Source organism: Colwellia sp. TT2012 (assembly GCF_001440345.1).
Lineage (GTDB): Bacteria > Pseudomonadota > Gammaproteobacteria > Enterobacterales > Alteromonadaceae > Colwellia.
On the sequence record NZ_LJYX01000006.1, the window covers coordinates 346028 to 461370 of the forward strand.

A 115343-nucleotide genomic window follows, 5' to 3' on the forward strand; every position below is an offset into this window, starting at 1 on the left:
GCCTTTAGCCGCGTTAAAGTTCGTAAACTAGTTTCAGGTAAAGTATTAGAGAAAACCTTTAAGTCAGGAGAGACGGTTGAAGCGGCCGATGTAATGGAAGTTGAACTTGCCTATTTATATGCTGATGGTGAATTCTGGCACTTTATGAATAACGAAACTTTTGAGCAAATTGGCGCGGATGAAAAAGCAGTCGCTGATACGGTTAAGTGGTTAGTTGAAGGTGATATTTGTACTATTACTTTATGGAATGGCACGCCTATTACCGTAACACCAGCAAACTTTGTTGAAATAGATATTACCGAAACAGACCCCGGATTAAAAGGTGATACCGCAGGTACGGGTGGTAAACCGGCAACATTAGCAACCGGTGCGGTTGTGCGTGTGCCTTTGTTTGTGCAAATTGGTGAAAAAGTTCGCATTGATACGCGCTCGGGCGAATATGTATCCCGCGCAAGCAAAGCTCAATAAATTTTATCCGATTAATTTTATCAAAAAAAATCAAATTAAAGGAATAATGATGTTTTTTAACAAGGTGTTAATGTCAAAGACCATACTATTGAGTTGTCTACTTGGCCTTTTGGTTAGTACGTTAAGTGTTGATGCCAACGCTAAGTACACTAAGCGTAGTGATAAGTGGGAAGCGAGTTTTAAGTTACTCAATAACCAGTCTATTGATATTGATGGTCAAGGAGGCTCTAAAATTGCCTTAGACAGTGATTATGGCTGGGGTTTTACTCTGGGCTATAATTTAAATCCGCATATTTTGTTTAACTTTGATTTTTCCTCATCGACACCAAGTTACCAGGCCACTTTAATCGATGCTGATAATGGTAGTAGTCATCAAATAAATCACAAAATGGACTTGTTAGAAAGTCAGTTTAATGTCGTTTATAGTGTTTTTGCCTCGCAGTTTACCCCTTATGTGCAAGCGGGTGCCGGTTGGACTTATGTTGATAGTAATATTGCCAAAGGACCACCAAATTCAGTTTGTTGGTGGGATCCGTGGTGGGGTTATGTTTGTGATAGTTATCAAAATACTTTCAACGATACTCGTTTTTCCTATAATGTTGCCGTAGGGTTTCGTTACGAGTTAGATAACAGTTTGTTTTTTCGTGCAAGTTATAAACAAGCTTGGCTTGATTTTAGTCATGCAGACGATGCCGTTATCGGCTCATATCACTTAGAAATTGGCTCAATCTTCTAAATAATATAAGCGCAGAGAGTCTTACAAACATTATCGTTATTGGTTAACTATGTGATAATTACTCGTTAGTTATTTAATAGTAAAGCAACCCAGCAAGCAGCATTATTGTTTACTGGGTTTTTTATTGCCTGTAAAAATTTAGCGGTGAAATAATTAACTAGTTTGCCAGTGAGTTAATTCATTTTACTTTGCTGCTTGCTATACATAAGTCAGTCGCTCAGGTATATTTAATACTACGTTTATTCTTGTTATTTTACTTTTTTAAGTAGGTCATGTGAAAGCAAAAGCAACGTCATTTGATATCGCTTATAAGGCAGGGGTTTCTCAATCCACTGTCTCAAGAGCTTTGCGAAATAGCCCATTAGTTAATGAGGCAACACGAGAGAAAATTCAAGCCATAGCCAAAGAGTTAAATTACAAGGTTGATAAAAACGCCAGTAATTTACGTTCACAGCAAAGTGATACCATTGCTTTGTTATTATTTGCCGATCCCACCAATGATGATTCAGACATAAACCCATTCTTCTTGTCTATGTTAGGCAGCATCACCCGTGCTTGTGCAAAAAAAGGTTATGACTTGTTAGTGTCTTTTCAACAGGCAAGTGACGATTGGCATGCTGATTTTGAAGATAGTAATAAAGCCGATGGTCTAATTTTATTAGGCTATGGCGACTATGTTGACTATGAAGAGAAGTTAATTAAGTTGCTTGAGCAAGGCACTCATTTTGTCCGTTGGGGCGCCGAAGTTAAAAATTTACCGCTTATTTCGATCGGTTGTGATAACCATCAAGGCGGTATAGAAATGACCGAGCATTTGATTAAAAAAGGCCGAACTAAACTGGCTTTCTTAGGTAGTGCTTCAAGCCATGCACCTGAGTTTTTTGACCGTTATAAAGGTCATTGCTGGTCGTTAAAAGATAATAACATCGCCGTAAACCAGCATTTGCAGTTTAATGCTTTATACACCGAAGAGGCCGGCTATCAAGCTGCATGTAAATTAATCGCCAGTGGAGAGCCCTTTGATGCTATTTGTGCCGCTTGTGATCTTATTGCTATTGGTGCCATGCGGGCATTGCAAGAGCATGGTATTAGTATCCCTGAGCAAGTAGCACTGGTTGGTTTTGATGATATCGCTGTGGCCAGTTTTACCTTTCCACCGTTAACAACAGTAAAACAAGATACTCAATTAGCCGGAGAGTTATTAGTTAATACCTTACTGATCATGATACACGGTGAAGCGGCGAAAACCACCTTGATCCCACCTGAATTGGTTATTCGTAAGTCTTGTGGTAGTGGGCTATAGCTAGTTAATTCTCATTAACTAGCGACAAGTTATTAATCCAATTAATGAAATGCATTCACCTTTATCCACTGTTAAAGGTGAATGCGAAAAAGTAAAAGTCTAATCGGCTAAGAAGCTAGCTTCTCTTGCCCAGTAATAACTTCTTGTTCAGTGTCCTCTTTAACAAAATACACCGACAATGCCGCTAAAATCATCGAACCACCAGCAAGCATAATGATATAGATGGCTTGATTATCAAATACTGCAGTTAAAATCCAACCGGCAAAAATGCCAGAAACAATTTGTGGTGCGGCAATGGTAAAGTTGAATATGCCCATATAAACACCGGTTTGTTTCACCGGTATTGAGCCGGCTAAAATTGCGTAAGGCATCGCTAAAATAGCTGCCCAAGCCATGCCAATGCCGATCATAGGCAAGAATAATGAGACAGCACCTTGTGGTACGGTAATTTCAGTAATGACTAGGTTGACTAGCGTTGGCTCAGAACTTTGGATAAACATAATGCTGATATACCCAATACCACCAGCTAACAATGATAATGAGTAGGTTAGTTTACGGCCGATTTTACTGGCCACTTTGGCCATAAAGACAGACCAAATAGCAGCAAAGAACATGTAGGCAGCGAAAATAATACCTACCCAATCACCGGCACTACCTTTTGCTTGCGCAATATGTTCAGGAATAGTACCAATGGAGTCTAAATACGTTGGATCAAACCATTTAGCCTCGATACCCCATATATGCTGAGCAATGGCGGGCATGGTATAAACCCACATAATAAATAAAGCAAACCATGAGAAAAATTGCACTAAGGCGAGTTGTTTCATGGTGGTTGGCATGGTTTTCATTAGGCCAAAAAACGCGGATAACTTTTCCCCAAGTGAACGTTCGGTATTATTTTTTTCTAATGGCGCTAAACCATTGGTACCGGGGGCATATTCCTTGGTTCTTAACACTGTCCATAATACCGAGCCTAACATGACTGAGGCGCCAATATAAAAGGCCCAAATTACTGAGGGCGCAACTGCACCAGATTCTGCGGTGTTTTCTAAACCAATCATATTGGTTAGTACAAAAGGTAAAATAGAGCCACAAACGCCACCAATATTAATTAAAAAAGATTGGATCGAATAACCAACATTACGCTGCTCTGCGGGCACCATATCAGAAACTAAAGCGCGAAACGGTTGGAAAGCTAAATTAAAGGAAGCATCCATTAAGGCAAGCATCATAGCGCCAAAAAATAATGGCGTGATAAAGCTAGCGAGTGTCGCGGAGTTTGGCATTAATAACATGCCGATAGCGGCGGCAATACCACCGGCTAAAATATAAGGGTTACGACGACCTAATTTGTTCCAGGTTCTATCGGAAGCTGAGCCAACTATGGGTTGAACAATCAAACCCATAATAGGCGCAACAAGCCAAAATAAGGCTAAAGAATGTAAGTCTGCACCTAGGTCTGACAATATGCGACTGGCATTAGCATTTTGTAAGGCAAAACCAAATTGCACACCAAGAAAGCCAAAACTGACATTCCAAATTTGCCAAAAGCTCAAACGCGGTTTTTGCTGCTTTTGCTTTAGTTGATTACTCATGTCGCTGGTATTGCTCATCTGGGGCACTCTTATTGTTATATGTAGCGGCGCTTGTCTTTAAAAAAGCACATTATTAAGGTAAATAAAGGCGATAATAATGTGCAATAGCCATAAGGCATTAAACAAGCGTGTGTTGAAAATTTTTTAAGTCTTAATGATCAATAAAAACCAAAACAACCATTTTAATATACGCATTTTAGTGGCTAACCACTAGCGGTTACATACGTATTCAGTATTACGTTTAACTGTTATTATCTTATTTCTGTAAAACATAAGCGGCAGCGCCCAGTAAACCTGGCTGCTCTTCCGTGATCACGTAAGTAGGCGTTTGCTCGGTAATATATGACAGACGCCCCTTTGCCTCAAAACGCGCTCTAAAATCACTGGCTTTAAGATAATCAATAAAGCGCGGCACTATGCCACCAGCGATATAAACACCACCTTGGCTATTCATTATCAAGGCGAGATTACCGGCAAAGCTGCCAAGGACATTACAAAAGAGGGTCAGGGTTTGTTGGCAGAGTTCACAACTGCCGTTAATCGCCTTGCTGGTAATTTCTTTAGCTGCAAGCTTATCGTTCACTGTGGCCATTTCTTTGCCTTTATTAATAAATAATAATGCCTGATATACTTGCTCTAAACCATAACCAGAAAGCAGTTGTTCGTATGAAACGCGCTTTTTGAAGCCTTGGATAAAGTTCATCACTTGTTGCTCGGTGTCATTAATGGCGGCAAAATCGATATGACCGCCTTCACCACTAATACAGTGCCATTGGTTCTTGCCAGACAGACTAACAGGTACTAAATTAGCTACCCCTAAACCTGTTCCAGGGCCACATACCGAAATAGCTTTACCAGCAACACTGGTACCGCCACCAATTTTCACTTTTTGATTATCTGATAACAGGGGAATAGCCATGGCTATGGCGGTATAGTCATTAATAAAAGTTAAAGAATTGAGCTTCAGTGCCTGTTGCAGTTCCTTTTGAGAGAACTGCCAAGGTAAATTAGTCATGCTAATTAAGTCTTGATCAACAGGGCAAGCAATGGCAAAACAAGCGTTAATGCTATAACTAGCTAACGCTTTAACCTCAATATAATGGGCAAGCACTTTGGCTAAGCTAGTAAACCGCTTACATTGATAAGTTTCGATGGCACTGATGTCAATGCCCATGCTATCAATATCAGCATGCTCAGCCTTTGCGGTTACTTGCGCTATGCGAATATTAGTACCGCCAATATCGGCAATCAGGTTAAGGGTGTTTTTATGTTCGTTAGATAAAGTTGTCTTCATTACTTACTGTATCGTTAAGGTTAGAGGTTGATGCTGCCAAGTAAAAGTGACCGTTAAACTGTGGTCTTTAGCTTGCCAAACGGCATTATTTATCACTTTATTGTTTAGGGTGATTTTATTGGGTGCTTGGCCGATATTATGAATAACCAAGGTCATGGTGCGCTCTTTTGGCATACCCTTATAACCATTGCCGCTACGATTAAGTTTGATGCTCAAATGATTATTCTGCTGCTTTGCTGAAAATTGTAATAATTCAAATAAACCCTTTTCAATGGTTTGATAGGTCTTGCCGTCATCTTCATACATTTCATAGTGAGCGCTGCTGACTGACTTATCCGCATAATAATGTAAGGTTAATTGGCTGGCGTCATAATCTTGCGTCGATTGAATATCATCTATCATCGGAATAAAGGCACCAGCACGCACCAGTACTGGCAAAGTCGCTAAACTTGTCGGTAAGTTAATAGTTTGTCCGCCTTGATATTTTTTAGCTGGCTCATTGGCATGAGTAAAGTAATCAAACCAAACACCTGCGGGCAAGTTTACTGCTACTGAACTGACATTCGCTGCTACTACCGGAGTTACTAATAAGGCATCACCCCAGAGGTAACTACTGGCATTATCAAAGGAAGCTAAATAGTTTTCACCTTCTTGGTCAAGCTCTTGTGCAAAGAAAAGCGGGCGCATCAATGGCATGCCGGTGGTGCTATTTTGATAGGCTAGGGTGTAATTGTATGGCAGTAGCTTATATCTTAACTTGATGAATTTTCGTAAAATATCTTGAGTTTCCTGGTCGTGAAAGACAACTTCTGGCGCAATGTTATCTTGGCCATGAGGACGGTATATTGGCTGAAAAACGCCATACTGCAACCAACGAATATACATTTCTTGATCAAATTCTTCTCCGCCGGCAAAGCCGCCTAAATCAGAGTGGGTATAAGCCATACCCAATAAGCTCATTTGTAAGCTCAACTCAACTTGTGGCTTTAAGCCATCCCAAGAGCGACTAACATCACCGGTCCAAGGGATCATGCCGTAACGCTGTGAGCCAGCAAAACCAGAGCGCATCAAAATGAACGGTCTCTGCTCAGGGTTCATCTTCAACTGATGCTCAAAAACCATTTTGGCCCATTGATGGCCGTAAACATTATGAATGGCGTCAGCATTCACCACAGTGCCATCATCAAGGGTATGTAAAGTATCACTCGGGTGCACTTCAGGCTCACCTAAGTCACCCCACCAGCCAGTAATGCCTTGCTGATAGAGGGTTTTATAAATATCGTTAAACCAGTCTCGACCTTTTTTATTAAAAACATCCACTAAGCCAGTATTACCAAAATAAAAATCAAATTGTTTAGCATTGCCATGTTCATCTTGGGCTAAGGCTTGTTGCTCAACAGCGTCTTGCCACTTACTTGATGTGCTCAATACAAAGGGTTCAGTGATTAAAATGGTCTTGACGCCTTGGGCTTTTAGATCGGCAATCATTTTTTCTGGCTCAGGAAAGGCGTTTTTATCCCAAGCTAAATTGCCCATATGACCTTTAATATCTTTACCAAACCAATATAAATCTAAGATCAAAGCATCAAGAGGGAAGTCTAAATCAATAAATTTATTGACTGTTGCTCTAACTTCGGCCTCTGAGCGATAACCAAAACGAGACGCATAATTACCTAAAGACCAGCGCGGTGGTAAGGGTTGTTTGCCGGTAACATCAACATAGTTATTGAGTAGTTTCGGGTAAGTATCCGCGGAAAAAACGATATAAGCCATACGACCAGCAACGGCTGAAAACTCTAATATGTTCGGTTCTTTTTTAGCTAAATCCATATAACCCTTGGCGGAGTTATCAAATAGCACTATGTATTTATTACTCGACATTACCGCCGGTATAGAGAAGTTCATTTGCTCTGAATGTGTGGTATAGCCGTAATGCGCGCGATTATATAACGGGAAACTATGGCCGCGTCTATCCATACCTAAAACCCGCTCACCACCGCCGAGCAGCTTTTCGCTGTCATTTAAAGTAAAGCGAAAGCCTTGCACCGCTCGTTTATTCGTTACTTTAGTTCGTGTGTTACTTCCTTCAAAGGCGGGTATTTCTGTAACTTCATTGACAGTACCGCTGAAAAATCCCTGTTCCTCAGCAATGAGCAGCTTGTTTTCTTGGTCGTTACTTTTCTGGTAGTAACTAATAGAAAAAGGTGACTTGTTGATAACCGCGCTCAGTTTATTCAAGGTAAGTGTCAGTTGTTCATTATTTTCTTTGATAACAAAGCGACTAGTCATCGCGTGTTCTTTAATGGCAAAAGAGGGCAGTTGGCTAGCCGGCAGCTTATCCTTATGGCTTTGATAGTGTATTGCTATGGCGCCTTCGCCATAAGCATTTAAGGTTACCGTCGCTAAATTAGTACTGATAACAACCGTGTTGCCTGCTAATTTATGGCTTAAGTATTTGTTAGTACTTGCCAATGCTTGCGTTGATATGACTAAGTAAATCAGTGAGCAAGTTAATAAACGTGTTAATAAGTTAGCGGTGAGGTATTTCACTGTAAGTAAACGCAAAACAAAACCCTTAAAGTTGAATATGGATAGCCGAGTGTTAATGATAATAACCTTAGTCTGAGGGATACAGCATCTTGAATACGTATGCAGGGCTAACTAAGCCGGAATTGGTATTGCATACGTATGTATTTTTTGATAATAGCGATACATACGTATGCAAAGACTTTCAGCTCAGTTTTTATTTGCGTATTCTTATTTGAAAGAATTATTAAGTGCTTAGACAACGATGGTTAATGGTAACTGTCACCAAACGAGCAAGTATCTGGGTTGGGGTTTTCAAATGAATGAACAAATGTGGTGGCGTGGCGCGGTAATTTATCAAATTTATCCACGCAGCTTCTATGATACTAATCAGGATGGTATTGGCGATTTGCCGGGAATTATTAGCAAGTTAGACTATATTGCTAGTTTAGGAGTCGATGCTATATGGATCTCACCTTTCTTCAAATCACCGATGAAAGACTTTGGTTATGATATTAGCGACTATCGCGATATTGACCCTATATTTGGTACCCTAGCTGACTTTGATGAGCTGGTACTGAAAGCGCATGCCCTTGGCATTAAAATTATGATCGATCAGGTGCTTAGTCATACTTCCGATCAACATCAATGGTTTATTGATTCACGTGAAGATAAAACTAACGATAAAGCTGACTGGTATGTATGGAGTGATGCCAAAGAAGACGGTACCGCACCGAATAACTGGTTATCTATTTTTGGTGGCAGCGGTTGGACTTGGGATCCTCGACGTCAGCAATATTACTTACATAACTTTCTCACTAGTCAGCCAGACCTAAACTTCCATAATCCGGAAGTACGCCAAGCGGTGTTAGACAATATTGAATTTTGGCTTAAACGTGGTGTTGATGGCTTTCGTCTTGATGCTATTAACTTTTGTTATCATGATGCGCAATTGCGCGATAACCCAGCTAAACCTAAAGAACTTCGTACCAGCATAGGTTTTGATGAGAAAAACCCTTACGCTTATCAATATCATTATTACAATAATACTCAAGATGAAAACTTGGGCTTTATGGAAGATATTCGCAGTTTATTGAATCAATATCCTGGTTCGGTGGCTTTAGGTGAAATCTCCTCAGAAGATTCATTAAAAACCATGGCTGAGTACACTCAAGGTAATACTAGGCTACATATGGGTTACAGCTTCGATTTATTAACCGATAATTTTTCTGCCAGTTACATCAAACAAGTGGTAGAAAGTCTTGAATCTCGTGTCTCTGATGGATGGCCTTGTTGGTCTATTTCTAATCATGATGTACAACGTGTGGTCACCCGATGGGGTGGTTTTAATAGTAAAGATTTTGCTAAAATGCTTTTTGCCATGATCTCATCATTACGCGGCAGTGTTTGTAGCTACCAAGGTGAAGAGTTAGGTTTAACCGAAGCTGATATTGCCTTTGAAGATATCCAAGACCCTTACGGCATTACCTTTTGGCCACAATTTAAAGGTCGAGATGGTTGTCGAACTCCGCATCCTTGGCAGCATGATGCTATCAATGCCGGCTTTAGTGACGGCAAACCTTGGTTACCGGTAGCAAACACCCACTTTGCTCAAGCCGTTGATGTCCAAGATGAAGCGACTGATTCCGTGTTAAATAGCTACCGTCATTTTAATCACTGGCGTAAAGAACAACCTGCGTTACGTTATGGTGATATCAAGTTTATTGATACCCCTGAGCCAATATTAGCTTTTGTACGTCAGTATCAAGGTGAGCAGTTATTAGTTTGTTTTAACTTTAGTGAACAGAGTCAAACAGTGACTTTATCTTCTCTAACTCAACAAAGCGATAGCTTAACTGTTTTAACCGAGCATAAGCTAACCAGTGGCACTATTGTTGATGGAACCTTACAGTTACCGCCTTTTGGCTGTTTTTACTGCAAACTAGGGCAGCAAGCTAAGTCACTAAGTTAAATGAGTAAACCTGTAACTTAAATACAGCAAATCCATTAAGAGAAGCTCTATGAATTTTATCAGTAAATGTTCGCTACTAGCAGCGATAAGCTTGGCTTGTTTAACCTCTCAGTTAAGTCAGGCAAACGAAGCTAAGCTAACAGCAAAAGCGGCAGCGTTAGCACCCTATCAGCAACGTGCCTTTCAAGATGAAGTGTTTTATTTTGTCTTACCCGATCGCTTTTATAATGGTGATAGCAGTAATGATTTAGGCGCTGGCGCTAATGATAAAAAGCGCGCTGTCTCTCGCGGTGGTTTTGATAAAACTCATAAAGGCATGTATCACGGTGGCGATCTAGCCGGTCTTACGGAAAAACTGCCTTATCTTGATAATATGGGCATAAGCGCTATTTGGTTAACGCCAGTATTGCGTAATCGTGCCATGCAAGCGGGCACATCCGGTTACCATGGTTATTGGATTTTAGACTTTACTGAAATTGACCCTCACCTTGGCAGTAATGCTGAGCTTAAACATTTTATTGACCAAGCTCATAAGCGCAATATAAAAGTATTTTTTGACATTATCACCAACCATACTGCCGATGTTATTAAGTATAAAGAGTGCCATGGTGAAGACGGTTTAGGCTGGATTATTGAAGAGAGTAAAGATAATAAAGGTACTGACTGCCCGTTTATTTCCTTGGCAGAGCTAGCCCAAGGTAAACATTACACGCCATTAATTCCAGCAGGTGATGAATTATTAAAATCACCAGCTTGGTTGAACGATATGTCGGCTTATCACAACCAAGGTGATTCATTTTGGCAAGGTGAAAGTGCTATTCGTGGTGACTTTGCCGGCTTAGATGATTTGTATACTCAAAAAGAGAGTGTGGTTAATGGCATGATTGCCATTTATCAAGACATCATTGATGAATTTAAACCCGATGGCTTTCGTATTGACACGGTAAAACATGTCAATATAGAGTTTTGGCAGCAATTTTCACCCGCCTTAATGCAGCATGCAAAAAAGCAGGGTATAGCTAACTTCTTTATGTTCGGTGAGGTTTATAGCTTTGAGCCTGAGATTTTAAGCCGCTTTACTACCGAAGCAAAAATCTCCTCAGTATTAGACTTTGCCTTGCAAGGCGCTATAACAAAAGCGCTGGTTGAGCAGCAAGGTACTGAGGTATTGGCACAATTATTCGCTCAAGATCATTTTTACCAGAGTGATGATAAAAGCTCTAACAGCAGGGACGCTAACCAATTAGTTAATTTTACCGGTAACCACGATATGGGCCGCTTTGCTTATGCACTTAAACAAAGTCCACATAACTACAGTGAACAAGCGCAAATACAACGTAATTTACTGGCCCATGCCATGATGTTCTTTAGTCGCGGCGTACCGGTTATTTATTATGGTGACGAGCAAGGTTTTATCGGTGATGGTGGTGATCAAGCTTCTCGTCAAGATATGATGCCTTCTTTAGTGGCTAGTTATAATGACGATGATTTATTGGCAACAGATAAAACCACAGCGGATAACAATTTTGATACTAATCATCTGTTCTATCAAACTTTTGCTAAATATTCGCAACTATACCAGCAATATCCAGCATTACGCTTTGGTGAGCAGACAGTGGTCTATGCGCAAGACAAACCAGGTGTTTTCGCGATAACACGTCAACTGAAAGCGAGCAGTCAATACCAGGCGCAAGATTTATTGATAGTGTTCAATACTGCTGTTAAGCCTCAACATATAGATTTACTGACCGTGCAAGGCGGAGCGAAAAAAACGGATAGTGAATTAGTTTATCGTTCAGCTAAAGTAGAACAAGCCGATGAAATAGCCGCATTGAGTTTTGTTATTTATCAGCTGAAGTAGTTATTTTAAGACGTCACTAGTCAATATGTGGGTTCCAGTTTAATTCTAAATTCTGTCCAGCATGGTTAAATTCAAAAATGTATCAACATAGAGTCGATAATCACTTATAAATAGGCTTAGATGTGCAAATTATGGCTGTTTTTACCACAGAGCGGTCTCTTTTATGAACCCCATTCACCTCAGCTAAAGGGCAGTTTAGATACGAAAGCGGACATTGTGCCACTTTAGTAGCAAGCTAATTTAACACATCGCGGACATTTCGTTATTTTCATCTAACGTCCCCTTGATATACTGATCAACCATCTATAATCAAGTAATATACAAATAAAAAATCTTGTTCAGCTACATTGAGAATACTTAAAATTAGTTAAAAACAAAGCCCGAAATGAAGTTACCTATAGAGTATGTAAATTAATTAACTAATTTCTCGATGCCCTATTTCGATTCATGACAAAGTTTTAATTTTTCGTACTAGCATTAAAATTAGCTTTAACAATTTTTTTGTACTCTTTAGATAGATGCTTGTTAGAAAGTAGACGGGAGTTTACAAAAATAGTGGCATTATCCAGAGACAAGCCTTCTAAAACATAACTACTTTTTGAATGTATTGCCAATTCCAACATTATAAGATATTTCTCATCAGTATATTCATCTCGGGAGTCATATAGCGCGACATAAATACTATCTGTAGCTGCCTGATTCCTTATAACCAACTCGCTAAAACTATAATTGTTATAACTAGTTATATCAGACAAAATATTTTCGCTCTGGGCATACTCTGAAAATGCTTTTATAATATTTGCTGTACGTTTATCCATTTCGTTATTGATATTCGCCTTATACCTTTTATAAATTTTTTCTTGCAAGGATATAGGAGTCGCCTTATTCCTAGCCAAGGCTAAATCTATATTGTAGCTATTCATACTCGCTGCTGAGTTAATAACGCTTAAACTTTTTGTGTTCTGAACTAACGCTATAAAGATAGGAACTTCATCTGATGTGAAGTTATCTGAAAAACTCTCTGCCATTATTTGTGCTATATCATCGGGTACCGAGTTATTAGATACAATCAACTTTAACGTATCATAGTCTCTATTATATTGATCGTAGCAACCTCTAATATATTTTTCAGGTAAAAACTCACTAATTAATAATGACTTACAGGGTATTTTTTCGGTTTGTGCCATTTCTGCAACACATGATTCAACAACACGTTCATCATCATTTAGAATTAATTTAGTAACTTTACTAACACTAATATGACTATTAGACTTTATTTTTTTTACTTCCGATAAGCATATATGTTTTTTTAACTTAGGGTACTTATGCGATTCCCAATAAATATTAAAAAGTGAACTTTCGCTTTCTTGGTATTCCTGGTTATTTGATATAAGGTCAAAAGTGATTTTTAAAGCTTCTTCATTTAAGGCACTTTTCTTCGTTAATCTATTTATGTAATAGCTGCTGGCTGCTGAATATTTACTGACAAGAACTTCACTAGTATATTGGCCACTGTGATTTATTAGAGCATCACTCCAAAAGTCATGCATATTTATATCTCTATAACTTAAGTTCTCGTTAGATTGATTATAAATAGTATATTTATCTTGCCATTTAGACATTATTCGTAGGACTTCTAAAGGTGTTTGGGGGTATTCAGACAAAGATTCTAATACCCTCTGTCCATTATTACGGTATTTGTTAAAGATATATAATAAATCAGAGTCAGTTAGATTATGATTCTCTATCATACCAATAATAACTGATGCGTTATCAGCATAATAATCTACAAGTGATATTACATCCTTGCCCTTGATAGACCTCTTATAATTGTCACTTTTTAGAACATGTTGTGCTGTGCGATCTTCCCAACTGCCAATTTTTTCTTGCGAACGTATTTTTTTTATTATGTCAGAAATTGTACTTTCATTCTTAATTGCCTCATTAAAACGCTTATCATTTTTACTGTTTAGGCTTTCTAAACCACCATTTATATATATATCATAGGGTACAGTTAGCGTATCAAAAACCAACGAAATTGGTATATCGACAATCACAAAGGGCAACATTACGACTCCTAAATTGTGAAAGAAGTTGTCAAAAGATGTTTCAAGATACTTTCCATCAATCCTTGTAGCAAAATAGATGCCTGTAGTGTTTTTTCTTTCTACTTCCTTTCTCTCTGAATATTTAGCAAGGCTTCCACATCCAGTTAATAGGGATAGGAATATAAAATTTACCAAACAAAACCTTAAAATATAATTAATTTCCTTCTCCTGAATTAATTTTATTGGACATATTTCACAACAAAAAAGCTATTAATATCTAATAAATAATCGTTAAATGAATGTTTTTGACTTTTAAGACTCTATCATTAAAAATAGGTTTATTATCATTAAATAAATCAAGATATTATATGAATCTCTTAAAGGTAATTTCCGTATTAATAATCTCATTGATATTATCAGGTTGTGTAGGTATAGGGATTGAATATAACACTTACGAAGATATTCAATTTAACCTTAAAAAATATCCGGGTTTACACGATGAATCTGTAAATAAATTAATGGAAAAAACGCCATATAAAATATATGAAAAAGATGGTGACAAAATCTATGTTTTTAACTATAGAAAAATAAAGCCAAACTCAAATAATTATATATTTTTATTATTTCCTATTCCTCTTCCAAAGATGGATGTAGAAAAACAAACTGAACTTTACTTTAAAAATAATCAAGCCTATAAATTGATATATCGTAATAGTACCTCTCACTCTAAGGGGTTTGGTTTTGTTTGTGCCCCGCCATTTTGGGGAGGCTCCATCTGCAATACATTGCCTTAATTTAATCCCATAAAAATACCACAACTTGTCGAATTTCAGGCTGCCCATTAACAAGCTGTTTAAACAAATAACAATTGGTTTTTGTTACAGCTTCACTTATTTCAGCCTACTATTATTTAGCCGCTTATGGCGGTGTTACCGATACAAAACCAAATTTAAATCAACGCTACAGGTTAAATGCTAATGTCCGCAATGTACCGTTGTCAGCGTTAAACTTAATGTCTTCTTTTAGCGATCAGCTGACCTAAACAGCAACAAATAACTAACGTCAACTGAGCGCACCACAATGTCATTAACTTAAGCTTAATTTACACGTTTACAATAAGTTAGCTAGTTGCTAACCTATCTATGAATTAAAAACATAGAGAAATCACTAATGAGCTGTTCAGTATTTAATTCAAATAGTACAAAAGTTAACCAATAAAATTCATTCAACTGAGTTTTTAGAAAATCACCGTAAAAAACCTACCGATTTTACCCGAAATCGCACGCTTACTTTTCCTCGTTTAATGAGTTTTATGTTGAATGCGCTCAATGGTTCAATTCAGGCTGAACTCGTTCGGTTTTTCAATGTTATCGATGATAGTTATTTGTCAACAAAGTCAGTTAGCACCGCTGCATTCTGTAAAGCCAGAAAGAAACTCTCTCATCAGGCATTTATTGAGTTAAACGATGATTTAGTTCAAGAATTTTATGAAACTGCAACCATTGATAAATGGCAAGGCCGTAGACTGTTAGCTGTTGATGGGTCAGTCACACAATTACCACTCTCTAACGAACTACTTGAGCATTTTGGAAAAGCTCGTCCACATACCGCTATGCCTCATGTTCGTCTTTCTCAACTTTATGATGTTAAGAATAATATTACCCTAGACTTACAGGTAGAAAGCCATTCAACAGGAGAGCGTGAAATGGCGTTAAAGCATTTAAATAAAACCCAAACAGGCGACTTAGTCGTTTATGACAGAGGTTATCCTGCCGTTTGGTTTTATAAATACCATAGGCTAAAAAATGTCGATTTCTGCATGCGTATTGTTAAAAGCTCTAATGTTGTTAAAGCCTTCTTAGCAAGTGGGAAATATAGTGATGTCGTCGATTTTCCTTGTATTGAGAAGTCTCTTCGTCGATGTAGAAAAGATAAAATATCGACTGAATCACTACGTTTAAGATTGGTGAGAGTTGACCTGCCATCAGATGAACCAGAGGTTTTGGTTTCATCATTAACAGACTTGAAAGCTTATCCTACTTCTCTTTTCGCTGATTTATATCACCAACGTTGGGGAGTTGAAGAAGACTACAAAATATTAAAAAGTCGCCTCAATATTGATAATTATTCTAGTGTTTCCGTTGAAGGTATTTTACAAGACTTGCACGCTAAGTTATTGACTAAAAACCTTGCAGCTTCTGCAATCCATGATGCAAAACGAAAAATAAAGAAGCCTAAAAACAAGAGGCTCTATGATTATAAGATTAACTTCACTTTTGCGATAAATCAGCTCAAAGATAAGATTGTCAGATTCACAATGAAGCTAGCTGATCTTGAGCTATATGAATTACAGATAAGTAAAATATCAAAGAGTTTAAGTGTTATTCGGCCCAATCGTAAGTTTGTTCGACAAGACCGCAGAAACAAGACAAATAAGTACCCAATGAATTATAAACGTATGTGTTAAATCCTTAAGTTAATGACATTGATGCGCACCAAGAAGACTTTAGCGGTATCTTATTTTTCACTGTTCATTTATTACTATCCAAGGCTCACAGTTGAAAATCCATCATGTTCTGATATTCTTCAGTAATTAGCTCTTAAGCGGTCTATATAATTGAGCTGTTCACTTTTTATGAGATGTCAGTTTCATATTAAAGTGGATTTTATGCGTTCAATTTATTGTTAATCTGGATTTTAAAAAAAGACTGTCTGGATTTCGACCTCTAAGTTTTTGATTCTATTAAGAGCAGAATTTCACTTTAAACTGGATCTCACAAATAGATGGCAGCAGACTGAATAGCGATAAAAAAGCGATCTCAACTTATCTGGAGGTCGCTTTTTTCTTTACACTTTCAAATTTAACTCATTAAAATAGGTGTTATCGCTATACTGTGCTTCGAAGTTGATGAGCACACTCAGCTAAGACAATAGCGCCAGCGGTTGAAACATTTAACGAATTACCCATGCCAAACATGGGAATGTGTATTTGTTGCTGGCTTAATTGTAATGCTGCCTCACTAACGCCTTTACGTTCATTGCCTAATACTAAGACACAAGGCGATGGGTAAGTAACTGCTTTATAATCAACAGACTCATGGCATAACTCGACACTAAAAATCCCATAACCTTGCTCTTTTAATGTTTGTAAGCTTGCCGTGGTGCTATCGCTATATTCAATGCAAACCCATTTAGCTTCATTGCGCGAGGCTTTGCGCAACTTCTTTTCTGAAATAGTTAACTGGCCACAAACAATGATTTTTTCAATAGCGAAAGCATCGGCTAAACGAATAAAAGAGCCAACATTGTAGCTATTAGTGACATTATCCAATACCACGACTAAAGGCAGCTTAGGCTGATTGAGGTAGTCCTCTCTGGCGGGCTTATTTTTTCTAAGTTCATCTTTACTTAGTTGTATTGATGGCTGTATTGCTGACTGCATGATATATATCCTGTTACGAGTATGAGCACGTGTATGAATTAGTGTCTGAGTGAATGCCATAACTCAGCACCAGCATACGTTTAAATCTGATGGCGGTATTGTACTTGTTGACAGCGTAATGTTGATGGCATTTTTTAGTTTTTTTTAAAGCTGTTTATTTTATGCTCTAAGGGCGTTATTAGACAAAAAAAACAAGGTTTTTAGCCATCATAGAAAGGTCTTAGCTTCAATTTTTTTGCGTTATATCTTCCTTTGAAGCGAGTAACAAGAGCTTGCCCAGTAAAGCTAAAAAGCAAATAGGGGTAATTAGCATCACCTATATGAGCAAGTATGCTGTTTAGTTGCTGTTTATTTGCTGCAAAGCTCTATAATCACCGCTTAAAACTTAGCTAACCCTAATTACTTTCTACTATAAATAAGAAGGCCACAAGATGAATACCAAAATATACAAGCGAGTACTTTTACTCACTGATAGCTTATTGACGGCGGCTCAACAAAAAAATCAAAAGATATTCGATGGTTTTTATGCTGAATTAAAGCAACTCTGTGAAGAGTATGAAAAATCGGATAAAGACCATCCGGTCCAGTGGGAAACTCTTGCTGATTTCACCGATGATATAGCGTTAGCAATTACTATATATCAACAAGCTTTAGTGAAGGCGGAAGCGATTAATTCTAAAGATTTCCGTTCTTCTATTGGTTTTTCAATTGCGGCGCTAAAAGTCGAGTTAGGTGATAAAACCGGGGCTATTGAGTATTTAGAAAAAGCTAAAATTAGTTGTAATAAAATTGTTGATAAAGAATTAAAAGCTGAGATTCATGATTTATTGGAAGAATTAAAGCATTCATAAAACAACTCTAAAAAGTAACTGCGTTATGGTTAATACTGCGGCTCTTCTGCGGACCCTTCTTAGTCAGCAGGGGGGATATTGTCTTAACTGACAATAAATTATCGTTCAGTTTAGTCACTTATAAAAGAGCTGTTATAATAACAGGGATAGTACTCTAAACTAGGACTTAAAAATAATATGTTGGTGTATACAGTAGGTACGTTTGATTTGTTGCATGTTGGCCATATTGCTTTGTTAGAATACTGTCGGACATTGGGTGATGAAGTCGCGGTGGGCGTGGCTTCGGATGAAGTGGTAAGTTCTTATAAGTCCAATGTGCCTGTTGTTCCTCTTGAAGAGCGCATGGAAATGTTGAAAGCCTTGCGGTGTGTTGATATTGTACGGGCTTACCACAAACTTGAGTATGTATCCGCTTGTCAAGAATTGAAACCTGATATTTTTGTTATTGGTGAGGATTGGGGAGATAAACCGCATAATCTTGATGTGGAAAATTATTTACGTGCTGAGGGTGGTAAAATCATTCAAGTCAGTTATAACCCAAAAACATCATCGACCAAAATTAAACAAAATGTCATTGCTCAATTTCATCGAGGCAAGTATCTCGTTCAAGAGCTTTAGTGTCAATCACATCGCCATACTGCACCTGGACTCAGTGAGCTATTGGAGCACGTCTTGGCGAATCTTTCTGAATCGCCCTATGAGACCATCTTAACGGGTATGACACCCGCCGTTAGCGGGATTTTCTGCCGCTGCGTTTCATTGCTTTAGCGAAGCATAACTAAAGCTAGACCTCATTTGTGCTGATGTGTCCGTATTATCGCAGCAAGAGCATTTATCTCTTACTAATTTTATAGAGGTAGACGGGGGATTTGTAAAAATCATCGATGGGTATAGTTTTACTGGCTTGCCACCCCGGTAGGGCAAAGTTATTGCTGATGACAAAGCTAACGCCTGATTGCTCCAGCGGTAAGCTATTACTGATTTTTTCCATGGCTTGTGGGAATAAATAGCAAACTAATACCGAGGACGAAGGTAGCTCTGCCTGATAAAAGTCTTGTCGATGTAAAGTTAAGTTCTTTAATCCTAACAGTTTCTTAAGTAAGCTCGATGTTAGCCAGGGCAGATATGATAATTCATAACCCACTATTTTCCGGTGCGGATATCGCTTGGCAATAGCGATAACAAAGTTGCCCCAACCACTACCTAAATCAATGATTGGCCCTGCTTTTGTTTCTATTTCAGTTTCATCAATTAACTGCATCATAGCGAGATTGGCTTTATTAGAGCTAGGCATAGGGGAGATGCCTAATTTTACCGTGCTAAAAATGATCGATACGGTCATAGGCAGCGCAATAACGGCAAAAAACAATAGCAAAAAAAGTTCAAATATAGGCAAGGGAAATTCTCTAATGGGGGAGTGCTAGCTATTAAATTTCTACAATGTTGTCTACTAAAAAGTCCAAAAATACTCGTGTTTTTACTGACACCATTTCGCGCTGTAAATAAATAGCGTAAGTAGAGCTTAGTTCTTCATAAGGACTGAAGGTATATTCCGGCATTACATTAATCAAAGAGCCATCGTTTAACTCTTTTTTAACTGCCCATAATGGCATTAAGCTAAGCCCAGCATCATTTAACACTAGCTGTTTTTGGCCGTTTACTGAGTTAACAGAAATAGTATCACTAATGGTTAATTTTGTTCTTTTATCAGCCATTAAATACCAATTTTGCCAGCGAGAATAGCTATAACGGATACATTGATGATCTATTAGCTCTTCAGGGCTTTGCGGTGTGCCCTTGCTCGCCAAATATTGCGGACTGCCACAGAGTAAAAAATTATTATAGGCCAGATGTTTGGCAATCAAGGTCGAATCAGCTAAGCGCCCGCTGCGAATAGCAACATCGATATTCTCTTCAACTAAATCAACAACGCGCTCAGTTAACTCAAGTTTGATATCAATATCAGGATACAGTGCGATAAACTTCGGCATGAGTGGCAGCACAATACTTTCGCCAAAACCTACCGTCATAGTTATTTTTAGTTTGCCCTTTGGTTTTTCTTGCAAGTTATTGACTGCTTTTTTAGCTTCATCAAACTCAGCAACAATACGCTGAGAATACTCATAATACTTTTTCCCTGCTTCGGTTAAACCGGTATTTCGGGTAGTTTTATTTAATAAACGCACACCTAGCTCTTGTTCAAGCGCGGCTAATTGTCTTGAAATAGAGGAGGGCTGTACATCAAATATTCGACTCGCTGCTGAGATACTGCCGGTTTCAACCACAGAGTTAAAATACAGTAATCTATTTAATGAACTCATGACTACTCCGCTAGGCGCTAATTTTTAGATGCTAACACTTATTGCTACCACTTTAACTTTGCTTTGCTAAAAAAGCAAAAGTGATTTGTCAGTTGGGTAATGGTTTGCTTTGTTGGCAACACATAAAATGGCCACACTTACACGAATAAGCAAGACCCGTACATAAACAAATAAAGAGAGTCAAAATATGAAAGCAATGATCATTAAAGAAATCGGTAGCACTGACGTTTTCCAACTTGTCGAAAAAGCAAAACCAGTAGTTAAGCCAGGTCATATGGTAGTTGCAGTGAAAGCAACAAGTGTCAATCCCATTGATACTATGTTGCGTTCAATAGAACTACCTTGGTCAACAAACTTACCTGAAGTATTACACGGTGATGTTGCCGGTATTGTTATTGAAGTGGCTGCAGACGTAAGCAACTTTAAAGTTGGCGACGAAGTTTACGGCATGGCTGGCGGTATTAATGGTGTTGATGGAGCCTTAGCTGAATTTATGTTGGTTGATACCCGTTTAATGGCGATGAAGCCTAAAACACTAACGATGAAACAAGCGGCGGCCCTGCCATTGGTAGCAATCACTGCTTATGAAGCACTGGTACAAAAAATGAATGTGCAAGAGGGTGACAAGGTACTTATTCATGGCGCTACCGGTGGCGTTGGTCATATTGCCATTCAATTGGCGAAAGTGCTGGGTGCCACTGTAACTGCTACTTATGCTCCTGCTAATGAAGCGCTAGCAAAAACACTGGGGGCCGATAACTTAGTTGATTATGCCACTGAGTCAGTTGCAGACTATGTGCAAGCATATACTGATGGTGCAGGTTTTGACAAAATATTCGATACCGTTGCCGGTGATAATATTGAAAAATCATTTGCCGCAGCTAAGTTCAATGGTCATGTGGCAACAATTTTACCCATTGTCGATCCATTACCAATCGCCCTTAAAAGTTTGTCATTCCATAGTGTGCTGACGCTTATTCCACTATATCACGGCATTAACCAGGCATCACATGGTCGCATCCTTACAGAAATTGCTGAACTTGTTGATGCCGGTAAAATCACCCCTATTATCGATGAAAGTAACTTCTCAATTTGGCAGGTAGCTAAAGCACACGACCACCTAGCATCAGGTAACGCGGTAGGAAAAATCACTCTTACAGTATAAGTTTCTACTGATCTTAACTGAACAAAAGGGTGCTAATGATTCATTAGCACCCTTTTTATTTATATCAATTTAATTAACTAATGCTTAACTGTAATAAGAATAAATTTTCAAGAACAAGACGCTTGATTGAGCAATAGCTGGCTATTGGGATTGAAGCACGATGTTATTGGCTATTTAGGCCATTTAAATAATTTTACTCAGCTAAAAATTCTCGGTAAAGCATCAAAAGGTGTGCGGCACTCCAGCTAAAGTTTGTTGCGCCTTGTACCGCGCCCGTTTCAGGGTTGTAGTTCTCTCTAATAGCGCCATTTTCACTTAAACCTTCGGCATTATTAAATAATTTCTCTGCTAAAGTTTTAGCTTCTTGATGATAACCATAATTATCGAGGGCGATTAAACCAAAATAGAGCTGATCTAACCAAACACGGCCACGCCAGTATATATCCGCATCATAAGCGGGGTTTGATAGTGCCGCCGTGCCTAGCGGGATAGTGGTATTAAACTCGCTACTTTTTAACATGATATTTTTAACCCGCTCGGCTTTCTCGACGTCAGCTATATTGGCCCATAATGGACTCCAGCCCTCGGGACCTCGGCCACGGGCGGTTAATAGTTTACCAGTACAGGCCATATTATCGGCTTGCTCAGTTTTTTTCTTACCTTTTTGATAAGTGACGGTAAAACTTCGATCATAGAAAAAGCCGCTATCTTCATCGAAAAAGCACTGGTTAATACGTTTTGCCAATGTTTTAGCTGCTTGGCGATAACTTGCGGCAAGTTTATTTTGCTGCAGTAGCTCTGCCATATTGGCTAATAATGTTTTTTCATGAGCAAGATAGGTATTAAGCTCTACTGATTCTTGATTGATAGAGAAACCGAGTAAGTCACCAGCGTCGTTGGTATTTGGGTAGAACAGCACTTGCCAGTCTTTACGTGCTTGTTTTACATCACCTTGATAATATTGCTTAGCATAAGCGGTTAACTGCTCGGTATTAATAAAGCCAAATCTGGCGGCATTATCCATACCAGACTCCCAAGCGCTGCCATGTTGAGCGCCAATATCTATATCATCATAATCGCTGCTCGCTATGATGCTTTGGTAAAGGGCAATACCTGAGCAGTGATACCAATGTTCATCTGCGCTTTGACACGCTGATAAATCAAAACCTGCTTTGCTAGGCTTAGTGATATAGCGCACCTTAAAAGTGATATTGCCTTGTTTGTCATTATGGTATCTATGTTTAGTCGCGCCATACTCAACCAAACCGTTTTGGTTATGATCTCTGTTACGATACCACCATTGATGATAACGCTGTAATTTAGGCAACATTTCTGCGATAAAGCTCACATCTTCTGTGGCTTTATATATCTCCCATACCGCCCAGCTAGCAAGAGGTGGTTTAGTATTACGTTCGTTCCAGTTACCGCCGTCACCGCCACGGGCTTTATCCTGATTATAAAATATGGCATCAATGATCATGCCTTCATCTTGTGGTCTGATGGCATCATCTGCTTGAATTTGATAGGCAAACATTGCACGAATATTTTCTTTGGCGACATCAGCATTAAAGTGCGCCATGGCATAAGCATGTTTCCAGCTATCCCAGGCCCAAAAGCCATTAAACCAACGCGCGGTTACTGAGGGAGTAACACCCGCATGGGTTAATTTACCTGCAGGGCTACGCCAATTACCATTAAGGGTTTCAATAGCTTTGATGGCAACTTTATTTTGTGCTGGGCTGCGTTTACTGTTTTTACCAACAGCCATGGCTTTGTCTAAATACTGCTGCCAGCGTTGTTTTGTTGCTAAGATTTTGCTTTGCGGTTTCTCTAAAGCGGCTTTGATAAAAGCTTGCTCAGCATCTGCTTCAGTTTGGTTATGAAAGTAACTTTGTGTACTAAAGATGCTGGTACTGCTATTTTTAGCAATGCTGATTGTGGCTGTACTTTGGTAGCTATGCTGTTTTTGTTTTATCGTCGTTTTAGTTGGTAGTGAGCGGCTAATTTGATATTGCGCACTCTTACTGGTCATAATATTCCAGGTATTGCGCACTTCACTAAAGTGAAACGTTAAGCCATTCGCATTTGCTGTTAAACTTCTCTGCCATTGGGGCAGGGCTTGTTTAACGGTGTTTTTATCATCCCATTGTGACAATAACTGACCTTGCCAAGTCAGTGTCAAAGCAAGCTTGTCATTACTGTGGTTGGTGATTTTTGTGGTAATAATAGCTGTTCTGCTACTGATAAAGTGCAAACTCAGTTCAAGTGTCAATTGTTTAAAAACAAAACTTTGCTGTAATTGCCCCGGTTTAGCCGTACGGCTGATTTTTGCCCGAGAAAAGTCTAAATTTTTATTGTTGGTTAAATCAGTTAGGGTTAATTCTTCTAATTTTTCAGCAATAAATAAGCTGTATTCTTCGGCAATGACCATAGGGCCAGTAAAAGCGGCGTAATTGTTTTCTTGCTCGGGCAATAAAAAACCATGCCAAGCACCTAAATCAAACAGTGGGTTAAATCGTTGGTTTTGGTATTTATCGTATTCTTTATGCTGTTTGGGCGTACCGGATCTATCAATGACATTACTAGTATTACTCGACGCTGCCAAGGCCATGAATGGTAATAGTATTAGTGTGGTAAATATTAATGCTAATGATGGTTTTCTAAATAACGGCATGGTACTTCTTCTTATTTGAACTTGTTACTATGGCAAATGGAGCAATAAACTATTTCGATTGGAATTAGTCACGGACAAGTGGAATTAGATAAGCGTACTATGAAGTAAGCTTGGTATATTGTATATCCTTTTGTTTTTAGTCACGGGAGCACTTTTTAAAATGAAAATGCAACGTTAAAAATTAAAGGGCTATAAAAAGAAAATACCTGCAAAACAGGGGATGCCTTACAGGTGGAACGATATAAGTACGCTAAAACTAACGGCTTACCTTGATACGCTCTATTAATGACTCTGGCTGCTCAGAGGACTCACTCATAACAAAGTCTAATTGCACCAATAAGTTTTTATGCACCTTATCGGTTGCTTTATAGCGCCACTGTTTTAACGCAGTAACTGCCGATTTATCAAAGGTGTAAGCGGGCTTGCCATTAATCACTTCGACATGACTTACTGAGCCGTCAGCCTCGACATCAAACTTTAAGACCACAGAGCCTTCGGTGCCCGCTCTAGCTGCTGAAACTGGATACTTAGGCTCTATTCTGTGGGTAGGGGATAGGCCAATGACAACTTTATTTGAGCTAACCTTATTACTTTCATCTTGGTGCAATTGATGACCCGCATAACTAACGCCTGCCAGTAATGAACTTGATACTAGAGTAAGCAAGCTTAATTTAACTACCTTAGTGATGGTGCTCTTTGTTGAGAAGCCTTTTGACATCTGCCTTATTTGTGCTATTCGATTAAACATAAAATGTTGTTCTCCGTTTTGCTTGAAACTGAGTAAGGTAAAAGCGTTAGGCGGTGACGTTTCCGCCGCTAATACCAGTGCTTTACAGTATTGGATCCTGGATTGGGTATGTTTTTTCGCCAAAACAACTTGGTCACAGGAATGCTCTTGATCTTGGCGAAATGCCGCATAAGCACGCCAAGCTAGCGGATTGAACCAGAATAGCGCTAAGAGCATAAGCGCTAGCTGATTCGTCCACATATGGTGCTGAGAAAAATGACACACTTCATGACTGATGATCAGTTGTTGCTGCTCAGTGGTGTAAAGTGCGGCAAAGTCTTCAGGAATAACTAAGATTTGTTTGAATAAACCGATAAGTATTGGGCTATGAATATGGCTGCTTTGCGCAAGCATTAACTTATTTTCGCCACTTTCATTTATTTGTTGTTGATGTTTACTATCTGTTAAAAAATCTAATTTTAACGCTTTTCGATAGTTATATTGCGTTAAGCCCCAGTAACTAATAAGTAGGGAAAAACCTAACAGCCAAGTGCTAGTGAGCCATAAACCGAGTAGGTTATCCAACGATAATTGCTGGCTAATGCTCTGGCTTGGCGAAACTAAGTAACGTTGTATTAAGCTATTTTGTGATTCAAGAGCTGTTAGCTCATTGATACTTAGACCAGTTAAATGCTGCCAAGGTAAGGGTATGAAATAAAGCACTAAACTTAGTGGAATAACCAGCCATAAGTTATAAACAGTATTGGCATCGATACTTTTTCTTAACGGCTGGCGGATAAGCAGCATTAGTGATAATAAAACTGTCAGTGGTAGTAATGAATTAACTAACGCGCTAATCATTATTTTTCTCCCAGTCAGATATCAATGATTTTAGTGCGCTAATATCGTCTTTATTAAGCTCGTTTTGCTTAGCAAAGCCAGCGACCAAGGGCGCTAATTTACCGCTGAACATACGCTCAATTAAACTGGTACTTTCTTTTAAGGTATAGGCTTCACGCTCTAATAAAGGCGAATATAAATAATGACGTTGCTGTTTTTTAAAGCTAATAGCCTGCTTTTTCACTAAACGGTTTAATAAGGTTTTTACCGTTTTTTCATGCCATTGCTTATCTTGATTTTTATCAACGGTACCATTGTCATTGGCACTGTCATTAAGTTTGGCAATTATATCGTTAGCGCTAGCAGGGTGGTTTTGCCACAGTGCTGCTAATACTTCAAATTCGGCATTACTGATTTCAGTCATATCACTTCCAGTTTTTTTCTAGGTATAATTCTAGGTATCGTTAACTATTACAAATGTAATTTATGAGTTAAGATTACACTTGTAATCTTAACTGTCAATTGTTATTTTTATCTGCGGGTTTCTTATTTCATACTAGGCGGTTAATAAAATGAAGATGATAAGTATGGTGTTGATGTGTTTTTTTATTTTGGCGTGTTCTGCAAGCAAAGTACACCTGTATACGCGTTATTTATCTGCACAGGAAACAGAGGGAATCACTAAAAACCTCGAGGCACATGGTTTTGATGTCATAGCTAATACTCTTGTTTTTCCTGATGATGTTCAGCAATCCACCTTACTTTATTCTCCATTTGTTGAAGGGGAAAACAGGGTAAATGTTTTAATAGCGACACTCGATAAAATGGGCTGGACTATCGCTAATGTACAGCTTCTTTTTGCTGGCAATCACTATTACACCAAAAATAGTGTTGGTCTGCTTTTGCTGCCTGATGGCGTGAGACAAAGTGATAAAGTGACCCAGCAAGATCTGGTCAATGAATATGAAAGCAAAGGGTGTGATACATGGATAAAACTTAGCCTAAATAGTGATGCTAGTTATCAATTTTTATATTTAAATAAAACTGACCATCAAAGTGAGCAGTTAACAGGACGTTGGCAGATCACCAGTTACCCTTATATTGAGCTGACTTCGTCAAATAAAATGTGGCGTTTCTATTATGAAATACAAAAAAGTACCATTACCGATGTGGTAGGTAAAATAGAACTTATTGAATTAAAACCGGTAGATGAACATTATACCTGGCCGAAATGCAGTTTTGTTTATGGGCTAAGGATGTAATGGCGTCAGCGTATTAATTAAGTTAATACGCTGACGTTTGCTTAGCAGAGAGAGTGGTATTAATTCACAGGGATAACAAATGGTTAGCTTTGATTACAGTATATCTTCTTTGAATATTAATTTAATGGCAGTGCATTCAAACGATGAAATTCAGTTTTCATTTGTGCTTTTGTGCCCATAGCATTGAGCATTCTTTTACTTGGACAGTTAAGAGGATAATGTGCCATTAATTGACCAATATGTTGTTTGGAAAACGTAGTCATATTGCTTTTATAAATAGCAATCATGGCGCTAAATACATCTATTTTCCATTGCTCTTTGTATCTATTGGCTATATTCCAAAGTGTTTCCTTTCGTTGGCGAGTTAGGATGCAATCAGCTTTGCTTTTTTCTTGCCTAATCGTAGGTGTTACTTTAACTGTAGTCCCTGTAGGTACGGCAGTTTTGTTGATTTTAGCGCTTACTGGAGCTTTTAGCTTTGTTGCAGTGAATGGCGTTAAGCTACTGGAAATATTAATACCTTTAACTCGTCGCCAAGCCCCCATTTCTAATTGATAAACATGGATAACCGCACGACCTGAAACTTTACTTGGACCCTTTAGCCTAAGCATGTAGTTATTAATGCGCTGAGAAGATAAAGTTGTTCTCGTTTGCTGATTAGTTAAAATGAACTTCAATGGCAATTGTTGCCCGTTTTCGACAATATTGAGTTTCACTGAAAGTGCCTGGCTGTTAGCTGACTCAACGTCATGCAAACTGATATATTCTATTTGCGCAAAGCTGTTAAAAGGAAATAATGTGAAAAAAATAATAGCCAAAGTATTTGTGATGCGAAATTTCATTATTTAATTATCACTTTAATTATCATTTTAATTGCCTTTAGATTCAAATATTGAGTGCATAACTTGAATAGGTAGAAAAAGTGGTCAGCTGAATATATGCTAATCGCTTTTTCTCCGGCAAGAGATGCAACAATGAAAATATATAAATAACCTATGAAGAACGATGCCAGATTTATGCCCTAAATAAAAGTGATATGAGTCAAAAAAGAATAGCAATACAACTCAATGTTAGCGATGCAACTATTTATCAGCATATCTGGCGAGATAAACAACGTGGTGGGTAGTCACCATTGTTGCAGGTAAAATGAGTTTTACAGTATCTAGCCGTGTAAGTGACTGTTTCAGCAGAAACAGTCACTTCAGCAAAGATAACGTTGCTAAAGCCTTACCCAAAGGCCGTTATCACGATCAGGTAATTACCTGTTAAGGCTGTGCATAACCGTTTCGTGCTTCAAGTAAACGATACCAATCTGCATGCTTATATTCAATCGCTAAAGCCTGTTTAGCAGCGACAATACGTGTTGGGGTAGTTGAACCAATGATAGGGCAGATATTGGCAGGGTGTTTAAGTAACCACGCTAAAATAAGTTGCCAAGGTGAGCAGTTATATTGCTCAGCTTGTTTTGCTAATTCGGCTGCAATACGCTGTTCATCAGCAGTAGAGAAAGTATTTCCCCAAGCAGGATAAGCCACTCCGCCTAATGGACACCAAGCAATAGGCGTTATACTTAACTGCTGACATTGATCTAAACTGCCATCGGTCAAGCTACTGATATTGTGTATATTAATTTCTATTTGATTAACCAGTAATGGCTCATCTAAGGCTGATTGCAATAAGTTAATTTGCGATGGGCTAAAGTTACTGACACCAAAGTGTTTCACTTTACCGCTGGCTTTTAGTTGTTGGAACGTTTGCGCAACTTGCTCGGCATTAAATAAATAATCAGGGCGATGCAGCAAAAACATATCGAGGTAATCAACATTTAACCGCTTTAATGAGTTTTCGACACTGGTAGTTAAATAGTCTGTTGAAAAATCATAACGCTGCGGCTCAAAGCGAATACCGGCTTTGGAGGTGATAATAAGCTGTTCACGTATTGCCGGTGTTTCTTGTTTAAGCTCATTAAGCAATTCGCCAAATAAAATTTCACAGTTACCACCGCCATAAATATCGGCATGATCAAAATGGTTATAACCCGCTTCAAGGGCGGCCCTAAGCGCTAACTTACCTTTAGCTCTATCTGTAGAGGTATTATCACCAGCAATGCGCATGCAGCCATAAATAAGACGTGAACTGGTGATGTTTGATGAATTTAACGTTATTTGTTGCATGTGCATCCTTGGTTTTTATCTAGTCTTAACCGTGTTTTCTTGCGTTAGTGTAGGTGTTTGATTTTTGCTGTTTACTTGTTTAAGTAAGCTATCGTAACGACTGTAAAAACTCATCATGACTGGGTAGTTTCTCCACCGTACGATTGATCAATGTTTTTAAGTTTGCCATTAAATCGCTTAGTTGTTCGTCAGATAAGGTGTCTACTAGGGGATGGTGATCCTCAGGTATATTACCTTGACCTATCATCACTTGCTGCCAAGCAATTTCAGTGAATAAATCATCGGGTTTACAAAAGACTTTGCCGGTTTTTTTAAATAACTCTATTTTATTAAACAATGATTCAGGTATATCCATGCGCTGACAAGCACGCCAAAACTCACTATCATCGCGGTTGTTAAGTTTGTAATGCAAGATAATAAAATCACGAATACCTTCCAATTCAGCTTTAGACTGAGCATTGAATTCATCAACTTCTGCTTGCTTGATGCCATTATGGGGAAAGAACTTCATTAATCGTATGGCCGCGGTTTGAATGAGATGAATATTGGTTGATTCCAGCGGTTCAAAGAAGCCACTCGATAAACCAATGGCAACAACATTTTTATGCCATTGTTTACGGCGGCGACCGGTTTTAAAAGGAATAACTCTTGGCTCTGCTAGCGGTTTGCCATCGAGGTTTTTCAGTAATAGCTCTTTGGCTTCATCGTCACTCATATGTTTACTAGCATAGACTAGGCCATTGCCGGTTCTGTGTTGCAGAGGAATGCGCCATTGCCAGCCAACTTTATGGGCAGTTGAGCGAGTATAAGGCTCAATAGGGGTAACTTTTTCACAAGGCACTGCAATGGCACGATCACAGGGTAGCCAGTGTGAGTAATCTTCATAACCGGTACTAAGGGTTTTTTCGATTAATAAGGCAGCAAGTCCACTGCAATCGATAAATAAATCACCGCTAATACAAGTTTCATTTTCCAGACAAACGCTTTCGATAAAGCCAGATTGATGATTTTGAGTAACTTGGGTGATGGTGCCTTCAATACGTTTAACACCCATACTCTGTGCGTGTTTAGCTAAAAACTTAGCATATAAACCGGCATCAAAATGATAGGCGTGAGCAATGCCAGGTAAATTAGTATTGGGAATGTGATTCAGCGGGGCAAATTTATGCTGTTTTGCCGCTTGGTAATTGAGTGAGAAATCCCAAAAGCTACTAACATTGATGGTGCTATCAGTATTTTTATTTTGCTGAGCTCTTAGCCAAAAATGATGAAAATCACAGAAAGGAAATTTTTTGCCTATGCTGCCAAAGGCATGCATATAACTATCACCCTCTTGATGCCAGTTATTAAATTCTATGCCCAGTTTAATAGTGCCTTGGGTTGCTTTAACAAAAGCTTTTTCATCAATGCCAATGGCACTGTTAAAATTAACGATTGGGGGGATAGTAGCCTCGCCAACACCGACAATGCCAATTTTGTCCGATTCAATTAGGGTGATGTTGAGGGTTTTTCCTAAGGTTTTTGCCAGTAATGAGGCTGTCATCCAACCGGCAGTGCCACCACCGACAATAACGATATTTTGCATGTTGTTTTGCTTGTTGCTGTGCTGCATTAGGCTCTCCATTACGTTTGCCATAAAGTGGTATTAATAAAATAAAAAAGCCCCTGTAACATACTATCACAAGGGCTTTATGCTTAGCAGTTAACTAAAAACCTTACATCTTATAGCTAAAGCCTAATAAGTAGGTGCTACCGTAATCTTGGTAATCACGTACTTGTAGCGCATTATCACCTTGTAAAGAAGTGAACGGCTCTTCAGTTAAGTTATAACCTTGTAAGAAGATAGATAGACCTTCTAAACTTTCAAAGCCGCCTTCGCCAAAATCGTAGCCAATTTGTGCATCCCAAATGGTTTCACCAACAATATCTACTTGCACAGTATTAAAACCTAAGCCGTAAACATCACCTTTAAAGGCACCACGTTTACGCATACTAGCGCGGGCTGAAAAACCATTTTTTTCATAATAGAAAGTTGCGCTGGTTATGCTGTCTGATAAGCCAGGTAATTGATAGTCATTATCGTTTTGGTCTTTCATATCAGACTCAATACCGGTATAACTAGCGATCATACCAAAACCGTCAAGGTGCTCTGAGATAACATTAAAGGGTATGGTTGCGGAAATTTCATAACCCCAAAGTGTGCCACCACCACCGTTTACTTTACCACTACCTGTACCTGTGCTCGTTGCTGGTAATTCACCGGTTGATGGGTCGGCGACACCGGTCATATCCACTTCATAAGTACCATCAAAAATCCAGTTTTTCAAATCTTTATGGAAAAATGCTACCGCGAAATAACCTTCATCACTGAAGTAGTTTTCATAAGATATATCAATGCCAATGGCTTCTTTTGGTTCAAGTGACGGATTACCACCATTCACGCTCCAGTAGTTGCCATTTTCATCTGGTGTTTGGTTGTATGTGGCGTTATATGAAGCATTCATTTCATCTAAACGAGCACGGGAAATCGTTTTAGCTGCGCCAAAACGTAAAGTCTGACTATCATCAAGTTGCAATGATAAGTTAATGCTAGGCAAGAAATTACTATAGTCATGGCTAACATCGGTTGGTTCAGTAACCACTAAACCATCAACGGTGTTAAAGGCATTACCTTGTGAAGACTGATCGGTATAAACATAACGAACACCAAAGTTACCGGTCAGAGGTAAACCAGCAATATCCGTAATAAGCTCAGCTTGGACAAACGCCGAGATGATTTTTTCATTAACCATCCAAGATTTAGTGGCATGAGTTGGGTTCGTTAAGCTTTCTTGCAGTAGGTCATAGTAGCCATCGTTGATCAAACCCATGGTATCGTAAGCTATCATGTCGCCCATACCTATAAAGTCTAAGTTAGCTGAGCCTAAACGATACTCTTCAGGGACCGATTGCATGCCTGGATTATCAGGGTAGCTAAAGCTGCTTAAAGTCATAAAGTAACCTTCAGACTTTTTAGTTTTTTCACGTTCACGATAACCGATACCGTAAGTAATATCAGAGATGAAATTCAAATCAACTTCCTGACTAGCCGCAAATTTTAACGACATTAACTCATCATCAATGCTCGGGGTATTAATAAAACCATCTTGTAATTGGTTTTCATAGTCAGTACCCGTAACACCGTATTTATCATTAAGTGCGCCACTCCAGCCCCAACTTAACGGACCGCCTAATTGAATTAGGTTGTAATCACTGTAATCAAGACCATGGCTAAAGGTCGCGCCAGTATTACCCGAGTCAAAGGTGTAACCTAAATCATCTGCTGCGCCTCGGCTATCACCACGGCCAGTACCTGAGTAACTTTCCACACTGTATACATCACGCTCTACTTTTGAATAAGCAACATCAAAGTCTAAGGTCCAGTTATCACTGGCAACCCATGAGGTATTAAAACCCAATGACAATAACTGAGCATCACGTTCTTCGTAGTCATTACGTACTACGACACGTTGGCCTTGAGTGATGGCACTGGTGACAAAACCTGTTGCCGGATCAATTACCGCAGTATCGCCAGAGATAGAGCCTTGTCCCCAAGCGAAAGGTACTTCAATACCGCGTAAAATTTTAGTATCTAAAAAGTCTACATAAAGCGCATCAAAGGTCATTTTTAAGTCATTAGTTGGCGCAGCTTCAATCACTAACATCACTGAATCACGCTCTAACGTTGAGGAGCGAACATATGGCTTAGCGCCACCTAAAATAGAGCCTTCAGTGCCATCGTCATAAGTGAAGGTTGGGTAGCCCCAAGCATTCCAACGCTTCTCTTGGTTTGGTGATGTCATGGTGGTATAAGCAAAAGCAACACCTAAAGTATCGTCGTTAAACTGATCCATATAGAAGAAGGTGCCTTTTAAACCTGAGTCATCACCATCAGGGTTTAATTTATCAAAGCTGGTTTTTTCATAGGTACCGTTAAATTGAATAACGCGACCATCTTGGTTAAGTGGTTTAATGGTTTGTAAATCAATAACACCAGCAATACCTTCACCTTCTAGGCTGGCATTAGGTGTTTTATAAACGGTAACGCCGCTCATAATTTCAGAAGGGTATAAGTCAAATTCAACGCCACGGTTATCACCGATAGACACTTGTTCACGACCATTTAAGGTAGTGCCACTTTCATTTTCACCGAAGCCGCGAATACTGACTTTACTGGCACGACCATCAATACGTTGTGCTGCAAGACCAGGTAAACGTGCAATAGACTCAGCAATAGAAGAGTCAGGTAACTTACCAATATCTTCAGCAGAAATTACTTCAACAACGTTTGATGAATAACGTTTTAAGTTGATTGATTTAACTAGGCTTTTACGAAAGCCAGTCACTTGAATTACTTCTACTTCTTCTTCCGCGGTTTTTTCTGCGGCTTTAGTCTCTTCTGCAGCAAAACTTGCAGTGCTTAATGCCATCAAGCCACTTGAAAGTAGCGCTAATGTCATTTTGCTTGGTTTAAAATGTAGCATTGAATATTCTCCCCTAGCCATCCGTGATTAATTTTATTAGCTAATTTCCATTTAGCCAAATAATTATATATTGATGTTTTATGTTGTCGTTATGCTGTCACATGTATTAATTCGTTATTATTTGTGAACAACTTTAATATAAAGCGGCTAATTACAGATGGATAGCCGTTGCATACGTATTCAAAGCGTAGCTTGGTCCTTCATGTACATTGAATACGTATGCAATGACTGTTTTAAAAACACCCAAGTCATTAGCTTAAAAGAGAAACTAAAAAACAAAAAAAGGAAATAGTTGTGATTTTAATAAAAAGCTTAAGGCATATGTTAATTGTTACGCTTACTTCAGTTAGTTTACTTGCCTGTGAAGGTAGTGATGAAATAACTGACGCAGTCACATCAATCCCTGTGGTTGATACTTTACCTGCGCCTGTGGTTAGCGCAGGCGAAAACGAGTTAGTTATTTTCTATAACCGTTCTGATGATAATTATGAACACTGGGTATTACATTTATGGAATGGCGATGGCTGTATTGCTTATGCCGATTTTGCTGATGATGAAGGTACTGTTTGGGATCTAGGCCAGGCAGCAAATGGTGAAGATCCAAACTATGGTGCTTATTGGATACTGCCACTAAAAACGGATCATAACGGTTGCGCTAATTTCATCGTCCATAAAGGTGGTGAGAAAGACATTGGTGGCGATACTAATAACGTAGTAGATCTAACCGGTGAATACACTATTTGGACATTATCAGGCATTAGTGATTTATTTACCGCCGCTATATTACCTTCAGGTAATATTTTTATTGAAGGTGCTAGTGCACATTGGCTAACTGCATCGACCGTTTTATTACCGATAGACAATGCCATTCAACACCAAGCCAAGGCGCTAATGTAGGCAGCCTGATTATTCAGCAGTGTCAGTAATATGTGTCAGCCATAGCAGTCAAATCAGCTTATCATGCTGGTAAAATAGACCTTGAGCTTGTTTTGAAGGTTTATGAGAAAGGCTTGCTGAGTAGATCAGCAAGCCTTTTTTTATTTTAGCTTTGGACCGGAAATCAGCAGGTAAATTATTACTCTTCTTATAGATTGGATATTTGTTCAGCTAAAGCTTCAGGCTCGGAAAAGTCAGAAGTTCTTAATATGACTTCACCATCTTTTACAATGACTAAGCTCGGTAATTCTTTCACGGCATATTGATGAAACATGCTATTGCTAACATCAATCGCAATGGCATGTTTTACCTGATACTTCTTAGTGTAATTCGCGAGTTCAGCAGGACCTGTCCAAAGTCTTGAGATGATGCCTTGCCATGCGATATTATCGAATTTCTGGGTCAAATTATTGACTGAGTTTTGTGCCGCTATGCATTGTTGTGATGCGGTTGGGCGAGAGTCTTTAAAATACCAATCACACCAAGTGGCAGTAAATAAAAACGCCTGTGTTTTATTATTATCAAGTGCTAGCCTCATAGGTTTTGCGGTTTCTGTAATGGCATTGTCGGCGAGTAAATCAAGTTGTTGCTCACTACTGAGCAGGGCGATTTTGTTATCAAGCACTGAATCGGCTTTGTGGCCAAGGTGAACTAAGTTCATTTGTTTATCGAACAATAAGTGATACGGAGTCCCTAGTAACCTAAATGCTTGCGCTAAGTCGCCACTACTATCGATAGCCATAGGCATTGATAAGTTAAACTCTTGCTGCACTTTCAGCACTGCAGCTAAATTATCATTGATACCTAGATTAATGGCGATGACCGCTAATTTGTCACTATGTTGTTGGCTAATTTGTTCAAAGTGGGGCATTTGCTCAATACAGGGTTTGCACCATGTTGCCCAAAATTTTAAATAGACCGGTTTTTTACCTTGATATTGCTCTAAGGTAACCACTTTTCCCGTGGTTAGGGTCATTGGCATGGTTAACAACTGCTTTGATAAGTTGCTAGCTTGCACCCAGAAAACTGGACTGATAAATAATGTCAGAGTGATGGATAATAACAATCGTTTTAACATGAACATAGGGATTCCGTTAGTTATTAGGTGAAGGTAATTAACTTAAAGGTAATTAGTTGAAATTTTATAAACTTTGCTGGCTCGTGTTTTCAATTAAAGCTAGTTTACGTCAAATTATTATTATCAGAAGTGCCGATAATGAATTATATTAGTGAATATAATTCATCAATACCATTCGTTGATTTCATTCACTCATTTCATTCATTGAGGAAGAGCATTATGGATAAATTTAAAGCCATTGCCTTGTTTATGTCGACTATCGAGACTGGCAGCTTTGCTGCAACAGCCAAAAAACACTCGACAGATCCATCCACGGTAAGTAAGGCTATTAAAAGGTTAGAAGATCAGCTCGGCTTGCAATTGCTCTATCGCTCTACTCGGCAATTAAGTTTGACCTCAGCAGGGCAGAAGTATGCAGATACTGTTGGCTCTCTCTATCAACAATTAGAGTTGTGTGAGCAAGAATTAAAATCAGACAATAATAGTTACAGTGGCGCGTTGAAAATTAATTTACCGGTATCGTATGGACGTATGTATATGCTGCCAATGTTGATCCAATTCAAAAAATCCTATCCTAAAATCCAGTTAGATGTAAGTTTCAATGATGAATATGTTGATATGATTAGTGATGCGGTCGATGTTTCTATCCGCAGTGGTACCTTAAACGATAGCCGTTTGGTAGCTCAAAAACTTTCACCCATGCCTTTTGTCCTGTGTATCAGTAATGAGGGGGTCAGTAGTAAGGGCGTAGGTAATAAGTTAGTAACCAGCAGCGAGATTGATATTTCGAATAAAGGACTCTCTGCTTTACCTTGGGTGTTATTTCGCTTCCAACAAACAGGTAGGACAATGCCGATAAATTTCTGCTATCAAGGTTGCCATATTAATGTTGAACCGAAAAACGTCACCATTGTTGATGATGGTGAAGCAATGGCCCAAATGTGCGCTGAAGGTTTGGGCCTTAGTCTTATGCCTCATTTTACCGCTAAGGCCTTAGTCGTTGCTGGCAAGATGAGGGTGGTGGCAGAACTTGATGAATTTGCCAATTCAGGGGTATTTATTGTATATCCAAAAAGAAAATATCTGCCCAAGCGCACGCAACTATTTATCGAATTTGTTAAAGCTTACCTTAAAGAAATAGGCGAGTTGCCATCCAAAACTTGGCTTGATAGCCCACTAAAACCGAGTTAACAGTGTAGAGTATCATGGAGTAAATATTGAATACGTATGCAATTAAGCAAAATCAGTATTTATATAATGGCTGAACGAGTAAGTTAATATCCATAACAATATTACCGACTCGTTTATTATGAAAATGTCTTTTTTTTCTCGCTCTCACTCAAGCCTTAGCCGGGCAATTTATGCTGTACTCTCAACAACTATGTTGGTTAGTGCATGTGGTGAAACAGGTAAACCTAGCCAACTAAGCCAACCAATAATTAATACTGTCAATAAGGTCACTGCTGTTGCAGCAAGCTTGTTTAAAGCAAGTGACTTGGCTAATTTACCGAGTGATAGCTCTGCTCATTGGTTAACCAGCCAATTATTGGTACTGCCAAAATCACGGAACAACTATCAATACCAGTTACTGAGTAAAAAATCAGCTGGTTTTAATGCCATTGATTTATTAGCGGTTAGTTTCCCAGATAAATTAGCAAAAAAGTTTCCACATTTAGCTGATTTTCAAGCGTATAAAGTGCAATTAACGCCAGAGCAAAGTAAGCGCTGGTTAAAACAACAACTCATGGTGGTGACGATTGAAGCCGGTCTTGGTCTAAGTAAACAAGCAAAAAAAATTGCTTACGTGCAAACCGGGGGCGTAATTGATGCACTCTATACTCAGGGCGAGAATGATGCCGATGAAGTGACTGATTTAGGCGCAACCATTATTAATAATCGACAAGGTGAGGGCGTTAGCACTGTTGTTCGTAGAGCTGTTAGCTTTAAGTTATGGGCACCAACAGCACAATCGGTTTCGGTGCAGCTTTTTGATGACAACTTACAAGCGCTTTCAGGCGGCAAACTTGCAATGCTAGAAGATAGCAATACCGGTGTTTGGCAGGTAATATCCGATAACCAAGCGAGTTATGCTTATTATAAATATCAGCTCAGCGTTTATCACCCAGTATCAAAAAAAGTAGAATCCTTATCGGTTACCGACCCTTATTCTTTAAGTTTATCTGTTAATAGTGAGTACTCACAGGTCGTAGATTTGAATGATGCAATCACTCAACCAGAAAACTGGCTGAATCAGTCAATACCGACGGTGAAAAATGTCGAAGATAATGTCTTTTATGAAACACATATTCGAGATTTTAGTGCCAATGAACAACGGCTAAGCAACCCTAAGTTTAAGGGTAAATATAAAGCCTTTAGTGAGACTAACTCTAATGGCGTGCAACATTTAAAAACACTGCAAGCGGCAGGCTTAAATAACATTCATTTATTACCTACCTTTGATATGGCTACCGTTAATGAAGATGCCAGTAAACATCTTGATATAGATGATAACCTGGGCAAAGTTTGCGCTATTACAGTCAATATCAGTATCTGTCAGCAAGCTTACAATGCTGAGCAAAGTATTAAATCACTATTACAGAGTTATGCCGTCGCAGGCGAGCAAGCGCAGCAGTTAGTTAGCGAGTTACGCCAAGTTGATAACTACAACTGGGGTTATGATCCTTTTCATTACACTGTGCCAGAGGGCAGTTATGCCGTTAATGCCCAAGGTGTTGCACGCTTAGTCGAATTTAGAGAGATGATTCAAAGCCTGCATGGTTTGGGATTTCGGGTGATTATGGATGTAGTGTATAACCACACCCATCAAGCTGGCTTAGCAACCAATGCTGTATTAGATAAAATAGTACCTCATTATTACCACAGATTAGACCCGATAACAGGCGCCATCGAGCAATCGACATGTTGTGATAATACCGCGACAGAGCGGGTGATGATGGCAAAACTAATGACCGACTCATTAGTGGTTTGGGCACGTGATTATAAAATTGATGGTTTTCGTTTTGATTTAATGGGCCATCAACCCAAGAATGTTATGTTGGCAGCAAGAGCCGCTGTGCGCCAAGTCGACAGTGATACTTACTTTTACGGTGAAGGTTGGAATTTTGGTGAAGTGGCTAATAATAAACAGTTTATTCAAGCCAGCCAGTTAGAGCTAGGTGGCAGCGAAATAGGGACTTTTTCTGACCGATTACGTGATGCCGTGCGTGGCGGCGGTAACAATACTCGCGATTCTCAAGGCATTGGCAATGGCTTATTAACTTTTCCCAATGAAAAACAACATAAAGAAAAAAATCGTCGCGCTTATGTGTTAAGAATGGACCAACTACGCATCGGTTTAGCCGGTAATTTAGTGAATTTCCCTTTAAAAGTTATTAATGGTAAAAAAGTATTAGGCAAAGATATTCCTTATGGTGATCAGCCCACGGGTTATGCGCTAGACCCCGCTGATACCATTAACTATGTTTCTAAGCATGACAACCAAACCTTATGGGATAACAGTCAATATCGTCTAGCTTTTGAAGTTTCTACTGATGACAGGGTTAGAATGCACTTGCAAAGTTTAGCGTTCACCTTATTCGCCCAAGGTATTCCTTTCATTCACATGGGCTCAGAGTTTATGCGCTCTAAGTCTTTCCTTCGAGACAGTTATGACTATGGTGACTGGTTCAATCGTGTCGACTTTTCTAAGCAAGATAACTTTTATAATATCGGTTTACCACCAGCAGAGAAAGATAAAGCTAACTGGCCGTTAATAAAGCAAGTTCTTGCCGGTCATCAGGGGCGAGATCAGGTTAATGCTAAGCATATTGAGTTTAGCAGTGATATATTTATCGAAATGCTAACACTGCGGATGAGTTCGCCCTTATTTAGACTAACAAGCAGTGCCGCGATTATTGATAAAGTGACTTTTCTCAATACGGATAACGAGCAGCTAGGTTTATTGGTGATGAAAATTGATGATAGTCAGGGCGAATCTGTTGATGACAAGGTATCTAGCATGATGGTTATTTTTAATACCAGTGATAAAAGACAAACTTTCGCCTATGGCAGCACTCAGGGGTATCAATTACACCCAATACAAAAAAATGGTGTTGATGAAGTGGTTAAGCAAAGTAAAGTAACGGCAACAGGCTTTACTGTGCCAGCACTGAGCAGTGTGGTATTTGTCAAACTGAGAGGTTAGTTAAGCTTTATTAATTAATCGAGTTTCATAACGCTTTAGGCAAAAAAAGGTCCTGTTGAGCAATTATTAATAATTGGCTCAACAGGACCTTTAATCTTTTTAAACCATTAGCGTTTACTCGCGTAAATGGTATTTATACACTCGGTGATAAATGTAGAAAACAGCCACGACCGGCGAAGGTCAGTTGATAGTGAGGCTCAATATTTTTATCTGTGCGCAGGGTTTTTTCTAACAAGCCTTTTTCAACTAAAAAATCTAACATGTTAGTTGATAGCTCACCCAATTTTGCTTTTGCGGTAATCTCAACTTTAGTGGCGACACCTTTAAATGAGTACAGCGCTTTTATTATTTTGGCTTCAACTTCAGAAATTTTTGGCATGCTACCTGTGTATGGAGGGTATTGATTTATAGGGAACTTACCTTGAACACTTTCGTAAGACGCTTGTATGGCTTTAATATCATTGTCTTTATTATCTGTTAATTTAAATGTATGAAAAACGCCAGTCTCTTTACTTAAGTAATCTACTTTCGCTAAAAATATCGGTAAATCACAACCTTGGGCAACATGATAAAAGCCACTTCTCCATTTAGGTACTAGGCCGCGTGTTCCTTCTGGAGTGAATAAGAAAAACACTCGATTTAATTTTTGGCTATTGATAAAGCTTTTTATTTGTTCAACTTGGCCAACGCCTTTTGCGGAACGATCAATAGGGATGGCACCAAGGTACATCATCCAAGTGCCCAATACGGGTATTCGACATAAGGTATCTTTTACCGAAAAGTAAATTTTCACATCTTGTAAAATAGCGGCACCTAAGGCGTAAAAGAAATCCCAGTTTGAAGTATGAGGAGCCGCAATGGCTACACCAGCACCTTCAGGCGCTGTTTTACAAAGTTTCCAACCAGCGAGTTTAAACCAAAGAGTAAACATAAATTTTAAGAAGTATTTAATGAAAATACCGTCGAAGATGGTTTTTTCTCGAATGGTGAGTGCTTTTTTAGCCATGGTAAAGTCAATTCAAAGTTACAACTAAGATAGCTGCTATTGTAGCAGGTAAGTTGCAAAAAATATTGATGTAGCTAGCTATTTAATCAGCTTAGTCTTGGTGGTAAACACTCAAAGTGAACGTTTGTTTGAAATAGGGCTTGCTTCTTGAGCTAGCTAGTATATTTTTATCAATAAAAACGGGTTGTTAGTTTGTTTTTTTGCATAGAAAAAACTTATAGAGGGCTAGCAAGGTGTTTGAAATAAATAAACTGGGCTCATAGATAAGCTGCTTTATTTAAAAGGATTGACTTAAGGATTCCCTGTATCGGCATTATCCTAGGATAATGCACTGTTTTCGTCTTAATAAACTGAACGAGGGGTAGCTTGCTACCATGAGTTATTTGAACTCGACGATATCTTGTTATCTTACCTAGTAGAGTGGAGGCTATTTATATACCCGTTACCATTCAAAGTGCCTCTGAAACATGCATCTTGAATTGTAACGGGTATATACAACCATTATCTTCAATCATGCCTTGCCTAAAAACGTTTTTAATTTCAGTTCAATCCTGAATTTTGAAGGGGTTTTGGTATATATTAAAAATTCTGTTGTCTTTTTCTTGCCCACACTGAACTACAAAACAGATTGATTTAAATAGATATTTCTTTATAAATTACTACTTAAAAGTTAGCTGAGCAATAGTCAATAAGGACTAACACATTGTGTTTCCGATTATTTTTTAGGCTGTTCTTTAGGTGGTTACTAGCGCGTAATACGAGAAGTTAGTATATTCACTAGAAGAGTCACTTGTATTTATATACAATCAACCTTTCCATGCATTTCGCATCCCAGTATCTACTAAACGTATCAATGATAACATTATGGCTGCAATTTTAAATCTTAGTAGTAAAAACAAAGCGTTAAGTTACTTAAATGCCTGTCATTGTTTTGGCCGTTCGCCGACTAATGTTGATACTGTTATCAATGCTCAGGAAGTATCTCGCATACATGCGGTAGTTGATTGGACCCATGGTCAATGGCTTATTCGTGATATCAGTAATAATGGGACCTGGGTAAATAACCAAAAATTAGTCAAAGATAGCCCGCATAAACTTAAGGTTGGTGACAAGATCTTTTTTGCTGCAAGTGATAGCCACGGCTTTGCCATACAAGACTTGAGTCCTCCGCAAAACATGTTACTGCCTATTGAACAACATGGTGAGCACGCCACTGAATCACCCATTATTTTATCCGATGGCAATTTACTGCCCTCAGACGAAAACCCTGAGATTGCTTTGTTTTATGTGCCGAGTAAAGACCAGTGGTATAAAGAATTCTTGGTTGATACCGACGGCAGTGCCTATCCTGTGGTGAATTCTGATTTACTCTTTTTTGCTAATCAAAAGTGGCAGTTAAAATTAATTCCCTTAACTGAAAATACCGTGTTAATGGCTAAACCTAAATTATTAGCTCATCAGATAAAATATCGTTTTAATTTAAGTCAAGATGAAGAAAATACCGAATTGACGGTAACGACTGATGATGAAAAATTCTCTTTAGCTATTAAAGCACATCATTATTTAACTTTGAGTTTGGCTAGACATCGTGATGAAGACGCTAAAAATGGTATTGATGAAGATAATCAAGGTTGGCGCTTGCCAGAAATCTTGACCAAAGAGCTAGGCTGTGATATTACCCTTTTTAATACCCATGTTTGTCGCGCGAAACAACAATTTAGAGACATGCTTGAGGGTGCTTGTGACGGTGATGAATTAATTGAACGTAAAGGGAAAAAAATACGTTTCGCTGGTGTTTTCTACCGTATTTACAAAGGCAATGAGCTGATTGTGAATCGCGGACAAGATAAGATTTCTCTTACGGTATTACATGGATAATAAGTTACTACATTACAGCCGTGAACGATTATTAGGTGAAGGGGGCATGGGTAAAGTTTACCTAGCCCAAGATAACCAATTACAACGACAAGTAGCCATTAAAGAATTAACCTATCAGCCGAAAGATGGAGAGGTTAATCACGCCCTACAAGAAGCACGCTTATTAGCACGGGTGAACCACACTAATATTATTCAAATTTATAATGTCCATGATGAAGGAGATCATATCTCCTTAGTCATGGAGTATTTCCATAGTAAAACCTTGACGCAATTTCTACTTGAGTCCTACTGCACCCTAGTACAAAAGTTAGATTTGTTGCAGCAACTCTCTGCCGGCTTAGCCGCGGCGCATAAAAGTGATGTTATTCATTGTGACCTAAAGCCGAACAATATCTTAGTGAATGAGCAAGGGCTGCTTAAAATTACTGATTTTGGCATTGCCTTGATAGCAAGTAACGAAATTAATAATGAGCAGGCTGACAGTGCTGAAGGCATGCAATATGGCAGTTTGCTTTATATGTCGCCAGAGCAAATACAAAAAAAATCTTTAGATTATCGTAGTGATATTTTTTCATTCGGTATTGTTGCTTATCAATTAATGGTGGGCAGTCATCCCTTTGCTCTTGGTATTAACGGCGGCTCAGCCACTGATATTGCTCAAAGGATATGTCAGCAAACGCCGGAACATGCTAAAAACTTAATGCTTAATGCACCCAGCGCCTTAACCGATTTGTTAATGGAAATGTTAGTGCAACCTCTTGAGCAAAGAACTTTAACGGCTAGTGCGATAGAAAATCGTTTAAAACATATTAGAACTGCGTTAATACAAGCAGAGATAAGTGAGCAAGCAACTATACCTTTAAGTGAAGTACCTTTGGGTGAGTTGCCGTTATCTGCTCAACTAACCGCTAATCAATACGCTACCCAGCCTATTCAGCAAGCCTTTGCTTCTCAAGATACACAACAGCCAACTGAAAACTTACCAACCCCCTGGTTTAGACAGAACAATATAGTCATTACTAGCATGACTATATTTTGTATTATGCTGATTTTACTTTATTGGTTTGATAAGACTAATGAAGTGGAAAGCAAGCAAGTTGTTATATTAAAACCAACGTTGTCAGCCAGCTCGCTAATGGCGCCTATGCAACAAAGCTTAGTGACTTCAGCGGTGGAAGATGCTTTACGACAAGCGGTAATAAATAGCAAAAATATGTATTTAATCTCGCAACGAGAAGTGAATGCCATCACTAAAGCATATCCGGATGATTTAAATAAACTAAGGCAAGCAACGGGTGCTTCAGACATTATTTCAACCGAGCTAGAGTGTGATAATAGCCGCTGCAAAGTGAGCTTTTCTCGATTGGTTGCTAACGCTAATAACAATGACAGGTTAGCGGTAAAATATGAGAAAAATTGGTTAGCACCGATAGATAAATTTAATGCCATTTTTAGTACCAGCCAAATGCAATTTGCTGCACTTTTTCCTCAGCACGCAGAGGTCAATCAATCAGCTTTAGTACAAAGACCCATTAATGAAGATGATTACCGAGATTACATTGGCTTGTATAGTCAAATTAAAGGTCATGGCAAATATAGTGCCGACAGTTTGGAACAGTTAGAAGCCTTGTTAACAAGGTCACCTTATTTATATGCGGCTTATGGTTTATTCCGCGAGACAGCTTCAAATTTATATATCGATACCCGAGATAAAAGTTACCTGAAACGACTTGAACTAGTATTACAAAAATCCCCGCCCGAATATAGATACAGTGTTTACCATGCCATAGATAGTTTTTGGTTGGCCTCAAATAGGGGCGATATGAGCACTGCGAGACTGCAAATTGCGGAAGCGCAACAAAAAGGCGCTGATGATTTAACCATTTTAGGTTTTGAAGCCTTTATGTTTTTTAATAGCGGACAATATAAAGCAGCGGCTGACTCCTATGCCAATGCTTTTAAACTCAGACCGAGCACCGCACTATTAAACAATATAGCTTTTAGTTATTGGCGCTTAGGGGATTTAATTAAAGCAGAGTATTCATTAAATAGAATGTTAGCAATTGTGCCACATAATTATAGAGCAAAGCGCTTACAAGCAAATATTTGGTTACTGCAAGGCAAGCTTAAATTAGCGATTAGTGCGTTTGAAAAAATAGTAATTAGCTTAAATAATGGTACTGATTTAACCAATTTAAGTATGGCTTATGGCTTAAACCAGCAATACGATAAGTCGCTTAAATTTGCCCAGAAAGCGTTAAAGCTAAGCCCAAAACACCCTGTTAATTTATTAAATTTAGCCGATATTGAAATGATCCTAGGTAATGAACAGGAAGCTATTTCACTTTATCAACAAGTAGTTATCATTTTAGCAGGGAAAGATGAAGTTAAGTCTTTAACATATTTAGCGCAAGCTTATGGTCAGTTAAAGCAAGCTGATTTGGCTTTAGAAGCGTTAAGTAAAGCGCAAAATTTAGCTCCGGAAAGTGGTGAAGTCTCTTATACATCAGCCATAGTTTATAGTTTGTTAAAAGAAAATGCTTCGGCGCTTCATCATGTGAAAAAGGCGTTAAAGGATAATATAGGTGTTGTTTGGTTTAACCTTCCTTGGTTTGATAAATTATGTACAGAGCATGATTTTCAACAACTGATGACAAAATATGATAATGCTGAGCGTTGTTTAATTTAAACGGGTGCTCGTTTGAGTTTATTTGAAAATTTGATTACCGCAATGAGTAAATAAAATTAATTTTGGATAATGCCACCGCCATCATTAATAGCCCCAAACGTTGAAAACTGCTGTTCTTGCACTGGTTCAAGTAATTGTACCGATTGTGCGTTATAAATATTCGCTATCATCCAAAACATATGCGCATTTCTTTCTGCTAAGTTTAATAATCTTGCTAGTTTTAATGGCTCTGACTCAGCCATATTCAATAATTGCTTTAGTAGTTTTTTATCCGTTAAGGCAATGTCATTTAATCGGTCAACGAGAACGGGATCAGTTTCTGCCAGGGTGATTAACATCTCGGTAGTGTTGGCGGTGCTAGCTGCATTGGCGCTAGCTAAGAAAACACTGCTCGTTAACACCAACATTACCGATAAAACTTTAATATATTTATTCATAACATATCCTACTATTTTTTGTGATTCAATTGTTGTGGCTCAACCTCTGTACTAGGGATGAGTTCGCCTAAAAGCTGAACATAAATTTACAGACTTACTGCCTCGCAAACCATGACAGCCAATTACAGCTTACTTAATACTGCTATTTCTCTTGTTTTTCAATGTGTTTCTGCACAATAACGTGTTGTTAAATCATTGCTTATTATTATTATTTATTTGGTAGGCTGTTTTTTTTAGTTATCAATGAACTTTTATCTTTGTAATAGCTTGTCATTTTTTGTACGATTTTAACGGTAAAAAGCATTGGTTATTCAAATGTCAGGGCAATGTCATTGTTGTTGTAATGGCGTGTAATGTGCTTTTACTTGTAACTATGAAATAGTGCATTAAGGAAAGAAATTATTAACTTCCCTAAGAGTATTTATATATATTCGCAGGTAAGGAAGGCAATAAAAATGTGTGCAATGTTATCACCGGGCTTAGCCTCAACTGTTGATTTTAACCTAGGCAATGAGGTTGCAGTTGCAGCACCAAGCCTTATTACTGGATCACAAAGCTTAACCAAAGTAAGTAGGCAGGATAAAATGTCATGCAAGCAAGATCACCTGAGGCAGTTTGACGAAAGTGCATTGACAACCTTAGCTGAGTATCAAATGCATGGTAAAGGTAAGCATAAGTGTTGCCAATGCGCTTATAACTCTGGCTTCAAGCAAGGATCGCTGTTACAAAATTTCATTAGCTTAGATATTGACAGTTTAGGAGACGCACAGGTCAGTGCTGATGGTGGCTATAAAAGTGTTCACCAAGCTTTTGCTTTAGGGTATAGCGATGGTGTTAATTCATTTATTAGAAGTTAACGGTATTTTTTCAAGGTGTGCATAAGTTATAAGGAAGTAAAAGGGCTCAATGTTGTATGGGGCCAATATTTGCAACCGGAGTAGTTTATGCAAAATAGAAAAACACTAACAAGTAGATCTGTTTTTACTTTAGTGCAAATAGATATCTTAGCTAACGGCGGCAATGTTATCAGAACGTCTTATGAGGTGGCAGAGCCTAATGAAGATGTTGTCGGTCGTTTTGGCAGTTTAACAGAGGCGGAGAACTTTATTACACTGTTAAGCAATTTGAACCAGCAAAGCCTAGTGTCACCATAAGTAGTCGCCTCATAATAGACGGGCATAGTAATGACAGCTCTAATCGTCTTTATTAATATAAGAAAGAATATAAGTAAAAGTACCCGAGTAAAGCTAAGCTAATCGTTAATTTCCCAATCAAAAAGGGCAAGGAGTTAAAGCTCCTTGCCCTTTTTGATGTCCAGTTTTTAGTGCCCCACTTTTGTTGGCTCTAATAGTTGAGAGCATCTAGTGAGGTACTGTTGCTATGGTTCGTTTTTATAAGGCAAGCGAGTACCGGCCCCTTATTTTAAGCTGTGGCTACGATGAGGGTAAGACATAAATTCAAATGACTTGTTGTGCTCAATGAATTTATTGATAAGGCATTCACTGCCTTGGTAATAGGCGAACCTTGTTTATAGCCCCAGCATGATCTGCTAATAGAGCAGAATAATGCTCTTGGTAGATGGTAAAGTCATTGACTCGGCAACAGGAGTCGTATCAATATGACTAGTCTCTAGCCGAAAGACAGCAGAGGCTTAGTGATAAAGGGGACGATAAACTAGCTTTAGCGGCTAAATATAATATTTGCGCTATTGAAAATGAATAGTTAGGCTCCATATTTATATCCATCCATATTTCACTGGCAGCTAACATGACCTACGCACTAGAAATTAGCGCATTAAAAAAAACCTATAAAGGCGGTTTTCAAGCTTTAAAAGGTATTGATTTAACCGTATCACAGGGCGATTTTTTTGCCTTGCTTGGCCCTAATGGTGCCGGTAAATCTACAGCTATTGGGGTGATAACGTCACTAGTGAATAAAACGGCTGGTCAAGTAAAAGTATTTGGTTATGACATCGATACTGATTTGGAAAAAGCGAAAAGCTTTATCGGTTTAGTGCCGCAAGAATTTAATTTTAGTCAGTTTGAGCCTTTGATGAATATTTTAGTGAATCAAGCTGGTTATTATGGTGTAACCAAGTCTGTGGCTATAGAGCGGGCAGAAAAGTACCTAAAGCAACTTGAGCTATGGGATAAACGTGATGCACCGGCTCGGACACTCTCAGGTGGTATGAAACGTCGTTTAATGATTGCCCGTGCTTTAATGCATGAACCGAAAATGTTGATATTAGATGAGCCAACGGCTGGCGTTGATATTGAATTACGTCGCTCGATGTGGAATTTTTTACGTGAGTTAAATCAGCAAGGCATTACTATTATCCTCACCACTCACTATTTAGAAGAAGCTGAAATGCTATGTCGCAATATTGCCATTATTGATGGTGGTGAAATTGTTGAAAATACCAGTATGAAAAAATTACTGGCACAATTAGATGTTGAAACTTTTGTTTTTGATATCAAAGAAGGGACCGCGGTAAGTAAACTTGAGCAATTTGTTAAGCAATCACCCGTCATTACTTATCGACTTATTGATGATCATACCTTGGAAATGGATTTAAATAAGGCGCAAAACCTTAATCAGGTTTTTGAACAATTGAGCGCGGCTAATATTGAAGTACAGAGTATGCGCAATAAAAGTAACCGCTTAGAAGCCTTGTTTGTGAGTTTGATCAATAAAAAGTCTCGCGCTAGGCAAACTGAGCCGCAAAGTGCTGTTGTCGGAGTAAACTAAATGAATAACTCTATAGCCTTAAAAAGTATATTAACCAAAGAAATCCAACGTTTTATGCGTATTTGGGTGCAAACCTTAGTACCACCAGCCATTACTATTAGCTTATATTTTGTTATTTTTGGCTCATTAATTGGATCGCGTATAGGCGAAATGGGCGGCTTTGATTATATGTCGTTTATTGTACCTGGTCTTATTATGATGAGTGTTATCACTAACTCATACTCTAACGTGGCATCGTCATTTTTTAGCGCTAAGTGGCAACGAAATGTTGAAGAAATGTTAGTCGCGCCGGTACCTAACTGGGTGATTGTGGCGGGCTATGTTGGCGGCGGTATGTGTCGTGGTATTTTAGTTGGCTTGATTGTTACCCTGGTTTCCTTGTTGTTTGTTGATATTCAACTGCACAATATTTGGGTGATTATCGCTACTGTGGTACTTACGTCGGCCACCTTTGCTTTAGGAGGCTTAATTAACGCTATTTTTGCCGGTAGTTTTGATGATATTTCAATTATTCCGACCTTTATTTTAACGCCGTTAACCTACCTTGGTGGTGTGTTTTATTCGATAAGTCTATTGCCTGAATTTTGGCAGGGCGTTTCGCAAGCAAACCCTATTGTTTATATGGTTAATGCTTTTAGGTATGGATTTTTAGGGATATCAGATGTTAGTCTTGTGACTGCTTTTGCCGTGATTATTTTCTTTATTATCACTTTATTTATCATTGCCATGGTACTTATCTCTAAAGGTATAGGACTTAGAACTTAACATGACCGATAAAATGACAGCTAATGTTACCGGAAAAATAATCACATTGAACTCGGAACTACTTGGTGACTCTAAAGCAATTATTAGTAATCAAGAGGGTATTCATGAGAAGCTAGATGAAGTGGTGAAAAAGCACCTGACTCATGCTTTTCAAAAACCTTATCAAAAACACACAGAACAAGCATTCGCAGAAATGGATGTTTTGGTACAAGCCTTTTTAGTGGCTAACCCTGAGGGTGAAATCATCTTAGATGCTTGTTGTGGTGTCGGACAAAGTACCCGCATCTTAGCCCAACAGAACCCACAAGCATTAGTGATTGGCGTGGATAAGTCAGCTCATAGAATTAATCGTAATATTGAAGGTTTTTCTACCGATGATGGCTTTAGTGCACAAAACTATCATTTAGTGCGCGCCGATCTTAATGATTTCTATCGTTTGGTGAAAACCGCCAATTGGCCGGTATCAAAGCACTACATTTTATATCCTAACCCTTGGCCTAAGTCTAAGCATTTACAGCGTCGTTGGCATGGTAGTGCCGTATTTCCACAAATGGCCAGTATTGGTCAGCAGCTTATTTTACGCAGTAATTGGCGGATCTACTTAGCCGAGTTTCAACAAGCGGCTAAGCACGTTAATTTACAAGGTGAAATTTCGTCATTAACGGTAGTCGAAGCCTCGTCTGCACTGACGCCGTTTGAAGCAAAATACCAAGCTAGTGGACAAGTTTGTTGGCAATTAATCCTACATAGATAATGAATATAGTTAGTAATGTTGACGAAATCACAAGACTTTTGCGCTGTTTTTTATTAAAGTGCGTTTTTCGTGTTAGCTACAAATAGCCAATAAGTATTAAACTTGCGTATGGGCATAACAGGAATTGGCCAAGCAAGTCAATATAGTGAACAGTTAAGTGAACAGTATGATAGCAACTAAGCGCATTGCCGAGGCAACGCAAGAGTCATTACATCGAATTTTTACTATTGCCGAAGCGCCTGATTCTACTTTGGGGCGCCTTGAGCAAGAAATGTCACAAAATTTGGTTGGTTTTTTAAACAACCATATTGTTGCCAGTAAAAATGCGTTATCGGACATTGAGAAAGATTTTGTTAATCCTCATATTCCTGAGCAGCCAGAATTTGTCTCAGATCATATGCATCATTTGCTCGATAAATTAGTCGCGCAATCAGTACATACCTCTAGTCCTAGTTTTATTGGTCATATGACCTCAGCGCTACCAGCATTTATTTTACCCTTATCTAAGCTGATGGTGGGTTTAAATCAGAACCTAGTTAAAGTTGAAACCTCTAAGGCTTTTACCCCGCTAGAACGTCAAGTTATCGGTATGATGCATAACTTGGTCTATCAACAGGATGATGATTTTTATAAAAGTTGGATGCATAGCGCACAGCATTCACTGGGCACTTTTTGCTCCGGTGGCACTGTCGCTAATATTACCGCTTTATGGGTCGCACGAAATAAGCTGCTGCAAGCCGACGGTGACTTTAGAGGCGTAGCTCGAGAAGGCTTACACCGTGCTATGAGACATTATGGCTATCAAGACTTAGCTATTTTAGTCTCGGAACGTGGTCATTACTCACTGAAAAAATCCGCTGATATTCTTGGTATAGGCCAAGAGAATGTTATTGCCATTGCCACCGATGAAAATAATAAAATAGATTGTCAAAAGCTGGCAGAAAAATGCCAGCAACTTAGCGCGAAAAATATCAAAGTACTCGCTATTGTTGGTGTTGCCGGTACCACAGAAACCGGTAATGTTGACCCTCTTGATAAAATGGCTGTCATTGCTCAGAAAATCCAATGTCATTTTCATGTTGATGCCGCTTGGGGGGGAGCTACATTGTTATCGAATAAGTACCGTCCTTTGCTTAAAGGCATCGAACAAGCCGACTCAGTAACCATTGACGCGCATAAACAGATGTATGTGCCTATGGGCGCTGGTATCGTTATATTTAAAGACCCTGGCTCGGTGAGTGCCATTGAGCATCACGCCGAATATATATTACGTAAAGGCTCAAAAGATTTAGGTAGTCATACCCTTGAAGGCTCTCGCCCGGGCATGGCGATGTTAGTGTATGCCAGTTTGCATATTATTAGCCGACCAGGTTATGAAATGCTGATTAATCAGGCTATTGAAAAAGCAGAGTATTTTGCTGAGATCATTAATCAGCATGATAGTTTTGAGTTAATTACCCGCCCTGAATTGTGTCTGTTAACCTACCGTTATGCACCTAAGTCAGTACAAGCACTGTTGGCTCGTAATGATAATGACGCCAATAAATCGGTGAATTTGCTACTTGGTCAGTTAACCAAGTTTATTCAAAAACGCCAACGCGAAGACGGTCGCTCTTTTGTTTCTCGTACTCGTATTGAAGTGGGTAAATATGGCGGTGAAAAAGTAATAGTTTTTAGAGTCGTCTTGGCCAACCCATTAACCACGAAAGAAATTTTACAAGATATATTAGAGCAGCAATGTCAGTTAGCGCTGGAAAGTGAGAACTTTTTACCTGAGCTACTGCAAATAGCAAAATAATCTTCGCATTCTTTAGTACCTACTTAGCCAATGAATACCTTAAAAAAGGCGCAGGTTAATCAATCGATTAACCTGCGCCTTTTTTGTTTTTCTTTACCGATATTAGCTAATATTTAGCTTGGTTTTAACAAGGAATGCTTGCTTAAATGCAACTAAATTATGCTTTAGTAGTTATGGTAAAGGCCAAACTCTTGGTTTATCTTACCGTTTTGTTTATCGGCCCACAGATAATACTCTTGATCTGCCAATTCACTAGCCGCTGCTTTATCAAGTAAGACAATGGCATTTTCATGTAGCTGTAAAGACGATGCCGGACAAACTGCCGATAAGGCACCGGTTACCATATCGTTTACTGCCTTGGCTTTGTTTTTACCTATTGCCATAAGAAGTACATACCTAGCATCGAGAATAGTGGCAATACCCATGGTCATGGCTAACGTAGGTTGAAATTCATTAGCAGAAAATAAACGACTGTTATCATCAAGGGTTTGTTGAGTAAGTGTTTTAATGCGTGTCCGAGAGGCTAAACTTGATGTTGGTTCATTAAAACCAATATGGCCATTTGCACCTATGCCTAATATTTGTAGATCGATACCGCCTGCTTGGGCAATTTTCTCTTCGTATGCTAAGCCTTGTACTCTTGGGTTTTCACCTTGGTTACAAATAGGTAAAAAGGTCTTAGTTTTATCGATATCAACATGGTTAAACAAGTGCTCATTCATAAAATGACGGTAACTTTGTGCATTTTTTTCATCAATACCTAAGTATTCATCCAAATTGAAACTGGTGGTATTGCTAAAACTTAGCTCACCCGCTTTATATTTATTAACCAATTCTTGATAAAGGCTAATAGGTGTGCTGCCTGTTGCCAAACCTATAACAGGGTTTGATTTTTTATTGATTAGCTCTGCAACCCATTCTGCTGCACTTATGGCAACTTGTTGTGCATTATCAAAAATAATAACTTGCATATTTTTTCCTTAGAAAAATGAAATTAAATAAAAGTGCACTGTACGCTTATAGTGTAAGCGATAAAATTTATAATATGATAAATAGACTATCACCCTATTGAAAAATGACAGCGCTGTCAATTACTAATAGGGTCTGTTGATAGATATATATATATATCTAGCTATCAGTGTTTTTCTAAACATAAATAATTGTTTTATTGTGTTAAAAATTTAGACATAGCCGCTTATTGATCGCATAGTTAGTTTATGCATAGTAAAGATAATCGTTGAGAAAATGTTATGAACTATAGAGGTTTACAAACAACAGAACAATGGATTGAACTTATCGCTAATAGTGAACTACCGGCTATTACTTCTACCGCGAAGATGCTGGATAAATTTGCCAACGATGATAAATCGTCATTGCCTAAATTAAGTGAAGCTATCTTGCATGATCAAGGATTATCTTCATGCTTGCTTAAAGTTGCCAATAATATTCAGCACATCAGTATTAATAAAGTCACCACAGTATCTCGGGCTACTGTGGTATTAGGTATTCAAACCGTTAAAAATATCTGTTTAACGGTAAAATTAGTTTCTAGTTTACTGGCCACCAAGACCCTTGATATTAATGTCTATGAAAAATTAACTCAGCTGATGGCTAATTCATTTTACGCGGGTATGTTAGCTAAAATGATGGTGCCTACTTACAGTGATGAAGTGCAAGAAGAAGTATACCTAGCTGCGATGTTATATCGTATTGGCGAAAGCGCTTTTTGGAGTGCTGGCGGTGACGTTGCCAAAAAACTAGCCAATTATCAGGCAAAATCAAGCCAAGATTTTAAGCAATATTGTCAACAAGAAATGGGCACCAGCTTTACTGAATTAAGTAAAGGCCTTGCCAGTACGTGGAACTTGAGTGATTTATTAATCAAGGCCTTGGATCAGCCCACCAATCGTACCGATGAGGTGAAAATTATTTATTTTGCCGATAAATTGAGCGCTATTATTGCCAAGCCAGAAGGGAGTGGCGCAGACTATCAAAGCTTACTGGCCGATATAGCTGATATTATGAATATTTCGGTAAGGCAGTTAACGGTGAGAGTTGATCATACCCGTGAGCAAGCCGATAAGTTACTGTCATCTTATGGTGCAGAAATTTTAATTCCGTTAATTAAAAGCTTACCTTCTAGTAAAGATTTCGAAGCCCAGAGCTATATTGCTAGTACTGCGGAGCCTGCTAGTAAAGATAAAGCCTTATTAGCAGGCTTTATCAAGCTAACTAACTTGATGAAGACAAGTAAAGATCTTAATGAATACCTACAGTTAGCGCTAGAGAATATTGCTTTTACCTTTGCTTTTGATCGTAGCTCTTTCTTATTGCTGGTTGATGATAGAGCTAGTGTTAAGTCTCGCTTGGTGGTTAACAACAATGGCCAAAGTGAAGCCGGTAAAATCAATATTGATCTAAAAAACAGTGATAATGTTATTGCTAGGGTGATCAGTACGGATACCGCTGCGCTGATTAATGATCATCAAGAAGTTCGCTGGCGTGATTTAATTACTCAACAGATTAGTGCCATGATTGCTCATGGTGCCATCGCTTTTGTACCCGTAAAAATAGGCGGCAAGGCTATAGGGGTCATCTGTTTGCAATTACTCACGCCAAAGCAAAAGATAGCCACGCAAGACTTTCAACAAGTATGTAGCTTTATTGATCATCTTAATATGTGTTTAACCATGATCAAGTACCGTTAAACTAGCATAAAATAGTATTTTTATGCCATAGACACTGCCCGCTATTTCTTTGTAAATATAGAGACAATTAGTTACTCGTTTTAGCAGGTCTTCTGATAAACTAGCGCTAACTTTCTTTGTGAACCGACTTTAATGTCTGTAAATTTAATGACTCAACCTGCAACGATTCAACCAAGCTCCTTTTCTACCAGCTTTACCCTAGATAAAGCGCACTATACTGAATGTTATAGCCAATCTAGTACTTTGACACATAATAAAAAAACCTATTTTAAAGCGAATATTCTAACTGTTTTTGGTTTGATTATTTTGTTATTTACCCCGGTTAACCCTTATGCTGCTTGGTTTGTCATTGTCTTAGGTATTATAGAAACCTTGGGTGTTTATTATCATAAACCTTGGTGGGTGATGAGGCAGATGTTTAGTAAGGCCTCGGGCAGTGAAGTGAAGCTTACTATTGATGAGCAAGGCATACTGACCGAGTCATTTCATATAAATAATCGCATTTTATGGACCGATGTTACTATCGTCACTGAAACTGAGCTAGGTTTTGTTGTTTTTTTTAGTTTGGGTAAAACGGCAATGGGCAAAAATATTGCCAGTAAGAGTTATATTTCTAAAAGTTGCTTATCCGATGAGGCTATTACCTTTATCAGCCAGAAAAACCCAGTTGTTGCTTAAGTTAAGTCAGCTAAGTTAAGTTAACTCGGGGTAGTTATGGCCAAACCAGCATTTATGCGCTTATCAAACCCCAAGTTTATTGGCCTCTTTATCGTCTTATGGGCCAGCTTACTGTTAAGCTCTAGCCATGCCATGAACGAGCTGCTGGACTATGTCTTATTTACCTTTTTAGGTACCTTAGGGGCTATTTTTGCTAACTCAACCGGAGCTGGCGGTGGTGTGGTTTTTATTCCCATGTTTGCTAAACTTAACTTTTCTGAACAGCAAGCAATAGCGACCAGCTTTGCCATTCAATGTTTTGGCATGACCGCAGGTGCTGTCACTTGGTGGCATCATTATAAAACAGAAAAAACTGACTTACGTTTATGGCAGGGCTTTAAACGTATCATTTTTGTCACCACCATTGCCGCAATTATTGGCTTAAATGTGGTGTTTTATTGGCAAGTAAGCTCTCCAGCATCTTTGCATACCAGCTTTAGTTGGTTTTCATTAGTACTCGGCTTTTTCATTATCTTAACTATCTATTTACTGCAACCGCACCGTGAGCGTAGTCAGTTATATTATCTAGATTATATTGCTCTTGTGCTCATTGGTTTATTTGGCGGCGCCGTAACGGCCTGGTTAAGTGTTGGTGTGGGTGAGTTATTAGTTATTTATCTGCTATTACGCCACTTTGATATCAGTATGGCGGTAGCCGCAGCGGTTATCGTTTCCGCCATTAGTGTTTGGACGGCAATTGCCCAAGTTCATAACGATGTTTATTGGCAAGTAGTTTTATTTGCTGGCCCTGGTGCCGTATTAGGTGGTATTTTTGCTAAAACGTTAGTGACACATTTATCGGCAATTAAGTTGAAATTGTTTTTTGCTACTTGGTTATTGATAAGTGCTGCCGTGGGGTTAAGTTAAGTAAGTAAAGAAATAATGATCTGTTATAAATCTTAATGAGAATAATTCTCAAATGCCTTGACAGCCTTTGCTGTCCTTGTACAATTCGCGGATACTATTTTACCGAGACTATTTATATGTTTAAAAAGATGTTGATAACCTTATTTTTTGTACTGTTTTCTATGACAGGTTTTATCGCTAATGCTAGCGAAGAAGTTAATGTTTATTCATACCGCCAGCCTTTTCTTGTTGAACCTTTGTTCGATAAGTTTACTGAAAAAACCGGTATCAAAGTTAATGTGGTCTTTGCCAAAAAAGGCATGGCTGAACGTTTAGCGCGTGAAGGTAAATATAGTCCAGCAGATATCTTACTTACCACAGATATTAGTCGTTTGATTGAATTACGTGATAAAGGCTTAGTGCAAGCGGTTAATTCTTCGATATTAACTAGTGCTATCCCCAAGCAATATCAAGCAGAAGATAATACGTGGTTTGCCTTAACTATTCGTGTTCGTAATATATATTCATCGAAACGTTTAGGTAAAATTGACATAAATTATGAAGACTTAGCGGACGAAAAATATAAAGGTCGTATTTGTACTCGTAGTGGTAAACACCCTTACACTGTCGCTTTAGTTGCTTCGATGATCAGTGAACATGGCGAAGCTTATACTTTAGATTGGTTAAAAAAGTTTAAAAATAACTTAGCGCGTAAACCACAGGGCAGTGACCGTGGTCAAGTGCAAGCTATTCATCAAAACCTTTGTGATATATCCTTAGGTAATAGTTACTACTTTGGCAAAATGCTAAAAGATGACAAACAAAAAGCATGGGCTGAAGGGGTCTATATTAACTTCCCTAATCAAAAAAATCGTGGTGCTCATATAAATATTTCCGGCATTGCTATGGCTAAATATGCACCGAATGCAAAAAATGCCCAAGCCTTAATGGAGTTTTTAGTGTCTAAACCTGCGCAACAGCTATATGCAGAAACGAATATGGAATACCCAGTTCGAGCAGATGTGGCTGTTTCTGAACTTGTTGCCTCATGGGGCAGCTATAAAGCTGATAGCTTACCGCTAGAAGAGATAGCAAAAAATCGTAAAGTGGCATTAAAGTTATTAGATCAAGCACAGTTTGATTTGTGATAGCACTGAATAATAGTAAAACATGGAAGTTTTCTAGCTATGTAATTGCCCTGGTACTTATGGTACCAGTGCTGGTTATGCTAGTCGGCGGTATTAGTGCATCAACGCAATTATTTGCCCATTTATGGCAAACGGTACTGCCAACGTATCTTGAAAATACTTTATTACTCGCCTTTGGGGTGGTGATGTTGGCGTTAATCTTTGGTGTATTCAGTGCCGCACTCATTACCCAAACCAATATAGTTTTTAAAAAGCAGTTACGCTGGTTATTACTGCTACCTTTAGCTATGCCAGCCTATTTAGTTGCTTATCTTTATACCGATTTATTCGATTACGCTGGTCCGGTACAGCGTAGCCTGCGCTCTTGGTTTGGTTGGCAATCGCCCAATGACTATTGGTTTTTTGATATACGTACCTTACCTGGCGCTGCGTTAATGCTAGCCTTGGTACTATTCCCTTATATTTATATGCTGACTCGAGGCGCTTTTGAGCAGCAAGATCAAAACTTAATTCGCGCCAGTCGATTATTGGGCTTAACGGCAAAGCAGAGTTTCTTTAAAGTTGCTTTACCCTTAGCTAGACCTGCTATTGCGGTTGCCGCTAGCCTAGTGTTGATGGAAACCTTAGCTGATTTTGCTACGGTGCAATACTTTGCCGTTAATACCTTAACGACAGCGATATACGATACTTGGCTTGGTTATGGCGATCTTGGTGCGGCCAATGCTCTAGCAAGTGTCTTGATGCTATTAGTGCTGTTTGTGGTATTAGCCGAACAACGCAGTAGAGCAGGGTTACGCCATCAAAGCGCTCGACCTAATTTAAGCAGAGAGTTAATACAATTATCTTTTAGCCAGCAAGTTATCGGCAGTATTTTTTGCTGGGCACTGGTTATTTTTGGCTTTTTACTACCTATTAGTTTATTGATCGTTATGGCGGTGCAATACAGTGATGTTGCGCAATTATCGGTGTTAATATCTACCGGTATTAATTCATTGAAAATATCAGTCATTGCCGCGACAGTTGCGGTACTTATTGCTTTATCATTAGGTTTATATCAGCGTTTACATAGTGACAAGTTTCGTCATATACCTCAGCATATATCGGGGTTTGGCTATGCCGTACCGGGTACCGTACTTGCCATGGCGATGTTGTCGACCCTAGGGCCATTAGATCATTGGCTAAATGATCTAGCAGTGCTCTTGGGTTTTTCCCCGCCAGGCTTAATTTTATCCGGTTCAATATTTGCCATTATATTTGCGCTGGTAGTACGTTTTTCTGCCATAGCCAATGGCACTATTGTCAGTGCTATTAAACAAATTCCACAATCACTCGATTATGCTCCAGCATCATTAGGGGTTAATTTAACGGGTAGCTTAACTAGGGTACACTTACCTATTTTAACTCCCGCCATACTGGTGGCATGGTTATTAGTTTTTGTTGAGGCGATGAAAGAACTACCCGCGGTATTATTATTGCGGCCTTTTAATTTTGAAACCTTAAGTAGTCAAATTTATCAGCTTATTTCGGATGAAATGCTAGAGCAAGGTGCCTTAGGGGCAATCATGATCGTGTTGTTTGGTTTATTACCGATAGTGCTATTAAATAAGAGCAAGGAAAAAGTATGACTGCGTTGTTAACTATCCAACAACTTTCGATAACATTACAAGACAATGTTGTTTTATCTGAGCTAGATCTTAGCTTAAATAAAGGGGATATTTTAGGACTTGTTGGCGCAAGTGGTTGCGGAAAAACTACCTTGCTCAATGCCATCGCTGGTTTTAGTAAGCCAAGTCATGGCAAAATAGTTATTGATGAACTTTTACTCAGTGATGATAGCTGTTGCGTACCAGCGGAAGATCGTCAAGTAGGCATGATTTTCCAAGATTATGCCCTTTTCCCACACTTAACGGTATACGAGAATATCGCCTTTGGCATTAGTAAACTGAGCAAAGCAGAGCAAAAACAACAAATTGATCAGTTACTCACTATTTTAAAGCTAAAAGAATATAGTGACAGTTATATTCATCAACTTTCTGGTGGTCAACAACAACGTGTCGCCATTGCCCGTGCGTTAGCGCCAAAACCTAAATTACTCTTGCTTGATGAGCCTTTTTCAAATATTGATGCGCGCCTTAGAAATGAATTGATGGTGGAAATCAGACAGCTATTAAAGCAATTTGACATGACTGCCATCTTTGTTACCCATAATAAAGATGAAGTTTTTACTTTTGCCGATAAAATGGCGGTAATGGCGCAAGGTAAACTACTACAATTTGATACACCAAGCGTCATTTGCCAGTATCCTAACAGCTATCAAGTGGCTGATTTTCTTCAGCTTGGCAGTTGGTTACCGTGTCACCTTGATGCTAAGGGAGCACAGAGTTTACTGGGGCGACTTGCTCTCGATAATAATAGCCTTGAGCCGCATAAACTGGCTTATTTACTGGTAAAACCAGCTCAGCTATTACTCAATACGGTAGTCGCAGAGGATCATATTGCCAATGCACAAGTTGACTACATCAGTGTTACCGAACAAGGTTACCATTATTACCTAAGTAGCCTTGAAAGTGCAGTGACTGACAAGGCCTTGTCTTTTAGCAAATTAAGTTTATACAGTGATAGCGTGCTGTCATTAAAGCAACAAGTATCGGTAAGTGTTAAACCTCATAAATTTTTATTTTTTAACAAAAGTAATTAATCTTCAATATCTTAGTAACTTACAAGTCCTGCAAGTTGTTACAGTTCCTTTACAAGCTATTACAGTCTCTTATTAACTTTGATTTTATACTTTAGCTATCAAATCAAAGTCGTTTAATTTTAAGGAGTCTGTCATGCCATCAAGTATAGAGCTTGTTGAAAATACAAAACCACTTGAAACTAACCAGAATAAGCAAAGTTCACAACAATTATTGTTGATTGAAAATGAGCACTACCTAAGCAAAGCTTTCGCAATTCAGGGTACTAACCTTGGCTATCAAACGATAAATGTTAGTACTGGTGAGGTGCTTAGCAAAGAGTTGAAAAGCCACTTAGTTGATAGTCGACCCAATATGATTGTCTTAGATATAGGTTTTTCCGATAGTATACAACTGCTGGTAATTGGTGATATTCGTGTGCTATTTGACGGTTTGTTAGTGGTGGTTTCAAACAAAAATAGTGAACAAGAACAAATTGATGCTTTTACGCTAGGGGCAGATGACTACTTAATTAAACCGATGAATAGTCGTGTTTTGATGGTGCGTATAGCGGCTTTATTTCGTCGGAAAAATACTAAAACAAACCAGGTTGCCTTAGCGAGTTTAACTTTGGGGGATGTTTGTTTACAGCCCAAATCTCAAAAATGCTTTATCAAGGGTGCCGTAGTTAAATTAACTACCTTTGAATTCAATTTATTGAAAGTCCTACTTGAACATCAAGGTAAAATTTTATCGCGAGATCAGCTCTATAACACCTTGCTTAGGCGGGTATACAACGGGGTTGAGCGTACGCTTGATGTTAGGATGTCGCAATTGCGTGAAAAATTGACTTTGGCTGGTATGAAGAAGAATCAAATCGAAACGGTTTGGGGGCAAGGCTATATGTTTAATAATATATCCTCTTAGTTGTATTTTTTTAGCGGCTAAATGGCGTTCAATAGTAGAGGTGTTACCGCCCTTATTATTAGACTTTTATTAGCTCAAGAACCATTTTTAGCTTAAATAGCTAATAGCTTTACCCTATTTTTTGATTTTTCTGTATACTCGCCCATAGTCTTTTCCTAGCTACCAATATGGGAGCTTTCTTTGCTAGCTGTAATCCGTTTTATTTTAATAATTTTAGCCTTGATGTTTATTTGCATCATCTCTATTTTTTACTGTTTAATTCGCCCATTTCATCGTGATAATGTCTATCATACGGCACGTTTTTTAGGGAAAATCCCTAAACTAATGGGTGTTGAAGTGGAAGTTAGAATCCCTGAATCAGTTAAAAATATTGGCCCTGTGGTTTGGCTAGCAAACCATCAAAATAGTTATGATCTTTTTACTCATGCCAATGCGGTGTTACCTGGTACCGTCAGTGTTGGTAAAAAAAGTCTCAAGTGGATTCCTTTTTTCGGACAAATGTATTGGTTAACCGGTAATATTTTAATTGACCGTAATAATACAAATAAAGCTATGAATACCATAGAGTTAACAGCAGATAAAATAAAAAATGATAAACTTTCGATATGGATGTTTCCTGAGGGAACCCGTAGTCGTGGTCGAGGCTTATTACCGCTTAAAACGGGCGCTTTTCGTACGGCCATGCGGGCTGGTGTACCTATTGTACCTGTTTGTGCCAGTAACCAACATGGCACTATTCAGTTAAACCGTTGGGATAATGGTAAAATTATTATTGAATTCCTTGAACCGCTGTATATTGAAAATACTGGTCGTGAAAATTTACGAAAAACGGTGCATCAGGTCCATGAATTAATGAAAAATAAAATAGAACAATTATCTGTTGAAGCCGCGGCTTATCATAATAAATAACGCGGGTATTTACCGGTAGTTTAACGAGTTAATATAAAATAGGTATTAAAATGATAGATGAAGAATTACAGCACTGGCTTAAGCATACCGAAGTACTTGTTGGTGAACTACTTACAGATGGTACTAACGACGAGGTTTACCACACCATCGAGCACCATTTTGCCAGTAGCGATTTTGATTTGCTAGAAAAGGCAGCCATTGCGGCATTTAAGCTCGGCTTGGAAATTGAAGACCCGGAAGAAGCCGAATTAGAAAATGGTGATAAGGTCTTTGCTTTTGATATAGTTACTGAGCAGATGCTGGATGTTGATTTAATTAAAACAGAAACTAAAGTTATGTTTGAGTTGGCAAAAAAATGTAAAGTAGACTACGATGGTTGGGGCACATATTTTGAAGAATAACTTTTATCTTTTTAATGTACTCATTAACTTGAACATATATGCTAAATATCATAGGGTGGATAGATTACTCGCTAGTATAATAATTTCTCAGTAATATCACTGGCGCTAATATAGAGCCAGTTGCTCGCTAACTTATCAGTACATAAAGACACTAAGGAAAGTAAACCATGGAATGGCTTAGTAAATCTCTGTCACAAGAACCTCTGGTATTAGTTCTCTCAATCACTGTTGTTGTCGGTATCTTTATTTTTTCCGCAAGAAAAGCACACTTAAATCATTTAGCTAAAATGAAAAAGATAGATGATTCATTTAACATCAAATAAAGCACCCTCTGCTAACACTTTTCAAAAGCGTAAAATCGATGTCACTAACTATGTGATCACTTCCATCGATTAAAACCAGTCAAAACTGTGTTTTTTATTTGGTGTATTTTCCTGCGTTAAACTAGAAACAGCGAGCGGTAGAATCTCTGACGATAATTTTTGGTACATATTGACTTATAGTGATCGGGTTTTTTTGCTTACGAATTTGACTAATAAGTAACTTTGCCGCATCTTCGGCAATTTGATTATTTGGCTGATCTGCGGTAGTCAATTTAGGCCAAGTTTGGCGTGAAAAGGGACTGTTTTCAAAACCCACAATAGATAATTGTTCTGGAATAGAGATATTCATTAATCTTGCGGCAAATAATGCCCCTGCGGCGATTTCATCGTTACACGAAAATATGGCAGTAGGGCGGGTATTAGTCGTTTGCTCAGACATTAAATTTTTTGCACCATTTACACCGGAATCAAACGAGTAATCCCCTTCAATAACAAGGGACTTGTTAAATTCAATATTACTGGCTTTTAGTGCTCGTCGATAACCTTTATAGCGTTCTATGGTCGACATATGTTCCGCGTCACCGGCTAGAAAGGCAATATCTTTGTGGCCTAAATCAATAAGGTGTTGGGTCATCGTTTGTGCAGCATCTCTATCATTGACCATAACACAAGGGCTAAGCTCATCAGGGGCAACATTACCAGAGAGGATGCGCACAACTTTAACATCAAGCTCTACTAGCGATTTTACAAAGTCAGGCATTTCAGATAACGGTGGTGTTAAAATTAAGCCAGCAATACGTGCTTGCTTAACCATGTTCACCACCTCTTTGCTAACATCTTTATCTTTGGCATCACAAGGGTGAATTAATAACTCAAAACCATGTTGTTTACAGGCCGATAAGATGCCCTTCTGCATATCAATAATGTAATAGGCATTGGGATTATCATATATATAGGCAATTGAGTAGGATTTTGCTCCCGCTAAATTACGAGCAGATAAATTTGGTTGGTAGCTAAGTTCATCAACAGCCAACTGTACTTTATCTCGCGTTAATTGACGTACAGAAGTTTCATTATTAATAACACGAGAAACCGTTTTTATTGATACGCCGGCACGTTTTGCTACGTCATTTATTGTCGCTTTCATTTGCAGGTAACCTTGCTCTTATTATGATAAATTGACTGGTTCTACCAGAGGATTTGTTATTATTACATGGCTGTTCGGTGGTAATCTACCTGCTTTTACAGTATTCTGTAGAGTATTAATAATTGACAGCGCTGTCATTTTTTTATAGGGTATCATGAAATTTTTGCAAGTCATAATGATTAAATCGAGTAAACACTCAGTTGATACTTGTGGCAAAGTCGATAATCGTGTCTCAATCATCTTATAGGAACTTGTATGTCATCTCGTCAAGCATTAGCTAGCTGGAAAAAGCTTCAGCAACTTGCCAAAGATAAAAAATCTCAGCACATGAATACCTTGTTTGCACAAGACAGTGAACGTTTTAATAAGTTCTCTATTGAATTACCCAACATGCTGCTCGACTACTCTAAAAACCTTATTGATAGTGAAACCATTACTGCATTACTTGCTTTAGCCGAAGAGACACAAGTTTGTGATTGGCGCGCTAAGATGTTTGCTGGTGAGAAAATCAATCAAACGGAAGATCGCGCGGTACTTCATACCGCGTTACGCCGTCCACATGATAAACCTCTTATTGTTGAAGGTGAAAATGTCACCGAACAGGTGCAAAAACAGCTCGGCGAGATGGAGGTTTTTGTTAATAAGGTCCGTCAAGGTCGATGGTTAGGTTACTCTGGTAAGCGTATTACCGATATTGTAAATATAGGTGTTGGTGGTTCCAATCTTGGCCCTCAAATGGTTACCGAAGCATTAAAACACTATAGTGATGGCAGTGTTAATGTTCACTATGTTTCTAATGTCGATGGTGCGCAAATTGTTGAAGTACTACGGCCCTTAGAGCCTGAAAAAGTACTTTTTATTGTTTCAAGTAAAACCTTTACCACCACAGAAACTATGACCAATGCTCGTACTGCTATTAATTGGTTAACCAGCGCTTCTTTTGACGAAAACTCGGTTGCTAAACATTTTGTCGCCGTAACCGCTAATAAAGAAAATGCCATGAGTTTTGGTATCGAAGAGAAAAATATCTTTGATATGTGGGACTGGGTTGGTGGTCGCTTCTCATTATGGTCGGCTATTGGTCTTGCCATCGCCCTTGATTTAGGCTTTGATAAATTTAAAGAGTTACTTAGCGGTGCTTATGATATGGATCAGCATTTTATCAACGCGCCATTAAAAGATAATTTTCCGGCTATTTTAGCCTTGATCAGCGTTTGGAATACCACTTTCCTTGGTTCGCAGTCACAAGCTATTTTACCCTACGATCAAACATTGCATATGCTGACCGCTTATTTACAACAAGCAGAAATGGAAAGTAATGGTAAGTCGGTGACTTGGGATGGTGATGAAGTCGATTATGCCACTGTGCCTTCTATTTGGGGAGAGCTTGGCATTAATGGCCAGCATGCTTTTTATCAGTATCTGCATCAAAGTAATAATGTCGTGCCAGCTGATTTTATTGGCTCGGTAAAAAGTGTAACGCCGGTAAAAGGACATCATGAAACCCTGATGTCAAACTTCTTTGCCCAAACCCAAGCGTTAATGACGGGTGTTAATGAAGAGCAAGTCCGTGCTGATCTTAAAGCTAAAGGTCGTACTCAAGATTATATCGATAAAGTAGCACCACATAAAGTCCATAAGGGTAATAGACCGACCAACACCATTTTATTAAAATGTATCAACCCTAGAAACCTTGGTAGCTTAATTGCCGCTTATGAGCACAAGATTTTTGTACAAGGTATCATCTTGCAAATATGTTCATTTGATCAATGGGGGGTCGAGCTTGGTAAGGGGCTAGCGGCAGAAATTCATGACGAATTAGAAACTAATAATATCTCTGAGCAACATGATTGTTCAACGGCAAGCTTACTGAAGTTTTATCAGTCAGCAAAGTAGCACCCGCAAGTAAAAATAAATTTTTAAAGCGTTACTAAAAAAAAGCAAAGAAAACGATTAAAAGCTAATGTCTACCTAAGGTGGCATTAGCTTTTTTTTATCCAAAAATCAATTAAGTCAGTAAAATATCTGTTTGCCTTATCCTCTAGAACCAGCTGACTTTTTATTCTACAAAGTAGAATGAAAAGTACATCTTGTACCATTTCACGTATTTTTTTTATACAGAAAGTGATGGTTTTCGATAGTTAGCTCATTAATAACAAAATAATATAAAAAAAAACCCCTATAAATTCATGCTCTTTGTGAGTTTATGTAGTCACAATGTAACTATTAGTTAAATTACTCTGGTCAAACGTAAAAATAAACGGTATGGTTTCTTACGTCTTATGACAGCGTTGTCATTAAATATTGACAGCGCTGTCGTAAAAAAACTATTCTAAATAAAATAAAATAAAATAAAATAAAAACATTTTAAAAACAAAACGTGTGTAAGGGAAAGTCGATGTCAACTAAAACATTTAAAAAAGGCGTGTTAGCAAGTTCAATTGCTATGATCCTAGCGGGTGTATCATCACAAGCTATATCAGCCGAAGAAACAACTTCAAAAATAAATAAAGATGAAGTAGAAGTCATTCAAGTTACGGGTATTCGTGGTTCATTAAAAGCATCTCTCAACGGCAAGCGTTTTTCTAACGCTGTTGTTGATGTAGTTACATCGGAAGATATCGGTAAATTTCCAGATGGCGATGTTGGTGAATCATTAGCACGTATTCCAGGTGTAACTGTTTCTCGTCAATTCGGCCAAGGCCAGCAAGTTTCTATTCGTGGTGCATCTGCACAATTAACACGTACTTTATTAAATGGTCATTCAGTAGCTTCTACTGGTTGGTTTGACCAACAACCTGTAGACCGTAGTTTTAACTACGCAATGTTGCCTTCTGAAATGGTTGGTGGTTTAGAAGTTTATAAATCTTCACAAGCTAACTTAGTTGAAGGTGGTATCGGTGGTACGGTAATAGTTAAAACTCGCAGACCATTTGATCTTGAAGCAAACACTGTTTTTGCTAGTGTAAAAGGTCAGTATGGTTCAGTTAATGAAGAATTAAGCCCAGAACTTTCAGGTTTATACAGCTGGAAAAATGATGATGAAACTTTTGGTATCTTAGTTGCGGGTGCTTACTCTGAAACTGATTACCAACGTAATGGTGTTGAAACTTCAAGAAACTGGAGTGGCGGTATGGCGCCAACGACTTTTCAACAGGAACGTGAACGTACAGCTTTAAACGTTGATATGCAATACCGTCCAACGGATTCATTAGAGTTTGGTTTAAGCTTAATGTCGCTAGACTTAGGCGCAAACAACGCTAATACTCAACTTATTATGTTCCCGGGTGAAGGTTCATGTACACAAACAAACCCAGACAATGGTAACTGTGTAAAAAGAACTAAAACTGACAATAATTTGGGTTACGGCCCTGAAGGATTTCGTTCTGGTTACTTCCAAACTTGGGCTCGTGAATCTTCAATGGATTCTAACACGGTTGATTTCGATTGGACTTATGAGGCCGATGCATTCACTTTTTCTGGCCGTATAGGTAATACTAAGTCAGACGGTGGTTCAAGAACTGCTCTTGTTGGTGAATATGCTCGTGACTCTAGTGATACTTTTGGTACATGGGATATGACAGGAAAACAAGCAACATTTAATGTTGAAAATAAAAATATCCCCTTATCAGTTTTACCTGACAATATCGGTATTCAAACTTGGGCAATGGGAGATGGTCCTAACTCAGATGAAGAAACTTACCTAAACTTAGATTTTTCAATTCCTGTTGAATTTGGTGTTGTTGATAAGATTAGAACCGGTTTCCGTTACGCTGATCACTCAGTTAAAAGGGAAGACCTTAGCGGTGTACTAGCTGATGATTATGATCATGCAAGTACCTTTAGACCTGCAAGTGAATACTACCCAGGTAGAGTAACTTCAGGTGCTGGATTTACTCTTCCAGAAGCAAATCGTGCGTTAATTCTTGCTGATTCTAAAGCGGCAACTGACCATTATGTTTCTAATGCATCAGGTTATGGTACAGTAGAAGAAAAAAACATTGCATTATATGTAATGGCTGATTTTAGCACTGATGGTATTCGTGGTAACTTAGGTCTACGTTATGTATCTACTGATGCATCATCTGATTACTATGCATTAGATGCTGAAGGAAATTACGGCGATACACTTTCTACTGATACAGCAAGTTACAATGAACTTTTACCTAGCTTAAACGTAGTAATGGATTTAGCTGATGATGTTATTTTACGTACCTCAGCAGCACAAGTTATCTCTCGTCCTAACTACGCTGATATGTTTTCTGCGACTTCTTTAGCTAACCTTAACTCGAATGTACCTGGAGTACAGGTAGCAACTACTGGTAATGTAGCACTTGAACCATTTAAAGCTTTCCAAGCTGATATTGGTGTTGAATGGTATTTCAGTGATGATGGTATGATGAGTGTTGCTTACTTTATGAAAGATGTAAGTTCATTTATATCTTCACGTTCAGAAACTCAACAACAAATTGGCATTGATATTCCTCTTTACGTAACTGATTCTACCTTGAGCCCATGTGGACCTACACAACCGGATTGTTGGGATGTAGGCCAATCTACTAACGTAGGTGGTGGTTCTATCCAAGGTATCGAATTCCAAGTTCAAGATGCATTTGATAATGGTTTTGGTTACAGCGTAAACTACACCTATGCTGATGCTGAATCTCCGGCTGAAAACTACCCTGACCTTCAGAATGTTTTTTCTGATTCATCAGAGCATACTGTTAATACCGTTGGTTTCTACGAGAATGATGACTTCTCAGTGCGTTTAGCTTATAACTGGCGTTCAGAGTACATTATGCGTGAAGCTCCAAACTGGTACTTAAACCGTACTCACGAAGCATTCGGTACATTAGACTTCAGTGGATCTTGGGCAGCAACTGACTATTTAAATATTACTTTTGAAGCATCAAATATCTTAGAAGAAGATAGCTTACAAACAGGTGCTTATGTTTCTGGTTCTGCTCCTTCTGCGGATTTAGAGCTTGGTTTCCCATCATGGACTTTCGAAGGTGAAGCAACGTATAAAGTTGGTTTTGCTGTTCGTTTCTAAACACTTAGATTCAAATAATAAAACATAGTTTTATGAATAAAGCCCAGCTAATGCTGGGCTTTTTACGTATTATGTTCGTTCATATATTGGGCGTGATTTAGATGATAATGTTTTGGGGTTTTGTATGACTATTAAAAAAATTGCAATTGTAGGTGGTGGTACCGCTGGCTGGTTAGCCGCCAATCACCTTGGTAAAGCGCTTTATAAAAGATCTGATATAGCTATTACCTTAATTGAGTCACCCGACATTGCCCCTATAGGTGTTGGCGAAGGTACAGTTCCCGATATAAAAAAAACCTTAGCAAGTTTTGGTATTAGTGAAACAGACTTTATCCGCCAGTGTGACGTCACTTTTAAACAGTCGATTAAATTTGTTAATTGGTTGGATCAAGATAAACATGGTAAAGACAATTTTTTTCATCATTTGTTTGATGTACCAAACCGTGAAGATAGTGAAAAATTAACCGCACATTGGTTAACTGAAAATAATGACAACCCTTTTGCTGAGCATATATCAGCGCAATTTAAAGTGTGCGAACAGGGTAGAGCGCCAAAGCAAATAACCAGCCCTGAATATCAAGGGGATCTTGCTTATGCATATCACCTAAATGCTGCTAAGTTTGCCAAGCTACTGGCCGATAATGCGCGTACTAAATACCGAGTGAAGCATCTGCTAACGCATGTTAGCGATGTTACTCTTAGCGATGACGGTTCTATAGATTCTTTAGTCACTAAGAATGATGGTGAGTTAGCTTTTGACTTCTATATTGACTGCTCAGGCTTTGAATCGCTACTTATTGCTAAGGCGATGAAGGTGCCATTTGTTGATGTTTCAGATCAGTTATTAGTTAATACAGCCTTGGTGGTGCAAGTTCCAACCGACAAAGACTCCGTGATACCGCCCTATACTATCGCAACGGCACATCAAGCCGGCTGGATTTGGGATATTGCCTTGCCTAATAGGCGTGGGGTTGGCTTTGTTTACTCTAATAACCATATGAGTGATGAAGAAGCCCACATTCAATTAGATGAGTATTTAGGGGGAAGTAACCCTGAGCTGATTTACAAAAAGCTACCGATGAAAATAGGTTATCGGGAAAAATTTTGGCACAAAAATTGTGTCGCCTTGGGGTTAGCTCAAGGGTTTTTAGAGCCTTTAGAAGCGACCTCTATCTTATTAACTGACTTTGCCGCCAACTTTCTTGCCCAACGGTTTCCGAATAAAAAAGACGAATTATTAGTACTCGAAAAGCGATTTAATCATGCCATGGGACATGCTTGGGCAAGAGTTGTTGATTTTATCAAGTTGCATTACTGTTTATCAGACCGAGATGACTCATCTTTTTGGCGTGAGAATAGAGATCCTAGCACCATGTCTACAGAGCTAAAGGAGAAATTAGCTTTGTGGGAGAACTTCACGCCGATCAGTGATGATTTTTTTAGTCAATTTGAAGTGTTTTATTTGGAGAACTTTCTATTTGTCTTATATGGTATGAAATATAAAACGAAATTGACTAGTGGTGATGTAACCGACTCAAAAGAACGTATTGCCGCGCTGCAAGATATCACCGATAGCTTAGTCAATAGCTTACCTGAGCACAGGGCATTATTAGATAAAATTAACAGATTTGGCTTGCAGGAATTATAGCATGAGGCTGTATAGTTATGAGTATGCTATACAGCCATTTATCAGTTTAAGCTTCTGCTGAGCTTTTACTGAAGTTTATCTGTTTTTTAGCGAGTCTTGCTATTTGGTGCATGGATGACAAGTGAGCATAGATGATTGGTAATAAACCTTTGTTACGCAATTCATTAAACTCATCATCTGGTAATGCTTCTAGCTTCGTCTCATCAATTACATAAAGTCCAGTAAGGGCTAACTTTTCCTCGCCAGCCAAATTAATATTAAGTGACTTTAACGTTAATAATTTCTTATTAGCAAAATATTGCATGATCTCATTGGTTTGCTCATATTTTTGTGCAATATCAAGTAAATGTTCAGTTCTTGCTTTGAGATAAGCGGTTTGTTCACCTTTATCATCGAATAACGTTTGTCCTGACTCCTCATTTATCATAGAGCTGTCAGTATCAATACAAACAAAACAGTTATCATCTTTTTCACTTTGTTTGACCAGTGAAAACGGGTAATTAAAGAAGCTACTGGGGATTACTTCGGCTGGCCAGTTTGCTGTTTGGCAATACAGGTTAATGCCAGGCTTTACCCCCATCATCGCCACTGCCGTAAATTGCCCCGTTTCAGTGTTTTTTACAAAGACAATAGGAAACTCTGCTGCTAAAGGTATAAAATCTTGCACAACAACAGGGATCAAGTGCTGCTCTTTAAAGCGAGTGAAATCTTTATTATCTTGAACTTTCAGTTTCGCATGTTGCTGGTGGTTTAAGGGGATAATATTTGTCATTAAATAAAGGCTCCGCGGTTATTGTTTTAATTATTAGGTATTGTTACATGCCAAGTACAGACTTTATTCGTTACTACTTGTCGAATATACTGGCAAATGAGGTGATGGAAAAACGGCCATTAGTAGTATCGCCACTATAGCTTTCTTTCGATGTTAAGTTAGCGCCGTGCAACAGGTTGCCTTGATAGATAACAAGGCGATTGAATTTTGCCTCTACCTTTAATACTTGTTCAAATAAACTGGTTGAATTGGTGATGTAGCCATTATGTTCTGGCAAGTTTGCGCTAACTTCCTTGAGCATATCATCCAAGATGATTTCATCTTGCTGATTTAGTTCAACTATATTCTTTGGAATATAACGATAGATGCTAGTACCACCAAGCTCTGGCCCTGAAAGATAATGAACGAAAGCATACTCGGAGCTTTTACAACTATCTACATGAGGCATCTTTTGTTCTGTCAGTAATTGAGAAGGAGGGCAAGTAACTAATGAAATTAGGCTTTTGTGAACAATAACGGAGCATTGCTTACGACCGGCTAATTTTGGCATGATACTTTGTTGGAAAAATGCTTGCAGCAAGCGTATATAGGGCTCGGGCATATTGTCACGAACACCAGGGTAATATGAATTATCGGCATGCATTGGATTGAAATAGGCAATGTTTTTGGCAAAGTGCATCACACTATCAGCACTTAACAGGAAATCATCAATGATATAAGCATGTAAATTCGTATTAGGAATAGGAATTTTTTGTATTGTTAAATCAGGGTTTAATGTTAAGTCTTTCATTGTTAGGCTTGTTCTTATATTATTTATTTCAATTCAAAATGTTTGTTACATGCGATAACAGCACCTTTTAAATCAATATACTTACTTTTGACAGCGCTGTCAAAGTGCGTGGCGCAGTAATAATTACCGGCGGTATGACCTAGAAATAGTAAGCAATGTTTCATATTTATCAAAATATAAAATATTTCGTTAATGAATGTTTAGTTAATCCTATTGATTGATACCAGCAGTTTATTAAAAATAAGCGAGGGTATTAACGTAAAATAAAAGCAGTAAACTTGAATTGCGTGCATTATTGTAACCAAGATAGTGTTTTGTGTATTTAATTTTGACAGCGCTGTCAAAATTATGGATAGTTAGGATAATAATAACATTTAAAGCAGAGCCGCTTTATCAAATAACGCTGTAAAAGGTCCTTTAACATGCACATTAGCAAGATGAATAAAAAAGTCTTAGCGCTTACTATTGCCGCTAGCTTATCTTTACTCGGTTGTGAACAATCTCCTAAGTCAGCCGTTGATAACGGGGAAAGAATTAACTTACAAGCTATTTACTCTGTCGCTCAAAGTGATATTGATAATATTGCTCAGCATTTAGAGGTTAACTATCGTGTGGTTACTAATATTCCCAGCGATAAATGTGATAGTAAAATAGCTGATGGCGCTTGTTTTGAAGTGGAGTTAACGTTTACCGCGAAACAAGCCATAGCGGCTAAAGACTGGACCATTCATTTTAGTCAAATTGCCCCTATTCAATCTTTTGAAAGTGATGATTTCAGCGTAAAACACTTAAACGGTGATTTACACCAGATCAGCTTAAAAGATAATTTTTCCGGCTTTGCTCCAGGTGAAAGTAAAAGCTTACTCTTTCGCGCACAATTCTGGTCATTAGCCGAATCCGATGTGATGCCAAATTACATTGTCAGTGCACCTGGTTTAGAGGCTAGGGTAATTGCCAGCACTAAGCCATATATCGATCAAGACTCAGGTTTAGAAATACTGCCACATGTTGCAACCTTTACCGATATTAATAGCCAGCTTAAGCGCAGCGCCGCCGATAAAACTCAATGGTTAACCCCAGAAAAACTCTATCAACGTAACACTGTGCTCACTGAAGAGAAGCTCGGCGTTGTCCAAGCAATCATTCCAACCCCTAAATCGGTAAGTATTGATGCCAATAGGGGCTATGCCAATATTGGCCAAGGTGTTGCAGTATCGTTAGGTAATGTTAAACATGGTGATGTCGATGCGGCGTTATCGCGTTTACGTACTTTAGGTGTCAAGCAAAACGCGGCTGGCTTACCACTACATTTAAGTATTATCCGTGATAGCGACAAAATTATTGGCAGTTATCGTTTAACGATTACAGAAAAAGCCATTAGTATAGTTGGTGTTGACGGTAATGGTGTTTTCAATGGCTTGCAATCATTAGCCAGTCTTGTGACCGTGGGCGAGTCGCGTATACCCATGCTAGTAATTGATGATGAACCTCATTATGTTTTTCGTGGCATGTTAGTTGATGTAGCGCGTAATTTTCACTCAAAAGAATTTATTTTAACCTTGCTTGAGCAAATGGCGGCTTACAAATTAAATAAATTACACTTACATCTAGGTGATGATGAAGGCTGGCGTCTAGAAATTCCAAGTTTACCGGAATTAACGGATATTGGCGCTAAGCGCTGTTTTGATGTGAGTGAAGAACATTGCTTAATGCCGCAACTAGGTGCCGGCGTTGATGCAAGCTCATCGGTAAATGGTTATTACAGTGTCAGTGATTATCAAGAAATTTTACAAGCAGCAAGCGCGCGTCATATTCAAGTGATCCCATCACTTGATATGCCGGGTCATTCTCGTGCTGCAATTAAGGCGATGACTGCACGTTATAAAAAATATCAAGCCTTAGAAAATGAAGCAAAAGCGACACAGTTCTTATTAGACGATTTTGAAGATAAAACCAAATATTCATCGGTACAATTTTATGCGGATAATACCATCAATGCTTGTTTAGAGTCTTCTTATGATTTTGTCATTGAAGTGATGACTCAGGTAAAGAAAATTCATGCCGATGCCGGTCAACCGCTGACCCGTTATCATATTGGCGCCGATGAAACTGCAGGGGCATGGTTGAACTCTCCTGCCTGTATAGCTTTTGTCGCTAATAATGATAAAGGTGTCACTCAAATGAGTGAGTTAGGGGCTTACTTCATTGAACGTGTTGCCAGTATATTATCAGAGCTTGATATTGAAACGGCAGGTTGGAGTGATGGCTTGGAGCATACTAACGTCGATAATATGCCGGCTATTGTGCAAGCGAATGCTTGGGACACGCTATTTTGGGGCGGTCACGATAAGGTTCATCAGCTAGCAAACAGAGATTGGCAAGTGGTTATTTCTAGTCCGGATGTTTTATATTTTGATTTCCCCCATGAAGCCGATCCTAAAGAGCATGGCTACTATTGGGCATCACGTCATACCAATACTGAAAAAGTCTTCCAATTTATGCCGGATAACTTACCTGTTCATGCTGAATTTTGGCTCGATAGAGAAGATAATACTTATGTTGCTGATGACACTAAAACGCCATTGGCCGCTGGGCAAAAGTTCTTAGGTATTCAGGGGCAATTGTGGAGTGAAAATGTTCGCACTGATGATATGGTTGAGCATAAAATTTTCCCACGTTTATTAGCTTTAGCTGAGCGTGCTTGGCATCTAGCTGACTGGGCGGTGCCTTATAACTATCAAGGCGCTAAATATTCATCGCAGAGCAATACCTTCACCACAAAAATGCAAGCCATGCGTGATAAACAATGGTCTTTATTTGCTAATACCTTAGGAAAAAAAGAGTTTGCCAAGCTTGAGCTAGCACAAATTGATTACCGGTTACCTACCGTAGGCGCTATTGTCCAAGGGGGGAAGTTACATGCCAATATTGCCTTCCCAGGCTTAACCATAGAGTATCAAGTAAACGGCGAAAACTGGTTTATTTATCAAGAGCCTATTGCGGTTTCTGGTCAGGTAAGTATTCGCAGTCGTAGTACCAATGGTTTGAGAACCAGCCGTATCACGCAAGTAAGATAATAACGCTAAAAGGATCTCACTGGTATTTATCTATTATTATCAGTTAGTTAATTTACATTCAGTAACACTTGTAATGAAAGCTTAATTTATATCAAAAAAAATAAATGACAACGCTGTCATTTGTAGCTAAGATGAAAAATCAAAAAAATGAAAATACGAACAGTTAACATGGGATCGGTATGCTGACAAGTAGTGATAAAAACAATGAGTTATTTTTAGGTATTGATGGTGGTGGCAGTAAATGTAAAACCATTATTATGAATAAAGATAATGAAATACTTGGTACAGGCATGTCAGGTCCCGGTAATCCATTGCATGGTTTTGAGCAAGCAACACATTCTATTACCGAGTCGGCTAAATTAGCGTTAGTTGATGCAGCTTTAGCTCATATAAAACTGGATGAGCTAGTTGCCGGTGTTGGTTTAGCGGGTGTTAATTTACCTGGGCTCTATGAGCAAATGGCTGCTTGGCAGCATCCTTTTAAAGCGATGCATTTAGCGACCGATTTATTAATTGCGTGTTTAGGTGCCCATAACGGTAGTGATGGTGCGGTGATTATCGCCGGTACTGGTTCTTGTGGCTTTGTTTGTGTCGATGAACAACACACTATCGTTGGTGCTCATGGATTTCCCCATGGCGACAAAGGCAGTGGTGCTTGGTTTGGCTTACAAGGGGTTAAACAGGTTTTATTGTCTCTTGATGGCTTGGTCGCACCAACCTTGATGTCAGCTGTGTTGTTGAAAAAACTTAACTGCAAAGACGATACTGATTTAGTTGAAGCCGTTGCCAGTCAAAAAGCGACTTACTATGCGCAGCAAGCAAACTTAGTTTTTGATGCCGCAGAGTTAGGCGATAAAGTTGCCTTGGCCATTGTCTATGAGGGTGCTGAATACATTAACGCCATTGCTCGGACTTTAGCGGAAAAAAAACCACCACGTATGTCTATGCTTGGCGGGCTAACACCGAGATTAAAATCTTGGTTAGCAGACGACATAAAGGCGAATCTTGCTGAGCCATTAAACCCACCGGAAGTTGGTTCAATACTTTTTGCTCGACAGCAACAAGCTAAACAGTCAACACAGCAATCGGCGTAATGCCAGTATAATTAAATATATTCACTTGAACTTGATAAATTAGGACAGCTAATGACACCAATGCGCTTTCATGCTCAACGACTATTTGACGGACATGCTTTTCTTGATGATCGAGTGTTGACTATAGTGGCCGGTAAAATTACCGATATTGACCAAAACACCAGTAAGGTCGATGTTACCGCTAAAGGACTTGTGGTTCCTGGTTATATCGACTTACAAGTTAACGGTGGTGGCGGGGCATTATTTAACGACTCACCCTCGGTTGATAAGCTAAAAATAATCATGGCTGCTCATGCTCGGTTTGGTACTACAGCTATGATGCCCACTTTGATTAGCGATAAAATTGAAGTAATGCAGCAAGCCGCCGATGCTATAGCCCAAGCAATATCAACTGGTGTCGCTGGTATTCTTGGTATTCATTTCGAAGGGCCTCATTTATCAATCGAGAAAAAAGGCACTCATTGTGCTGATTATATCCGCGGTCTTTCCTCTGCGGAGTGGCAGGTTCTTTCCCGTAAAGATATTGGCGAGGTTATTGTCACCCTAGCACCCGAAACAGTCAGTACTGATGATATTAAGCGTATGGTTAAGTTAGGTATTAAAGTTTGCTTAGGTCATAGCAATGCCGATTATCAAACAACTCAACAAGCAATCGATGCCGGCGCTAGTGGCTTTACTCATCTATTTAATGCTATGTCGCCATTACAGGGGCGTGAGCCTGGCGTTGTTGGCGCGGCGCTATTAAACAACAACACTAGCTGTGGCTTAATTGTTGATGGTTTTCATGTCGATTACGCCAGTTGTAAATTAGCGATTCAAGCTAAACCCCGAGGTAAAATATTCTTAGTCACTGACGCTATGCCGCCAGTGGGTACCACACTAACTCAATTCGCTTTATATGACCGCACTGTTTATGTTGATAATGGCAAACTTACCTCAACCACGGGGGAGCTGGCGGGCTCTTCGTTAGATATGGCGAGTGCCGTTAAAAATACCCACCAAGGCTTGGGTATTCCTTTAGATGAAGCACTTCGTATGGGCAGTTTATACCCAGCACAATATTTATATCAAAACCAAGCTGTTATTCGTGGTGAACTTATGCTGGGAAAACAAGCTGATATGGTGGTATTAAATGACGACTTATCGGTAAAAGAGACTTGGATTTCAGGTATAAAGATATAATTTAGTCATTCAATTTAAGTAATAATTATAACAATAACGCAAGATAACGAGGAAGTTATGGAAATGTCACTCACGCAAGAAAAACAAGAGAAAAAACAGAGTAATGTCGTGCCGATGATAATCGTCGCTGGGCTATTCTTCATATTAGGTTTCGTCACCTGGTTAAATGGCTCCTTGATGCCTTACTTGCAACAGGTTTTGCAACTAAGCCCCTTTCAAGCATCACTTATATTATTTTCATTTTATATCGCGGTGACCTTTACCGCGCTACCTTCTGCCTTGGTTATCCGTAAAGTGGGCTATAAAAATGGCATGGCGCTAGGTCTAGCAACAATGACCTTGGCCGCTTTATTGTTTATTCCTGCCGCTAAAACACAAATGTTTCCTTTATTTTTGTTAGCTCAATTAATCATGGGCGCAGGACAAACATTACTGCAAACAGCCGTTAATCCTTACGTTGTCCGTATTGGCCCTGAAGAGTCAGCAGCAGCACGTATTTCAATTATGGGCATCTTAAATAAAGGTGCTGGTGTGGTAGCGCCTATCGTATTTACTGCCTTAATCTTAAGTGGTTTTACTGATACCGTTGGTGTTGAATTAACACAAGGTCAAATGGACGACATGGCAAATAGCTTAATTACCCCGTATTTAGGACTTGCTATTTTTATTGGTGTATTAGCTTTTGCTATCAAAAAAGCTCCTTTACCTGAATTACCGAGTGAAGAAGAAGAGGGTGAACATAAAGGTCAACTAAAAGAGGCGCTTGCTCACCCTAACTTGGCACTTGGTGTTGTTGCACTATTTTTATATGTGGCAGTAGAAGTTATCGCCGGCGATACTATTGGTGCTTTCGCACTGGCTTTAGGGGTTGAAAGCTATAGTGTGATGACTTCATATACCATGGCTTGTATGGTATTTGGTTATATTTTAGGTATTACCCTTATCCCTAGGTTTATCTCGCAACAAAAAGCCTTGATGGTTTCTGCCGTTTTCGGTTTAGTGTTAAGTTTTGGTGTTATTTTGGGTGATAACAACTCGTTTGCTATTGCTAACTCACTGTCGTTTATTCTTGGTGGTGCGCAATTACCCGATCCCTTGATTTTAATTGCTTTTTTAGGGCTTGCTAATGCCATTGTCTGGCCTGCTATTTTCCCATTAGCACTTTCAGGTATGGGTAAGTTAACCAGTGTTGGCTCTGCGCTTTTAGTTATGGGTATTTCAGGTGGCGCATTTGGTCCATTATTCTGGAGTCTAGCAAGTGGTAGTAGCGGCCAAGCGGTAGATCTTCAAGGCGGCTATATTGTTATGTTACCTTGTTATTTGTTTATTTTATTCTACGCTGTTAAAGGCTGCAACATGAAATCTTGGAAATAATTGCCTAAAGTAGTGCTTGCTGATCTTCTTTAGGCGGGCATTTAAAACACGAGTAACAACAACCTCAATGCTGCCTTGTTTCAACTAGGTAAGCTTGAGGTGTTTTTATGTTAAAAATTCAATAGTTTAACTTATAGTGAATAATGTTAGAGCATATGAAGTTTTATTGTTTAAAACATGACTTACTGGTTGGTCCAGATGTTGACGTACTGGTCGAACCATTATAGTATTAGCTCACTGGTTAAGGTCTGAGCACTTTTATGGCATTGGCAAATGAAAGTGGCTATCAACTTTAGCGGGAAGTAAATAAAAAGTAACTAAACTTTAAATGACTTAAAAGGATTTAATTATGTCTGCAGCTAAAAGGAAAGTAACCGTTATCTATTGCTGTGATGATGACTTAGCTATGTACAGGAAAACACAGACTTTTAACCTAAACGCCTATGGTGATATGATTATTCCACAAAAATTTAAACGGGGTAAAACTATAGTGGCATTTTGTGACGGTGACGTTAATGTGATTAATAGTGTCGGTGATAAACTTGTTGATGAGTACTAGCATTTATAACAATGGCAGCAATAAACACTACTATTGATAATGTGGTTAAGTAAAAAAAACAAAGGTGACAGTAAATGTCACCTTTTTTGTGTCTATCTCATTAATAGCCGCTAGTGTTTTTACTTTGTAATTGTTTATCAGTGTAAGTGGATTTTTCATGTTTTTGACCAGCAGCTTCAGCTAACTCTGCCGGCATATAGTTTTCATCATGTTTAGCAAGTACTTCACTGGCTTCAATACTAAGGCCAGTAAGCGGGTGTTCGGCTAGCGTACCATTGGCTACTATGCCTTGGCCTTCACGAAATAGATCAGGCAACATTCCTTCAAAATAGACAGTAACCGTAATGTCGCTATCTTTGAAGACAATAGGCATGGTCATATCGCTAAGCTTAAATGATACTTTTAAGCTCTCAGGGTCGCGTTTTACCGACCCAGGGACCACTAAACCACCGATGCGAATACGTTGGCCGAGACTTGCCTTTAAACCGGTCTCTTTTTTACCTTGGCTGATCTCAGAAGGGGTAAAAAATAAATCAATATTTTGACTTAATGCATATAAAACAAGCCCAAAGACAGCGCTGATGCCAATCAGGATAGAGGCGACCATAGCTAGACGTTTTTTACGGCGTGGATTCATTATTCAGGTACCTTATTTAATTATTTAATTCTTTATTTCGGTGTTCATGTTGTTGCTTGCGCAGCTCTCTGGCTTGGCGGAGTTTATCTTCTCGCTGCTTGCGCTTAGCTATTTGGTGGATGATTTGCTGATGACCTGCTTTAGAGCTGATCAATAAAAGGGTAAGTATTAAAGCGGTTGCACCAAAAGAAAGCCAGACATAGAAACCATATCCGCCCATATTGATGAAATCGCTAAAACTATTAAATTGCATTGAGTGCTCTCCAACTAGATGCTAATTATTAACGGGTATGATTTTTTACTAGCTCGCGCACCCAAGGACGAATGCTATTGCGCGCTAAAATTTCATTACGAAAACGCAGACTGATGATTACAGCAACTAATAAAGAAAATCCGATGAAACAAACGATAAATGGCCATAACATATCTAGCGACATAGATGGCCTACCAAGCTTACTGACTGTTGAGCCTTGATGAAGAGTATTCCACCAGTCAACAGAGTATTTAATAATTGGAATATTGACGACACCAACAAGGGTTAATATTCCCGCCGCTTTACCGGCTAAGTTTTTATCTTCAAAGGCATTGTGTAAAGCAATGACCCCTAAATATAAAAATAACAATATGAGTTCCGACGTTAAACGTGCGTCCCAAATCCACCATGTGCCCCACATAGGTTTACCCCAAGCAGCACCGGTAATTAACGCTATAGCCGTAAATGCAGCACCGACCGGCGCCATGGCAGCAGCAGAGGCATCAGCAAGTTTTAATTGCCAGACTAAACTGCTAAATGCTGCGATGGCCATGGCAAAATAAATGCCCATAGACAAAGAGGCTGCCGGTACATGAACATAGAAAATACGAAAGCTGTCACCTTGCTGATAATCAGCAGGGGCAAATAGTAGTGCCCATACTAAGCCAATACTCAGGAATATTGCCGCAAGGGCACTTAGCCAAGGTAATAACTTATTGGTGAGGTGATAAGATACTTCCGGGTTTGCGTAAGGGTGTAACCATTTCCACATTAATTTATTCTCACTATTTTTTGTCGGTTATAAGGCAGGATTACCGTGTTGTTTTTCATGGCAAAGTAACAGTGCTCTTTCGTGTTTATCGTGTCTATATTGAGCATTACCATTTCCACGTACCGCCTATCATGTTAATAGGTACTCACTATTTTTTGTCGGTTATAAGGCAGGATTACCGTGTTGTTTTTCATGGCAAAGTAACAGTGCTCTTTCGTGTTTATCGTGTATATATTGAGCGTTACCATTTCCATGTACCGCCTATCATGTTAATTGGTACTCACTATTTTTTGTCGATTATAAGGTAGGGTTACCGTGTTATTTCTCATGGCAAAGTAACAGTGCTATTTAGTGTTTATCGTGTCTATATTGAGCGTTATCATTTCCACGTACCGCCTATCATGTTAATTGGTACTCACTTTTAGGGCGGCGCCAACAGCAAAGGGGGCGAGCGTTAAAGATCCAAAGAATAATGCGGCGATTATAGCAAGTTGGCCGCTGTAAGGTAAACCAAGCGCGGCAGTGTCTATCGCGCTGGTAGCAAAAATTAATACGGGGATGTATAGCGGTAACACCAGTAAGCTGAGTAACACACCGCCTTTTTTAATACCCACGGTAAGTGCGACCCCCACCGCGCCTAATAAGCTAAGTACCGGTGTGCCGAGTAATAGGGTCAGCACTAAGGCGGTGTAACTGTTTTCATCTAGATGCAGTAATACCGCTAACAGTGGAGCTATTAAGATAAGTGGCAAACCGGTTATTAACCAATGGGCAAATATTTTAGCTAATACTAATAAAAAAATAGGATGCGGGCTTAGCAGCATTTGCTCAAGCGAGCCATCGAGGTGATCTGATTTAAATAAGCGGTCTAACGATAATAGCGTTGCTAAAAGGGCTGCTACCCAAATAATGCCGGGGGCGATACGGCTTAAAGTTTGCGTTTCAGGACCTATGCCTAAAGGGAAGAGCGTAATGACAATAACAAAAAATAATAATGGATTAATGATGTCATCTTTATGCCGCATGGCAATGGTAAGATCGCGCTTTAATACCAACATAAAGGCATGGCGATAAGAAAGTTGCTGTGATGTCTGCGTTTTATTGTCGCGCGAGATATTGTCCAATTCGGTATTATTTATCACGGTATTGTCGATATTAGCGGTTACGGTTTCAATCTCTTGCGCCGACTGGGTTTTTAATGTCATTAGGTTACTTCTCTAAACGCTCTAAACGAAATACATATTAATCGAAGCACCATCAATAGCTGTAATCTAAGGTGATTTTTTTGATTTGCTCTGGCTTAATGCTAATTAAATCTTGATGTGTGGTTAAGATAACACAGCCACCGCGCTCTGCCTGTTGAGCAAACAGCTGTTCTAAGCTGGCAACGCCTTGTTTATCGATGGCAGTAAAAGGCTCATCTAAAATCCAAATAGGCGCATGACTTTGATATAAACGCGCTAAAGCAATACGTCTATGCTGACCAGCACTTAAGTGTGAGGCTAAGCTGTCTTCAAAGCCAGACAAGTTTACCTTGGCTAAATACGCTAAAGTATCTGCGTTTTTGTTTCCATGTAAGGCCAAATTAAAATCAAGATTTTCTTCTGCGGTCATCTCACCTTTTACCCCGGCTAAGTGGCCGAAATAGAGCAGATTTTGTTGATATTCTTCTCGACAGCGATTGATCGCTTGGTTTTTATAGTGAACTTGACCATCATAAGGCTGAGACAAACCTGATAAAATACGCAATAAACTGGTTTTACCTGAGCCATTAGGGCCTTCAACTTGCACGATATCGCCCGCATGAATATCCATTGACAATTCATCAAATAATAAGCGTTCTTCTCGAATACAGGTAAGCTTTACCGCACTGAGCAGGGGCGTTGAGGTTTGTTTAGGCAATGTCTTCACTTTTTCTTTATCTATGTTTGTTAAAATCTACGCTTTAGTTTGCCGGGTGAATGCTAGCGTTGTTGGTCGAATCACTTTTGCTATGGATCGTATAATCACTTTGATCAATATACTAACATAGCCAAGATTAACATAGCCCAATAAAGTTGTAACATTATGAAACAACTTGGGCGGTTAATTTACATTAATATTTGCATCAATAAAATGTTAGTATGACGCGGTAATTTTTAGCCTTATTAGTATCGATAACTAATTATTCAAGGTTAATTGTTTTTTTTGAAGTAGAGCGGAGAACCCAATGATACCTGACCTGGTAGCAACCCAGATGCCTGAGCTTATACCTGAGCTTGGTCACATAGCCCTTATTATTGCTTTGGCATTTTCTATTTGCTTAAGCTTGATTCCGTTAATAGGTGTTCATAGCCAGGAGCAGAGTTCTTTAAAGAAGCTCATGACCTATGCTAGACCACTGGCCTACGGTATGTTTTTCTTTACCGGTATCAGTCTTGTTATTCTCGGCTACAGTTTTGTCATTGATGATTTCTCCGTTAAATATATTGCTAGTCATTCCAATACCCATTTACCCTATTATTTTAAAATAAGCGCCGTTTGGGGCGGTCATGAAGGCTCATTATTATTGTGGGTCTTCTCTTTAACCGCATGGACTGCTGCAGTTGCACGTTTCTCAAACGGTATTGAAGAAGAGTTTATCTCCCGTGTTTTAGCGGTAATGGGTATGATAGCCATAGGTTTTATCGCTTTTACCTTATTAACATCGAACCCATTTGAACGTTTATGGCCGAATGTACCCATGGAAGGTCGGGATTTAAACCCATTATTACAAGATGTTGGTTTAATTATCCACCCGCCATTACTCTATTTTGGCTATGTTGGTTTTGCTGTCGCTTTTGCTTTTGCCGTTGCCGCTTTAATGGCTGGCAAGATGGATGCCGCTTGGGCTCGTTGGTCTCGTCCTTGGACAGTTGGTGCTTGGACGTTCTTAACCATAGGTATCGCGCTAGGTAGTTGGTGGGCATACTATGAACTTGGCTGGGGTGGTTGGTGGTTCTGGGATCCCGTTGAAAATGCATCATTTATGCCTTGGCTTGTTGGTACGGCACTGATCCACTCTTTAGCGGTAACAGAAAAGCGTGGCATCTTTAAAAACTGGACTATTTTACTGGCAATATTTGCTTTTGGCTTAAGTTTATTAGGCACCTTTTTAGTACGCTCAGGGGTGATTACCTCGGTACACTCCTTTGCGGCCGATCCTGGTAGAGGTATCTTTATTTTAGTGCTGTTGGCGATAGCTATGGGCGGATCGTTAACCCTGTATGCCTTTAGAGCGAATAAAGTGGCGAGTTTTTCACGCTTTGCTTTTTACTCCCGAGAAACAGCATTATTATTGTGTAACGTCATTTTGGTTATTGCTACGGTAACCGTACTGCTTGGCACCTTGTATCCATTATTGGTTGATGCCTTAGGTTACGGAAAAATCTCAGTGGGTCCTCCTTATTTTAATGCCGTTTTTATCCCGATAATGAGTATTCTTTTCATCTTTATGGGGGTTGGTCCTTTAATTCGTTGGAAAAAAGCTAAAAAAGGCGAGTTACGTAAGCAATTATTTAAACCCTCGGTATTTAGTATTGCCTTTGGTTTAATGTTTCCAGTGGTTTATGGTGGCGAATTCAATGCCTTGGTGGCCATGGGGATTACCTTAGCAACTTGGGTTTTCTTAATCGTGGTTAAAGAAGTTAAAAATCAGTATCAATTAGCCGGTAAAATAACCACCAGTCATTTAGGTATGGCAACTGCGCACGCGGGTATTGCTATCACTATTGTTGGCGTCACCATCGTTTCCATGTATGAAAGTGAAACCAATGTAAAAATGTTCCTCAATGATAGAGTCACTGTTTCAGGTTATGAGATTGAGTTCAAAGGCATTAAACATGTCGAGGGGCCAAACTATAGTGCTGAGCAGGGACAAATCAATATCTATAAAATTAATGGTTCGGGCGAAAGTGACTTTGTTACTTTACTCCAACCTGAGCGTCGACAATACCGTGTGCAAACCATGGGCATGACTGAAGCAGGTATTGATGCCGGTTTATTTCGTGATGTCTATGTCGCCTTAGGTGATCCATTACCCGGTGGCGCTTGGGCAATACGTGTGCACTATAAGCCATTTGTTCGTTGGATTTGGTTAGGTGCTCTTTTCATGGGGCTTGGTGGTATTCTTTCAATACTTGATAAACGCTATCGCCGTAAAAATCCTGTAGTGGCTAAATCAGCGGTAGTGGCCGATGCACTTATTAATCCAGTAGCCATTTCACCTACCAGTACGGCAAAAGTGTCGGAGGCATAATGATGGGCCAGTTAATACGTTTTTTGCCGCTGATGTTAGTCATCGCTTTAGGTGTGGTGTTATATCGTGGCTTATCACTTAATCCCCAAGCTATGCCATCGGCATTAGTGGGCAAAACTATGCCAGATTTTGCACTGCAAACACTCATTAATAGTGACAAAGTGGTCACGCAAGCAGATCTGCTCGGTGATATTGTCTTAGTTAATGTTTGGGCGACTTGGTGTCCTACCTGTAAGTATGAACACCCCTATTTGGTTGATGTGGCAAAAGACCCTCAGGTTAAACTGTATGGCTTGAACTATAAAGATGAACGTGTTGCCGCACAGCAGTGGTTGCAGCATTATGAAGACCCCTATGTATTTTCTATTTTTGATGAAGAAGGGTCTTTAGGGCTTGATCTCGGTGTTTATGGTGCGCCGGAAACGTTTGTTATTGATCATCACGGTATTATTCGTAAGCGTTTTGCCGGTGCCATTGATACACAAGTATGGCGACGCGAATTTGCGCCATTAATTGCTCAGCTCATTGAAGAAAAAAAGCAGGGGAAATAACATGTATTTGATCAAACTAGTTGTACTTTTTTTGACCTTAGTCCTAAGCGTTAATCAGGTTGAAGCTAGCCCAGTAGATACTTATGAGTTTCGTGATGAAGTCACTAAAATTCGCTTTCAAGCGTTAACTAAAGAGTTACGCTGTCCTAAGTGTCAAAATCAAAATTTAGCCGGTTCCAATTCACCCATCGCGGCTGATTTGCGCAAAGAGCTTTATGAGTTATTGCAGCAAGGTAAAGCAGACAGTGAAATTGTCCACTTTATGGTAGAGCGCTATGGTGAGTTTGTTTTATATCGTCCAAGAGTCTCGGCTCTGACCTACGTATTATGGTTTGGTCCAGTACTCCTTATTTTGTTAGGTATTATTGTCGTTATTGTCGTTGTGCGGAGAAAACCAGTGGCCAAAGAAGTCTTGGTGTTAACAGCCGAGCAAGAAGATAAGTTGAAAAACTTATTAAATAATAAATAACAAATAACTCTTACCACTCGAACCATTAACAGAAGTAGTAGATAGCATTATGGAATTTTTAGTAATAAGCCTTATATTTTTAATTTTATTATTATTGATGGTATGGCGACCTTTCTTTAAACAGAAGAGCCAAGACGTTTGTCTAGAAAGTAACGTGCGTGATGAAACCAATGTGCGTTTATATCAGGAGCACAAAAAAGAGATAGAAAAGGACTATAGCGAAGGTGGTATTGATGAAGAAAATTATCAATACCTACTGGCTGAACTCAATCGTACTTTACTATACGATATTGAGCATAGTAGCAAAGAAGTAAATACTACTGCCCAGGTAAATAAGCCATATTCACCTTTATGGCCGTTAGGATTAAGTGTATTTATTCTTATTTTTTCTGTGGCGCTATATAACAAGCAAGGCAGCTACAAACTTATCACCGAATTACCTGCTGGCCATGGTCAGCAAGAAGCGCCGTCACAAGAGAAAATGCAACAGCAACGTGAAAATCAAGCCATGGCACATATTGAAAAGTTGCTACAGCATATTAAAGATAAACCACAAGATAGTGAAACTTGGTATAACTTAGGGCAAACTTATGTTGCTGTTGGCAACTTTGACGAAGCGATTGCGGCGTTTACCCAGGTGATCAACATTGAAGGGGAACACGCTGATTTATTGGGTGCTATTGCCCAAGCGCTTTATTATAAAAATGAGCAAAAAATTAATGGCCAAGTACAAGAATATATTGATAAAGCCTTAGCCCTTGATGTTAACGATCCCTCAACTAATATTTTACTCGGTATGCATAATTTTATTGGTGAAAATTATCAACAAGCCATTACTTATTGGCAGCGGGTCATTGATGCTAATAATCAAGGGGTCAATATTACCGCCCTGCAAGAGGCTGTAGCTGAGGCTAAAAGTAGACTCGGTATTTTAGGAACCCCGGTAAATAAAGCACAAGATAAGCCCATGACGGGACCACAATTAAAAGTCAGTGTTAGCTTATCGGATGATATTGCCGAACTGTTAGCGCAAGGAGAAGACCGGGTAGTCTTTATTTATGCAATACCGACAAATGGTCAACGTATGCCACTTGCTGCGGTTAAAATGAAAGCCAGTGATTTACCAACCGTCATTGTTTTAAACAACAGCCAAGCGATGAGCAGTGAGCATACTATCGGCAGTGTTGAAAAAGTACATGTCTATGCCATTGTTTCAATGCAAGGTGGTGTTGGCATTAAATCAGGGGACTATAAAGCGGAAGCGCTTGGTGTCGATGTTAACCGCAGTGAAACCCTTGAACTTATAGTGAATGAACTAGTTGAGTAGTCTGGTTGAGTAATTGCCCAGGGTAATTCAATAACTTAAAATAAGAAGAAAAGCCCAATGAAATCTCGCTTTAGTGCCGGTAAAAGAAATAACGATAACACTGATTTAGATAACAACAGTTCACTAACCGCGGTGTTATTAACTAACTTAGGTTCACCAGATGAACCCAACACTAGTGCCTTACGCCGTTATTTGCGAGAATTCTTATCAGATAGAAGGGTGGTTGAAATTCCACGCTTGCTCTGGCTTTTGATTTTACACGGTATTATTTTACGTATAAGACCGGCCAAGTCAGCTAAGTTATACCAAAGCATTTGGCGAGATGACGGCGCACCTTTGTTAACCATCACCGCCGCACAAAAAGAAAAATTAGCAATTAAAATCAAAGTGCAATACGGTGATAATGTCATTGTTGATTACGCCATGCGTTATGGCAAACCTTCAATTGCCAGTGTTATGCAGAAATTTCAGCAACAAGGTGTAGATAAAATAGTTGTCTTACCTTTGTATCCACAATATGCAGGGCCAACAACGGGCTCTACCTTTGATGCTTTAAGTAAAGAACTTAACCAATGGCGCTATGTGCCATCAATCTATTTTTTAAATACTTACCATCAAAACCCGCTTTATATTAAGGCGTTGACCAATACCATTGTTGAACATGTAAAAACGCATGGTAAGCCGGATACACTGGTTTTGTCTTATCACGGTATGCCAGAGTTGTTTCGCCAGTGGGGTGATCCCTATTATGATTTTTGTTTGCAAACGAGCCAGTTGTTAAAACAGCAATTATTAACCGGTGATATAGCCGCACAGTGTCACTTTAAAGAAGATGAAATAATCTCTACCTTTCAATCTCGCTTTGGTAAAGCGCAATGGCTACAACCTTATACCGATGAAATATTAGCTAGCTTACCCAAACAAGGTAATAAACATATTGCCATTATAAGTCCGGCCTTTAGTAGTGATTGCCTAGAAACGTTGGAAGAATTAGAACATGAAAACCGGGAAATATTTATGGCGGCAGGTGGCGAACACTACCATTATATTGCTGCACTAAACGATCGTGATGATCATATTGATGCCTTGTTTGATGTCTTAGTACCAGCACTAGGTCCGCCTGAGCTTAATTAATTCAGTTTAGCTGTGGGGTCAGTAACAAGTTAGCCATAAGACAATGCCCTTGCTAAGCTAGATTAAAATAGTATACTGTTTTTATATACAGTTATTTGGTGGTGGGTATTAAATGAGTAATCAGCGAAAAATAATTCACATTGATATGGACTGTTTTTATGCCGCCGTTGAAATGCGAGATTTTCCTGAGTACCGGAATATCCCACTGGCAGTAGGAGGTGATGGTCCTCGTAGCGTCTTGTGTACCAGTAACTATCAAGCACGTCAATTTGGCGTTCGTGCTGCCATGCCCGCTATCAAAGCAAAACAACTTTGCCCCGATCTGAAAATAGTCCATGGCCGCATGGACGTATACAAAGAAGCGTCTAAACATATAAGAGAAATATTCTCTCGCTATACCGACCTTATCGAGCCTTTATCCCTTGATGAGGCTTATCTTGATGTCACAGATGCAACTATGTGCCAGGGCAGTGCGACCCTAATTGCTGAAAAAATTAGAGCTGATATTTTTAATGAGTTAAATTTGACCGCATCGGCAGGCATTGCGCCAAATAAATTTTTGGCTAAAATTGCCAGTGATGAAAATAAGCCCAATGGCCAATGTGTCATCACCCCAGATAAAGTTGCTAATTTTGTCGAACAATTATCGCTAAAGAAAATACCCGGTATTGGACCTAAAACCTTTGCCAAGCTCAATCGCCATGGTTATGTAACCTGCGCGGACGTACGGCAAAGCAATATAAGAGCATTACAAAATATCGTTGGTAAATTTGCTAATAGTTTGTATTTAAAAGCTCATGGGGTCGATAATAGAGCTTTAGAGGTCAGCCGACAGCGAAAGTCACTCGCCATTGAAACAACACTAGCGCAAGATATTAATAGCCAAGATGAGTGCCAGCTCGTTATTGAGTCGTTATATCAAAAACTACTAACTCGATTGGCACCACACAGTAATAGGGAAATTATTAGGCAGGGAGTAAAGCTTAAGTTTGCTGATTTTAATCAAACTACAGTTGAGACACAGAGCAATGAATGTCAGCAAGCCCTTTTCTTTAGCTTACTGTCAAAGGCCTATGGTAGAGCAAATAAACGCGGTATCCGCCTTGTTGGTTTAACCTTAGGTTTTGCTGATAATCCAAGTGAAAGTCAGCAGTTGTTGCTTTCGCTATAGTGTTTTTTGTGTTGAAGATATAACGTTGAAAAAACGGCATTCCCTTGCGCAGTCGGTTTAATTAGCAAGGTGAGATCACTCGTTACTTGAAATATAACAAAACCTTAAGCAACGATACTTTTTGTCGATAGATATTGATAGGGCCTTTAAAACCTTATTAGAAAAAAGCTAATTAAGTGAAGAGTGTTTTTGCTGTCAACCGTTGTCGGTATCAGACTAAACGTGGTTATGGCTGTTTTTACCTCGTCAATCAACTTCAACAAAAGACTGTCTGCACAACAATTACCCAAAAAGTGCGTAAAAGTTGTGAAATTGATTGGTATCTTCAAGCCTTGCTTGCGTATAATATGCGTTTTGGCGCCAAGTGTGCTGTTGATGAAAACATTGATAGCAAGCTTGATCAAATACAGCACAAAAAGAACAAGCCAAGAATGTTCGATTTCTACAATACCGCGCTTATGTCAGTGATGAACTTATAGCGGTATAGACTGAATTCAGTATGTAGAACCATAATTAGAATAAACCCAGAATTTTAATAGACCTAAATCGATTTGTTGAGTATCCCATGATTAAAAGCACCGCCGAAGTCCGTCAGGCATTTTTAGATTTCTTTGCCACCAAACAACATCAAATAGTTAAAAGTAGCTCATTAGTACCAGGGAATGATGCCACGTTATTGTTTACCAATGCGGGAATGGTGCCTTTTAAAGATGTCTTTATAGGCGCAGAAAAACGTAGTTATACCCGAGCAACGTCAGCACAACGTTGTGTACGTGCGGGTGGTAAACATAATGATTTAGAAAATGTCGGCTATACCGCCCGTCATCATACCTTTTTTGAAATGATGGGTAACTTTAGTTTTGGTGATTATTTTAAAGAAGAAGCGATTAGCTATGCTTGGGAGTTTTTAACCGTTACGTTGGGCATACCAAAGGAAAAACTACTGGTCACTGTTTATGAAAGTGATGCCGAGGCTTTTGCTTATTGGAAAGATGAAATAGGTATTCCAGTAGAAAAAATAATTCGTATAGGTGATAAGTCTGCAGATAAAAAGTTTGAGTCTGATAATTTTTGGTCTATGGGCGATACAGGACCTTGTGGTCCTTGCTCTGAAATATTTTATGATCACGGCGCAAATATTTTTGGTGGACCTCCAGGCTCTCCCGATGAAGAAGGCGATCGTTTTATCGAAATTTGGAACATAGTATTCATGCAATATAATCGTCAAAGTGACGGTACTATGCAACCATTACCTAACCCATCAATAGATACTGGTATGGGCTTAGAGCGTATTGCTGCCATCATGCAAAATGTGCATAGCAACTACGAAATAGATATTTTCCAAGCGCTTATTAAAGATACCGCGGCCTTACTTAACTGTAGCGATCTTGAACATAAATCGCTACGTGTTATTAGTGATCATATACGTGCATGTAGCTTTTTAATTGTTGATGGTGTGGTGCCATCAAATGAAGGCCGTGGTTATGTGCTACGCCGTATCATTCGCCGTGCTATTCGTCATGGCCATAAATTGGCAGCGAAAGGGCATTTCTTCCATAAAATTGTTGCCTCTTTAGTTAGCCAAATGGGTGAAGCTTACCCAGAATTAGTGCAGCAACAAGCGATTATAGAAAAATTATTACGCATAGAAGAAGAGCAATTTGGTCGTACACTCGATCGAGGCATGATTTTACTAGAAGATATTCTTAGCAATTTATCGGGTGATACCATCAAGGGTGATGATGTCTTTAAATTATATGATACTTATGGTTTTCCTATCGATTTAACCGCAGATATTGCCCGCGAACGACAGTTAAAGGTTGATCATGATGGCTTTGATAAAGCCATGGCGCAACAGCGCAAACGGGCCCAAAAAGCGAGTCAATTTGGTACTGATTATAATCAGCAGCTTAAATCTGATCACAAAACTGCTTTTAAAGGTTATGACAATGATTCATATTCTGCGACCGTGGTGGAATTATTCAATAACCAAGACCAAGAGCCAGTACAGCAATTAAATTCAGGTGAGCAGGGTATTGTCATTCTAGATCACACGCCCTTTTATGCAGAATCAGGTGGCCAGGTAGGTGATAGTGGTTTATTACACCTAGATGGCGGTGTCTTTGAAGTAACGGATACGGTTAAGTTAGGTAATGCCTTTGCTCATAGAGGCACAGCGCGGACAGATATTGGATTAAATCGACGGGTAAAAGCGGAGATTAATGTTGAACGCCGAGCCGCTATTATTAAAAACCATACCGCGACCCATTTATTACATGCCGCATTACGAAAAGTTCTCGGTGAACATGTCACGCAAAAAGGGTCCTTATGTGACACCGATAAATTACGGTTTGATTTTTCTCATTTTGAAGGTGTTACCGCAGAAGAATTACATGCGGTTGAGCAAATGGTTAATGATGAAATTCGTCGTAACCACTCTAGGAAAACTGAGTCAATGTACATCGAAGCAGCTAAAGAAAAAGGTGCCATGGCACTCTTTGGTGAAAAATATGATGATGAAGTACGTGTGGTAACTCTGGGCGATTTTTCAATAGAGTTATGTGGCGGTGTCCATGTTAATAGAACGGGTGATATTGGTTTATTGAAAATTGTTTCTGAATCGGGTATCGCTGCAGGTGTTCGTCGTATCGAAGCGGTTACTGCTACTGGTGCACTTGCTTTTATTAATCAACAAACCGCCTCTTTAACAAATATTGCCGCGCTGGTTAAAAGTGATGTGGCTAATGTTACCAGCAAAGTAGAGCTACTTGTTGGTCGCTCTAAGCAGCTTGAAAAGGAAATCGGGCAATTAAAACAGGAGCTTGCTGCACAAGCAGGCTCTGATTTAGTTAATAACGTGATTGAAATTAATGGCGTTAAAGTGCTCATTGCTGATTTAGGTGGAGTAGAGAGTAAAGCACTTCGTGGCATGGTCGATGAACTTAAAAACAAAATGCAATCAGGTGTTATTCTGCTTGCCACCGCTAATGGCGCTAAAGTGGGCTTAATTGCCGGCGTAACAAAAGATTTAGTTGGCCGAGTTAAAGCGGGTGAACTGGTTAATATGGTGGCGCAGCAGGTCGGTGGTAAAGGTGGCGGTCGTCCCGATATGGCGCAAGCGGGTGGCAGTCAGCCGGAGAATATTACCTCGGCCCTGGCAAGTGTGTCTGTATGGTTGACAGAAAAATTAGCTTAAATGTTAGCTAAAATAGCTAGTAGTAATTAATTACTAGCTTAAGGACGTTAAAAAGGAAGCATTTGCTTCCTTTTTTGTTTTCATTCTATCTTATAAAAGTGTTATAAAAATGTTATTTATCACCTCAAATACAATTCATTTGGCTGTGTTGTAGTTAGCGGTTTGAATGAAGTGGTCATTATCATAACCTATTGATTTTATAAAGAGTGTTGTTGATGTGATAAAACACCCTTCACAAGCATGACGGTATATGGATATACCTTATTAGACAGTGCAGGAGCACACTGTCCTGATGCTTGTGCAGAGCCCCATGGAGGGATTATGTTCAGGACGAACGGTAATCGCGGTGACAGACGTTACAAGGATGTAACTTATTAGACAATGCAGGAGCATATTGTCCTGATGTCAATGAGCGTGTATGCGTCTCGCTTGTTTACTCACCCACACTAAGCTACAACAGAACCATTCATTTGTTGTTGCTGACAAAAAGAAACCATAAAATTACAGATAATCACAGCGTTGGCAGTTAAATTAGATTTTAAAGGTATTCAAGGATATGGAAAACTTGTTAAAATATGAACGATAGATGTAGTAATAAAGTCGTTTGTTGCTTATTATCGACGGTTCATTGAAAACTATCATCGGATATGGTGTTTTTAGTGAATAATGACTTTTTAAAGAAAATTGACTATTAGTTATAGTGGATGGATTAAAAAGTAACTAATTTAATATATTACTAGCTTATATATATTTATTTAGTGATCTCACTTTAAATGATAAGGAAGAAAATATGCTTATATTAACACGACGCGTAGGCGAAACATTAATGATTGGTGATGAAGTCACCGTTACTGTTTTAGGCGTTAAAGGAAATCAGGTAAGAATAGGTGTTAATGCGCCAAAAGAAATCTCAGTGCATCGTGAAGAAATTTACATTCGTATCCAAGCCGAAAAAGGTGATGCTGAAGTTTCAGGCAATAAAGTTTAACCGTTCACTTGTTATTAAGTGGATTATTAGAGTATTGACAGAAAATCGTTATGTATAAAGTTATATATAACTGTTAAAAAAACACCGCTTAAGCGGTGTTTTTTTATCTCTACGCTTGGTAAATGATTAAAAAATAGTGCAATTGCATAAATTGTCAGCAAACAGTGATTTATCCTAAATAAATGCTAGAAATTGTTTGACTTATTTTTAGGATCCATTATTATTCGCACCCATTGGAGAGGTGGCCTAGTTGCCAAAGACGCTTACCTGCTAAGGGAGTATCTGCTTAACCCCAGATTGAGTTGTTTTTCTAAAGTTGATTTTAATGAACATTAGAACTTGAAGATGAAAGGTAAAATATTGGTGAGGTGGCCGAGTGGCCGAAGGCGCTCCCCTGCTAAGGGAGTAACGGCTTTAAATCCGTTCGAGAGTTCGAATCTCTCCCTCACCGCCATTTTATCTTAGGATAAACAATGGTTGTGAAGAACGAAAGTTCACTATCTTTAGACTAAGATATAAAACATAGTTTATGAGGACTTTTTCTAGCGGTATAGATTATATCTGATGGCAAAGAACAGGTTCGAATATCGATAAGTAACGATATAAAACATAACTTAATTGAGGGCGCGTAGCTCAGCTGGATAGAGTACCTGGCTACGAACCAGGCGGTCGCAGGTTCGACTCCTGCCGCGCCCACCACTTTCTTTATGTGGTTAAATAATGAAGAGCAGCTATTGTTAAAGCTGGATAAAATTTATACTTTGGGCGCGTAGCTCAGCTGGATAGAGTACCTGGCTACGAACCAGGCGGTCGCAGGTTCGACTCCTGCCGCGCCCACCACTTTCTTCATGTGGTAAAATAAAGAAGAGCAGCTATTGTTAAAGCTGGATAAAATTTATACTTTGGGCGCGTAGCTCAGCTGGATAGAGTACCTGGCTACGAACCAGGCGGTCGCAGGTTCGACTCCTGCCGCGCCCACCACATTTCTACACTATGTAGACATAAAAAACCTAGCTTTTGCTAGGTTTTTTTATGCCTGAAATAATCTAAACATCCTTTTTTATACAGTAGGCGCGTAGCTCAGCTGGATAGACTTACCTATATAGAAAGTTGGCTACGAAACTAAATCCCTTTCGGTCACAGGTTCGACTCCTGCCGCGCCCACCACTTTTCTACTTAAGTAGATATAAAACAACCGAGTTTTGCTAGGTTTTTTTATGCCTGAAATAATCTGAACATCCTTTTTATACAGTAGGCGCGTAGCTCAGCTGGATAGACTTACCTATCTAGAAAGTTGGCTACGAAACTGAATCCCTTTCGGTCGCAGGTTCGACTCCTGCCGCGCCCACCACTTTTCTACTTAAGTAGATATAAAACAACCGAGTTTTGCTAGGTTTTTTTATGTCTGAAATAGACTGATATCCTTTTAATACACTCAAGTTTATTAAAAAAGGGTTGATACTATTGATACCTAGCTCGGCTGGTTAGACTTATGTCGAATAGAAAACCGGCTACGACAAATCCCACCCTTTATGCATCAAGTGGTCGCAGGTTCGACTCCTATCAGAGCTCAACTACCTTGGCTTGTTGGCATCAATTAACTTGGACCATATCTCTATCTCTCTTGGTAAAGTGCTCCAGGTTCGACTACTGCCAGGCTCACCACACCGAAAGTCTGACCTTATATGTATGGTGCTTTTTTCCTTTTAGTATCAAAGCGGGGGCTAGCTAGCAAAATGCTGTTGAACTTAGCTGATTAGCATTATGTAAAATAGAACGATGGCTACAAAACTGAATCACGCACTATACCCGTTACCATTCAAAGTGCTCTGAAACATGCATCTTGAATGGTAATGGGTATATATCTCTTGGATAAAGTGCTTCAGGTTCGACTGCTGCCACATCCACCCTTCATAGTCCGTAATCTTTAGCAATATACCTACTTAAGCTTTTTATTAACCAAGCTGAAATCATTGTTAATGCTTGGTTGATATTTAAGTAAAATAAAAAATATATTTCATAATAATAACAACTTAGCAACAAACTAAAGTCATTATATAGTCAATTCATGGTGGAATTTATTCGATTATCAAGGCCAAATATTTATCAATCGCGGGTTAGTTATCGGTGTTATAACGCAGAGAATCGGATAAAGAGGGTTTGGAGTAAGTGCGGCTTAGGCAGGATTTAGATTTTACTCTATTAAATCTGAGCGCTGTTAAATTATCGCTTCATCAGGTGGCTAAACTTGCCACTGTGTTCTCATTAAAATAAAGGTATGTTAGTATATAAAACGAGCAAATCATGTCTGTTTTATACTACGTAGAACGGTTGTTTTTGTGTTACCTACCCATTATTTCGTATATATATTCCATAATATGAATGACGAAATCCATTTTGTATATCGTATACCATATGTGGTTATCTTTTGATGAATGCCTATATTCATGGTTTTAATACTGTATACAATATATAAAGTATGCAAAATTCCGGCTGTTTTTCTACTGTTTCGCTGCTGTTACGATGAATATTCGTTGTTTTGGGGGTTGATCTTAAATTATTTTTATGAAACATAATAAAATTATTTGCTTTTTAGCTATTGGAGTGATTATTCTAATTACAAGAAATTACAGTCAGTTCAAGCGAGAATAAAGATGGACAATATGCAGCAGCAGTTTTTAGAAGCTGGCACACTAATGTTAGCCGGAATGGTCTTTGTATTTGTATTTTTAAGTATGTTAATTATTTTTATTAATACAGTGCTGGCAAAATTGGCAATAAGATTTCCAGATCCTATCGTAAAACCGTCTTCTCGGGCTAATAAAAAGAGCAAGAGTAACAGCAAAAATCATGGTGATATTTCACCTGGTGTTGTTGCGGCAATAAGCGGGGCGGTTAAACGCTATCGCGCACAGCATGGTCAAGATAAGTAATTTTAATCTTAGATAATACTCTTCCTCAAAAACATTTTTTAAAAATATATAAGGGCATAAACATGAGCAAGCCACTAGGTATAACTGAAGTTGTCTTAAGAGATGGACACCAGTCAATTTTAGCAACTAGACTACGTTTGGCGGACATGCTACCTATAGCTTCGACACTTGATGACGTTGGCTATTGGTCAATAGAGTCATGGGGCGGAGCAACATTTGATTCGTGTATTAGATATTTAGGTGAAGATCCTTGGCATCGTCTTCGTGCCCTTAAAAAAGCGATGCCTAAAACCAAGCAGCAAATGTTATTTCGCGGTCAAAATATTTTAGGTTATCGTCATTATGCTGATGATGTTGTGGAAAAATTTGTTGAACGTGCTCACATCAATGGTATTGATGTCTTTCGTATCTTCGACGCCATGAATGATGTGCGTAACCTACAAACCTCAATCAAAGCCGCGGTTAAAGTAGGTGCACATGCTCAAGGTACACTCTGTTATACCGAAAGCCCAGTGCATACGCTTGACGGTTGGCTAACAATGGCCAAACAAATCGAAGATATGGGTGCACACTCTTTGTGTATTAAAGACATGTCTGGCTTATTAAAACCATACGATGCCGAAGAACTGATTAGTCGCTTGAAAGAAACTGTTTCATTACCTATTGCCCTACACTGTCATGCGACAACGGGCTTAAGTGTTGCCACGCAAATGAAAGCGATTGATTGTGATATTGATGTTATAGACACTTCAATTTCTTCAATGAGTATGACTTACGGCCATTCTGCAACGGAAACTATTGCTGCTATTGTTGAAGGTGGTCCTAGAGCTACCGGACTTAATATTGAGAAAATGGCGGAAGTTGCCGCATACTTTCGTGATGTAAGAGAAAAATATGCTGAATTTGAAGGCAGCTTAAAAGGTGTAGATGCTCGTATTTTAACGGCGCAAGTGCCTGGTGGCATGTTAACCAACATGGAAAGCCAGTTAAAAGAACAGGGCGCGGCTGATAAATTTGATGAAGTATTAATTGAAATACCGAAAGTACGTAAAGACTTAGGTTATATTCCTTTAGTTACCCCGACCTCACAAATTGTTGGTACTCAAGCGGTACTTAATATTTTAACGGGTGAACGTTACAAATCGATAACCAAAGAAACTGCTGGGGTGTTAAAAGGTGAATATGGTGCAACAGCCGCACCCGTTAACTTAGAGCTACAAACACGAGTTTTGGATGGTAAAGCTGTGATCACTTGTCGTCCGGCTGATTTACTTGATCCTGAGGTTGACAAATTATCAGAAGAGCTACAAATTATCGCCAAAGAAAAAGGCATAAGCTTAGCGGATGAAATTATTGATGATGTCTTAACCTATGCATTATTTCCACAAATCGGCTTGAAATTCTTAGAAAATCGCAACAATCCAGCGGCATTTGAACCTATTCCTACTAAAGCCAATGCAGCGAGCAAAGTGGTTAGTGACACAAACTCTGCCACGGCAACTGAAAGCTATGCTGTGAGCGTTGATGGCAAGGTTTATGATGTAGTAGTTGCGCCTGGTGGCTCTATTGAAGCCATAACTCATCCAGCGGGTGATGATGCTATGAAGCAATTTACGTCTATTTCAGCGGAAGAAACGCTCAATGCTCCCTTAGCAGGTAACATCTTTAAGGTCTTAGTCAATGAAGGCGACCATGTAGAAGCGGATGAAGTGGTTATCATTATGGAAGCCATGAAAATGGAAACTGAAATTCGCGCGGTAAGTGCCGGTGAAATTGTATCGGTATTTACCAAAGAAGGTGACTCAGTTGCTGTTGGTGATGCCTTACTTAGCTTTTCTTAGGAATTATCATGGATTCATTAACTAAATTATGGCTATCAACTGGCTTAGCTAACTTTGAGTTAGGTCAGGTGGTGATGATGTTAGTGGGCTGCGGCCTGCTTTATTTAGCGATCGCTAGAAACTTTGAGCCGTTATTATTATTGCCTATGGGTTTTGGTGCTATCTTAACCAATATCCCTGTTGCCGGCTTTTCAGAGGTCGGTGGTTTATTACACTATATATATTACGCTGGTATTGATACGGGGATATTTCCTTTAATTATCTTTATGGGTGTTGGTGCTATGACCGACTTTGGCGCCTTAATCGCTAACCCTAAAACTTTATTACTTGGAGCTGCCGCCCAGTTTGGTATTTTTGCTACCTTGTTTGGCGCCATTGCCTTGAATTACGTTCCCGGTATTGAATTTACCTTAAAAGATGCTTCTGCTATTGCTATTATTGGTGGTGCTGATGGTCCAACTGCTATCTTTCTTGCTTCAAAACTAGCACCTGATTTACTTGGTGCCATTGCTGTGGCTGCCTATTCGTATATGGCCTTAGTTCCTATTATTCAGCCGCCAATCATGCGCGCACTAACCACAGAAGCCGAACGTAAAATAGAAATGGCACAGCTACGACACGTAACTAAAATAGAGAAAATTATTTTTCCTCTGGGTGTTTTAATGATGACAATTTTCTTCTTGCCTGCGGCAACACCATTAGTGGGTATGTTTTGTTTAGGTAACTTAATGCGTGAAGTAGGGGTTGTTGATAGGTTGAGTAGTACTGCGCAAAATGAACTTATTAATATTACTACTATCTTTCTCGGTTTAGGTGTTGGTTCAAAACTCAGTGCTGAAGATTTCTTAAATGTTGAAACCATAGGTATTCTACTTTTAGGCGCGGTGGCTTTTTCAATTGGAACCGCTTCTGGTGTCATAATGGCTAAGATTATGAATAAGTTCTCTAAAGACCCTATTAATCCTCTTATTGGCGCGGCAGGTGTTTCCGCTGTCCCTATGGCGGCACGTGTTGCTAATAAACTTGGCTTAGAGGCTAACCCACATAACTTCTTGCTGATGCATGCCATGGGGCCAAATGTGGCCGGTGTACTTGGCTCTGCTGTTGCTGCTGGGGTGTTGTTGGCTCTAGTTGGCTAGCCGAAAAATAACCGGTGACATTAATTGAAAACCGAGCCTTGCTCGGTTTTTTTTATGGTGCTACTGACTAGTATATTGTTGGTCATATACCCATTATCATTCAAAGTGCTCGATTTCAGTGGGAATTAAAAGGGCTTTAGGCAAGGGAAATTAGGCAAGGGAAATAATTGAAGCATAGTCATTCTATGGTTTAATTATTTAACGCGGTATAAAGTCATTTTAAACCCATCGAAGAAGCGTTTGAGCAACATCACTTTATCGTTGCTGTAACTCATAATGGAACAACCATTATTTCATCACAGCGCCTTGAATTGAAATGGATCAAGCACTCTGAAACATGCCTCTTGAATGGTAACGGGTATAGTAATAAAATAGGCATTACTTACCATTTAAGGATTATATAAGTTAGTCATGAAACTTCCTCTCATTATGCTTAGCGTATTAATTGCGCTTACCGCTTGTTCTAGTTCAAGCACAGGTCGCACCCAAGTGATGTTATTTTCAGATAGCGAACTCGATAAAATGGGCGCCGCTTCCTTCGAAGAGTTGAAAAATAAAACGCCGATTAGTACGGATAAAGCTACCAATGATTTTGTGCAATGTGTTGCTAAAGCGATCACTAAAAATGTGCCGCAATCCGTGCATAAAGGTGATTGGGAAGTGGTTGTTTTTGACTCTGCACAAGTCAATGCCTTTGCTTTACCCGGTGGTAAAATAGGTATTTATACCGGTATTTTAACTGTTACTGAAAACCAAGATCAGTTAGGGGCAATTATCGGTCATGAGGTTGGCCATGTTATTGAACATCATTCTAATGAGCGTTTATCAGCCAATAAGCTAAAAAATATGGGTATGGCTGCGGCAACTGCCGCGGTAGGGATGTCTGATGTGGAGAATAAAGGCCTATGGATGGCAGGGTTAGGACTTGGCCTACAGTACGGTATTATTATGCCATATAGTCGTGCTCATGAAAGTGAAGCCGATATTGTTGGTCAAGATCTTATGGCTCGTTCGGGCTTTGAACCCAGTGCGAGTATTAAGCTCTGGCAAAATATGGCTAAACTAAGTGCAGGCTCTAGCCAAGGATCGCCCGCAGAATTTATGTCGACTCATCCATCCAATCAAACACGCATTAAGCAACTAAGCCAGCATTTATCGAGTTCGATGAAGCTTTATCAGGCAAGCAATAGGCCAAATTGCCAAAAACCTAAGGTCATTCCGCTAGCCAAGTCATAAGCCAGCAATTTCAGCATTCGCTAGTAAGGCAGCTCTCATTGGCAAATGCTAATTTTACTTATTGATTGTCTAGCTAGGGCAAGGTTATTTATTAAGGGTTTAACCTGTGGCTATGCCATTGCTCATCTTGTTTTTCGAAGCAAAGACGGTCATGTAAACGATTAGCTCGCCCTTGCCAAAATTCAATAGCATGGGGTTTAACGCGCCAACCGCCCCAAAAATTGGGGTGAGGTACTTCACCTTGGCCAAACTTTTCTTGATAGTATTTCATCTTATCTTTAAGTTCATCATCATAGTTGAGCTTTTGACTTTGTTTTGACGCCCAAGCACCTACTTGACTACCTCGGTCTCGACTATGAAAGTAATCGGCAGATTCTTGCTCCGATACTTTCTCTACTGTCCCTTCAATACGAATTTGCCGTTGCAAAACATTCCAGTGGAACAATAAAGCCACTTTGTTATTTTCAGCAAGATCGTGGCTTTTTCGACTGGCGTAATTGGTATAAAAAACAAAACCTTGTTCATCATAATCTTTGAGTAGCACCATGCGGGAGCTAGGCTGGCCACTAGCATCACAGCTGCTAACAGACATAGCTTCAGGCAGCAATATGCCTGATTTATTGGCATCAGCAAACCATTGTTCAAATAATTGCATTGGTGTTGTGTGCGCAGACAGCTCAGGAAGGGGTAAAGCAACGCCTTGACCAAAGGTCAATAGACAGCGCAGTTTTTCAAATAACGTCATAATATTTAAAAGTGAGTAGAGTATGAAGGTGTGCGGTTATTTTATGCTTAAATGATGTTATTGCAAGGTTATCCTAGCTTATACCCAAGCCACCTCAAAATGCAGGATTGAGCTGGAATGAGAAACGCCTTTAGGCAAGGCATTGATTGAAGAGAATAGTTATTCTATTATCGAAATCAATAACGATGGATAAAGCGTTTCTAAACCCGCCCTACGGGGACATCTGAACAAATCATGTTCATCGTTTCGTATGTAATTAAGGACGCTGCATGGATGCAGCTTAATAGAGAATGCAGGAGCATATTCTCCTGAACAACCATGAATAAAATACGCGCCTTGATCATGAGTCGCTCAGGTGTCCTGAAACGAGCATATTGAAGTCGCTTGGGTATATATAAGGATGAATAATAATTAGTTAGCGCTTACCAATCATTGCTATCATCAAGTAAATATTTAAGGTGTTTTTTTTCTTTTAATTCATCAATACGCTTGCGTGCAAAGAGGTTTTTTTGCGCCTGTTCTTGGGTCTGTTTTTCAGCCAAAGAAATACCCTGTGAGCTATAATTTAAGTCACTTTCATTTAAACTGCTTTCACTTATTTCATCGGGAAAGTTATGGTCAAGTTCGCTTATCATCGGCTCTACCTTTATGGCTAATGGAATGATTTTTTCAAAGCACCTTGCTTAACATAGGTAAGATAATTGTTATTTTCAATATCAGCTTACAAATAGTATAAAAATACCACGACTCATTAGCGTTTATCCAGGCCGAGGTATTTAATCGCAGGTAATAAAAAACCAGTGACAGGCACTGGTTTTAATTATCGTTATTAAGCTATATTCTTCTTACCAGCCTTCAACGCCTTTCATGTCAGGTAATTTATGAGCTATACCTTTATGACAATCGATACAGGTTTTCTCGCCGCTAGCTAACGCGGTAGAGTGTTGATAAGCTGCACGTTCACTTTGTGCAGTAAAGTCCATATAGTCGAAGTTATGACAGTTACGACATTCTAATGAGTCGTTAGCTTTAAGTCTTCGCCATTCATTTTCGGCTAAACGTCGACGATGTACTAAAAACTTTTCACGTGTATTAATGGTGCCAAAAATAGTGCCCCAGACTTCTTTTGAGGCTTGCATTTTTCGGGCTATTTTACTGGTCCAGTTATGTGGCACATGACAATCAGGACAGGTAGCTCTAACACCTGAACGGTTAGTAAAGTGAATGGTCGTTTTTAGTTCCTCATAAACATTGTTTTCCATTTCATGACAGGAAATACAAAACGCCTCAGTATTGGTCACTTCTAAAGCCGTGTTAAAACCACCCCAGAAAATAATACCGGCAATGAAACCACCAATAACCAAAGCACCTAAGCTGTAATAACCACTGGGTTTAGTGAGTGTGCGCCAGCCAATTAATAATAAACTTTTCATGGCTACCCCTTAGTGTTCTTTAGTCTTAGTCGATGGCGTTTGTCGTTCTGCCAGGCTCATATGTATTAATAAATTTTTCATGGCTACTCCCAGCGCTCTTTAGTCTTAGTAGATGATGTTTTTAGTTCTACCAAGCTCATATTTTTTAATAAATTTTTCATGGCTACTCCTAGTGCTCTGTAGTGTTAGCTGTTTTTTGTTTCATTAAGCTGTGCATATCAATGAACGTATTCTCGACTAAAGGCTCTGCATCAAGTTGCGTAACATGGCACTGGTTACAGAAATAACGGCGTGGCGATATTTCTGCTAAGAAGTTACCATCACGATTCATAAAGTGAGTCACACTCACCATAGGTGCTTGTGACTTCTCTGTACGGTGACGAGAGTGACATGACATACACTTGTTGTTATATTTGTTTACTTCATAACTACGGATAGTATGTGGGATCACGGGTGGTTGCATCGGATAATTACGTGCTTTTTTAATATCATTGTTAATCACTTTAGGGATAGGGTTAGGTTCTTTTTGACTATCAATTTCTGTGTGATCGCGTAATGTTGCCACCGTATTTCTTTCTGCTTTATCGGCAGCATGTACGGTAAACGACGTTAATATCGGCGCTAAAAATAATGTTGACAGCAAGGCGATTAAGCCGGCAATTGATACTAGTTTTAAATCTTTCATATCACTCTCCTAAACTTTAACAATTTTGATAGCACATTTTTTATAATCTGTTTGTTTCGATAATGGATCGGTGGCATCTAAAGTCACTTTGTTTACTAAGCGACTGGCATCAAACCAAGGCATATAAACTAAGCCTACCGGCGGTTTGTTTCGGCCTCTCGTTTCAACGCGTGTTTGTACTTCACCACGACGAGAAATAAGCTTAACTAAATCTCCACGGCGCATACCACGAGATTTGGCATCATCAGGATGCATATAAACCAGAGCATCAGGCATGGCTTTATATAACTCGGGCACCCGTTGGGTCATTGAACCTGAATGCCAGTGCTCTAACACTCTACCTGTTGATAACCATAGGTCGTATTCTTCATCGGGTGACTCTGCCGGTGGTTCGTAAGGTAAGGCAAAAATAATGGCACGACCATCTTTGTGACCGTAAAAGTCCCAACCACTACCGGGCTTAACATAAGGGTCTGAGCCTTCTTTAAAACGCCATTTAGTTTCTTTACCGTTAACTACCGGCCAGCGTAAACCACGCTCTTTATGGTATCTATCATACGGGGCTAAATCATGAGCATGACCACGACCAAAGCTGGCATATTCTTCAAATAAACCCTTTTGGATGTAGAAACCAAAATCACGTGATTCATCATTTAAGCGTTCATCGGGGATTTCATCAAGGGAGAACTTAGCCACAGAGGGGTTCTGGAAAAGCACATCATATAAAGTTTTCCCACGCACCTCGGGTTTTTTAGCAATAAGTTCTTCTGGCCAAACATCTTCAATGGCAAAGCGTTTAGAAAATTCTACCAGTTGCCATAAATCTGATTTTGCCCCTGTTGGCGCTTCAACCATTTGATACCAAGACTGGGTGCGACGCTCTGCATTACCATAAACGCCTTCTTTTTCTACCCACATGGCAGTAGGTAATATTAAGTCAGCAGCTTGTGCTGTGACGGTAGGGTAGGGGTCTGATACCACAATAAAGTTTTTTGGGTTACGGTAACCTGGGTATGCCTCTTCGTTAATATTGGCGGCAGCTTGCATGTTGTTATTGCATTGCACCCAGTAGAAGTTTAACTTGCCATCCTTAAGCATACGGTTTTGTAAAACTGCGTGATAACCTGGTTTTGCCGGAATAGTGCCTTCTGGTAAATCCCAAATTTTCTCAGCAATGGCTCTATGTTTAGGGTTGGTAACAACCATGTCAGCGGGTAAACGATGCGAAAAAGTACCTACTTCACGGGCGGTACCACAAGCGGATGGTTGGCCGGTTAGTGAAAACGGGCTGTTACCTGGTGTTGAAATTTTACCGGTTAATAAATGGATATTATAAACCAGGTTATTGGCCCACACACCACGAGTATGTTGGTTAAAACCCATGGTCCAGAAAGAAGTTACTTTGATTTTTGGATCGGCATATAGCTCAGCAAGTGCCTCTAATTTATGCTCAGGCACACCAGAGAGTTTTGAGGTGTATTCAACCGTGTAAGTGCTAACAAATTTAGCATATTCGTCAAAATCTATTGGCGTAGAGCTACCTTTGCTCTTACCATTATTCTTCGCTTTTTGCTCTAGCGGATGTTCAGGGCGTAAACCATAACCAATGTCGGTTTCACCTAATCTGAAATTAGTATGTTTGTTAACAAAATCTTTGTTTACCCGGCCGGTACTAATAATGTAATGGGCAATATAGTTTAAGATGGCTAAATCGGTTTGCGGCGTGAAAATCATGCCATTATCGGCTAAATCAAAGCTTCTATGCTCGAAAGTGGATAATACCGCGACTTTTACATGGGGGGCACTTAAACGACGATCGGTTAAACGTGTCCATAAAATAGGGTGCATTTCGGCCATGTTAGAGCCCCATAAGACAAAGGCATCAGCAGCTTCTAAATCATCGTAACAGCCCATAGGCTCATCGATACCAAAAGTACGCATAAAACCACCAACCGCTGATGCCATACAGTGACGGGCATTAGGATCTATGTTGTTAGAGCGGAAACCTGCTTTATATAATTTAACCGCCGCATAACCTTCTTGTACTGTCCATTGACCTGAGCCGAACATGCCAACCGCGGTTGGACCAGATTTTTTTAAGGTCTCTTTGGCTTTTTCTGCCATAATATCGAACGCTTGATCCCAAGAGATAGGGGTAAATTCACCTTCTTTATCGTATTTACCATTGGTCATGCGTAGTAACGGTGTAGTTAATCTATCTTTGCCATACATGATTTTAGAGAGGAAGTAACCTTTAACACAGTTAAGACCCTTGTTTACCGGGGATTTAATATCACCATGGGTAGCAACAACTTTACCATCCATTACACCAACATTTACGCTACAGCCGGTACCACAAAAACGACAAGGGGCTTTGTCCCACTTGAGTTTGGTAATGTCAGAGCTGGTGATTAAATTAGAGGCTATGGCGGGAACAGATACGCCAGCAACAGCTGCTGCTGCGGCTACCGCATTTGCTTTTATAAATTCTCGGCGATTAATGCTCATTGGTTCACCTTCCTTTGTTTTTGTGATTCGATGTTAAAATAGGGTTAAATTTACACATTTTCTTTTACTGAGTTTTTTAATAAGTGTTTTAGTTATTATTACTTTTATCGCTATTGCTTAGTGGCATCGTCATCAACACTTTCATCTAGGACCTGATGATAAACTGGTGATAAATTTAGGATGCCGGTATGAACTCTTAAGATGTCCATTTTTTTGCCAATATCTTTATGGCTAGTGCCTTCTATGGTGAAAACTATTTTTCCTTCGGCACTGGTTACATGAATTTCAGTGTCATCAACGGCTAAAATAGCGGCTTTAACCTCGTCAACTTGGGCCAGTATGCAAGAAGCGATTAAGCTAGCTACGTGATATTCTGATGTTTGACTGTTTGAACTTTGTGTCATATTTATTCTTTCATTTAAATGAGGTTAAGTTAATTTTCTGTTGAATTGAAGGTAAAAGCGATTGCATCTTGTGGGCAACTTTTGATGCAGGCACCACATTGATTACAATCAATATTATCTAAGCTGGGCTGTGGAATGCTTGAATTAAGGTAGTTAAATTTAATTACGCTGGTTTCACATTCATCACGGCAACTTTGGCAGTAGATGTTATTCTTGGCTAAACATTGGTCACTAATTTCCAAGGTTACCGGCCAAGCTTTTTCACTCTTGTTTATCCTGTTCTCTTCTGTGAAAGCGCCAGAGAAAAGTGGTTGTTCGCAGGCCTCAATACATTTATTGCAAAAGCTGCATTCACCTAAGTTGAAATCGATTTTTGGATAACCATCTTCATCTTTAATAATGATATTAGTTTCACAACGAGTAATGCACTTTTGGCATTGTGTGCAGCCAGAGGTAAACACCGCCTCATTAATTACCCAAGGTAAGCGTATTTCTTGTTTGCTTTTAACGCGGCCGCGAAAAAAACGTCTTCTTGATGGGTCGGCCAACTTTTCCATAGTATTGGTCTTCTTAGTAAGCAAGCACTTAAGAGCCTGGTGGGCCTAAGAAGGCTAGTTGGCTGAACCATACGGCAAAACCAAAGCCAGCAACGATAATTATCGATAAAAGGGGTGCTAAAAATACCGCTAAAAAGATAAAGGTATTTCGCTCATGCTTTTTTTGTTGTTCAGCAGACGTTGCTTGCTTCATAATGCTCTCGAAAGTTTATGATTAAGGTAAGCTATATTTAGGGTTGATTTTAATCCCTTGCTACGTCATGCATATTGACCTAGATCAAACTTTACAAAATAATCATGGTTCATTTAGGGGGTTATTCAGTAAAGGCGTTGTTTATTTTAAAATGTTAGATTGATTTTTATTCTTTTGCTTTAACATACTTGATAAACTTAGTGTTCTTCACTCAGATGCTAACTTTTAGGACGTTACGACATAATGCAAGCCCAACATTTCAGCCCTTGGATTAAAGATTATGCTAAGCAAGCCGCGTTAAATAATGAACGCCGCTTAGTCGTTTTATCGGGAAGTGAGTCTTGGGCACTGTCATTATTGTTATCTTTGGATACGATATCAGCGGTTGTGTCTGGCAATGCTAAGCGTGAATCGCCATCATCTGCGCCTCATTCAACCTGTCTAATATATGGTGACAGCAGGGTACTTACTGCTAATGTTAAGCAAAAGCGCTACCGGGATAAGCTTGGCAGTGAAAGTGATGTCATTGTTTTTATCGACAGCCAATTCACTATTGATGCCTTTGCGGCATTATCAGGCACCCTAAGAGCTGGCGGGATATTTTTTCTTGTTTTGTCAACATTAGCGGAAAAATGTCAGCAAAGTTTGTTTTTTAAACGTTTTCATTCATTAATTGAAGCCATGCCTAGTCATACCATAATTACCGAAGCGTCAGCTAAGTTGCCACCACCAAGCATGACTATTCATCAGCATAAGCCAGAATATGAGCCTATGCAGGGGAAATATCATTTAGGCTGTATTACTAGTGAGCAGTACCATGCGGTGCAAGCCATTGTTAAGGTAGTTACCGGTCATAGGAAAAGACCGCTGGTGTTAACCGCTGATCGCGGTAGAGGGAAATCATCTGCCTTAGCTCTTGCGTGTGTACAACTGTTGCAAATGCATGAACACCATGTCTTTAGTATTATTATTACTGCTCCGGATATTCAAGCTTTAGCGGTTTTCTTTCGGCAGTTAAGTGATAGCTTGCCCAATGCTGAGCAGCGCGGCAATACTTTTACCTTGGGTAAAGCCCGCCTTGACTTTATCGCCGTTGAGCAACTGTTAAAGCAGCCGGTAAAGGTTAACCTACTCTTGGTTGATGAAGCGGCCGCTATTCCGGTGTATTTACTTGAACAATTACTTAACAGTTATCACCGAATGGTTTTCTCTAGCACTGTCCATGGTTATGAAGGCGCAGGGCGCGGTTTTACCTTAAAGTTTCAGCAGAGCCTTACTAGATTATGCCCGCAATGGTTGAGTTTACATATCAATCAGCCGATTCGTTGGCGGGAAAATGATCCACTGGAGCAGTTGGTCTTTGATAGCTGTTTATTAAATGCCGAGTTACCCAGATTAGCTGCACAGGTGCCAATAAATAGTGATGATAACGCCACTGAAAATACGGATTTTCTTGCCGCCACCGTGTTTAAAGTTATCAGCGCTGAGCAGCTGATTACCGATGAGGCTTTGTTACAGCAAGTTTTTGCTGTCTTGGTTACGGCACATTATCAAACGAAGCCGAGCGACTTAAAATTACTGTTAGACAACCCGCAGGTACAACTGGCCTGTCTTTTTTCAAAAAACAATAAGCAAGTCGATGTGCTCGCTGTTGCTTTATTAATGAATGAAGGCACAGGTTATGGTGTTGATGACACGGATGTTAAGGCAATCAAAAATTCACAACGTCGTTTACGTAATCACTTCTTGCCACAGTCACTATTCAGCCATTGTGGCTTTGAACAAGCCTTTGATTATCGTTATTTACGCATTATGCGCATCGCTGTGCACCCACAAATACAACAGCGAGGTATTGGCTCTTATTTTCTAGAAAAAGTACAGCAGCTAGCGACACATCAAGGCGCTGATTTTGTTGGCTCCAGTTTTGGTGTTAATGAACAGCTGTTATCGTTTTGGTTTAAAGCCGGTTTTACTATGGTGCGTATTGGCTTTACTAAAGATAAAGCCAGTGGTGAGCATTCTGCTTTAGTGATTAATGGCAAAAATTTTAGAGCTAGACAAAAACAGCAGCAATTAAAGCAGGATTTTTACCGTAGCTTTGATTATTTACTTTTAGACGAATATAAAACGCTGACCAGTACACTGGTGTATTTACTGTTGACAAAAAATGCTAAGGAATTCCTCACTGAGTTGACCATAGCAGATATCGAAAGTGTGCATGCCTATGCTCAAGGGCAGCGTTTATATAGTAGTTGCGCCTATAGTTTGTATCTATGGTGCAAACATGATCTGCTAACGCATGATAAACATAACTCTACTGACGTTATTCAGCATTCCTTAGTGCTTATTGCTAGGTTAATACAAAAACATGATATTGATACTGTATGTCATTTTTATGGCTTAACAGGAAAAAAATCTCTAAACCAACACCTTAAAAATTATATCTCTTTGCGACTAGATGCTGTTAATGGTGGTACAAAAGCTAGCTAATTAATGTGCTTTTTCTTTTACTGCCTGCCAGTGCCAATAACGTTGCATTTTTATATAGTCACAGCGTTTGTCACCACAAAAGTGGATATCCTCGTGCTGCAGTAACTTGTCCAAATAAAAGCTAATCGTTTGAGCTAAACCGTTACTGGCATTACTTTGATAAACGGTCAGTAGCATAACTAACCAATTTTCCATATAAGTAAACTCTTTTGATGTGGCTAGGCACATAATTATGTTCTCCCTAGAGCACATCACTATTGGTACTACTTGCTAGTAAGGTATGCCAGATAACAGCCTTGGCATTAGCATTTAAACATTTGCAGTCACCGCAGTGTAGTAAACCTGAATCGAGTAAATGAGTAAGTAGATTAGTTGATATCTCTACTTGTACTTTATCGGCATTATTAACAGCTATAGTGTTCATATCTATCCCCCATGTTTATATTAAGCATAAACAAAGAAACCAACCAATGCAAATGATAATCATTATCATTTATTGGTTTTACTTAAACTGATTGAAAGTAAATGTTATTTAGTTTTACTAACGCCCCTTAGTCAGTACAATATGGATAGATATTGAGCAATAGGGAGCAGTTATGATCGCCGCGGTAAGCGTACAGTCACTTAGTAAACATTATAAGGATGTTTGCGCCGTTGATAAGGTGAGTTTTGACGTGCTACAGGGACATTGTTTTGGTCTTTTAGGGCCCAATGGTGCGGGTAAAACCACGACTATTGAAATTATGGAAGGCATTATTAGTGCCTCTTCAGGGCAAGTGCTTTATCAAGGTCAGCTGGTTGATAGCCAAATATCTCAACAAATAGGTATTCAATTTCAAAATACCGCCTTACAAGACTTTTTAACCGTTAAAGAAACCCTTAATTTATTTTCTGCTTTTTATCAAAAGACTGTCGCGCAAGAGCAATTAATCGAATTGTGTGATTTAAAAGATTTTATCGATCGCGATAATCGCTTGTTGTCGGGGGGGCAGAGGCAACGATTACTACTGGCGTTAGCCTTGATCAACGATCCTAAAATTATCTTTCTTGATGAACCAACGACCGGTTTAGATCCTCATGCCAGACGTAACTTCTGGCAATTGATTAAAAATATTAAAGCGCAAAATAAAACCATTATTTTGACAACCCATTATATGGACGAAGCTGAACAGCTTTGTGACGATATCGTTATCATGGATCAAGGCAAGATAATTGCCGCAGGTACTCCACATCAATTACTTGCCAAACACTTCGACGATATTTTTATCTACCTACCCCAAGCCCAGGTTCCTCATGAACTGGTAAGCGAGTATGGCTGGACTAAATTAGCTGATCGCATTGAAATTACCAGTAAAAACGTTGAACAAACGCTAAGGCTGTTGATGGCACAGGGGGTTTCTCTTGATGGCTTGCATGTTAAGTCAGCTAACCTAGATGATTTGTTTTTGAAACTTACCGGTCACTCACTACAAGCGTAGCCGATAGAGCACTATTACACGTTAGGAAAGCTTATGAATTTTAATCGTTTTTTTGCTGTTTTTAAAGCACGGAATATTGAGTTTTTTCGTGATAAGTCATCGCTTGGCTGGAATTTGTTGTTCCCGGTTTTATTATTAGTAGGGTTTTCATTTGTTTTTTCGGGTGACGGTCGACCAGCCTATAAAGTGGGTTTACTTATTCAACCAGAGCAAAGACAAAACTCGGCTCAATCAGCACTGACTCAATTACGTTTTATTGCTTTTATTGACTATAGCGATGTGGTTTTAGCGAAAGAAAAACTTAGCCGCCACAGTCTCGATTTGTTAATAGATTATAACACTCAGCGTTATTGGGTGAATGAAGAGTCATCAAAAAGCTATTTAGTTGAAAAAATATTCCTTGGCCAGCAATCAGGTTTTACTCGCTTAGCAAGTAGCGGTAAAAGTATTCGTTATATTGATTGGGTATTACCGGGTATTTTAGCGATGAATATGATGTTTAGCTGCCTATTTGGTGTTGGTTTTGTCATTGTGCGCTATCGGAAAAACTCAGTATTAAAACGGTTGAAAGCAACGCCGCTATCGGCTTTTGAATTTGTAGCCGCACAATTGTTGTCACGTTTGTTTATTGTGATGTTTATGTCAACGGTCGTCTATAGTGGCTGTAATGTCTTTTTTGATTTTTATATGCTGGGCAGTTATATCGATTTATTTATTATTGGTGTATTAGGCGCTTTGTGCTTAATTAGTCTCGGGCTACTTGTGGCAAGTCGTAGTAAAAGTGAAGAGCTTATTGGTGGCTTATTGAATTTAACGTCTTGGCCTATGATGATGCTTTCTGGCGTTTGGTTCAGCTTAGAAGGGGCACCTGATGCGCTGAAAACCTTAGCTGACTTTCTGCCACTGACCCATTTAGTTGCGGGCGCCAGAGCGATAATTACCGAAGGAGCATCGCTCAGTGATATTAGTTTTCATGTTAATGCCTTACTTGTGATGAGTAGTGTGTTTTTACTGCTCGGGGCATATCTGTTTAGTTGGAATACCGAACGTTAACTTTTGTGAACCTTAAGAATAGTGCTTGAGCCGGCTAATTCATTTTTAAATAAAAATTTGAACTGATGCTGTTGTTGTGTAGTATTATTGAATAAATAAGCAAGTAGCGTAAATCCGTTTGGTAGCTTAACCCAAAGAGAGCCCTTGAATGAGTACTTATCAAACCAGTATACTTGTATTGAATTATATCGTTGTAATAGTAACTACAATGGCATTTACCCCCTTATTTTAAGAGACCTATTATGGCCGTAGTGATTAGTGGAACTGGTTTGTTCACTCCAACACAGAGTATCTCAAATGATGAGTTAGTACACTGTTTTAACCAATATGTAGAGAAATTTAACCTTAGCCATAGGCAAGATATCGAAGATGGCAAGGTAACCGCGTTATCTCCTTCAGACAGTAGCTTTATTGAAAAAGCCTCGGGTATTAAAAGTCGCTATGTTATGGCGAAAGAAGATATTTTGAATGTTGATGTTATGGCGCCGCGCTTTACTGAACGCAGTAATGACCAGCTTTCCATGCAGGCTGAAATAGGGGTTGCCGCAGCTAAAGATGCTATGCAGGCAGCCAATAAAACACCGGCAGATATTGACCTGATAATCGTTGCTTGTGCATATACCCAACGCTCATATCCGGCGATGGCCATTGAAATACAAAAAGCTCTTGGCTGTGGTGGTTGGGGTTTTGATATGTTAGTGGCATGTTCTGCGGCAACGTTTGGCATTATTAATGCGGCCAATGCCATCCGTAGCGGCACAGCAAAAACAGTCTTGGTGATCAACCCTGAGATCTTATCACCACAAATTAATTATCGTGATCGTGATAGTCATTTTATCTTTGGTGATGTTGCTACTGCCTCTATTATTGAAGACGAAAGTACCGCCAATGGTGAGCACGTTTTTAAAATATTGAGTGAAAAACCCATCACCAATTTTTCCAATAATATCCGCAGTAATATTGGTTATATGAATCACTGCAGTCCTGATAAGGTTGATGATGTTGATAAGTATTTTATCCAACAAGGGCGTAAGGTTTTTAAAGAAGTTTTACCTATGGTATCTAACTTAATCATTAGCGAAATGGACAAGCTTAACCTGGGCTCGGATGATATTAAGCGGCTTTATTTGCACCAAGCGAATATTAATATGAATAATTTTATTGTTAAAAAAGTCCTAGGTAGAGAGGCCCTTAGTAGTGAAGCGCCTATTATTTTGGATGAATACGCCAATACTAGCTCTGCTGGCTGTATTATAGCTTTGCACAAAAATAAGCAAGGCTTGGTCGCTGGAGATAAGAGTGTCTTATGTTCCTTTGGCGCGGGTTATTCTGCCTGTTGCTTAATACTGGAATATCTATAAATAATTAGTATCTGCGCCTTATGACACAGTCTAGCTTTTGGCAAACACACACTGAGACCGGAGACTTTGCTGAATTGTGCAATGGTCTCTATCAGCGAGAAATTGGCCTTATTGCTAAGGGTGATTATGCCAGTGCTCAGACTGTGCAGGCGCGTTTACAAAGTTTACCCTATTATATCAATAGAACCGCTCATGCCATGACACAAGTTATCTGTCAAGGGCTTTCGCCATTGCAACTGGATAGTCAAAATGCTAGTTGGTCGGCAAAACAAAATACAAAAATACCTTTAGCTGGACAAGAAACGCCGCAAGAGCGTGCTAAGGTTTTTTCCTGGTACTTACAAGAAGATATTTGTGTTGGCTTAGCTGTGCCGGTGTTGTTGGTTGATCATATTATTATTGATTGCATTGATCGTATTGATGTCGATAAGCATAGATTACGTACCAATGTTGCTGGCTGGTTTTCGTTAACCGCAATCAATAGAGTGAATGAAGGCACGGACGTCGGTAAACAACTACTTAAGCCGAATAAAAAAATCATGATCTCAGCTTGCGCAGGTCATTGTTGGCAAAGAAATAGCAGACAAGTTCCTATTATTCCTAGCCTGCGAGAATTACTATTATCTTGCTCTATTAACTGGAAAAACTTCAAAAACCCCTTGGCTATTTAACTCTGCCCTTAGTTAGGTATAATAACGTTAAAATCCTCTGTTTTTTATATTGTTTTGTTAGGTTATTATGCGCGTATTTACCGCTATTTTACTGATAATGTTGGTTTTACTGCAATATCGACTTTGGTTCGGTAAAAATAGTGTGCCTGATTATCTGGTCTTGAAAGAAAACCTAGTCCGCCAGCAAAGTGCTAATGAAAAGCTACAGCAACGTAATAAATTACTTTATGCCGATACTGATGATTTGAAGTTAGGGCTTGAGGCCATAGAAGAGCGAGCTCGAAACGAGTTGGGTATGATCAAAGATAATGAAACTTTTTTCCGGCTAATACCGAAAGAAAGTGGCAGTCGTCATGCAAGTAATTATATCAATGGTAAGGTAATTCCTTAATGGTAAAAATACAACAGTTTGTTGTC

Annotated in this window: 96 protein-coding genes and 4 tRNA genes (2 of these 100 running past the window's edge); 64 read left to right on the forward strand and 36 right to left on the reverse strand. The window is 39.1% G+C overall.

All coding sequences use genetic code 11. The features are described from left to right. The 3 genes from efp to ASU03_RS03260 form a co-directional block, all read left to right on the forward strand. Window positions 1-468: the 3' portion of an elongation factor P gene (gene efp / locus ASU03_RS03250; RefSeq protein ID WP_057830447.1), read on the forward strand. Its footprint begins 108 nt before the window's first position; the window shows 468 of its 576 coding nt (coding positions 109-576); its start codon lies beyond the left edge, outside the window; its stop codon occupies window positions 466-468. 70 nt (window positions 469-538) lie between these two features. Further along, complete coding sequence (locus ASU03_RS03255) at window positions 539-1204, forward strand: outer membrane beta-barrel protein (RefSeq protein WP_231731473.1); 666 nt, start codon at window positions 539-541, stop codon at window positions 1202-1204. A gap of 274 nt (window positions 1205-1478) precedes the next feature. Next, window positions 1479-2507, forward strand: coding sequence for a LacI family DNA-binding transcriptional regulator (locus tag ASU03_RS03260; RefSeq protein ID WP_057830449.1), 1029 nt, complete (start codon window positions 1479-1481; stop codon window positions 2505-2507). A 107-nt stretch (window positions 2508-2614) separates the two neighbouring features. Here ASU03_RS03260 and ASU03_RS03265 read toward each other — a convergent pair whose 3' ends face one another. The 3 genes from ASU03_RS03265 to ASU03_RS03275 all read right to left on the reverse strand — a co-directional run bounded on the left by ASU03_RS03265 (window position 2615) and on the right by ASU03_RS03275 (window position 7961). Further along, a complete protein-coding gene (locus tag ASU03_RS03265; RefSeq protein ID WP_057830450.1) occupies window positions 2615-4120 on the reverse strand; it encodes an MFS transporter in 1506 nt (501 codons plus the stop codon). A gap of 238 nt (window positions 4121-4358) precedes the next feature. Continuing rightward, complete coding sequence (locus ASU03_RS03270) at window positions 4359-5396, reverse strand: glucokinase (protein WP_057830451.1); 1038 nt, start codon at window positions 5394-5396, stop codon at window positions 4359-4361. Window positions 5397-5399: 3 nt separating this feature from the next. After that, entirely contained in the window at window positions 5400-7961 is a 2562-nt protein-coding gene (locus ASU03_RS03275) for a glycoside hydrolase family 31 protein (RefSeq protein WP_057830452.1), read from the reverse strand. A gap of 280 nt (window positions 7962-8241) precedes the next feature. On the opposite strand from ASU03_RS03275, the gene ASU03_RS03280 reads away from it, so the two are divergent. Beyond that, a complete protein-coding gene (locus ASU03_RS03280) occupies window positions 8242-9894 on the forward strand; it encodes an alpha-glucosidase family protein (RefSeq protein ID WP_057830979.1) in 1653 nt (550 codons plus the stop codon). Between the two features lie 49 nt (window positions 9895-9943). Further along, complete coding sequence (locus ASU03_RS03285; RefSeq protein WP_057830453.1) at window positions 9944-11755, forward strand: alpha-amylase family glycosyl hydrolase; 1812 nt, start codon at window positions 9944-9946, stop codon at window positions 11753-11755. Window positions 11756-12213: 458 nt separating this feature from the next. Here the strand turns inward: ASU03_RS03285 and ASU03_RS03290 are convergent, their stop codons facing one another. Then, entirely contained in the window at window positions 12214-13998 is a 1785-nt protein-coding gene (locus ASU03_RS03290; protein ID WP_197411185.1) for a YceK/YidQ family lipoprotein, read from the reverse strand. Window positions 13999-14171: 173 nt separating this feature from the next. Here ASU03_RS03290 and ASU03_RS03295 point away from each other — a divergent pair, with 173 nt between their 5' ends. Together ASU03_RS03295 and ASU03_RS03300 are read left to right on the forward strand one after the other, a co-directional pair. Beyond that, a complete protein-coding gene (locus ASU03_RS03295; RefSeq protein ID WP_057830455.1) occupies window positions 14172-14597 on the forward strand; it encodes a hypothetical protein in 426 nt (141 codons plus the stop codon). A gap of 425 nt (window positions 14598-15022) precedes the next feature. Then, a complete protein-coding gene (locus tag ASU03_RS03300) occupies window positions 15023-16270 on the forward strand; it encodes an IS4 family transposase (RefSeq protein WP_231731503.1) in 1248 nt (415 codons plus the stop codon). 420 nt (window positions 16271-16690) lie between these two features. On the opposite strand, the gene ASU03_RS03305 is transcribed toward ASU03_RS03300, so the two are convergent. Then, window positions 16691-17233 (reverse strand): TrmH family RNA methyltransferase, encoded by a 543-nt coding sequence (locus tag ASU03_RS03305; protein ID WP_157465827.1) that lies wholly within the window; start codon window positions 17231-17233, stop codon window positions 16691-16693. 443 nt (window positions 17234-17676) lie between these two features. On the opposite strand from ASU03_RS03305, the gene ASU03_RS03310 reads away from it, so the two are divergent. Both ASU03_RS03310 and ASU03_RS03315 read left to right on the forward strand, forming a co-directional pair. Beyond that, window positions 17677-18096 (forward strand): hypothetical protein, encoded by a 420-nt coding sequence (locus ASU03_RS03310; protein WP_057830457.1) that lies wholly within the window; start codon window positions 17677-17679, stop codon window positions 18094-18096. A gap of 177 nt (window positions 18097-18273) precedes the next feature. Then, window positions 18274-18714, forward strand: coding sequence for an adenylyltransferase/cytidyltransferase family protein (locus ASU03_RS03315; protein ID WP_057830458.1), 441 nt, complete (start codon window positions 18274-18276; stop codon window positions 18712-18714). Between the two features lie 214 nt (window positions 18715-18928). Here the strand turns inward: ASU03_RS03315 and ASU03_RS03320 are convergent, their stop codons facing one another. Both ASU03_RS03320 and ASU03_RS03325 read right to left on the reverse strand, forming a co-directional pair. Next, the gene (locus ASU03_RS03320) at window positions 18929-19492 is read right to left on the reverse strand and encodes a methyltransferase (RefSeq protein ID WP_231731474.1); all 564 of its coding nucleotides are present in this window, start codon (window positions 19490-19492) and stop codon (window positions 18929-18931) included. A gap of 31 nt (window positions 19493-19523) precedes the next feature. Beyond that, window positions 19524-20417, reverse strand: coding sequence for a LysR family transcriptional regulator (locus tag ASU03_RS03325; protein ID WP_057830459.1), 894 nt, complete (start codon window positions 20415-20417; stop codon window positions 19524-19526). A 187-nt stretch (window positions 20418-20604) separates the two neighbouring features. Here ASU03_RS03325 and ASU03_RS03330 point away from each other — a divergent pair, with 187 nt between their 5' ends. Beyond that, complete coding sequence (locus ASU03_RS03330; protein ID WP_057830460.1) at window positions 20605-21582, forward strand: zinc-dependent alcohol dehydrogenase family protein; 978 nt, start codon at window positions 20605-20607, stop codon at window positions 21580-21582. 193 nt (window positions 21583-21775) lie between these two features. Here the strand turns inward: ASU03_RS03330 and ygjK are convergent, their stop codons facing one another. From ygjK to ASU03_RS03345, 3 genes are all read right to left on the reverse strand, one after another. Further along, on the reverse strand, window positions 21776-24256 hold the full coding sequence (gene ygjK, locus ASU03_RS03335; RefSeq protein ID WP_057830461.1) for an alpha-glucosidase: 2481 nt from the start codon (window positions 24254-24256) through the stop codon (window positions 21776-21778). A 256-nt stretch (window positions 24257-24512) separates the two neighbouring features. Then, window positions 24513-25844 (reverse strand): TonB family protein, encoded by a 1332-nt coding sequence (locus tag ASU03_RS03340; RefSeq protein ID WP_057830462.1) that lies wholly within the window; start codon window positions 25842-25844, stop codon window positions 24513-24515. After that, the gene (locus tag ASU03_RS03345; protein WP_057830463.1) at window positions 25837-26247 is read right to left on the reverse strand and encodes a BlaI/MecI/CopY family transcriptional regulator; all 411 of its coding nucleotides are present in this window, start codon (window positions 26245-26247) and stop codon (window positions 25837-25839) included. The genes ASU03_RS03340 and ASU03_RS03345 overlap by 8 nt, the downstream gene beginning before the upstream one ends. Window positions 26248-26395: 148 nt before the next feature. On the opposite strand from ASU03_RS03345, the gene ASU03_RS03350 reads away from it, so the two are divergent. Continuing rightward, window positions 26396-27085, forward strand: coding sequence for a hypothetical protein (locus ASU03_RS03350; RefSeq protein ID WP_057830464.1), 690 nt, complete (start codon window positions 26396-26398; stop codon window positions 27083-27085). A gap of 116 nt (window positions 27086-27201) precedes the next feature. Here ASU03_RS03350 and ASU03_RS03355 read toward each other — a convergent pair whose 3' ends face one another. From ASU03_RS03355 to ASU03_RS03370, 4 genes are all read right to left on the reverse strand, one after another. Further along, window positions 27202-27927 carry a type IV pilus assembly protein FimV gene (locus ASU03_RS03355; RefSeq protein ID WP_057830465.1) on the reverse strand — a complete coding sequence of 242 codons (726 nt, stop codon included), beginning with the start codon at window positions 27925-27927 and terminating at the stop codon, window positions 27202-27204. Between the two features lie 423 nt (window positions 27928-28350). Beyond that, window positions 28351-29259 (reverse strand): aldo/keto reductase, encoded by a 909-nt coding sequence (locus tag ASU03_RS03360; protein WP_057830466.1) that lies wholly within the window; start codon window positions 29257-29259, stop codon window positions 28351-28353. An 88-nt stretch (window positions 29260-29347) separates the two neighbouring features. Next, the gene (locus ASU03_RS03365; RefSeq protein ID WP_197411186.1) at window positions 29348-30871 is read right to left on the reverse strand and encodes a tryptophan halogenase family protein; all 1524 of its coding nucleotides are present in this window, start codon (window positions 30869-30871) and stop codon (window positions 29348-29350) included. 103 nt (window positions 30872-30974) lie between these two features. Next, window positions 30975-33782 (reverse strand): TonB-dependent receptor, encoded by a 2808-nt coding sequence (locus tag ASU03_RS03370; protein ID WP_057830467.1) that lies wholly within the window; start codon window positions 33780-33782, stop codon window positions 30975-30977. Window positions 33783-34076: 294 nt separating this feature from the next. Between ASU03_RS03370 and ASU03_RS03375 the strand changes: the two genes are divergently transcribed. Next, a complete protein-coding gene (locus tag ASU03_RS03375) occupies window positions 34077-34679 on the forward strand; it encodes a pullulanase-associated domain-containing protein (RefSeq protein WP_057830468.1) in 603 nt (200 codons plus the stop codon). A gap of 187 nt (window positions 34680-34866) precedes the next feature. On the opposite strand, the gene ASU03_RS03380 is transcribed toward ASU03_RS03375, so the two are convergent. Next, window positions 34867-35802: a redoxin domain-containing protein gene (locus tag ASU03_RS03380; protein WP_057830469.1), complete on the reverse strand. Its 936-nt coding sequence runs from the start codon at window positions 35800-35802 to the stop codon at window positions 34867-34869. 213 nt (window positions 35803-36015) lie between these two features. On the opposite strand from ASU03_RS03380, the gene ASU03_RS03385 reads away from it, so the two are divergent. Continuing rightward, window positions 36016-36987, forward strand: coding sequence for a LysR family transcriptional regulator (locus ASU03_RS03385; RefSeq protein ID WP_057830470.1), 972 nt, complete (start codon window positions 36016-36018; stop codon window positions 36985-36987). 118 nt (window positions 36988-37105) lie between these two features. Beyond that, complete coding sequence (gene pulA / locus ASU03_RS03390) at window positions 37106-40000, forward strand: pullulanase-type alpha-1,6-glucosidase (RefSeq protein ID WP_057830471.1); 2895 nt, start codon at window positions 37106-37108, stop codon at window positions 39998-40000. Between the two features lie 133 nt (window positions 40001-40133). On the opposite strand, the gene ASU03_RS03395 is transcribed toward pulA, so the two are convergent. Next, window positions 40134-41006: a 1-acyl-sn-glycerol-3-phosphate acyltransferase gene (locus ASU03_RS03395; RefSeq protein WP_057830472.1), complete on the reverse strand. Its 873-nt coding sequence runs from the start codon at window positions 41004-41006 to the stop codon at window positions 40134-40136. An 864-nt stretch (window positions 41007-41870) separates the two neighbouring features. Between ASU03_RS03395 and ASU03_RS03400 the strand changes: the two genes are divergently transcribed. Continuing rightward, a complete protein-coding gene (locus ASU03_RS03400; protein WP_057830473.1) occupies window positions 41871-42884 on the forward strand; it encodes an FHA domain-containing protein in 1014 nt (337 codons plus the stop codon). After that, window positions 42877-45573, forward strand: coding sequence for a serine/threonine-protein kinase (locus tag ASU03_RS03405; RefSeq protein ID WP_057830474.1), 2697 nt, complete (start codon window positions 42877-42879; stop codon window positions 45571-45573). Before ASU03_RS03400 ends, ASU03_RS03405 begins: the two co-directional genes overlap by 8 nt. Before the next feature lie 56 nt (window positions 45574-45629). On the opposite strand, the gene ASU03_RS03410 is transcribed toward ASU03_RS03405, so the two are convergent. Beyond that, window positions 45630-46010 carry a hypothetical protein gene (locus ASU03_RS03410; protein ID WP_057830475.1) on the reverse strand — a complete coding sequence of 127 codons (381 nt, stop codon included), beginning with the start codon at window positions 46008-46010 and terminating at the stop codon, window positions 45630-45632. A gap of 455 nt (window positions 46011-46465) precedes the next feature. Between ASU03_RS03410 and ASU03_RS03415 the strand changes: the two genes are divergently transcribed. From ASU03_RS03415 to panP, 6 genes are all read left to right on the forward strand, one after another. Next, window positions 46466-46867, forward strand: a complete 402-nt coding sequence (locus ASU03_RS03415; protein WP_057830476.1) for a hypothetical protein — start codon at window positions 46466-46468, stop codon at window positions 46865-46867. Window positions 46868-46954: 87 nt separating this feature from the next. Then, on the forward strand, window positions 46955-47164 hold the full coding sequence (locus ASU03_RS03420) for a hypothetical protein (protein ID WP_057830477.1): 210 nt from the start codon (window positions 46955-46957) through the stop codon (window positions 47162-47164). A gap of 613 nt (window positions 47165-47777) precedes the next feature. Then, window positions 47778-48758, forward strand: coding sequence for an ABC transporter ATP-binding protein (locus tag ASU03_RS03425; protein WP_057830478.1), 981 nt, complete (start codon window positions 47778-47780; stop codon window positions 48756-48758). Then, window positions 48759-49523 (forward strand): ABC transporter permease, encoded by a 765-nt coding sequence (locus ASU03_RS03430; RefSeq protein ID WP_057830479.1) that lies wholly within the window; start codon window positions 48759-48761, stop codon window positions 49521-49523. A gap of 1 nt (window position 49524) precedes the next feature. Further along, window positions 49525-50277: a tRNA (guanine(46)-N(7))-methyltransferase TrmB gene (gene trmB, locus ASU03_RS03435; protein ID WP_082627125.1), complete on the forward strand. Its 753-nt coding sequence runs from the start codon at window positions 49525-49527 to the stop codon at window positions 50275-50277. Window positions 50278-50443: 166 nt separating this feature from the next. After that, window positions 50444-52075 carry a pyridoxal-dependent aspartate 1-decarboxylase PanP gene (gene panP / locus ASU03_RS03440; RefSeq protein ID WP_057830480.1) on the forward strand — a complete coding sequence of 544 codons (1632 nt, stop codon included), beginning with the start codon at window positions 50444-50446 and terminating at the stop codon, window positions 52073-52075. Between the two features lie 164 nt (window positions 52076-52239). Here panP and nagB read toward each other — a convergent pair whose 3' ends face one another. Further along, complete coding sequence (gene nagB / locus ASU03_RS03445) at window positions 52240-53046, reverse strand: glucosamine-6-phosphate deaminase (RefSeq protein ID WP_057830481.1); 807 nt, start codon at window positions 53044-53046, stop codon at window positions 52240-52242. A gap of 279 nt (window positions 53047-53325) precedes the next feature. Here nagB and ASU03_RS03450 point away from each other — a divergent pair, with 279 nt between their 5' ends. From ASU03_RS03450 to ASU03_RS21035, 10 genes are all read left to right on the forward strand, one after another. Then, window positions 53326-54783 (forward strand): HDOD domain-containing protein, encoded by a 1458-nt coding sequence (locus ASU03_RS03450; RefSeq protein WP_057830482.1) that lies wholly within the window; start codon window positions 53326-53328, stop codon window positions 54781-54783. Window positions 54784-54915: 132 nt separating this feature from the next. Then, window positions 54916-55461, forward strand: coding sequence for a YcxB family protein (locus ASU03_RS03455; protein WP_231731476.1), 546 nt, complete (start codon window positions 54916-54918; stop codon window positions 55459-55461). A 36-nt stretch (window positions 55462-55497) separates the two neighbouring features. Continuing rightward, on the forward strand, window positions 55498-56367 hold the full coding sequence (locus tag ASU03_RS03460; protein ID WP_057830483.1) for a sulfite exporter TauE/SafE family protein: 870 nt from the start codon (window positions 55498-55500) through the stop codon (window positions 56365-56367). A gap of 116 nt (window positions 56368-56483) precedes the next feature. Next, the gene (locus ASU03_RS03465) at window positions 56484-57494 is read left to right on the forward strand and encodes an extracellular solute-binding protein (RefSeq protein WP_057830484.1); all 1011 of its coding nucleotides are present in this window, start codon (window positions 56484-56486) and stop codon (window positions 57492-57494) included. Continuing rightward, on the forward strand, window positions 57491-59119 hold the full coding sequence (locus ASU03_RS03470; RefSeq protein ID WP_082627126.1) for an ABC transporter permease: 1629 nt from the start codon (window positions 57491-57493) through the stop codon (window positions 59117-59119). The genes ASU03_RS03465 and ASU03_RS03470 overlap by 4 nt, the downstream gene beginning before the upstream one ends. Then, complete coding sequence (locus ASU03_RS03475; protein ID WP_057830486.1) at window positions 59116-60192, forward strand: ABC transporter ATP-binding protein; 1077 nt, start codon at window positions 59116-59118, stop codon at window positions 60190-60192. Before ASU03_RS03470 ends, ASU03_RS03475 begins: the two co-directional genes overlap by 4 nt. Before the next feature lie 133 nt (window positions 60193-60325). Further along, a complete protein-coding gene (locus ASU03_RS03480; protein WP_057830487.1) occupies window positions 60326-61096 on the forward strand; it encodes a response regulator transcription factor in 771 nt (256 codons plus the stop codon). Between the two features lie 180 nt (window positions 61097-61276). Continuing rightward, window positions 61277-62005 (forward strand): 1-acylglycerol-3-phosphate O-acyltransferase, encoded by a 729-nt coding sequence (locus ASU03_RS03485; protein ID WP_057830488.1) that lies wholly within the window; start codon window positions 61277-61279, stop codon window positions 62003-62005. Window positions 62006-62055: 50 nt separating this feature from the next. Continuing rightward, on the forward strand, window positions 62056-62406 hold the full coding sequence (gene rraB, locus ASU03_RS03490; protein ID WP_057830489.1) for a ribonuclease E inhibitor RraB: 351 nt from the start codon (window positions 62056-62058) through the stop codon (window positions 62404-62406). Between the two features lie 167 nt (window positions 62407-62573). After that, window positions 62574-62729 carry a hypothetical protein gene (locus ASU03_RS21035; RefSeq protein WP_197411187.1) on the forward strand — a complete coding sequence of 52 codons (156 nt, stop codon included), beginning with the start codon at window positions 62574-62576 and terminating at the stop codon, window positions 62727-62729. Between the two features lie 121 nt (window positions 62730-62850). Here ASU03_RS21035 and ASU03_RS03495 read toward each other — a convergent pair whose 3' ends face one another. After that, window positions 62851-63876, reverse strand: a complete 1026-nt coding sequence (locus ASU03_RS03495; protein ID WP_057830490.1) for a LacI family DNA-binding transcriptional regulator — start codon at window positions 63874-63876, stop codon at window positions 62851-62853. A 255-nt stretch (window positions 63877-64131) separates the two neighbouring features. On the opposite strand from ASU03_RS03495, the gene pgi reads away from it, so the two are divergent. The 3 genes from pgi to ASU03_RS03510 all read left to right on the forward strand — a co-directional run bounded on the left by pgi (window position 64132) and on the right by ASU03_RS03510 (window position 70577). Beyond that, complete coding sequence (pgi, locus tag ASU03_RS03500; protein ID WP_057830491.1) at window positions 64132-65772, forward strand: glucose-6-phosphate isomerase; 1641 nt, start codon at window positions 64132-64134, stop codon at window positions 65770-65772. 502 nt (window positions 65773-66274) lie between these two features. After that, entirely contained in the window at window positions 66275-68929 is a 2655-nt protein-coding gene (locus ASU03_RS03505) for a TonB-dependent receptor (protein WP_057830492.1), read from the forward strand. Window positions 68930-69053: 124 nt separating this feature from the next. After that, on the forward strand, window positions 69054-70577 hold the full coding sequence (locus tag ASU03_RS03510) for a tryptophan halogenase family protein (protein WP_057830493.1): 1524 nt from the start codon (window positions 69054-69056) through the stop codon (window positions 70575-70577). Window positions 70578-70623: 46 nt separating this feature from the next. Here ASU03_RS03510 and ASU03_RS03515 read toward each other — a convergent pair whose 3' ends face one another. Then, a complete protein-coding gene (locus ASU03_RS03515) occupies window positions 70624-71349 on the reverse strand; it encodes a SapC family protein (RefSeq protein WP_057830494.1) in 726 nt (241 codons plus the stop codon). A 73-nt stretch (window positions 71350-71422) separates the two neighbouring features. Further along, window positions 71423-72139 (reverse strand): DUF6445 family protein, encoded by a 717-nt coding sequence (locus ASU03_RS03520; RefSeq protein ID WP_057830495.1) that lies wholly within the window; start codon window positions 72137-72139, stop codon window positions 71423-71425. Window positions 72140-72576: 437 nt separating this feature from the next. Here ASU03_RS03520 and ASU03_RS03525 point away from each other — a divergent pair, with 437 nt between their 5' ends. The 5 genes from ASU03_RS03525 to ASU03_RS03545 all read left to right on the forward strand — a co-directional run bounded on the left by ASU03_RS03525 (window position 72577) and on the right by ASU03_RS03545 (window position 79425). Continuing rightward, window positions 72577-75216, forward strand: coding sequence for a family 20 glycosylhydrolase (locus tag ASU03_RS03525; RefSeq protein ID WP_057830984.1), 2640 nt, complete (start codon window positions 72577-72579; stop codon window positions 75214-75216). 179 nt (window positions 75217-75395) lie between these two features. After that, window positions 75396-76310, forward strand: coding sequence for an N-acetylglucosamine kinase (gene nagK / locus ASU03_RS03530; protein WP_057830496.1), 915 nt, complete (start codon window positions 75396-75398; stop codon window positions 76308-76310). A gap of 51 nt (window positions 76311-76361) precedes the next feature. Further along, window positions 76362-77492 (forward strand): N-acetylglucosamine-6-phosphate deacetylase, encoded by a 1131-nt coding sequence (nagA, locus tag ASU03_RS03535; RefSeq protein ID WP_057830497.1) that lies wholly within the window; start codon window positions 76362-76364, stop codon window positions 77490-77492. Between the two features lie 57 nt (window positions 77493-77549). Further along, a complete protein-coding gene (gene nagP / locus ASU03_RS03540; protein ID WP_057830498.1) occupies window positions 77550-78866 on the forward strand; it encodes an N-acetylglucosamine MFS transporter NagP in 1317 nt (438 codons plus the stop codon). Between the two features lie 349 nt (window positions 78867-79215). Continuing rightward, entirely contained in the window at window positions 79216-79425 is a 210-nt protein-coding gene (locus ASU03_RS03545) for a TIGR02922 family protein (RefSeq protein WP_057830499.1), read from the forward strand. Between the two features lie 100 nt (window positions 79426-79525). Here the strand turns inward: ASU03_RS03545 and ccmE are convergent, their stop codons facing one another. The 5 genes from ccmE to ccmA all read right to left on the reverse strand — a co-directional run bounded on the left by ccmE (window position 79526) and on the right by ccmA (window position 82989). Further along, on the reverse strand, window positions 79526-80062 hold the full coding sequence (ccmE, locus tag ASU03_RS03550) for a cytochrome c maturation protein CcmE (RefSeq protein WP_057830500.1): 537 nt from the start codon (window positions 80060-80062) through the stop codon (window positions 79526-79528). A gap of 16 nt (window positions 80063-80078) precedes the next feature. Next, window positions 80079-80315, reverse strand: coding sequence for a heme exporter protein CcmD (gene ccmD / locus ASU03_RS03555; protein ID WP_057830501.1), 237 nt, complete (start codon window positions 80313-80315; stop codon window positions 80079-80081). A 28-nt stretch (window positions 80316-80343) separates the two neighbouring features. Beyond that, window positions 80344-81087, reverse strand: a complete 744-nt coding sequence (locus ASU03_RS03560) for a heme ABC transporter permease (RefSeq protein WP_057830502.1) — start codon at window positions 81085-81087, stop codon at window positions 80344-80346. A gap of 404 nt (window positions 81088-81491) precedes the next feature. After that, window positions 81492-82145, reverse strand: a complete 654-nt coding sequence (ccmB, locus tag ASU03_RS03565; protein WP_057830985.1) for a heme exporter protein CcmB — start codon at window positions 82143-82145, stop codon at window positions 81492-81494. A gap of 199 nt (window positions 82146-82344) precedes the next feature. After that, window positions 82345-82989 (reverse strand): cytochrome c biogenesis heme-transporting ATPase CcmA, encoded by a 645-nt coding sequence (ccmA, locus tag ASU03_RS03570; protein ID WP_057830503.1) that lies wholly within the window; start codon window positions 82987-82989, stop codon window positions 82345-82347. 334 nt (window positions 82990-83323) lie between these two features. On the opposite strand from ccmA, the gene ASU03_RS03575 reads away from it, so the two are divergent. The 17 genes from ASU03_RS03575 to ASU03_RS03665 all read left to right on the forward strand — a co-directional run bounded on the left by ASU03_RS03575 (window position 83324) and on the right by ASU03_RS03665 (window position 101348). Further along, window positions 83324-85363 (forward strand): heme lyase CcmF/NrfE family subunit, encoded by a 2040-nt coding sequence (locus ASU03_RS03575; protein ID WP_057830986.1) that lies wholly within the window; start codon window positions 83324-83326, stop codon window positions 85361-85363. Between the two features lie 2 nt (window positions 85364-85365). Further along, a complete protein-coding gene (locus ASU03_RS03580) occupies window positions 85366-85914 on the forward strand; it encodes a DsbE family thiol:disulfide interchange protein (protein WP_057830504.1) in 549 nt (182 codons plus the stop codon). Window position 85915: 1 nt separating this feature from the next. Next, window positions 85916-86383: a cytochrome c-type biogenesis protein gene (locus tag ASU03_RS03585; RefSeq protein ID WP_082627128.1), complete on the forward strand. Its 468-nt coding sequence runs from the start codon at window positions 85916-85918 to the stop codon at window positions 86381-86383. Window positions 86384-86432: 49 nt separating this feature from the next. Further along, the gene (gene ccmI, locus ASU03_RS03590; RefSeq protein WP_057830505.1) at window positions 86433-87710 is read left to right on the forward strand and encodes a c-type cytochrome biogenesis protein CcmI; all 1278 of its coding nucleotides are present in this window, start codon (window positions 86433-86435) and stop codon (window positions 87708-87710) included. A gap of 57 nt (window positions 87711-87767) precedes the next feature. Next, the gene (gene hemH, locus ASU03_RS03595) at window positions 87768-88844 is read left to right on the forward strand and encodes a ferrochelatase (RefSeq protein WP_057830506.1); all 1077 of its coding nucleotides are present in this window, start codon (window positions 87768-87770) and stop codon (window positions 88842-88844) included. 112 nt (window positions 88845-88956) lie between these two features. Next, window positions 88957-90015 (forward strand): DNA polymerase IV, encoded by a 1059-nt coding sequence (gene dinB, locus ASU03_RS03600; protein ID WP_057830507.1) that lies wholly within the window; start codon window positions 88957-88959, stop codon window positions 90013-90015. Between the two features lie 176 nt (window positions 90016-90191). Beyond that, complete coding sequence (locus ASU03_RS03605) at window positions 90192-90494, forward strand: hypothetical protein (RefSeq protein ID WP_057830508.1); 303 nt, start codon at window positions 90192-90194, stop codon at window positions 90492-90494. 86 nt (window positions 90495-90580) lie between these two features. Beyond that, window positions 90581-93211 carry an alanine--tRNA ligase gene (gene alaS / locus ASU03_RS03610; protein ID WP_057830509.1) on the forward strand — a complete coding sequence of 877 codons (2631 nt, stop codon included), beginning with the start codon at window positions 90581-90583 and terminating at the stop codon, window positions 93209-93211. 790 nt (window positions 93212-94001) lie between these two features. Further along, the gene (gene csrA, locus ASU03_RS03615) at window positions 94002-94199 is read left to right on the forward strand and encodes a carbon storage regulator CsrA (RefSeq protein WP_057830510.1); all 198 of its coding nucleotides are present in this window, start codon (window positions 94002-94004) and stop codon (window positions 94197-94199) included. 362 nt (window positions 94200-94561) lie between these two features. Then, window positions 94562-94653, forward strand: a tRNA-Ser gene (locus tag ASU03_RS03620). A 168-nt stretch (window positions 94654-94821) separates the two neighbouring features. Next, window positions 94822-94898, forward strand: a tRNA-Arg gene (locus tag ASU03_RS03625). 64 nt (window positions 94899-94962) lie between these two features. Beyond that, window positions 94963-95039: transfer RNA gene (locus ASU03_RS03630), tRNA-Arg, on the forward strand. A 64-nt stretch (window positions 95040-95103) separates the two neighbouring features. Further along, window positions 95104-95180: transfer RNA gene (locus tag ASU03_RS03635), tRNA-Arg, on the forward strand. Window positions 95181-96862: 1682 nt separating this feature from the next. Further along, complete coding sequence (locus ASU03_RS03650) at window positions 96863-97132, forward strand: OadG family protein (protein WP_231731479.1); 270 nt, start codon at window positions 96863-96865, stop codon at window positions 97130-97132. Between the two features lie 62 nt (window positions 97133-97194). Continuing rightward, window positions 97195-98973 (forward strand): sodium-extruding oxaloacetate decarboxylase subunit alpha, encoded by a 1779-nt coding sequence (gene oadA, locus ASU03_RS03655; RefSeq protein ID WP_057830512.1) that lies wholly within the window; start codon window positions 97195-97197, stop codon window positions 98971-98973. A gap of 8 nt (window positions 98974-98981) precedes the next feature. After that, entirely contained in the window at window positions 98982-100112 is a 1131-nt protein-coding gene (locus ASU03_RS03660; RefSeq protein WP_057830513.1) for a sodium ion-translocating decarboxylase subunit beta, read from the forward strand. Window positions 100113-100523: 411 nt separating this feature from the next. After that, a complete protein-coding gene (locus ASU03_RS03665) occupies window positions 100524-101348 on the forward strand; it encodes a M48 family metallopeptidase (protein WP_057830514.1) in 825 nt (274 codons plus the stop codon). Between the two features lie 91 nt (window positions 101349-101439). On the opposite strand, the gene pdxH is transcribed toward ASU03_RS03665, so the two are convergent. The 8 genes from pdxH to napE all read right to left on the reverse strand — a co-directional run bounded on the left by pdxH (window position 101440) and on the right by napE (window position 107873). After that, window positions 101440-102093 (reverse strand): pyridoxamine 5'-phosphate oxidase, encoded by a 654-nt coding sequence (gene pdxH / locus ASU03_RS03670; protein ID WP_057830515.1) that lies wholly within the window; start codon window positions 102091-102093, stop codon window positions 101440-101442. Between the two features lie 422 nt (window positions 102094-102515). Next, window positions 102516-102728 carry a PA3496 family putative envelope integrity protein gene (locus ASU03_RS03675; protein ID WP_057830516.1) on the reverse strand — a complete coding sequence of 71 codons (213 nt, stop codon included), beginning with the start codon at window positions 102726-102728 and terminating at the stop codon, window positions 102516-102518. A 210-nt stretch (window positions 102729-102938) separates the two neighbouring features. Continuing rightward, entirely contained in the window at window positions 102939-103526 is a 588-nt protein-coding gene (locus ASU03_RS03680; RefSeq protein WP_057830517.1) for a cytochrome c3 family protein, read from the reverse strand. 169 nt (window positions 103527-103695) lie between these two features. Then, the gene (locus tag ASU03_RS03685) at window positions 103696-104211 is read right to left on the reverse strand and encodes a nitrate reductase cytochrome c-type subunit (RefSeq protein WP_057830518.1); all 516 of its coding nucleotides are present in this window, start codon (window positions 104209-104211) and stop codon (window positions 103696-103698) included. A gap of 9 nt (window positions 104212-104220) precedes the next feature. After that, window positions 104221-106719, reverse strand: coding sequence for a nitrate reductase catalytic subunit NapA (gene napA / locus ASU03_RS03690; protein ID WP_057830519.1), 2499 nt, complete (start codon window positions 106717-106719; stop codon window positions 104221-104223). A gap of 110 nt (window positions 106720-106829) precedes the next feature. Beyond that, the gene (locus ASU03_RS03695; protein ID WP_057179916.1) at window positions 106830-107123 is read right to left on the reverse strand and encodes a chaperone NapD; all 294 of its coding nucleotides are present in this window, start codon (window positions 107121-107123) and stop codon (window positions 106830-106832) included. A 29-nt stretch (window positions 107124-107152) separates the two neighbouring features. Continuing rightward, entirely contained in the window at window positions 107153-107680 is a 528-nt protein-coding gene (napF, locus tag ASU03_RS03700; RefSeq protein ID WP_057830520.1) for a ferredoxin-type protein NapF, read from the reverse strand. A 28-nt stretch (window positions 107681-107708) separates the two neighbouring features. Next, window positions 107709-107873: a periplasmic nitrate reductase, NapE protein gene (gene napE, locus ASU03_RS03705; protein WP_057830521.1), complete on the reverse strand. Its 165-nt coding sequence runs from the start codon at window positions 107871-107873 to the stop codon at window positions 107709-107711. 243 nt (window positions 107874-108116) lie between these two features. Between napE and ASU03_RS03710 the strand changes: the two genes are divergently transcribed. Next, the gene (locus ASU03_RS03710) at window positions 108117-110363 is read left to right on the forward strand and encodes a GNAT family N-acetyltransferase (protein ID WP_057830522.1); all 2247 of its coding nucleotides are present in this window, start codon (window positions 108117-108119) and stop codon (window positions 110361-110363) included. Here the strand turns inward: ASU03_RS03710 and ASU03_RS03715 are convergent, their stop codons facing one another. After that, complete coding sequence (locus tag ASU03_RS03715) at window positions 110364-110591, reverse strand: hypothetical protein (protein ID WP_057830523.1); 228 nt, start codon at window positions 110589-110591, stop codon at window positions 110364-110366. It abuts the gene before it with no gap. 13 nt (window positions 110592-110604) lie between these two features. After that, window positions 110605-110787, reverse strand: coding sequence for a hypothetical protein (locus ASU03_RS03720; protein WP_057179922.1), 183 nt, complete (start codon window positions 110785-110787; stop codon window positions 110605-110607). A 172-nt stretch (window positions 110788-110959) separates the two neighbouring features. Between ASU03_RS03720 and ASU03_RS03725 the strand changes: the two genes are divergently transcribed. The 6 genes from ASU03_RS03725 to ispD form a co-directional block, all read left to right on the forward strand. Beyond that, window positions 110960-111841 carry an ABC transporter ATP-binding protein gene (locus ASU03_RS03725; protein ID WP_057830524.1) on the forward strand — a complete coding sequence of 294 codons (882 nt, stop codon included), beginning with the start codon at window positions 110960-110962 and terminating at the stop codon, window positions 111839-111841. Window positions 111842-111874: 33 nt separating this feature from the next. Beyond that, window positions 111875-112894, forward strand: a complete 1020-nt coding sequence (locus ASU03_RS03730; RefSeq protein WP_057830525.1) for an ABC transporter permease — start codon at window positions 111875-111877, stop codon at window positions 112892-112894. 242 nt (window positions 112895-113136) lie between these two features. Beyond that, window positions 113137-114255, forward strand: a complete 1119-nt coding sequence (locus tag ASU03_RS03735; protein WP_057830526.1) for a beta-ketoacyl-ACP synthase III — start codon at window positions 113137-113139, stop codon at window positions 114253-114255. A gap of 20 nt (window positions 114256-114275) precedes the next feature. Then, entirely contained in the window at window positions 114276-114926 is a 651-nt protein-coding gene (locus ASU03_RS03740) for a hypothetical protein (RefSeq protein WP_057830527.1), read from the forward strand. A gap of 67 nt (window positions 114927-114993) precedes the next feature. Continuing rightward, a complete protein-coding gene (gene ftsB / locus ASU03_RS03745; protein ID WP_057830528.1) occupies window positions 114994-115317 on the forward strand; it encodes a cell division protein FtsB in 324 nt (107 codons plus the stop codon). Then, a protein-coding gene (gene ispD / locus ASU03_RS03750) for a 2-C-methyl-D-erythritol 4-phosphate cytidylyltransferase (RefSeq protein ID WP_057830529.1) crosses the window boundary here: on the forward strand, window positions 115317-115343 show its start. Its footprint extends 687 nt past the window's final position; only the first 27 of its 714 coding nucleotides appear in the window; it begins with the start codon at window positions 115317-115319; the stop codon falls past the right edge of the window. The genes ftsB and ispD overlap by 1 nt, the downstream gene beginning before the upstream one ends.

Coding starts and splice junctions, on each gene's coding strand:
- ASU03_RS03350 (WP_057830464.1), top strand. CDS start 26,396: ATGAAGATGATAAGTATGGTGTTGATGTGTTTTTTTATTTTGGCGTGT.
- ASU03_RS03310 (WP_057830457.1), top strand. CDS start 17,677: ATGAATACCAAAATATACAAGCGAGTACTTTTACTCACTGATAGCTTA.
- ASU03_RS03420 (WP_057830477.1), top strand. CDS start 46,955: ATGCAAAATAGAAAAACACTAACAAGTAGATCTGTTTTTACTTTAGTG.
- ASU03_RS03405 (WP_057830474.1), top strand. CDS start 42,877: ATGGATAATAAGTTACTACATTACAGCCGTGAACGATTATTAGGTGAA.
- ASU03_RS03460 (WP_057830483.1), top strand. CDS start 55,498: ATGGCCAAACCAGCATTTATGCGCTTATCAAACCCCAAGTTTATTGGC.
- ASU03_RS03325 (WP_057830459.1), bottom strand. CDS start 20,417: ATGAGTTCATTAAATAGATTACTGTATTTTAACTCTGTGGTTGAAACC.
- panP (WP_057830480.1), top strand. CDS start 50,444: ATGATAGCAACTAAGCGCATTGCCGAGGCAACGCAAGAGTCATTACAT.
- ASU03_RS03400 (WP_057830473.1), top strand. CDS start 41,871: ATGGCTGCAATTTTAAATCTTAGTAGTAAAAACAAAGCGTTAAGTTAC.
- ASU03_RS03715 (WP_057830523.1), bottom strand. CDS start 110,591: ATGTGCCTAGCCACATCAAAAGAGTTTACTTATATGGAAAATTGGTTA.
- napA (WP_057830519.1), bottom strand. CDS start 106,719: ATGAGCATTAATCGCCGAGAATTTATAAAAGCAAATGCGGTAGCCGCA.
- ASU03_RS03480 (WP_057830487.1), top strand. CDS start 60,326: ATGCCATCAAGTATAGAGCTTGTTGAAAATACAAAACCACTTGAAACT.
- ASU03_RS03255 (WP_231731473.1), top strand. CDS start 539: ATGTCAAAGACCATACTATTGAGTTGTCTACTTGGCCTTTTGGTTAGT.
- ASU03_RS03410 (WP_057830475.1), bottom strand. CDS start 46,010: ATGAATAAATATATTAAAGTTTTATCGGTAATGTTGGTGTTAACGAGC.
- pulA (WP_057830471.1), top strand. CDS start 37,106: ATGAAAATGTCTTTTTTTTCTCGCTCTCACTCAAGCCTTAGCCGGGCA.
- ASU03_RS03415 (WP_057830476.1), top strand. CDS start 46,466: ATGTGTGCAATGTTATCACCGGGCTTAGCCTCAACTGTTGATTTTAAC.
- nagK (WP_057830496.1), top strand. CDS start 75,396: ATGCTGACAAGTAGTGATAAAAACAATGAGTTATTTTTAGGTATTGAT.
- napE (WP_057830521.1), bottom strand. CDS start 107,873: ATGAAGCAAGCAACGTCTGCTGAACAACAAAAAAAGCATGAGCGAAAT.
- ASU03_RS03710 (WP_057830522.1), top strand. CDS start 108,117: ATGCAAGCCCAACATTTCAGCCCTTGGATTAAAGATTATGCTAAGCAA.
- ASU03_RS03380 (WP_057830469.1), bottom strand. CDS start 35,802: ATGTTCATGTTAAAACGATTGTTATTATCCATCACTCTGACATTATTT.
- ASU03_RS03695 (WP_057179916.1), bottom strand. CDS start 107,123: ATGACACAAAGTTCAAACAGTCAAACATCAGAATATCACGTAGCTAGC.
- ccmI (WP_057830505.1), top strand. CDS start 86,433: ATGGAATTTTTAGTAATAAGCCTTATATTTTTAATTTTATTATTATTG.
- ASU03_RS03345 (WP_057830463.1), bottom strand. CDS start 26,247: ATGACTGAAATCAGTAATGCCGAATTTGAAGTATTAGCAGCACTGTGG.
- ASU03_RS03580 (WP_057830504.1), top strand. CDS start 85,366: ATGGGCCAGTTAATACGTTTTTTGCCGCTGATGTTAGTCATCGCTTTA.
- ASU03_RS03265 (WP_057830450.1), bottom strand. CDS start 4,120: ATGAGCAATACCAGCGACATGAGTAATCAACTAAAGCAAAAGCAGCAA.
- alaS (WP_057830509.1), top strand. CDS start 90,581: ATGATTAAAAGCACCGCCGAAGTCCGTCAGGCATTTTTAGATTTCTTT.
- ASU03_RS03685 (WP_057830518.1), bottom strand. CDS start 104,211: ATGAAAGATTTAAAACTAGTATCAATTGCCGGCTTAATCGCCTTGCTG.
- ASU03_RS03355 (WP_057830465.1), bottom strand. CDS start 27,927: ATGAAATTTCGCATCACAAATACTTTGGCTATTATTTTTTTCACATTA.
- ASU03_RS03560 (WP_057830502.1), bottom strand. CDS start 81,087: ATGTGGAAATGGTTACACCCTTACGCAAACCCGGAAGTATCTTATCAC.
- ASU03_RS03665 (WP_057830514.1), top strand. CDS start 100,524: ATGAAACTTCCTCTCATTATGCTTAGCGTATTAATTGCGCTTACCGCT.
- ygjK (WP_057830461.1), bottom strand. CDS start 24,256: ATGCCGTTATTTAGAAAACCATCATTAGCATTAATATTTACCACACTA.
- ASU03_RS03730 (WP_057830525.1), top strand. CDS start 111,875: ATGAATTTTAATCGTTTTTTTGCTGTTTTTAAAGCACGGAATATTGAG.
- nagB (WP_057830481.1), bottom strand. CDS start 53,046: ATGCAAGTTATTATTTTTGATAATGCACAACAAGTTGCCATAAGTGCA.
- ASU03_RS03450 (WP_057830482.1), top strand. CDS start 53,326: ATGAACTATAGAGGTTTACAAACAACAGAACAATGGATTGAACTTATC.
- rraB (WP_057830489.1), top strand. CDS start 62,056: ATGATAGATGAAGAATTACAGCACTGGCTTAAGCATACCGAAGTACTT.
- ASU03_RS03735 (WP_057830526.1), top strand. CDS start 113,137: ATGGCCGTAGTGATTAGTGGAACTGGTTTGTTCACTCCAACACAGAGT.
- dinB (WP_057830507.1), top strand. CDS start 88,957: ATGAGTAATCAGCGAAAAATAATTCACATTGATATGGACTGTTTTTAT.
- ftsB (WP_057830528.1), top strand. CDS start 114,994: ATGCGCGTATTTACCGCTATTTTACTGATAATGTTGGTTTTACTGCAA.
- oadA (WP_057830512.1), top strand. CDS start 97,195: ATGAGCAAGCCACTAGGTATAACTGAAGTTGTCTTAAGAGATGGACAC.
- ASU03_RS03720 (WP_057179922.1), bottom strand. CDS start 110,787: ATGAACACTATAGCTGTTAATAATGCCGATAAAGTACAAGTAGAGATA.
- ASU03_RS03505 (WP_057830492.1), top strand. CDS start 66,275: ATGTCAACTAAAACATTTAAAAAAGGCGTGTTAGCAAGTTCAATTGCT.
- ccmD (WP_057830501.1), bottom strand. CDS start 80,315: ATGCAATTTAATAGTTTTAGCGATTTCATCAATATGGGCGGATATGGT.
- ASU03_RS21035 (WP_197411187.1), top strand. CDS start 62,574: ATGGAATGGCTTAGTAAATCTCTGTCACAAGAACCTCTGGTATTAGTT.
- ASU03_RS03525 (WP_057830984.1), top strand. CDS start 72,577: ATGAATAAAAAAGTCTTAGCGCTTACTATTGCCGCTAGCTTATCTTTA.
- ASU03_RS03515 (WP_057830494.1), bottom strand. CDS start 71,349: ATGACAAATATTATCCCCTTAAACCACCAGCAACATGCGAAACTGAAA.
- ASU03_RS03425 (WP_057830478.1), top strand. CDS start 47,778: ATGACCTACGCACTAGAAATTAGCGCATTAAAAAAAACCTATAAAGGC.
- ASU03_RS03575 (WP_057830986.1), top strand. CDS start 83,324: ATGCCTGAGCTTATACCTGAGCTTGGTCACATAGCCCTTATTATTGCT.
- ASU03_RS03385 (WP_057830470.1), top strand. CDS start 36,016: ATGGATAAATTTAAAGCCATTGCCTTGTTTATGTCGACTATCGAGACT.
- ASU03_RS03430 (WP_057830479.1), top strand. CDS start 48,759: ATGAATAACTCTATAGCCTTAAAAAGTATATTAACCAAAGAAATCCAA.
- ASU03_RS03520 (WP_057830495.1), bottom strand. CDS start 72,139: ATGAAAGACTTAACATTAAACCCTGATTTAACAATACAAAAAATTCCT.
- ASU03_RS03365 (WP_197411186.1), bottom strand. CDS start 30,871: ATGCAGCACAGCAACAAGCAAAACAACATGCAAAATATCGTTATTGTC.
- ASU03_RS03330 (WP_057830460.1), top strand. CDS start 20,605: ATGAAAGCAATGATCATTAAAGAAATCGGTAGCACTGACGTTTTCCAA.
- ASU03_RS03585 (WP_082627128.1), top strand. CDS start 85,916: ATGTATTTGATCAAACTAGTTGTACTTTTTTTGACCTTAGTCCTAAGC.
- ASU03_RS03280 (WP_057830979.1), top strand. CDS start 8,242: ATGAATGAACAAATGTGGTGGCGTGGCGCGGTAATTTATCAAATTTAT.
- ASU03_RS03285 (WP_057830453.1), top strand. CDS start 9,944: ATGAATTTTATCAGTAAATGTTCGCTACTAGCAGCGATAAGCTTGGCT.
- ASU03_RS03315 (WP_057830458.1), top strand. CDS start 18,274: ATGTTGGTGTATACAGTAGGTACGTTTGATTTGTTGCATGTTGGCCAT.
- ASU03_RS03725 (WP_057830524.1), top strand. CDS start 110,960: ATGATCGCCGCGGTAAGCGTACAGTCACTTAGTAAACATTATAAGGAT.
- ASU03_RS03660 (WP_057830513.1), top strand. CDS start 98,982: ATGGATTCATTAACTAAATTATGGCTATCAACTGGCTTAGCTAACTTT.
- ASU03_RS03650 (WP_231731479.1), top strand. CDS start 96,863: ATGCAGCAGCAGTTTTTAGAAGCTGGCACACTAATGTTAGCCGGAATG.
- ASU03_RS03295 (WP_057830455.1), top strand. CDS start 14,172: ATGAATCTCTTAAAGGTAATTTCCGTATTAATAATCTCATTGATATTA.
- pgi (WP_057830491.1), top strand. CDS start 64,132: ATGTCATCTCGTCAAGCATTAGCTAGCTGGAAAAAGCTTCAGCAACTT.
- ASU03_RS03740 (WP_057830527.1), top strand. CDS start 114,276: ATGACACAGTCTAGCTTTTGGCAAACACACACTGAGACCGGAGACTTT.
- ASU03_RS03270 (WP_057830451.1), bottom strand. CDS start 5,396: ATGAAGACAACTTTATCTAACGAACATAAAAACACCCTTAACCTGATT.
- ASU03_RS03360 (WP_057830466.1), bottom strand. CDS start 29,259: ATGCAACAAATAACGTTAAATTCATCAAACATCACCAGTTCACGTCTT.
- ASU03_RS03675 (WP_057830516.1), bottom strand. CDS start 102,728: ATGATAAGCGAACTTGACCATAACTTTCCCGATGAAATAAGTGAAAGC.
- nagA (WP_057830497.1), top strand. CDS start 76,362: ATGACACCAATGCGCTTTCATGCTCAACGACTATTTGACGGACATGCT.
- ASU03_RS03510 (WP_057830493.1), top strand. CDS start 69,054: ATGACTATTAAAAAAATTGCAATTGTAGGTGGTGGTACCGCTGGCTGG.
- ASU03_RS03370 (WP_057830467.1), bottom strand. CDS start 33,782: ATGCTACATTTTAAACCAAGCAAAATGACATTAGCGCTACTTTCAAGT.
- ASU03_RS03680 (WP_057830517.1), bottom strand. CDS start 103,526: ATGAAAAGTTTATTATTAATTGGCTGGCGCACACTCACTAAACCCAGT.
- ASU03_RS03340 (WP_057830462.1), bottom strand. CDS start 25,844: ATGATTAGCGCGTTAGTTAATTCATTACTACCACTGACAGTTTTATTA.
- napF (WP_057830520.1), bottom strand. CDS start 107,680: ATGGAAAAGTTGGCCGACCCATCAAGAAGACGTTTTTTTCGCGGCCGC.
- ASU03_RS03495 (WP_057830490.1), bottom strand. CDS start 63,876: ATGAAAGCGACAATAAATGACGTAGCAAAACGTGCCGGCGTATCAATA.
- trmB (WP_082627125.1), top strand. CDS start 49,525: ATGACCGATAAAATGACAGCTAATGTTACCGGAAAAATAATCACATTG.
- ccmE (WP_057830500.1), bottom strand. CDS start 80,062: ATGAATCCACGCCGTAAAAAACGTCTAGCTATGGTCGCCTCTATCCTG.
- ASU03_RS03455 (WP_231731476.1), top strand. CDS start 54,916: ATGTCTGTAAATTTAATGACTCAACCTGCAACGATTCAACCAAGCTCC.
- nagP (WP_057830498.1), top strand. CDS start 77,550: ATGGAAATGTCACTCACGCAAGAAAAACAAGAGAAAAAACAGAGTAAT.
- ASU03_RS03465 (WP_057830484.1), top strand. CDS start 56,484: ATGTTTAAAAAGATGTTGATAACCTTATTTTTTGTACTGTTTTCTATG.
- ASU03_RS03545 (WP_057830499.1), top strand. CDS start 79,216: ATGTCTGCAGCTAAAAGGAAAGTAACCGTTATCTATTGCTGTGATGAT.
- ASU03_RS03395 (WP_057830472.1), bottom strand. CDS start 41,006: ATGGCTAAAAAAGCACTCACCATTCGAGAAAAAACCATCTTCGACGGT.
- csrA (WP_057830510.1), top strand. CDS start 94,002: ATGCTTATATTAACACGACGCGTAGGCGAAACATTAATGATTGGTGAT.
- ASU03_RS03475 (WP_057830486.1), top strand. CDS start 59,116: ATGACTGCGTTGTTAACTATCCAACAACTTTCGATAACATTACAAGAC.
- ccmB (WP_057830985.1), bottom strand. CDS start 82,145: ATGTTGGTATTAAAGCGCGATCTTACCATTGCCATGCGGCATAAAGAT.
- pdxH (WP_057830515.1), bottom strand. CDS start 102,093: ATGACGTTATTTGAAAAACTGCGCTGTCTATTGACCTTTGGTCAAGGC.
- hemH (WP_057830506.1), top strand. CDS start 87,768: ATGAAATCTCGCTTTAGTGCCGGTAAAAGAAATAACGATAACACTGAT.